Genomic DNA, 115,343 nt, shown 5'->3' with positions numbered 1-115,343 from the left:
GACAAGCGGGCGTTTCCTGCCTCGATGGTGAGCGCGCCGTTGCGTTCTTGCGTCCATGGGGCGGCGACTTTCCCTTTGACAGAAAAAATATCGCCTAACGGCACGGGAAGGCCGCGCACCTTGAGCATGGCATGGTTTATATCACCGCGTTCTAGCGCCTCTGCCAAGCCTGTCATATCCACATGCGCCCCTTTCTCTCCCCGATAGGTCAGCGTTAATGTCGTCATGTGAGTATCTCGCGCAAAGAAAAATGGTGGGGGCCTAGCTTACCGCCGTAGTTGCCAGCGCTCAGCCCGACAATCCCGCCTTTACGTCCTAGGCGTATCACAGCGTTCATGCCTTGTGCCATTGCCTTTTCAATAGGCGCACGTCCTAAACCATTGATGACGATCTCCATGACGGACGCCACGTTGGCGGGTAAAGAGGATGGAATCAGCCCCCGCAATGTGGGACAGAATGCGCCATTGGTAGATGCGATGAGGGATTTGTATTTTGAGCCTACCTTTGAGCCAGAACGCACCACGCCTCCCGGAAAGGGAAGAATGACAGACGGCAAGCCTCTGATAGCCTCTACAGCATGAGACGCTGCCGTGAGGGCAGCGCGACGCGACTCGGCAAGGATAAGAAAATTACCACCACCAATGGCCTCACGACGCCATGTATGGTCTTCACACAAGAACTCGCCATCCATAACGGGAATGCGCCAATAGCGACGCTCGCCTAAGCGTTTTGATATTTGCCAACCATCGCCAAAATAGCGCAACGCTGCTCCCACAGGCACTTTGTCTTTCACTTTATCCTTTGGCGACGACTCGGGCGCTTGGGAAAAGCCAGAGAAAAGCGCCGATGTGGGCGCTGTCATAACACATTGCCCGCAACGATTAATGACGTGCTTTTTTAGTTGAGAGGATGACATGGCAAAGAGCATGACGGATATGCCATAGCGGCCATCGGGTGTCTCGTCTGGTTTGAGATGACTCTCTATTGCCCCCTCGCAACCGCATGCTATCACTGACGTGGCAAAACCCGTCATGGAACGCGCCGCCTCTAACGCCCAACGCTCGGTATCTGCCGTGATGATTAGACGCACGGCAGACATAGGAAAGGCTTCCGCAAAGGTGTCCTCTATGAAAATCCCTTTCCTCTCCATGGGGACTCACCTCCCATCCACGCGCTCACCACACAAGGCTTCGCGAAAACGAATGTCCTCTTGTCCTCCAAAATTCTCTAAATCCACAGCGGTATTTTGTAAGCTGATAGAGTGATAAGAGTCATACCACGCCTCTAAACGCTTCAATGACGCCATGTCATAGGAAGGGCGCACAACCTCGTGACAGCCTTGATGATGACACAGCACCTTGCCATTGCGCGCCACCAATACACCATCCTTAAAGACATAGTCTGGCTTATCAAACATCGTCTCCTTATTGTCATGCTCTTGATAGACGGCAATATCGGCTAACGCCCCTGCGCCTAAATGCCCATGGTTCGTCAAGCCTAAAATCTTGGCGGGACCGCTACGCGTCATCGCCGCAATCTCTTCCAATGTATACTCACGCTGGATAGAGCGAAGGCCGCTCATACGTTGCGCCTCTGGGTGAATTTGGTCGAAAACGCTGTTGCGATACGCCCTATCCATCAATAAGCGAATAATGCGCGGGTATGACGTGAAAGGCGCCGCATTAGGATGGTCTGTCGTGAGAAAGACACGCGACGGGTCATCCACAAGCAAAAAGAGCTCTAGGCCTATCGCCCATTGCAACGAATTATAGTAATTGTCATCGTCATACTTGACAGGCACAAGGCCACAGCCCCCTTGACACTCGATATCCATACACACCCACTTATTAGGGTTTGCATGCATCCTGCCATTGTACTGTTGCATGGTGTCGCCAGACTCTGTCATGGTCTGGCCAAACATCACTTGCCCAATGTCAATGCTGATATTCTTGTGCTTATTCACCGCCTCAGCAATGGCGACTGCCCCTGAGGAAAATTTCTTATCCCCTTCCTTGCCATAGGCATAAAACTGAATATGGGTGATATGCAACGGCATCCCCTCGGCTGCCTCTATGGTGTCTAACGTTGTCTGGACGCTCCCTGCTGCCCCCAAATTACACCCATGAACATGCAATGGATGGACAACGCCTAAATCTAACAACGCTCTGCTTAAAGAAAGAATGACTTCGCGCGGCGTGACCTGATAGTGCGTGTTCTTCTCGTCTAAATCAAGGCGACGCTGATTGAACTTAAAGGCGTTGACGGCGCCTGGGTTGACAACCTTAACCGCTAAGGCCTTCGTCACATCCAACATCCACGCCACATAGTCGTTAATCTCTTTCTTCTCGGCCTTTGACGCCAATAAATCCATGAAATAATCCTCGTTACCCATCATCACATACGCCCCCTTGTCGATAATAGGCGTGTCCGCTAACTCTAAGTGAGTCTGACGGGCATTCACAGGCATCATGGCTGGCTCGAACGCCGCCGTGAACCCCATAGACGCATAGCGATAACCACTGGAAAAACTCGTCATGGTCGGCTCGCTCGAACCACCGCGAAAACCATTCTCAGGAGCAAAGAGAGTCGCCTCGTGCAACTCAGGCATCAAAAGACGCGCCACATTGTTCTTGCCACCAGCAATGTGCGTATGGATGTCAATAGCACCCGCCATGACAATCCCACCCTTTAAATCATAGACTTTGTCCGGCTTGCCAGAAAAAGACTCCTTGCCCACCATCACCCCATCTTCGACATACAGAGTCTCTTGCACATCGCTCTTGTTATGCATGGGGTCATAAAGACGCCCATTCTCCAATATCATACGCATTATCCTAGTGCCTCTCTTATCCCGTCCAAAAGCTCAACAGAGGAACGCAATGGACTCTCATATAGTTGATGTAGAGGAAGGGAGACGACACTATCTAAACGCACCGCAACACCCTTCTCATGCACCCCCGTTATCTTCACAGGAAGAAAGACGCTCGGCTCTTCCTGCAACGCTAAATCCTGACGACCTATGACAATAGAGGGTATCGAACCCTTGAGGGATGGCGGAACGATGTCTTGATTAAAAACCGAAAGCCATATCAAAGCATCCACCGCCTTCTCCTCTAACAGAACACGTGTCGCAAAACGCTTCCTGTCATAGTGAGGACCATCCTTCTCGTAAGAAATCCGCAACGGAAAGCCAGACTGCCACATGGCGATCTGACCCGCCCCCACAATGTTACCATCACCACCTAAGGGAAACCCTATCATACGTATGTCCCTGTTCATCTCTTGAGTCCAACGGGCAAAAGACGATACCAATGACGACGCCTCCTCCTCGCCATACGCCTTCACCAACGCACTCACATCCCACACGATCGCACCATAGGAACATTGACGCAAAGACTCTATGACGCGCTCTAACGCCTTCATAGGAACAGACTCGGCCAAAGAAGGCGGAACAGGCTGACCCGCCCATAATAAACGCAACGCCCCCATGCAAGACGGAAAATCAGCGCGCGCTACCTTGATATGCTCCAACGAATGTCCAGATGGCGTGTCAACCCAATCATTGCTCCACGACTCACCCACAAACATCACACGCCTCTTCTTAAGCCTGTCAGAAAAAATCGCCTCCTTGCGCCATATATAACGCTCGAATAAACGACGCATACGCCAATCAGTCAGCTCGCCCAATAACACAACAACGTCCGTGCGATTGCCTAACTCACTTGCCGTCCCCGTAAACCAACCCTTCTCCTGAACAGCGCGCACCTGCGCCGAATAGGCATCACCACCCGCATGGTCAATGACGCCACCGCTCCGCTCCGCTAACGACACCATACGCTTGACAGACGACATGCCCCCCGCCATGCCCCCCCACAAAGGACGCTTCGACGCCTTCACAATATCAACACACGCCCCCATAGCCTCTTCATAAGAAACAGACTTGCCACCTACACGCGGCGATACACCCAAAGACTCGTCTATGGTGAAACCTTGCTTGGCACGCACGCAAGAGACATCGGGTATGTCAAGACCATCATCACTCACCCGCACCTTGATGTCATCGCATAATAAACCACAAAAAGGACAGGTGACGTTGTTCCTCACACGCTCCATCATACAACCCCCATCCCCTTTCCTACGATATGTCCTATCACATCACACAGCATGCCATTACTCCTCATCATACTTCACATAAGAGAAACGCAAGTCGCCCTGAGGCGTCCCCGTCAAACCAACATCCTCCTCACTCGGACGCCAGCATACAACAGACTCGATCCTCCTCGCAAGAGAAAAATCCTTATCCGTAATGCCCTTCTCGGTATGCGTCATCAAACGCACATCCACCCAACCATAAGACGCCTTAAGGTCAGGGTGATGCCACGCCGCCTCCGCCATATGACCAACCGTGTTAATCACCATCAACGTGGATTTCCAATTATACGTGCGGTAATGGCGCACAAGCCAACCATCCTTATACACCCAATGGGGTAGATGCTCTGAGATATAACGCTGTATCTCATCAACACTATAAACCTTGACCTTTTCCTTCTTCATGATAAAGCATTCCTTTGTGTTATCATATCTCACGCTCACCACAGAGCATGAGAACCCCCTCGCCCCTCCATAGCCCCATACGCCCACCCCCTCCCCTCCATGTCTAGCACAACACACGTCCATATCACAAGCGCCGCACGCCTACATTTTGGCTTTTTTTATCCCCTCTCCTCACACCATACAACACGACATTTTGGAAGTGTTGGCATGGCTATCCACGGCTTCAAAGCACAACTCAACGCCCATTATACGCCAAACGATAACGCGCCCCTCGCACAGAATATCCACATGATAGGCCTAGAGAACAATACACTCTTGCGCAAAAGTCAAGCCCTCGCACAACAATACAAACGCACAGGACACCTCACCCTCGACTTCACAACAACAATCCCCACCCACCAAGGGTTAGGCTCTGGCACGCAACACGCCCTCCTCTGCGCCCACGCTATCATCCACCTCTGCCAACTCCCTATCACCATACGAAAAAGCACAGCGCTCATGGGAAGAGGACAACGCTCAGGAATCGGAATCGCGAGCTACGAACAAGGAGGATTTATCATCGATAACGGCATACAAAAAAACATGCCCCACGTCCCGCCAACACCCTACCAACGCGTCACCCTCCCCACAGCATGGCGTGTCCTCCTCATCCTCGCCCCTCACCAACAAGGTGTCCATGGCCATGCCGAAAAACATGCCTTCCACACGCTCAATCAACAAAAAACGCAACGCCTAACACACAATGCCACACAATATCATGGCACAACGCCCGATAGCATCATACAAAGTATCACGCAAAAAGATTTTGCCACATTCTCCCGACATATAGGAAAACTACAACACGCCATGAGCAGCCATTTTGCCTTCGCACAGAATCATCGCCCCTACGCCTCTACAAAAGTCGCACACGCCCTCCACTATCTCCAGCACCAAGGCATCCAAGGATACGGACAAAGCTCATGGGGACCAACGGGATTTGCCTTCTTCCCCCATACACGCGACGCCTCACGCACCCTCCACGCCTTGCAACAATTAGAAACCTCCCTTACCTATCGTATCGTCTCCCCTTGTGCCCACGGAGCAACCCTCACAGATATGACAGCACACACAGCCTATGATTAGACCTTGTCTATCCACATACATCACTCTATGGTAGAGAAACGCCTATCCACCCCTTAACGGAATACACCATGCCCAACAAGAAATATATCCTCCACATGCTCAGCCCGCAAAGCAACGTCAGCCCCTTCGATGTCAACATGGCTTATGACGCCGGGTTCGACGCCGTCATCGGCTATACCCATATCACCACAAAAGACGTACGCCCCCTGACACAAGACGCCATATTCTCACGCTCTGTTGCCGATACCGATAAAACAGGAATCTTCATCGGCGGAAAAGATATTTTTGACGCCCTCGATATGATGGAAGAAGCAAAAAAGGCCATGGTGCCCCCCTTCGAAATCTCCGTCTTCCCCGACCCCGCCGGCTCTTTTACTACCGCCGCCGCCATGGTCGCATGCGTCGAACGCACACTCAAAAAACAATGGAATACAACCCTCAAAGGACTCAACGTCAAAATCTATGGCGGAAAAGGAATCGTCGGCGGCGTCTGTGGTATCCTCTGCGCCCAAGAAAAAGCCAACGTCACCCTCATCGGCTATGACGGAGTCGACAATGTGGCACAACGCGCCGAAGGATACAAAAAACGATTCAACGTCCACATGCACGCCGCCGACGGAAGTAGCGACGAAAAAAATACAGAACTCCTCAAAGATGCCGACGTCGTCTTCTGTGCCGCACGAGCAGGAGTCCAAGTCCTCAGCACACAACAACTCATGACCGCTAAAAATATCAAAGCCATCACCGACGCTAATGCCGTCCCACCAGCAGGCATCGAAGGACTACAACTCAAAGACAATGACGCCAAAACGCCCTATGACGCCTATGCCATAGGACCCCTCACCTCAGGCGATATTAAAGTGAAAACCCAATATGCTATGTTCCAAGCCATGTGCACAAACAAAAAAAACCTCTATCTCGATATCGCCTATGCTGCCGAGACCGCACGCGCCATCGTCGCCAAACAGGGATGATATAAACACACAAAAACACCCACAACCCCTCATTATTGTCGCCCTCAATGCGCGTCCCCTCGCCGCCATCGCACGCATAGCCCACTATCAACCATACGCCATAGACGCCTTTGGCGACCACGACCTCGAAACCCATCGCCACGCCTATCTCCCTCTCCATAAGAGCACCGCGCCCACCCTCAACGCATGGCACAACGCCCTCGATGCCATCGACCCCAACCGCACCACACCCATCATCTATGGAAGCGGGCTAGAACGCTGTCCTCACCTCCTCAACGCCATACACCAACGCCCCCTTTATGGAAACCCACCCCATATCTTGTCCCATACGACAAACCCGCAACGATTCTTTGCCACCCTCGACCAACTCGCCATTCCCTACCCGCCTATCTCCTTCGCCCGCCCGCCACCAAACACAAAAAGACCATGGCTATGCAAACATGCCGCATCGTCCGGCGGCACAGGCATAACATATCTCTCACACCATACGACACACACACAGGATACATACTACCAACATGCCATGTCCGATACACACCATATCGGCCTGTCCTTCCTCGCCAATGGAACAGCATGCGTCCCTCTGGGATTTAGCCGCCAAAGGCACACGCACCACATCACCCATCATCCCCGATACCCCTTACGCCTCGATATCATCGACACACAACCACCCCCCACAGAAACGCTCGCCCACCATGTCATCACCTATGCCACACAACTGACAAAAACCCTCACATTGCGCGGTATCAATAGCATCGATGTCCTCTATGCCAAAAAATATCATGCCCCCTTTGTCTTGGAACTCAACCCACGACCCGGCATCGCCCTCGACCTCTTCGCGACGGAACATGGCTCTGACCTCCTCCGCTGGCACTGTCAGCAATGCCAAAATAACCCGTCCCCCCTTCCCTCATTGCCCGCCATCCATACATTAATGCCACAAGGACTCAAAATCCTCTACGCCCCACAGACCATCCCATCCACGCCACATCCCCATATCCTCCAATCCCACATCAACAGATATGCCACAGGACATGTCATCCTCAAGGATATGCCAAAAACAGGAACAACCATCAAAAAAGACGCCCCCTTCTGCACCATCCACGCCCAAGGAAAAACCATCGAAGACGTGCATATAATGCTTGCCTCAACCGAAAAAAATCTCTATGGTGCCTTAGCACGGGGAAGAGTGAAAGGAAGAGGCAGGCACACGCAACGAAAGCACTGAGGTCGCTGATACATGGCAAAAATTTCTAATGTTCCCGCATCGGACTGGCCCGATATAGGCCTTATCATCCAACCCACCGTCGATGAATTGTCACAGAGAGCATCCGCCCTGCGAATCAAGAAATCCCAAGGACCTCTGGGGTGTCACATCATCGATTGTGGAGTCGAAACACCCGGCAGTCTCGAAGCGGGAATCCTTGTCGCAAAAATCTGTATGGGCGGACTGGGCTATATCAGTATCACCCCTTGCCCTAGCCATACGAAAAATTGGGCATGGCAGGTGAGTGCCCATAGTAGCAACCCCGTCCTCGCATGCCTTGGGAGTCAATATGCTGGATGGAGCCTCAAAACAGACGATTATAGCTCCCTCGCCTCAGGCCCAGGGCGCGCACTGGCCGCCCACGAGCCCTTGTTCAAAGAACTGCAATATCAAACAAAACACCGCGCCGCCGTCCTTGTCCTCGAAGTGGAAAAACCACCGCCAAAAGCGCTCGTGGAAAAAGTCCTCAATGATTGCAATGTGAAGGCATCCAATCTGACATTTATCCTCACCCCTACATCGAGTCTCGCCGGCACCGTTCAGGTGGCCGCACGATGCCTAGAGGTCGCACTCCATAAAGCCCACGACCTCAAATTCCCACTGGAAAACATTATCGACGGCGCCGCGCACGCCCCTCTGCCCCCACCAGGAGCAGAATTCACCGTCAGCATGGGACGCACCAATGACGCCATCATCTATGGAGGCAACGTCCATCTCTTCGTCAGTGGCGACGACGGCCAAGCTGAAGAGCTCGCCCTCAAACTCCCCAGTAGAAACTCTAAAGATTACGGAAAACCTTTTGCCGATATCTTTAAGGCTTTCAAAGGTGATTTTTATGCGATGGATGCCTCACTCTTTAGCCCCGCCCGCGCCGTCATCTCCAATATCGATACGGGAAGAAGCTTCCACGCCGGAGGCGTCGACGAAACCGTCCTCGATAACTCTTTTGGCTACGGACGCTAACAGAACAAGAGCCCCCTTCACAGGCAAGAACAAAGGGGACAAGGGGACATCTATGGAAGGGGCATGGAAGGGGACGTAAGGGCGCAACCGAAAGAAGGCATAAAAGGCATGGGAGAAACACAACGCCATAGGCCCGCCACAGAATAGACGACAGCTGAAGGCATCGCTCCCTCCATGCCCGCCCCTCACATTGTCGTGTTCAGTGATGACGCTTCGATGCCACCATCACACCACGCAAAACAAGATAAGGGAAAAGCGCCACAAGGCTATCATCAAAGGACGCTCACCCTTGCCGCCCAACAGCATCGCCTCACCATCGCATGGATGCCTTACCGCTGTTGCGTCTTCAACACACACAGCCCATATGGTCTCTCTATCGACGATGGCGACTCTGAACGCTTGCCTCGCGCCGTCTTCGCACGTTTTATCGCTGCTGGCTCCCTGCAAGAACTCACCTTCTCCCTGTCCGTCCTCCATGCCTTCACCGCATGCGGCGTGCCCGTCCTCAACCAAGCGCGCACCATCGAACGCACCGTCGATAAGGGATTATGCGCCCATATCCTGCAACGCCACCATATCCCCATCCCCCTCTCTATCACATGCGCAAGCCCCCAACATATCCACGCCATACGACAGACATATCCCCTTAAGACATTCGTCTATAAGCCCCTCTTTGGCGCACAAGGAAAGGGACTGCAAAAAATAAGACCGAACGACCCAATCCCTCAACAAAAGGACACCCAAGGCGTCTGGCATATGCAAGAATATATCGAAAGCGACGCCGAACAGGGATGGTTTCAAGATTGGCGAGTCTTCATTGTCGACGGCAAAATCGTCTCCATGATGAGACGAAAATCACGCACATGGATTACCAATGTGAGCCAAGGCGCCTTGTGCATACCTGACTATGACCATGACATAGGCGCGACCGCCCTCAACGCCGCCCGATGTCTCCTCACCGATTATGCCGGCATCGACATCATACGCAACCGACAAAAGCGCCCCCTTGTCCTCGAAGTCAATAGTATCCCCGCTTGGCAGGGAATCGAACAAAAGACAACACCCAAAATCGCCGCCTCACTGATCACCATGGCAAAAAAACGCATGGAAGACCCATCAAGATGACGACAAAACACATACCGCCAAAAAAACCACAATGTCTCGCGCCATAGACCCCTACCAAATACAGCACGCCTTCCTCTGGGCAACATTGAGCGAATTGGAAGCCTTGAAAGTAGGAAATGTCCATCTCTACAAGGAAGGACACGGACTCGCCATCAGCACATTCGTCCAAAGCGCCTACGCATGCGCCCCCATCATGGCGCGCCCATCGATGACGGTGGGCGCACGTATCATGGAGAGCTGTATAGCCACCCACAACGCTGTCCGCACCAATAGCAATCTCGGCATCATCTTGCTCTGTGCCTGTATCGCCTCAGCCACCCACAGACGACAATGCTCCCCCACCTTGCGTGATGCCCTCAGACACACCCTCTCACATCTCACCATAGACGACGCACAACAAGCCTATCGCGCCATACGCCTGATGGCGCCCAGCGGTATGGGCCATGTCGCCACCCACGATATTGCCATCAACCCATCCATCACCCTCGCCCATGCCATGCATCTCAGCAAAGACCGCGATCGTATCGCCTATCAATATGACTCATGCTTCCAAGATGTCTATGACATCGCCATCCCCTTTCTCCAAGCACACCGCTGCCACAGCACACAGCCCCATATAACACGCCATACCATCGCCATGCTCCATCTCACCCTCCTCGCCAGCATCCAAGATAGCCACATAGCAAGACAACATGGCACGCTGATGGCACAGACCATCCAAGAGCGCGCCGCACGCCTGCTCACAGACGCCGCCCACACACCAGCCTTTTATCAACGACTCCTCGCATGGGACCACGCACTAAAACAACGCCATATCAATCCCGGAACAACAGCCGATATGCTTGTCGCCAGTTTGATGCTCTTTTTCATCGAACACATGCATGGACGCTAAAAGACACCAATTTTATCTTGCATCATGCCTCTCCTCCATGCTAGGCTCTAAAGCGAGGGTGTGTAAGGAGGGATACGCGTAAAGGCGCGCAACAGGATAGAGATATCGTTGTCACTGGTGCGCCTTTATCCCACAATAAACCAATTTGGAGGTTGTTTCATGGCGAAAATCAATAAAATGATGGTGGGTGAGTCCCTCGTCGGTGACGGAAATGAGGTCGCACATATCGACCTTATTATCGGGCCACGGGGAACCCCTGCGGAGACTATCTTCGCACAAGCCCTCACAGACCAAAAGGAGGGCGTCAATGGGTTGTTGGCAGTCGTCGCGCCCAATTTGATGACAAAACCAGCAACGGTGATGTTCAACAAAGTCACGATCAAGGGCGCTAAACAAGCTGTCCAGATGTTCGGACCCGCTCAAGTGGCCGTGGCGAAAGCCGTCATGGATTGTGTCGAGGACGGAACAATCCCTAAAGGGGAAGCCGAAGACCTCTTCATCAGCGTTGGCGTGTTCATCCATTGGGAAGCCGATGATGACAAGAAAATCCAGCAGTTCAACTACGAGGCAACAAAAGAAGCGCTCAAGCGCGCCGTCAGTGGTGAACCTAAGGTGGATGACGTCTTGTCACAGAGGGGAAGCGTCTCTCACCCCTTTGGCGCTTAAGGAACGCATCGTCTGTTCCCCACAACACCGATAAAACCTCATGATAGAACCTCATGGGGGACATGGTCTATGGAGGCTGGGTCTATGGAGGCTGGGTCTATGGAGGCTGGGTGGCATGGGGAGCAGATGATGTCGCCCATAAGCGAGAAAGGGAGACGTCAACAAGGGAGACCATAAAAGAGCGCACGGGGAGAGCTCACAGGAAGAGCTCACAGGAAGAGCCCACAGAAAGGGCTCAGGGGGAGCTGGCGGGGGAAGCGCATGGGAGAGGGGTGTCGCCAAGATATGCGCCCCTCTCCCCAAGACGGACAAAAGATGGCCCCCACAAGCGTGAGAAAGGAGTGAAAAACGATGCGGCTTGCCATCCTCACCATATCCGACTCGCGCCATGCAAAAAATGATGTCTCTGGCGACACGCTCTATAGCCGCGCCAAAAAACATCAGCATAACATCATTCACCGCGCCATCGTCCAAGATGAACGACAGGCCATTATCGATATCCTACGCCTATGGTGCAATGATGACAATGTTGACGCCATCATGACGACGGGAGGAACAGGATTGACAGCGCGCGATGTGACGCCAGAAGCCGTACGCTCCATTCTCGACAAAGAAATAGAGGGCTTTGGTGAGATGTTCCGCATGCTCAGCTATGAAAAAATTAAGACATCCACCATACAATCACGATGTCTCGCCGGCGTCTGTCAAGGAACATATATTTTTGCTCTGCCGGGGTCGCCCAGCGCATGTCGTGACGCATGGGATATGCTGTTAGCCTACCAACTCGACCCAAAAACAAAGCCTTGCAACCTCGCAGACATCCATCATCGTCTGTGATACAGAGATGACAAGACGCCATAGGACGCTCCAATCCTCGCCTCGCCATCATGCATGACGACTCCATGACTCAATGAATCACGAGCTCATCGATTTTGCTATCATCATCTTGTTCTCGCTGGCCGCAGCGTTAGGCGTCGGACGGTTGCGACAACCGCCTATTCTTGGCTTTATCCTCGCTGGACTCTTACTCGGCCCATCGGTGCTGGGACTGGTCGAAGATAGAGAGCAAATCGAAGTCCTAGCCGAATTGGGAGTCTTGATGCTCCTCTTCCTCATTGGCGTCGAAATCCCCACAACACGTTTCCACAGAGTCTGGAAACCAGCCTTGTCGGTAGCAACCCTACAAGCCCTCCTCAGTATCGCCATCACATCCCTTATTTCCTTCTTGTTTCATGTGCCCCTCGCCACAGCTATCGTGTTTGGCTTCGTCATCACCCTGTCGAGCACAGCCGTCGTCGTCAAAATGCTCACGACCATGCGTATCACCGCATCGCCTGTGGGACAAATTATTGTGGGTATCCTTGTCGCACAAGACCTCATGTTTATCCCTATGATGCTCATCGTCAATATGCTGTCGGCAACCGACATCAGCATCTATGATGTCGCTCGCGTCTTGCTCGCTATGGCCTTGATGGCCGTTATCCTCTTTATCCTCAATCGAAAAGGGCATATTCGCCTACCCCTCGCCCATGCCACATCGAAAAATCGCGAACTGGTCGTCTTGCGCGCGGCCGCCCTGTGCTTTGGAAGCGCTGCCCTCTCAGGGATTGTCGGCTTCTCTCCCGCCTATGGCGCCTTTCTCATGGGGATTATCGTCGCCCATAGCGATGAACGAAAGCATGTCCTCAATGAATTGATGCCCATAGAAACCCTCCTCATGATGATGTTTTTCCTCTCTATAGGATTGCTCATCGATATCGACTATATCGTCCGCCACTGGCGCACCGTCGCCCTTGCCCTCTTTGTCGTCGTCATGCTGAAAACATTGCTCAACATTTTTCTCTTACGTGTCGTCGGCGAACCTTGGCACCATGCGCTCGTCGCTGGCTTTCTTCTCGCGCAAATTGGCGAATTCTCCTTCCTTATCAGCAAAGCCGCCCAAGCAGGACAACTCATCACAGACGAACAAGCATCCCTCATTATCACAACAGCAGCGCTCTCACTCGCCATCACACCGCTCTGGCTCACATGCGGACGCTATGGCATGCGCCTGTTCCTCGAAGCTGACCGCCTACGCAACATTCTCCTCACATCACGCAAACATCGCGACCCATAGAAAACAGGCGATGACACCATGCCACACAGAGCCTCCACACACCATCACCTCATTGGCGGGATAGACGAGGTAGGACGCGGCGCACTGGCAGGCCCCGTCTTCGCCGCAATGGCCGTCTTTAACCCGCGCACCCTCGACCCCGACATAGCCTCGCGCATAAGAGACAGCAAACAATTGACAAAGCCCCAACGCCAAGACATCGCCCGCACGTTAACGCGCCATATCTCCTTCACATTAGGCGCTGCCAGCGTCAGAGACATCACGCAACGCAATATCCTACAGGCATCGCTCCTCGCCATGGGCCGCGCATGGCATCACGCACCACATAAACCAACCATCCTCCTCATAGACGGCATACACGCACCACCCATCCCAAGCCCCATGCGCACCATCCCACAAGGAGACGCAAAGGATATGACCATCGCCGCCGCATCCATCATCGCTAAAGTCGCCAGAGACACCATCATGGAAAAACTCGCCCAACGCTACCCCGCCTATGCATGGCACAAAAATGCCGGCTACCCCACACCACATCATCAATACGCCCTCAAACACTACGGAAGAACAGCACATCACCGACCCACCTTTCGCCATGTCCGCTCTGTCCCCGCCTATCTATGACGTGACAACCACAGGCAACGTCAACAGGACACGCAAACCACCATAAGGCGAATCTTCTAGCGCAATATGACCACCATAGAGACGCACCTTGTCACGAACAATAGATAACCCTAACCCTGTCCCCGGCGTCATCTCGTCCAAACGCAAACCTCGCTGAAAAACACGCTCCCTCACCGATAACGGTAAGCCATCCCCATCATCATCAAACATGAGGCATGCCGTCTTCGCGCCAGACATGTACTGACAATGCACCCACACACGCTGAGACGCCCATTTACAGGCATTGTCCATAAGGTTGCCTATCATTTCCTCAATGTCATGCTTGTCGCCTACACACCTCACGCCTTCTAGCGCCTCGCTCTCTACATGGAGAGTCTTATCACGATATAATTGAGATAAGACATGCCGTAAAGACGCCAACACCGACATGATATTCACTTGCCCACGTGGCACACCCGCCATCGCACTGGAACGCGCACGGGCAAGATGGTGGTCTACATAGCCTTTCATCACATCCAATTGCTCTTGCAACGTCTCAAAGGAGACAGCGTCTGGCTTCATGCGCACTTCATTCATCAAAACCGATAGGGGCGTGCGCAACGCATGGGCAAGATTGCCTATGTGAAGACGCGATTGCTCCACAAGGCGCACATTATGACGTATCAAACCATTGATCTGACGCACAAGAGGAGACACTTCACGAGGGAAATGCCCATCGCCTAAATCCTCGCGCCTCCCCTCACGCACCTCTCCCAATTGACGCGTAAGGCGACTGAGAGGACGCAAGCCATACCTTATTTGCACAAAAATCGCCGCCACCAACGACACACCAAACATCACAAGACTAATAAAAAGAATGACATTGAAGCGCCTAATCGATGCCTCCATGCGACTGGTCTCTCCTGTCACCATCATCCATACGGGACGTCCTAACCCCGGAAAAAACAACTGACGCACGACAAAACGCACCCTCTGCCCTTTGTAAAGACGCTCACCGCCCATCGTCAGAGGCATGGCATGGGTATCACGCACCCCAGTGGGATGAAAATCCAACGTCTCGTCCCACAAAGACACAGAACGCAAAAAAGGACCAAAGCCCGTCTCTATCTGCCAATACCACCCCGAACGCGGTAAATCAAAGCGCGGGTCACCAATGCCCGCCACCACATCCAATGTCCCATCGCTACGAAGACGCACATTTTTTATAAGGCTATTCGCAAGCACATCTAAATGCTCGTCAAAAGAACGCACCGACACATCGCGGAAAATTGCCGCCAAAATGAGCCCGCCACCGCATAAGGCAACGCTCACCATCACACTCGCCGCCAATAACAGACGCGCATGCAACGATAAAACAGAGCCCCTACCCCCGCCGCGCCCCATCATCGCTCAAACAATAGCCCAAACCACGCTCCGTCTTGATATAGCGGCGTCCTAACTTCTTGCGTAAACGGCCGATAAAAACCTCTATGGTGTTCGAATCAAGGTCAAAATTCTGGTCGTAAATATGGTCGATAAGCTCGCTCCTCGATATAACCTTCCCCTTATGGTGCATAAAGTAAGAGAGGATTTTATACTCATGCGCCGTCAGGGATAACATCTTATCCTCTAGAAAAATACGCCCCATGCGAGAGTCCAAACGCAACGACCCACATGTCAAATCAGGAGACGCATGGCCGCTCGCCCTACGTATAAGGGCGCGCAAACGCGCCAGCAACTCCTCCATCTGAAAAGGTTTCGCCACATAATCATCACATCCCGCATCAAACCCCGCCACCTTCTCGCTCCAATCGCCACGCGCCGTCAAAATAAGAACAGGCATCGTCCTCTTCTCGAGACGCCAACGACGCAACACCGATAAACCATCCATCTGGGGTAAGCCTAAATCCAAAATGACAGCATCATACGGCTCAGTCTCGCCTAAAAAATACCCCTCCTCTCCGTCCTCAGCCACATCCACAACATACCCATGCTCCTTCAAACATGCGGACAATTGGCGCAACACATTCTTGTCATCCTCGACCAGTAAAATACGCACAAGCTCTCTCCTCCTATCAATCCTCTCACTCTTCTTTGTCCAAAACAGACGCCGTCTTCGCATCGACACGCCAGCGAACGACTCTCCCCTCTTCCGTATAAAATGTTATGTCATACACCCATCCATGCAAACCCGCTTCCCTGTCTATCAGGCGTATATCCACAATATGCCCCGCACTCGTCCCACGCCCCAAAACACGGGAAAGAATCAATTGAAGGGGCAAAATCTCACCCGAACGAACAGCCTGCAACGCCTTATCATGACTTATGGCCTCAGCGCGCACCACCGATACACACAAGACAGACGACAAGACGAGCAACGCCACCATGTCACGGAGAAAACATGTCAATCGCTGGACCATAGCGCTCCTTATGGGCTTTAATTTTACGCATCAGAGTGGAAAAAGCATAGCATGCCTCGTCGCCAGACGCAATCCAACGCCATGGCGCCGCCCCAACAGCCATCGATAGCTCCCCCTCTCTCATCATCCTACGGCAATAGGCCAGCCGTCCATAAAGCGTGAAGTGCGTAAACACATGGATAAACGACTCCGCACAGAGAGACCACGCCCCATCACAGGGAACATGCGCCCGCCAAGAATCATCGTCCCACGCCCCCGTCTGCCACGGCGTCGACGGACATTCTAACAAGCCCGCCAACAAGCCCCTCTGAGCCCTCTTATAGACAAGATAGTCGCCTCGCCTGTTCTGCACCCAAAAAAAGATGGCATGGCGACATGGACGGCGTTTCTTCTTCACACGCACAGGATAAGACGATACACACCCCCCCTGATAGGCGCGACAGAACGGACGCAAAACGCACACATCACAAAGAGGCGCTGCCGCCTTACAGACCGTCGACGCGAAATCCATCAAGGCATGAACCATCTCGCCATAGGCATGCGCCCCTGCATCACGAGTGCCTACAGGAGGCATACAGGCGTCAGCATGCGCCCTCAATCGGTTGCAACCTTGTGCCGACAAAGGAAGCGGTTCGCCAAAACAATACAGGCGCGCCATCACACGTATGATGTTACCATCCAAAGGCATAGAACGCATGCCAAAGGCAAACACGCATAGAGCCGACGCCGTATACGCCCCTATGCCCGGAAGAGACATCAAGGCACGTTCGTTGCGGGGAAAACGACCGCCATGCTCACGCATAACCATCCGCGCCGCCTCATGCATATGGTGCGCACGCCGATAATAGCCCAACCCCTGCCATGCCACTAAGACCCTGTCACGCGACGCCGATGCCAATGATGCCAATGTCGGGAATTGACGCAAAAATTGACGATAATAAGGAATCACCACAGGAACGGTCGTCTGCTGAAGCATGACCTCACTCACCCATATCTTATAGGCTTTGTCGGAGTCCTTTTGCCATTGACGCCACGGTAAAATACGCCCATGATGGTGATACCACCCTAAAAGAACACGCCATAGCGTCTCGCCGCGCCTCGCAGGGTTTATCTCCTCCATGTCACACCTCATGCCTGTCCCTTCCTACCATAAAACCCGCGCGCGCATACGCCCCCAACAGAAACATATGGCGCGGGGGTTGCTCGCCCTCGGTATCGTCTCCCGACAATTGACGACGCCATTGGATAAAAAATTTCACGCCCTGCTCGCCACGCTACGTAGCCAATGGCCCCATATCGTCGGACACACCATCGCCCAACATACCATGCCAGAACGTATCTACGTCCATCGACATAGAAAAAAAACAATCCTCAAACTCCTCGTCACGCCCATGATGGCAACGCAATACTACTATGAACGCCAACATATCCTCCAATGGATAAACGCCTATGGCGGCGGATACCAACATATCGATGATATTCATATGACACCGACACGTATCCAACAATTCACACACAAAACGAAAGGCGAAGGAACATCGTTCGTGGAATCACGTCTCACAGACCATAGGCAGAAAAAACAAAAAGACACAACAGAACAGCCTCATGCCACGTTGACGCCAAAAAACAGGACACGCCCGCCCAGCACAGACCATATACGCGATCATAGCTTGCGCGATGCCCTCGATGCCCTCTACGCATGGTCACATAAAACGCCCTAAATCATGGACGTGGTGAGACAGAAAAGAGCCTCCTCAAACGTTTTATAGAAGACACATCGCACACCCGCTATCCTCATTGTCTTATGTCCCATTGTCCCTGTTCCGTCCCTCAAGAGTCGCCTCCATCATCACCGACGGCACAATCCCTCCAATTGATTGCTGAAACGACAAAGGACAAGACAGATATTGCCCGCGACCAAACCCTCATGGGCGCTGTCGCCAGAGGCAAAAAAGATGCGTTAGACAAGATCATCCGCCAGTATGGCCGCCCTCTTCACGCCTTTATCCACCGCCATGTCGCCGATAAAGAGAGTAGCCACGATATTGTCCAAGAGAGTTTCCTACGCCTCTTGCGTCATGCGCCCTCATGGCAAGGCATAGGCCTCATCCGCCCATGGCTCTACAGGACTGCTTATCGATTGGCGATGGATGACCACCGCCGCCATGCCCGCCTCACCCCATGGAACGACGAGCACCATGACAACGACTCACAGGACGCGCCCTATCCGCCCCGCCAAGAGCCTCACAGCATGGAACGCCATGACGACAGGCTCTTCCTCCAACGATGCATGGAAGAATTGCCACCTTTACAGAGCGCCGCCATCGACCTCGTCTATATTCAAGGCTATAGCCACAAGCAAGCCGCACAGATCATGGGGAAAACGGATGACGCCTTGATGTCCCTCGCCGCCAGAGGGCGTAAAAACCTGCGCGCCATCATGCGCAAAAACACCGCCATCAGCTCAACAGCACACACACCATGAGCCGACACACGCAAGACAAAGATATTCTCTGGCTAGAGGCGTTCTTCGACCGCTATGGCACGCAACAACAGCGCTGGCCGCTGGGTCCCGCCCAAAAAGCATACCGTATCATCCGCTCACAGCGCCATGATATAGACCGCATGATACAAGAACATACGACCATCGACACCCTCTGCCAAGCCATAGCACAACACGACCATGAGACGACACACCCCTATCCGTCTGATTGGCTCGCCACACAGAGACACCAAACGCCTCAAGACATAAGCCACGCACGACCAACCTCTCACCGCCACCGCACACCAGCCCATACGCTCCCCCTCGCCGCTGCCCTGCTTGTCGGCATCGTCATCGGCATGGCGGACGGGGTGACAGGACCCACATCCTCTGTTGCTGAGGCTCTCCTCTTCGAGGATGAACAGCTGACAGAGAATATCTTCCCTATCAATCTCGCACTGGAGGAATAACCCATGCAAAAACTGAGACAACTTCTCTCAACGAATCTAGGGCGTATCGCCTTCGTCTCCATACTCCTCAATGGTATCTTCGTTGGTGTCGCTATCACCATCATGTTCAAGCATGGGGGCTACCGCATGCACGCACGATTCCACGAGGCACAAGACCACCTCAGCGCTACATCCCAAGAACAGATGGAACAAAGTGCTACGTCCTTGCGCGCCATGATGCACGGATATCGAAGCGCCATGCGTGAAGCGCTCAGAGATATGCGCTCTATCCTGACGGAAGACACGATGGACAAACAGGCACTCCAGCAACGCTACCAACAATGGCGCGACGCCATGACACGCCACATGGACGACTCCTATGCTCTCATGGAGAACATCATTGCCGATATGGAGGATGATGAACGGCAAGCCTTCTTTGCCACCCTCCTCAAAGAGCCACTGCCATTGAGACGCCACCGCCACAGACATGGACATGCGAAAGCGCCAAACCCATGATGGACAGCCACCACTGAAACTGACAACATCATCATAAGGGGTGCGCCCCATACCCTTCCCCATGCGACGCTTCTCCTCTTATCTGCTCTTTTCCGTTGCGTGCCTCGCCATAGCCCATGCTGAGAGCGCACCAGCCCATGCCGTTCTCGACCAAGCGCTCGAGGCGATGACGGACAAAATTGGCGATGCCTTCGACAACGCACAATCGCCTCTCCTCGTCATGTACCGCATGCATAGGCGATTCCAAGACGCGCAAACGCGCCTCAGCACACAATCCCAAGCACAACTCCATGACACGCTCCGCACCATAAGAGGAAGCATGCACACATACAACGCCACCATCGCGCCACACATGATAGAAACGATGCGCTCTCTCCTCACCGCCAAAACCATCGACCAACAAGCCTTACGCCATACCTACCGCCAATGGCGAGATAGTCTCACGGACAGGATAGACCACGCCTACGACGCCCTCGAAACCCTTGTCCTCACCTTGCCAGATGACGAACGCCATGCCTTCCTCACAGAACTCCTCAAAGACCCTCTCCCTTTCATGCCCGCCCCCTCTCTCCCTCAGTAAAAATATCCCTGCCATGCTTCGTGACTTGCATGACACGATAAAAAAGCTTATGGTCTCTGTGTGTTCCCCATGTCCTTATGGAGTCTTACGTTAACGCATTTTTGGAGGATAATTGATGAAACGCCTATGCACTTACCCTTTAGCCGTTGCTGTGTTCATGGTTGCTTTTCACGTCGAACGCGCACCCATCGACAAGACATCCCATGCTGTTGTCATCAGCTTACAGGAAGCCCATGCGACCATCGCTGACACGCTAGAGGCGATGACAGAGAAAGTCTTGGGGGACCCAAGTGCGCCTGTCACCCTTATAGAATACGCGTCTCTGACATGCGGGCATTGTGGGAATTTCCATAATAATGTCCTCCCCTCCATCCAACAGAGATTCATAGAGACGAAAAAGGTCAAACTCATTTATCGTGATTTTCCTCTCGACCTCTATGCTGTGCGCGCCTCTATGCTCGCACGTTGTAGCGGTAACGAGCGGTTCTTTCACTTCCTCAAGGTGCTCTACCAACAACAGCCCATATGGACACGGGCCGAAGATCCGTTGGTCGCTCTCGTGCGGATCGCCAATGTGGGCGGTATCAACGGGGACGACTTTCAACGCTGTGTTGGCAATAAAGGCTTAGAAGACGCCATCCTCCAAGAACGAAAAGATGGCGAAAAAGCCTATAGAATCAACGCCACACCCACACTGATCATTCGTGTCAACGGCAACGACACAAAATATGAAGGCCCCGTCACCGTGTCGGACTTAGGGATTGCCCTCGAAGAAGCATGGAAAAAGAGCCAAGGACGCTAAGGCGACAAAAAGCCCTTTCAAGATACAACACCCATTGTGGAATTCGATAGATTAGAGATTGTCGGCTTTAAGTCCTTCTATGAGCCTTGCACTCTAACGTTTCACCCCGAACTCACAGCCATTGTCGGTCCCAATGGGTGCGGTAAGAGCAATATCGTCGACGCTATCCGCTGGGTCATGGGCGAAACCGCCCCCAGATATATCCGTGGCGGCGATATGGACGATGTCATCTTCGCTGGCACACAACAGCGCCCCCCTCGCAATATCGCCGAAGTCACCCTATCCCTCAGCCATGTTGATACCCAGCACACAACCTTCCCTATCAAACAAAAGACAATCCATATCACACGCTCCATAGAACGCTCGAAAGGCTCCACATGGCGATGTCACAACGACATCGTGCGCGCCCGCGATGTGCGACTCCTCTTTGCCGACTCCGCCACCCATGCGCGCTCCTCCATGATGATAGGACAAGGCGACATTGTCCAATTGATACAAAATACACCTCAAGCAAGACGGACCATGTTAGAAGAAGCCGCTGGCATTGGCGGACTCAACATAAGACGCACAGAAGCTGAACAACGCCTCCAAGCAAGCGAAAAAAATCTCCAACATATCCAAGAAACATTACAGCAGCTGAAAACACGCCATCACGACATCCAAAGGCAAGCAAAACACACAAAACGCTACCGAACGCTCATGGATACCTTACGGGAAGCCGAACGACTCTATCTCTATCAGCAATGGCAGAGAGCGCACTATCACTGGGCACAACATCACCAACGCATGGGCGCACACAATGAGACACGCCAACAGCTCGAAAAAGAAAAAAAAGACCTACAGAAACGTTATGATGCCATCGCACCAAAAAGAGACCATTACCAAAAAGTCCAACAGGACATACAAACAGAAAAACAACAGCTAGAACGCCAACGCCATGAGCATACCGCACAAGAAAAATATCACGCCCAACAACAGCATATCATTGAAAAACACCTCAAGGAGAGCGAGCAAGAATATACACACACCCAACAGGAGTTAGAAGACATACAAGCAGTGCTCACGGAGAAACAAAACGCCTATCGCCTCTGGCAACGCGAACATCCCGCACCATCACACAACACACAAGAGACCCACGCCCTCACAGAACTGGAACGGCGCCTCCATGCTGAAAGGCGCGCACTCCTCGAGGCACAAAAAACGCTCGCCCATATGGAGGAAAAAAAGAACGCCCTCATAAAAAAAGCACAAACACTCTCACACGACCTCGCAACCCATGAAAAAACAGCAACCATAGATGATAGGAAACAGCGCTATGCCCGCGCCATGCAGGAACGAGACGCCAGCGAAAGACACCTCAACGCCTCGAAGCATGCCCTGACGCAAGCCGAACAGCATGCCCAAAAAACCAACGCCCATGCCCATGCCCTCAGCAGCGAACGCACACGTATCGCTGACAAAATAAGCGTCCTCGAACAATGGCACAGCGCCAATCTATCCAAAAACAGGCAACCCCATGCTCAGCCCCATAAGCAATCCCATGCCATCGCCGTACAGCAAGGGTATGAACAGGCCCTCGACGCGGCGTTTGATGACCATAGCCTCGATGCCTCCAGCGATAGCACGCACCCATGCCACTGGCATACATGGGACAATCAAGATACGCCTCCCCCACTCCCCCCCGGCATCAAGAGCCTCTATCACTATGTGACGAAGAGCCCGCCCTACACACACAGACGCCTCCTCTATACCGGCGTCGTCGAAGAAAATAATCCACATATCCACACCCTCCATCAGAGCCTCAAGCCCGGACAACGCCTCGTTACCAAAGAAGGGAGTCTCTGGCGATGGGATGGCTATGCCAAAAAAGACCCCGCTCACCCCTCCACATCATGGTCCAAACGCCAAACACAGGAACTCGAACAACTCTACCGCCAACAGAAAACACTCGCCCACAAGATAAAAGACGCACAAAAACAACAAGAAGACGCCCAAGCACACCATCACCAAGCGCGCGCCACATTAGAGCGCGCCTATGCTGACGACCAAGAAAAAACCCTCCTTTGTCAGCAAGCACAAAGAGACCATGAAGCACAAGAACAACAAAAACGACAAGCACAACAAGAACAAACGGCCATCGCCAAAGAACGCCCTCTCATCGATGCCGCCATCGAGCAGGCATCCGCCATCATCAACAAAACGCCCCTCGAAACACTAGAACAAGCGTATCTCGAAAAAAAACATCGCCTACAGAATCAAGAACACAACGCCCGCCTCTACACACAGCAAAAACAAGAGCACCATAACAATATCGATGCATGGGAACAGCGCAAAAAAAAGGTCATGGAACACCAAAGGATTGTGAAAAAAAGGTGGGACGAATCACAAAAACACGCCATAGAGCATAGAGGAATGCCCGCTCACTTCGCCAAACAGAAAAAGACACTGGACGTCGCATGGTATCAATGGGAAAAAAAGAGTCTCGCCATCAAGCCTCTCCTGCTAGACATGCAGGCAGAATGCCAGACGATAGAACGCCGACAAAGAGACATCGATACAACGCTCAAAGCCGTCCAACGTCAACAGACAACAACACAGCAAGACCTCACGACAGCCCTCGAACACAAGAAAAGAAAAGAACGGGAATTCACCATCACATACGGCATAGAAGCCGAAACCCTTATGCATCACTCTTCCCATGATATGCGACCACCATCCGACAAGGACAGCGCCCGCCAACTAGAAACGCTAGAACGTCTCAAAAAACAAAGGGAGTCCTTAGGCAACGTGAATCTCCTTGCCGAAGAGCAACTCATCGCCATCGAAAAGGAACGGACACATATCGAACAAGAATATAACGATATGACTCACGCCATCGCCAAACTGCACAACGCCATCACCCGTATCAACAACGAAAGCCGACAACGACTACGCAAAGCCTTCACAGAGAGCAATACCCATTTTAAAAAAATCTTTCGCCAACTCTTCGGGGGGGGAACAGCATCTATGAAGCTCACAGACCATCAAGACCTGCTCGAATCTGGCGTTGATATTTTTGTCACACCCCCCGGCAAAAAACTCCAACGTATCAGCCTCCTCTCGGGAGGCGAAAAAACATTCGCCGCCCTCGCCTTGATATTCGCCTTTTTCCTCGTGAAACCTCCTCCCATCTGTATCCTTGACGAAGTCGATGCCGCCCTCGACGACCATAATACAGAAAAACTCTGCGCTTTTTTACGCAACATCAATAAAGAATTCAAAACACGCTTCATCGTCATCACGCACAATATCATCACCATGCGCGCTATGGAACATCTCTACGGAATCACGATGGCAGAACCGGGCGTCTCACAATGCGTCCACGTAAACCTCAACAAAGCCGAAGCCCTTATGGAACAGGCATGACCTCACCCACCTCACAACCAACCCCATACAACAAAGAGCGCGCATGACAAAACGAAGCCTCCACGACCTCGACAACGCCATCATCAAGGCACAACACAAGCACCATCAACAGGCCTCACCACCACCCAAAGGACAGGCATCCCTATGGCGCTGTGCCAGCGATATGCTCGCCCCCCTCATTGTCAGCGTCTTTATCGGTATCCAGCTAGACACATGGCTCGACATGAAACCCCTCTTTCTTATTCTCTTCTTTTTCCTTGGGAGCGCCGCGGGCTTCCTCAGCCTCTGGCGCACCCTCTCACGACACAAGCCATAGCGCCTAAGAAATACCACCATGATATGGTTGACACGCGCCCATAAAAAAACATAGAGTAGCAGGGTGGAGCAAGCGCAAAAAAATCTATAAGGACATCCTATCAAGAAAACCCACAAGGAAACCCCGCAAAGAAACGCCCACAAAAGAACACATGGACCCCATACATGATCACCCTTGTCTTTTATTTTCTTGTGACGCCTATGCCTCACAACAGCATGCACCATGAGAGCGTGGAGGCGGTGGCAGACACTATGCCCATCGCCCATAGCGGAGGGACAAACGCATCGAATTGTCATTGTGACCGCCGATATGGTGGTTGCGTCTATCATTGCCACTGATGTCGTCACCCATCACCAACATTGTTGTCTAAAACATCGTGTCATGGCATCCAATCCGTTACAGCAATTTACCATCACCCCCTTGAGCCCCTCTATCGAGGTGGGTGGCTTTCCCCTCTCCCTCACCAATTCTGCCGCCGCTATGCTGGCCAGCGCCGCCCTCGTCATGCTCATCGCCTTCCTTGCTATGCGTCGGCCAGCCCTCGTTCCACAGGGAGGGCAATCCCTCATGGAGCAAATGTATGGATTCATTGCCTCCATGCTTCGAGACAATGCTGGTGATAAGGCGCTTCCCTATTTCCCCCTCATCTTTACCCTCTTCACTTTTATCCTGTTTGGCAATTTGCTAGGCCTCATCCCCGGCAGTTTCACATTCACAAGCCATATCATCGTCACCTTTGCTCTCGCCATTTTTGTGTTCCTCTTCGTGACCTTGCTCGGTATTGTCACGCATGGATGGCGCTTTTTATTGCTCTTCGTCCCTTCTGGTGTGCCTAAGCTCATGCTTCCTCTCATGGTTGTGATCGAGATGATTTCTTATCTCTCGCGTCCCGTGAGCTTGTCTTTGCGTCTCTTTGCCAATATGATGGCGGGACATATTATGCTTAAGGTCTTTGCCAGTTTTGTCTTTGTCCTTGGCATCGGTGGTATCGTCCCCTTGGCACTCGATGTGGCATTAACGGCCTTCGAATTGCTTGTGGCGTTTCTACAAGCCTATGTGTTTGCCGTCTTGTCTTGCCTCTATCTGGGCGATGCCTTGAATCTCCACTAGGCGAAGACATCTATCACACTAACCCCTTATGACAGGAGCTTGATTATGGATATTGAAGCAGCAAAACTCATCGGAGCAGGCCTTGCCGTCGTTGGCTTGGGTGGTGTCGGGGCGGGTATTGGGCATATTTTTGCCGCCCTCGTCGATGCCATCGCACGCAATCCCGCATCCGCCGACTCGGCTTTCCCGCGCGCCCTCCTCGGCTTCGCACTCGTGGAAGCCGTCGCCCTTTATGCTCTCCTTATCGCTTTCCTTATCCTCTACGGATAAGCGCGAAAACAGAAAAGACGGACGCCCAACGGAAGAGGTGGTAACCCATGCCCCAACTTGACGCAACATTTTACCCCAGTCAAATCCTATGGCTCTTCCTTGTGGCGTCCGCCCTCTATGTTTTCACGCGCCGCTACCTGATGCCACAGGTCGAAGCCATCATGCAGAAGCGACAAGAACATATCGAACATCACCTCAACCAGGCAAGGATGTGGCATAGCGAAGCCACAAAAAAACAAGAGGCATATCACGCACTTATCCAAGAAACACAGGATAAAACGCAAAAAATCCTCCAAAAAGAAAAGGAAGACATGCTCGCCTTACGCCAAGAAAAACTCGATGCCCTCAAAGCGCAATTGCACAGCGATATGGAACGCACAGAAAAACAACTTCGCACAACACAAAAAGAAGCACACGCCCAATTACAAAAAGACATGGCACAGATTGTCGTCTCACTCCTTGACAAGACAGCCCACATCTCTATCACCGAACAGGAAGCACAGGAAACATTAGAGAAGCTCCATCAATAACGCACAAGATAAGACGAAGACAGAACATATCCCCCAACAACAGACAAGACCATGCTCGACACGCTTCTTATGCCTCTCCTACACGCTATCCCCCACGCACCACAGAGCGCGCAAGAGATAGAGGCATATCTCCAAAATCCATCCACATGGACAACCGTCGCCTTTGTCATTTTTGTCATCATCGCCTTTCGTCCCCTCAAGAAAGCCTTCACCAATATCCTCAACAACTACAGCGAAAAAATCGCCCAAGATATTCATGAAGCCGTGCAACTTGCCTATGAAGCAAGAACCGCCCTCGATGACATCACAGACAAATACGAGAAAGCAGTCCAACAAACAAACAAAACCCTACAGGACGCCCAAGAAAAGGCGCAACAATACCGACAAGAGGCACAGGCACAGACAGACATGCTCATCGCACAACAAAAAAAATTAGCCCAAGCCCGTAGACACACGCTGGAACAGAATGCGCTCAATGCCGTGCGCTCTCATAGCGTCCATACGGCTCTCCACGCCACACGTCTTATTCTCGCAACAAAGCTCAGCCCCCAACATCATCAGACAAGCCTCACAAACGCCTTGTCCCAACTCAAAAAACAGCGATGGACAGACCACAAACGATCAAAGCACTAGGTCAATGCTCGCCCTTCCTCTCATCCCTTCCCCTCATGTCCCTCTCCTTGTGATAGCCACATATCCCGCAAGACGTCCGCCATTGTGTAGAGCCCCGCATCCTGTGTCCTTGCCCATAACACAGCGCGCATAGCGCCTTTTGCATAAATGGTGCGGTCTTGGGCGCGGTGCGTGAGCTCCAGCGTCTCACCATCACCCAACATATAGACGGTATGCGTCCCCGTCATATCACCACCACGCAAAGACGCAAACCCTATCTTACCCTCGTCCCTCGATGGGCCACGACCCCAACGAAACGCTAACACGTCCTGCTTTTTCTTCAATGTCTCCTTCTTGCGCCCTTTCGCCGCCGCTTGTGCTAAAAACCACGCACTGCCTGATGGAGCATCCACCTTGCGCCTATGGTGAATGTCAAAAATTTCTATGTCAAAATCTGTGCCTAGAATGGATGACGCTTGTTGCGTCAACATGCCTAACAGATTCACACCCACACTCATGTTAGCAGCGCGAACAATGACACCACCCTGTTTCTTATGACGAGACATAAGGGCGTTTATCGAGCGATCATCCTTCTCAGTAAACCCCGTCGTCCCCATGATATGAATACCCCCTCTCCTCATGATATGCTCACACAGCACAACACTATGGTCTGGTGACGAAAAATCCATCACCGCATCGACCCTATCGACAAAAGAGGCAATGTCATCACCGACACAAACACCGCATTCACCAACGCCAACCCACGCCCCAATATCACGTCCCTCCAACGGATGTCCCTCCCTCTCTAGGACTGCCGACAAGCACACGCCCCCCCTTCTCTCACCCTCGTCCCCTCCTTTTGTGTCCCCTCTCGCTTCCCCCGCCATCGCTTCCCATGCCAAGACTTCTCGTACCAGCGTGCTTCCCATGTAACCACACGCCCCCGTCACCCCTATTCGTAGAGGGTCGTGCCGTTCTCTGTAGCGCGCATGCATCGAAGACTCTACACCACAGACTATGTCTTCGAATCCGATAAGCCACCCAAACGCCGAAACCACTCCCTCTGTTCGTCGTTGAGATTTGTTGGAATCTCTATCATGGCTTCCAAGATTAAATCACCCCGCTGTCCCTTGCTAGAGAGTTTTGTCATACCCTCACCGCGTAAGGTGAATTTCTGCCCCGGTTGTGTCCCCGATGGAACGCGCACGGGGATTTTCTTACCATCAATGCCTCTCACTTCTTTCTCACAGCCTAATGCGGCCTCATCCACCGATAACCCCAATTTCATGGAGAGATGATTGCCATGGCGCTCAAAATGCGAATCTTTTTGCACCTTAATGAAAATATAGAGGTCGCCATGCCCACCGCCATGCAAACCACTCGCTCCCTTCCCCTGAAGGCGAATACGGTTGCCATTATCAACGCCGGGAGGAATCATGACATTCAGGATACGCTCCTTGATGACTCGGCCACTGCCATGACATACAGGACAGATCTTCTTACGGATTTTTCCCGTGCCATGACAACGGTGACACGTCTTCTGAACGCTAAAAAAACCTTGCTGCATACGCAAAACGCCAGTCCCATTGCACGTAGGACACATAGAAAATGCATTGCCCTCAGCGCCAGAGCCACCACACGCATCACATTGGGCTGGCACATTCATGCGAATCTGACGCTCCAGCCCATGGAAAGACTCCTCGAGAGTCATCGTCATATTATAGCGTAAATCCTCCCCCCTCTCGACATCGCGCCCTCTCGCCCGACGCGCCTGCCGCCCCATAGGAGAACCAAACCCCATATCCTCACCGAACATCTCCTCAAAAATGCCAGCAAAGCCATTGGCAATATCAAATTCGCCATTAAAGCCACCACCGCCACGGACTGCCCCATAACGGTCATAGTGCGCTCTCTTCTCTTCATCGCTGAGCACTTCGTAGGCCTCGTTAATCTCCTTGAATTTCTCTTCCGCCTTTTTGTCGTTAGGGTTGCGGTCGGGATGATAGCGCATGGCAAGGGAACGATACGCCTTACGTATAGCATCATCGGAATCACCCCGCCCAACCCCCAACGTCTCGTAATAGTCTTTACTCATAACCCATCACCTGCCACGATCTTAGCTCTGCTCTTTCTCTTTCCCTTTCTTATCATCCCCCTCTTTCTGAGACGATGTCACGTCCTCATAGTTGCCCTCAAGGACATCTGACTCTGGGGAACGACTCTCCATGCCCTCTTCTCCCCCTTGCGCATCACCCTTCTCTTGCGCTTTCTTATAGACATACTCGCCCAAACGCATCGCCTCTTGCGCTAATGCCTCCATCTTTTCCTTGAGCTCCGACGCCTTCCCCTCCTTACGCACATAACGCAAGGCGTCAATGGCTTTCTCAACAGCAGCTTTCGTATCGTCATCCACATCATCCTCAACCTCCTTAAGTGTCTTCTCTGTAGAGTGGATCAAGGCATCAGCCTGATTCGCTGTCTCGACTTCTTCGCGTTTCTTCTTATCTTGCTCCGCATATTGCTCCCCTTCGCGCACCATACGCTCAATATCCTCTTGGGATAGTCCTCCAGACGGCTGAATACGCATCTTCTGCTCTTTCTCCGTCGCCTTATCCTTCGCTGACACGCTAAAAATGCCATTGGCATCAATATCGAATGTCACCTCAATCTGTGGCACGCCACGAGGCGCCGCCGGAATGCCAATAAGGTCAAACTGGCCTAAGAGCTTATTGTCTTGCGCCATTTCGCGCTCCCCCTGAAACACACGAATGGTCACGGCCGATTGACTATCCTCAGCGGTAGAGAAAACCTGACTCTTGCGCGTGGGAATGGTGCTGTTACGCTCAATCAAGCGCGTAAACACACCGCCCAACGTCTCAATGCCCAGAGAAAGCGGCGTCACATCGAGAAGAAGAACATCCTTCACATCCCCCTGTAAGACACCCGCCTGAATCGCCGCCCCCATCGCCACCACCTCGTCGGGATTGACGCCGCGATGAGGCTCGCGCCCAAAAAATTCCTTCACCTTAGAAAAAATCTTTGGCATGCGCGTCATGCCACCAACCAAAATAACCTCGTTAATATCACTCGCTTTAAGATTCGCATCAGATAACGCCGCCTTGCAAGGCGCCATCGTCCTCTCGACCAACTCCTCAACCAACGACTCCAATGTGGCACGGCTCATGCGCACATTGAGATGCTTAGGACCACTGGCATCAGCCGTGACAAAGGGAAGATTAATCTCCGTCTGTTGCTGAGACGAGAGCTCTATCTTTGCCTTCTCCGCCGCTTCCTTTAAGCGCTGTAACGCCAACTTATCGCCTTGCAAATTAATGCCTGTATCCTTCTTAAATTCGCTTATGAGATAATCGATAATCTTCTTATCAAAATCCTCGCCACCTAGAAATGTGTCGCCATTGGTCGACTTCACCTCAACAACGCCATCGCCTATCTCTAAAATAGAGATGTCAAACGTACCACCCCCTAAATCATAAACCGCAATTTTAGACGCATTCTTCTTGTCTAACCCATAGGCAAGAGCCGCCGCCGTCGGCTCGTTGATGATACGCAAAACATCTAAGCCCGCTATCTTGCCAGCATCCTTTGTCGCCTGACGCTGAGCGTCATTAAAGTAAGCTGGCACGGTGATGACAGCTTGTGTCACCTTCGTCCCCAGCCTGTCCTCGGCATCTTCCTTCAACTTGCGTAATATGGTCGCACTCACCTGACTGGGCGATTCCTTCTTGCCGCCAAATTCGACCCACGCATCCCCATTATCGCCTTTGACAATTTTATAAGGCACCATGTCCTTATCCTTCGACACGACCCTGTCATCGGCACGACGCCCAATGAGACGTTTGATGGCAAAAAGGGTATTCTCAGGATTGGTGACGGCTTGACGTTTCGCTGCCTGCCCAACCAACAACTCGTCATCCTTCGTCCTCGCTACCATAGAGGGTGTCGTCCTTCCCCCTTCCGAATTCTCAAGCACGCGCGCCTCACGCCCCTCCATAACCGCTACACAGGAATTTGTCGTCCCTAAATCAATACCTATCGCTTTTGCCATCTCTATCCTGCTCCTTCTTCCATGCTTATCAGCTGTTTATGATACGCCCCATCTATGATACCGATAACATAGGAAAAGACGAAAAAAAATCAACCTCTTTGCTCATTGTCCCTCACTCATTGTCCCTCAGGCGTCCCTTTCTCTTTCACGACAACCATCGCCGGACGCAAAAGCCTATCATAAATCCTATAGCCACAGCGCAACTGACGAACGACACTGCCCTCTTCGCCATCACCTTCCGCCGTCTGCGATACCGCCTCATGCCAACGATAGTCGAAAGGCTTGCCCACCTCAGCATGGACAACCTCAATGCCAGAAGCGCGCAATGTTTGCTCCAAATCACGGGAAATCGTCTCTAACCCCTTAAACCATGTGCTGAAATTCTCACCCACACGCATGTCTGTCTTGCGTCCTTGCTCTAAGGCCGCTGTGAAACCATCCGCTAACGTCAACACATCGCGCGCAAATGCTGTGTGCGCGTATTTCAACTTCTCAGCAAGGTCTTTCTCGAAACGCCTACGTTCATTTTCACCATCAGAAATGGCGCGCAACAACTTATCCTTGAGTTTCTCCCGTTCTTCCCTGAGAGACTCGAGAGTCTCCTCACCATCCCCCTCAGATGATGCCTCGTCAACCCCTTCCCCATCACCATGGCCGTCAGCCGCTATAGACTCCCTCTCCTCTGGCGTCACACCATTGTCTTGTGCCTGCGCGCCCTCTGTCCCAAGCCCTTGCTGAGACTCTTCGCCTCGCTCTTCTTGTTTTCCTTGTGTCATGATGTGTCTCCTATAAGCTCTTACGTAACCGTTTATCGATAAGTTGACTCACAAATTGTGCCGTGTATTCCACAATACCAATCATACGCCCATAATTCATACGCGAAGGACCAACGATCCCCACAGCGCCAACGATAGACTCCTCCTCTGTGCTGTGAATAGGTGATACCACCAACGAACAGCCCGCATGATTAAATAAGGGGTGATGCGCACCGATGAAGATTTTTACGCCATCCTCATGCGCCGCCAAACGAAGAAGAGTGCGAAAATTCTCGCCAGACTCCAAAGCACTGATCAGATGCCTTATCTTCTCTATATCCGATGTCACATGAATGTCATCAATCAACGCCGCCTGCCCACGTATGATAAGGCGGTTACTCCCGTCACCAGACCACGTGGCAAAGCCCAATGTGATGACATGCTGAGCAAGGGCATGCAACTGACTCCGCTGTTCCTTAATCTCACGCTCTATTTTCTTTAAACCCTCATGGAGGGTATAGCCACAAAGACGCGCATTCAAATAGTTACCAGCCTCGATAAGAGACGAACGCCTATAGCCAGACGGCACGCGAATAAGCCTGTTCTCCACCGTATCATCATGGGCAACGACAACGACCAAGACTCTGTCGTCTTGCAATGGGACAAACTCGATGTGCTTTATCGTCACATCTTGCTTTGGCACCATCACCAGCGCCGCACTATGGGACAAGGCAGACACGACATCGCCAGCATCCTCCAACACACCATCGATGCGCTTCTTATCCGCCTCCTTCTCGAGCGTCCTCTCAATGTGAGAAACAATGGCTCGATCTAAGGGCTTCACCTCCAAAATCCCCTCGACAAAAAGACGCAAACCTAAATCTGTCGGAAGACGCCCCGACGAACAATGGGGAGAATAAAATAAACCCTCCGCCTGTAAAGCAGACATGACATGACGCACCGTCGCCGATGATAGACGCCCCTCAAGACGAGAGACAACCATATCCGACCCCACAGGACTGTTTGTCTCTAAAAAATAATCAACAACAATACGGAAAATATCACGCGCACGACTATCCATCCGCTGTAAAATCCTCTCACCCGCCATATGACGAGAAACAAATGCGCTGTTGACAACGGATGTCGACCTATGTCTTTCCTCTACTGACACGATAGTTCCCCTTTACGAGCCTCTCTCCTGCGCTAACACCATGATAAAAAATATCGTCATCGCTAGCCATAATATAGGAAAAGTTATCGAAATACGTCAATTTTTGATGTCCCAGAGGATCGATGTTCTTTCCCTCAAAGATTTAGACATCCCTGAACCCGAAGAAAACGCCTCAAGCTTCGAAGGCAATGCCGCCCTGAAAGCACAGCATGCCTTCAGCGCTTGCGCCATGCCGTGCCTTGCCGATGACTCGGGACTCGAAGTCGCATGCCTACAGGGTCGTCCCGGCATCTACTCAGCGCGCTATGCTCTCCATCCCAGCACACAAAAAAGAGACTTCGCCTACGCCATGCAAAAACTCCATAAAGACATGGGCGACAGCAAAAATCGAAAGGCGCGATTCGTTTGCGCCCTTGCTTGGGTGACGCCACAGCAACAAAAAACACAATTTTTTGTTGCCACCATCGAAGGAACGCTCTGCTGGCCACCAAAGGGAAAAAAAGGGTTTGGGTATGACCCCATGTTTATCCCTCAAGGCAGTCATAAAACATTTGCCGAAATGGAGGTGGCAGAAAAGCAACCTTTATCCCACCGACAACGCGCCTTACGGCTCTGGCATGATGCCGTCTTCTCGTGATGCCCCACCCATGCCCCCCAGAGATGGCACAAGGCAAAAGACTGAGAACGCACCCCTCAGCATTTACGTCCACTGGCCCTTCTGTGAGAAAAAATGTCCCTATTGTGATTTTAACGTCCATCTCGCCCCCCATCCGCATTCCCTTGATGAGGAGGCTATCCTCCATGCGTTCATACAAGAACTCACATGCTACGCCCAAAGCACAAAACACAAGAGGCTAGAAAGCATCTTCTTTGGTGGCGGAACACCCTCCATCATGCCATATCATATCGTCTCGTCCATAATCGCTACATGTCACCAACTATGGCAATGCTCGCCACACATAGAAATCAGCCTAGAGGCAAATCCCCAAGACCATAGACGCATACGACATTACATGGCAGCTGGGGCGCAACGTATCTCCTTAGGCGGACAAGCCTATGACAAAAAAAGACTGGCATTCCTTGGACGCACCCACACCATTGACGATATTCACCATAGCCTCGACGCCATCCTTCGCCATCAGGGGACGGCAAGTTGCGACCTTATCAGTTGCCTTCCCTGTGATACGCCCCGCACATGGCACAAAGAACTCTCCGCCATCGCCTCCTTGCCATGGCACCACCTGTCCGTCTACCAACTCACCATCGAGGAAAAAACACCCTTCCATAAAGCGCTCCAAAAAAAATTATGGTCTCCCCCCTCGATGGCCATGCAACGACGTATCGATGCATGCACAGAAGACACGCTCAAAGCCCATGGCTTCTATCGCTATGAAATCTCTAACTACAGCACCCATAGGACAACGCAATGCCACCATAATAAAGGCTATTGGCAGAGCCACGACTATATCGGTATAGGGCCCGGCGCCCATAGCCGACTCACCATATCGTCCCAAGACAAGACCATACGTTACGCCTTAGAAAATCATAAACATCCTCGCCATTGGCAACGCGCATGTCACGACAAAGGGCATGGACGCTCGACAGTTTACGCGCTTACCGCCCGCCAATATGCCATAGAATATCTCTCGATGGGGTTGCGTCTGACGAAAGGCATAGCGCTCACACCACTGACACGCGCCCTCAACATGCCCATATATCGCCTTATCCGTCCCGACGTCGTCGAGGCGCAACAACGACAAGGCTTCCTCCACATGACGAAAACACAAGGGATGGGAAACGCCCCCGCATACCATATGCGCCTCAGCAAAAAGGGCTTCTTGCTTCAAGACGCCCTTATCATAGACCTCCTAGCAGAGACGAGTCCTCGTCATCAGGACCCTCAGGCTGAAATGTCTCAATGCCCTTATGAATTAACGTAAAACCAGATGATGCCATGCCATAGACATGGTAGGCGCGCTCCACAGTGCCGTCAGCGCGCAAGCGAAACAGCCCGTTGACACCATCAAAACCCTCCTCGATGATGAGATGCTCGTCCTCAACCCTGCCATGGCGTTGCATTAACCCCACAATCATGGCGACAGTGTCATAGACAATGCTGGCGACCTTTGGTGGCTCGCGCTTAAAGGCGGCGGTAAATTGTTCCGTGAATTTCTGTCTCTTTTCGATATCTGTCGCCACAAAAAGCGACCCTCGCAAGAGTGGCTCGTTCAAAAATGCCCTGTTTTCCCATAAGGATGTGCCAAGAAAACGCACCCGCGTATTCGTCACATCATAAAAGGCTAAAAACGCAATGGCACTGACAAGCTCCTGCCCGTGAAGAGGCACAAGAACAGCATCAAAAGGCAACGTCGCCATGTCCCTCACCTCGTTAATAAGACCCTGATGGGCGTCATTCTCTTCGTCCAACCCAAAGGCGTCCAATTGCTTCTGGATAAAATTCTCACGCCCCACATAGTCGGAAAAAACCTCAACCAAAGGACCTATATCCTTAATATCCCCACTGAAAAGCGTTTTACGCGTGTAGTTGGCATCATAAATGTCTGTCGCCACATCCAATGTCTCGTCAATCAAATGGCCATAAGGCGTATCCTCCGCCAAGAGAGCAAAACGCAAAAAACCACGCCCACGCACATAGGCAACAATGGTGTTAATCTCTTCCTCCACCCGATAGCCCATGATATAGACGCCCTTATCGGCTTTGCTGGCATCAGAAGAAAAGGCTAAAAGAGGAATACGCTCCGCCCTCGCCAAGCTCGCCAATGCCTCCACAGAGTGAGCAAACAGAGGACCAGCGATCACCTCAACGCCATCCTTTTGTGCTTGTTCAAAAGAACGTTGCACTTTATCCTCATCACCATCAAAACTATCATAGACGGCAATATCAATATCCCCACCAGCAAAATCAAAAAGCGCCATCTGCGCCGTGTCGAACAAAACACGCCCCAATGCCGCATTCTTCCCCGAAAGAGGGACGAAAAGCCCTATCTTCCTCTTACCCGATAGATCAACCCCCTCCACAATATCGCCATCAATGTCCTCATCTGTCGCCTCGTCATCGCCTAAACCAAAAAATTCCGTAAAGGAAAAATCATCCTCCTCCCCGTACGCCAACGCTCCATAGCCCACAGACAAGAGCACCCCCACACAGACCGCACAGCCCCATAAAAAAGATAGACCCCTCCCCCGCCATGCCATCATCGTCTCACATCCTCTGTCTCGTCTCATGGTCTTCTCCTCATCGGCGCGCACACAGAGACGCCCCTTGCTGTCGGCAGTCCCAACGTATGCGCCTTGCCCGTGCCTACCATCTCTTATAGAAAATTCTTATCGTGTGTGCATGATTTCTTTTGCTTCCCTTCCCACCCATGTACTCGGACTCTATGGTGAACGTATCTGTCGTCTGGTCTTGCGCGTCAAAGGATACCGTATCCTCGCCCGTAATTGGCGATGTCCACAAGGGGAACTGGATATTGTCGCCATCCACCATCACACCCTCATCTTTGTCGAAGTGAAAACGCGCCGCACACAAAACCAAGACCTCGACATCATCACACACCGACAAAAATATCGTATCCTTGCAGCAAGCCGCGCTTTTTTGCTACGATTCCCCCACCTTCGCTCCATACCACATCGTTTCGATGTCATGATTCTCAAAGCACCCTTCCGCCTCCACCATATCCCCCATGTCTGGCAAGAGACCATGACGTCATTCCAACGCCGCTCCCATTCTTTATAGGATTGTTCCACCTCTCGCTACCTCTGTGTTCCCATGCGTGTCGCCTTTCAAATAGACCCCCTCCACCATCTCCATCAGCATAAAGATAGTAGCCTCGCCCTCGCCACATCAGCCCACAGAAGAAAATACGACATCTTCTGCTATCAGCCACAAAGCCTTACCTTACAAGAAAAAGTGACGGCATGGCTCTCACCGCTCGTCCCCGTTGATGGCACATGGCAACAAGAAGAAGGACAACAGACAGAGCTCGATAGGATGGATGTCGTGCTCATGCGCCAAGACCCCCCCTTCGATATGGCCTATATCACCGCCACCTATCTGCTCGACTATCTACAAAAAACAAGCCATACCCGCGTTATCAACGACCCAACATCAGTGCGCTCCTATCCCGAGAAATATATCCCCTTCCTTTTCCCTCAACATGCACCACCCAGTATCATCAGCCAGCATAGTCCCGACCTCAAAGCCTTTAGGAAAAAACATGGCTCGGTCATCATCAAAATCCCCTTCGGCAAAGCAGGAGAAGGAATCTTCCTCATCCATCCCGATGACCCCAACTATGACTCCCTCATCGAGACATTGCTCTCACGCTATGGCACACCCCTCATCGCCCAACGCTATCTCGACTCCGTACGCACCCATGGCGATAAACGCTTGCTTCTCATCAATGGAACATGCATCGGCGCCTTCACGCGCATGCCCGCACAACACGACATGCGCGCCAATCTACGATGTGGAGGAACAGCACAGGCCTGTGACATCACACCACAAGAAAAAAGACTATGCCAAGACCTCAAACCTTTCTTGCAAGAAAAACGTATCTTCTTCGCTGGCATCGACGTCATTGCCCATGCCTTGACAGAAGTCAATATCACATCACCCACAGGATTACGTGAATATCAGGCTATCAGTGGCGATGACCCTTGTGATATTTTCTGGGATCACCTCGCCCATACCATGAAAAGAGCCTAAACCCATGGTCGCACGCGCCACCACCGTCGCCTTTCTTGGCCTAAATACCCATAAAGTTGATGTCCAAGCCCATATGGGCGCAGGCATGCCATCCTTCCAAATCGTTGGCCTGCCTGATAAAGGCGTAGACGAATCCCGAGAACGAGTCCGCTCAGCATTACAATCCATAGGCATCGCCTTGCCGTCAAAACGTATCATCGTCAACCTTGCCCCCGCTGACCTTCGAAAGACAGGAAGCCACTATGACCTGCCTATCGCCCTCGCCCTCCTCTTTGAGATGAAGATTCTGCCCCAATCCGATGGCGATGGCGCTATTGCCTTGGGCGAACTATCCCTTGACGCCCATATCACCTCCGTCCCCGGTGTCCTGCCTGCTTCCCTCTTCGCATCCCACCATGATTACGGCGTCATATGCCCCCATGCATGCGGACAAGAAGCGCGCTTTGCTGGCGACCATGTGGATATTCTTGCCCCTGATAGCCTTATCGCCCTCGTCAATCACTGGCGCGGCACGCAAACCATCGCACCACCCCAACTCCCCATCAACAGCTGTGAGCAAAAAGACACCCACCCTCTGCCAGACTTTGTCGACATCAAAGGACAAGAAGACGCAAAATACGCCATAGAAATCGCCGCATCAGGAGGACATCACATGCTCATGGTAGGCTCGCCCGGGGCGGGAAAATCTATGCTGGCGTCACGCCTGCATACCATTCTCCCACCCCTGTCATCCCAAGAAGCCCTCGAAGTGAGCATGATTCACTCCCTCGCTGGCACCATGCCTAAAGAGTCTATCGTCACTCAACGACCTTATCGCGCACCACATCACTCAGCATCGCTCCCCTCCCTCATCGGCGGCGATAAACTCGCACGCCCCGGCGAAGTGAGCCTCTGCCACCGAGGAGTCCTCTTCCTCGATGAATTGCCAGAATTCTCACGCTCCACCCTCGAAGCACTACGACAACCCATAGAAAGCGGCTTCGTCCTCGTCGCACGGGCAAAAGCACACTGCCATTATCCCGCCCAATTCCAACTCATCGCCGCCATGAACCCATGCCCATGCGGTTATCACGGCTCAGAAAAAGTAGAGTGCTCATGCACAAAAACAAAAATACGCGCCTATCAAAACCGCATATCAGGACCCCTCTATGACCGTATCGACCTCTATGTGGACGTCCCCGAACTGAATGCCAGAGAACTCATACAGCCCACACCCTCACAGCAAACAAACTCGACCACCATCGCCAAACGAGTCGCACAAACACGCCAGCTACAGCAGGAACGATTCCGCACCATGAACCTAAACACGCTCTATCTTAACGCCCAAGCGGACGGAAAAATTCTCGAAGAAATTGCCCCACTGGGACACAAAGAGTCACATATCCTTGCTGATGCCATAGACACCTTAAAACTATCCGCCCGCTCCTACCACAAAGTCTTACGATTGGCACGCACATTGTGCGATATGGACACGCAAGATATGAACGCCCCCATCAATAAATACCATATTGCCCACGCCTTGAATTATAGACGCAAAGTGTTACATAAGGTATAGTGAGGGTGTATAAAGAAATGTCATTCAATAGAGCGCGCGCCATTCATGTCTAAAGACTCCTCTCAAGATTCCAAAAATATCCTCTATTGCTCGTTTTGCGGTAAAAGCCAGCACGAAGTGCGTAAGCTTATCGCAGGACCGACCGTCTTCATATGTGATGAATGTATCGAACTCTGCATGGATATTATCCACGAAGAAAATGCCACAAAACAAGGGAATGGCTATACCAGCGAGGTCCCCACGCCTAAAGATATTTACCACATCCTCGATGATTACGTTATTGGACAAGATGTGGCGAAGCGCACACTCTCTGTTGCCGTCCATAACCACTATAAACGCCTCGATAAAGGACAGAAAAATAGTGATGTCGAGATCGCTAAATCCAACATCCTGCTCATAGGGCCCACAGGATGTGGCAAGACCCTTATTGCTGAGACCCTCGCACGGGTGATCAATGTCCCCTTCACAATGGCGGACGCGACAACGCTGACAGAGGCAGGCTATGTAGGGGAAGACGTGGAAAATATCATCCTGAAACTCCTGCAAGCGGCAGACCACGATGTGCAACAGGCCCAAAAAGGTATCGTCTATATTGACGAAGTCGACAAAATCAGCCGTAAAGCCGATAACCTCTCGATCACACGCGACGTGTCCGGTGAAGGCGTACAACAAGCACTCCTCAAAATTATGGAAGGCTCTATCGCCTCCGTTCCCCCCCAAGGCGGACGCAAACACCCCCAGCAGGAATGCTTACAAGTCGATACATCCAATATCCTCTTCATCTGTGGGGGCGCCTTCTCTGGCTTAGAACGCATCATCACCGAACGCACCAAAGGCACCGCCATCGGCTTTGGCACCGATATGCACGAACATTCCCAACAGCACGCACAAACAATCTTGCAACATATCGAACCTGAAGACCTCCTCAAATTTGGGCTCATCCCCGAATTTATCGGACGCCTTCCCGTCCTCGCCACCATGCATGAACTGGACGAAAAAGCCCTCATCAATGTCCTCACAAAACCACGCAATGCCCTCGTCAAACAATATCAGGCGCTCCTGCACATGGATAACGTGAAACTCACCTTTACGGACGAAGCCCTCCAAATTATCGCCCAACGCGCAAAAAAACGCAAAACAGGCGCTCGCGGCTTACGCTCTATCATGGAAAATATCCTCCTCGATACCATGTTCGACGTCCCAAGCAACGACGGTATCGTCGAAGTTGTCATCAATAAAGAAGTCGCCGACGAGAAAACAAAGCCTCTCTGTATCTATGCCGAAAAAAGTCGAGCAAAGCAATAGGACGCCGTCACCCATCAACAGATCTTACGCCCATGGCAAACACAATGCTCGCTAAAAAGCCTTACCCCCTCCTCGCCCTGAGGGACATCGTCATCTTTCCCCATATGATCGTCCCTCTCTTCGTGGGGCGCAAAAAGTCCATACGCTGTATCAGTGAGGAACGCAAAAATAAGGCCGGGCTCATTCTTGCCACACAAAAAGATGTCAACGATAATAATCCCTCACCAGACGACATCTACGATATTGGCGTCTTTGGTAAAATCATGCAGTGCCTCGAATTGCCAGATGGCACCGTGAAAATCCTCGTGGAAGGACTTTCACGCGTCACCATTGTCTCTTACACCGATAATAAAGATTTCTTCGAAGTCCACGCTCAGCCACTCGCCCAAGAATGCCCACCCGCCCAAGACAATGACATGACGGCGATGGTGAGAACCGTGACAACCCTCTTCCAAGAATATGCACAGACAAGCGGAAAAATCTCCAGCGAGATGCTCACATCCCTCAGCAAAATCGAAGATCCAGCCCAACGCGCTGACACCATCGCCGCACACATCCCCCTACGTATCCAAGAAAAACAAGCCTTGCTCGCTCAAACATCCGTCCCGCAACGCCTTGAATCTCTCTCAGAGAAAATTCACCATGAAATCAATCTCCTCAAGGTGGAACAGCGCATCCAAAAACGCGTCAAAAAACAAATGGATAAAAGCCAACGCGACTACTACCTCAATGAGCAGATGAAAGCCATACAGCAAGAACTCAACGACAGCGAAGACGGGGGAGGCGACATCAAAGACCTTCACCAAAAAATCGAAAAAACAAAACTCTCGGCTGAAGCACGAGAAAAAGCCCTCAATGACCTCAAAAAATTACGCTCCATGAGCATGATGTCGGCAGAAGCCAACGTCATTCGCAACTACCTCGACTGGCTCCTCGATATCCCATGGAAGAAATACTCCTCGCAGAATAAAGACCTCCAACATGCTAAGACAATCCTCGATGAAGACCATTATGGATTACACAAAGTCAAAGAACGCATATTGGAACATCTCGCCGTACAACAAAGAACGAAACGCGTCTCTGGACCCATCTTGTGCCTCGTGGGACCACCTGGCGTGGGAAAAACGTCCCTTGGCCAGTCGATCGCGCGCGCTACAGGACGGGAATTCATACGCGTCTCCCTCGGCGGAGTCCATGACGAATCAGAAATACGCGGCCATAGGCGCACCTACATAGGCTCTATGCCCGGCCGTATCATCCAAGGCATGAAAAAATCGAAGACATCAAACCCGCTCTTTTTGCTTGATGAAATCGATAAATTGGGTGTCGATTGGCGAGGCGACCCCTCGTCAGCGCTCCTAGAAGTCCTCGACCCAGAACAAAATACGCACTTTAACGACCATTATCTCGAAGTCGATTACGACCTGTCAAAAGTCATGTTCATCACAACGAGCAATCGGTTGACCATGCAAAAGCCTCTCTTGGACCGACTGGAAATCATTCGCATAGAAGGCTACACAGAAGAAGAGAAAAAAGAAATCGCAAGACGCCACCTTATCCCTAAATTACAAAAACGGCACGGGCTTAAAGAGAATGAGTGGACCATATCCCAAGACGCCATGAGCCACATGATACAGGCCTATACACGCGAGGCCGGCGTGCGCAACTTGGAACGCGAACTCGCAAAACTCATGCGGAAAACCATCTATCGACTCGCCACCAAACAAGAGACGCCTGAGATGTTCGACAAAGAACATCTCCAAGACTATCTCGGCGTCCCCTATTATCAACGTAACGAACCCGACCCCCATAACCTTGTGGGCATCGTCTCAGGACTGGCATGGACAGAAAGTGGCGGTGATATTCTTACCATCGAATCCGTCTCCATGCCCGGCAAAGGAAAAGCCCTTTATACTGGCAAACTCAGTGATGTCATGCAAGAGTCCGTCCAAGCAGCCATGAGTTTCGTCCGCTCTCGAGCGCCCGCCTTAGGCATAGCGCCAGAATGCTTCGAAAAATATGATATCCATGTCCACTTTCCAGAAGGCGCTATCCCAAAAGATGGACCATCCGCTGGCATCGGTATCGTCCTCTCCATTGTCTCCACCCTGACAGACATCCCCGTCAACCGCCATGTCGCCATGACAGGTGAAATCACCCTCAGCGGACGCATCCTCACCATTGGCGGCCTCAAGGAAAAAATGCTCGCCGCCGCACGACATCATATGAAGAAAATTCTTATCCCGCACGATAATGTGAAAGACCTTGCCGATATACCAGAGGCCGTCAAAGAGACTATCGACATCGTCCCCATCCACCATGCCGATGACATCTTCTCTCACGCCCTGATGAAACCCCTGAAGCCTCTCGCCTCCGAAAACCTCAGCACCCACTCGTCACTCCCCACTCTCCCGAAAGAAGAGACAAAGGGCGTCGTGACGCACTAGAGAGAGAAGGAACATATCCACGCATTTTTTCTATGCATTCCATGACAGACCATGCTATGATGGGCTCACAAAGGAGGTGTCATGTCAGACGTTCATATGCATGGGATGTTTCATCATCTCTGCCTATCACACTAAAATTGTCATAACCCTCTCATATCATCCGTCATCTATCAGGAGGAAAAACAGCATGAATAAAAGCGATTTTGTCGACAACGTGTCCAACGCCAGCGGCTTGAGTAAGGCTGATGCGGGGAAAGCCGTCGATGCCGTCTTTGACTGTATCACGAAGGCCCTGACATCGGGTGATGATGTCCGCCTTGTTGGTTTTGGGACCTTCTCTGTCAGTAAGAGGAAGGCGCGCAAGGGGCGCAATCCCAGCACGGGACAGGAGATCGATATCCCCGCGTCCCAAGCCGCCAAGTTTAAAGCCGGCAAAAGCCTCAAAGAAGCCCTCAACTAAGCGAGGAGGGCATGAGGGAAAGGGTTAGGAGGGAAAGGCGCATCTCTCTCTTAACCCTGCTCTTGGGCGTGGCGTGAAAACGACGGGAGTCATGGGTATGGAAGTCATGATGATGGGAGTCATGATGATGGGAGTCGGGGGATAAAAAGGAGGAACGGAAGAGGGGGAGAGAGAAGGGAGCATAAGGGGGCGCATGGTCTGGGGGACATCATGGCGGGGCATGTGAGGGGGATGTATGGCCTGCAAGAGATAGAGGGGAGGGGCGATTAGCTCAGCTGGGAGAGCGTCTCGTTTACACCGAGAAGGTCGGGGGTTCAATCCCCTCATCGCCCACCGTGTGACGGTCTTAAAGTGTCATGTCATCCATGTCGTGGGCCCGCGACAAAGCGTGCTATTCTATGACATAGCACTCGATAATATCTCCCTCAGTCAAGCCTTCGGCCGTCTCTAAGGCAATGCCACACTCCGTCCCTGCCTTGACTTCCCGCGCGTCATCTTTCTCTCTCTTAAGTTGGCGTATGGATGTTTCCACAAGAGTCTCCTCCCCACGTAAAAGACGCACTCTTGTGCCAAGTTTGACGACACCCTCGACGACAAGACACCCCGCCACTTTACCAACCTTGCCAATATCAAAGACCTTTTTCACGGATGCCTTACCAAGCACCTTAATTTTTTCACTGCCTTCACGTTGGTCGAAATACTGGTGACGTATATCCTCAACGATATTGTAAATGATCGAGTGATTCATAATATCGACGCCATGCTTTTGTGCAAGCCGCCGCGCCATAGGGTTGGAACGTAAATTAAACCCTATAACACGCGCTCCTGTCGTCATCGCTAAGTCAACATCCGACTCACTGATCTCGCCAACACCGCCATGGACAATCTTGAGCTGACATCCCATCTCCTCCATGAGAGGATGTAAAATGGCTTCTATGGCCTCCACAGAACCCCGAGTATCCGCTTTGATAATGAGGGGAAGCTCTTGCACCTCACGGGCATACATCTCCATACGTTCCTCCATCGTTGGCCCGTGGACATTAGAGACGGCATGGCGTTTGCGCTGAGAGCGATAACGCACAACCTCTCTTGCCCGCAATTCGCTCGAAACAACAACAAATTCATCACCTGCCAACGGGACACCATCACAGCCTAAAATTTCTACTGGCTGAGAAGGATAGGCTTCATGCAACGCCACCTGCCGATGGTCTAACATAGCGCGCACGCGCCCCCATTGACGGCCAGCAACAAAAATCGCCCCTTTACGCAAAACGCCACGCTGAACCAAAACCGTGACGACAGTCCCACGCCCCTTATCCATACGCGCCTCAATGACTGTCCCCGTCACACTGCATGTTTGAGAAGCGCGTAAATCCATCAATCCCGCTTGCAAGAGAATTAACTCTTGCAAATGGTCAAGATTCTGCTTCTTCGTCGCTGATATTTCACACGCAAGAACATCACCGCGCCTCTTCTCCGTCACAACATGGTGCTGAAGCAAATCATCATAGATTTTCTCTGGATTCGCACCCTCCACATCCATCTTGTTCACGGCAATCACCACAGGCACATGCGCTGCCTGCGCATGGTTGATGGCTTCAATGGTCTGTGGCTTGATGCCGTCATTGGCGGCAATGACAATGATCGCCATATCTGTCACCGTCGCCCCACGAGCGCGCATCTTGCTAAACGCCTCATGCCCCGGCGTGTCGAGAAATGTTATCTTCTCACCCCCTGCACAGACGACTTGATACGCACCAATATGTTGCGTGATACCACCCTTTTCACCTTTCGTAATGTCGGAATCCTGCAACGCATCCAATAACGATGTCTTGCCATGGTCCACATGCCCCATGATCGTCACGACAGGAGGGCGCGGACGCAACGATGCAGGGTCATCGTCAGCCCCCTTGCCACCAAGCCCTAACTCGACATCGGCATCAGAAACACGCTTAATCTTATGGCCAAATTCAGCAACGATAATCTCGGCCGTGTCCTGGTCTATAGGCTCGTTGATACGCGCCATAATCCCCATCCCCATCAATGCCTTCACGACATCAGCACCACGCTCTGCCATGCGATTCGCAAGGTCAGCGACAATAATCGTCTCAGGAACGACAACATCGCGCGACAATTTTTGCCCCTTTGGCCGCACCACAGATTGGGCTTGCTCACGTTGTTTTTGCTGTTTCTGACGCGCCCGACGCACCGCCGCCATAGAGGCAATCCGTTCATCGCCATCCTCCGACAGAGAACGAGAAATCGTCAATTTGCCAAGACGCTTCGCATTGATTCCATGGTCATCCCGCTTTTCATAACGCGACGACACACGCTTCGAACGCCCCACCTTGCGATTCGAAGAACTGTCCCCTCGTGTGTCCGCGACGCCGACCTTGTCATCCCCCTTATTATCCCTTTTTTTGACAGGAAGGTGCGCTGGACTCTCATGACTCTCGTCCCCACCGATAGAAGGGCGAGACGACCTGTCATCGTCCGATAAGATCACCGCCTTGTCCGCCCCATCTTTCACATCCACAGGCAACGCACGCCCCTCCCAAGAACACCCCCCTTGTCCTTAAAGCCACGCCTCCTCTTAATCTCTACTTCGACCATGCGTGAACGTCCGTGGGCATAGCTTTGCCATAGGCGTTGCGTCTCCACCGGACGGCGCAATTTCATCTTCGAACGCCGTTCCCCCTCATGAGCCTTGTCATGTCCACCTTCATCCTTTGCCATCATATCACCCTATGCACTCTCATCCACATGACGTGGCCCATGAATTGCCCCTGAGGTTGCTTCTGGGGTTGCCTCTACCGCTTCCTCTTGTGCCTTTGTTGCCTTAACACCCTTTGTCGTCACCTTTTTCTTGGCGTCTGACGCCTTCTTCTCTTGTTCAAACCAATGGGAACGCGCCTGCATCACAAGAACCTCCGCATGCTTCCTCGTTATACCTTTCTTACGCACCATGTCATAGACATCATCACTCGCCAAATCAGCCAAATTGTCTCGTGTCTTGATATTGTTCTCTTGTAGGGCATTCAGTAAATGCTGCCAACGCTCAAAAGATATATCGATGGTCGTGTCCTCTAAACCATAAACACGCAACGCCTTATTCAAGGCGCGTTGCCGCTTTTTATAACTCTCACTGGCACGTTCCTTCAACTCTTTGGCGAGCTCCTTGTCAAAACCCTCTATCGCCTCTAATTCCTCCAACGACGCGCTGGCGATCTCCTCAATGTCGGAAAAACCCTCCGTCACCAACAGATGGGCAATGACATCCTCCACATCCAACATCTCGATGAACTTCTTCGAATGTTCCTCAAACTCCTGACGACGACGGTCAGACTCCACCTCTTCCGTGAGAATATCAATCTCCCAACCAACAAGCTGGGACGCCAAACGAACATTCTGACCACGCCTGCCAATGGCAAGACTCAACTGATTCTCAGGAACAACAACATCAATCCTCCTCAACTCCTCGTCAAGACGAACCTTCGAGACTTCCACAGGACTCAACGCATTAATGACAAATTGTGTGATGTTCTCTGACCAAACGATAATATCGATCTTCTCACCCTTCAACTCACCCACGACACTTTGCACCCGACTGCCACGCATCCCGACACAAGCACCCACGGGGTCTAAATTCGTATCATGAGAATGCACCGCAATCTTGGCGCGACTGCCGGGCTCGTGAGCAACAGCTTTGATCTCTATCACGCCATCATAAATCTCCGAAACCTCCTGCTTGAAAAGACCCGCCACAAACTGCGGATGGGCGCGAGAAAGAAAAATCTGTGGCCCCTTCCCCTCTCGCTTAACATCCATCACATAGGCGCGCACCCTATCATCACGATGAAAAACCTCACGACCTAACAGCTCCTGACGCCTGATAATGCCTTCTGCCGTCCCTAAATCAACAATGACATTGCCAAACTCAATGCTCTTGACCGTGCCATTAATGATCTCACCCACCTTATCCTTATAGTCTTCATATTGGCGCAAAAGCTCCGCCTCACGCACCTTCTGCCTGATGACATCGCGCGCCGCAAAAACAGCGTTGCGCCCAAAAGGAACAGGAGGCAAAGGCTCGATGAGCATGTCGCCAAGAGAAAGAGACGCGTCATAACGATGCGCTTGGTCGATGCTGATCTCACGCGCACGGGACGTCACATCCTCCACAACCTTGCGATAGCGCGCCATCGTTATCTCGCCTGTATGCCCATCAATATGCGCGCGAATGTCAAACTCTAACCCGTAACGCACACGCCCCGCACGAGTCAAGGCCTGTTCCATCGCATCCATCACCAACTGACGCTCTACATTCTTCTCAACAGCCACCTGCTCAACGACACGCAATAAATCGGCTGCACTTCCTTTACTCTTCGCCATACCTATCTCTCTCGATGTCACCCACACCCCCTTCTATCATAGATATGGTCACAACATAGCACATATCACAAGGGAAAAAAAGAGGGCATAGAGCCACAGCGCATGAGAGGACATCATGACACGCCCATCACATGACACGAGAATGGCCCCCATCGCATGGCGCATGAGGCATGGCACGAAGACATCCTATGCCCCCTCTGGCACGCCTCCCCGCCTACGCAATGTCCCGTGTCCCGTGCCCCATGCCTGCGCCCCTATCCCTTTTTTGTTTCTTTTGCCACCTTTGCCACCGCCCCACCGCTTGCCGCCGTCTTCGAAGGAGAGTCCTCTTCTTGTCCTTCCTCGTCCACCCCAATCCCCGCCTTCGTGCGCACAAGACTTTGCAAACGCTCCACAAGGCTGGGATGTTCCCGCAAGTGATTCTTGACATTCTCGCGCCCCTGCCCAATGCGTTCATCCTCGAAACTATACCATGCCCCCGATTTCTCGATAACGCCTGAAGAAACGCCTATATCGATCAACTCGCCCAACTGGGATATGCCTTCCCCATACATAATGTCAAACTCCGCCATACGAAAGGGAGGCGCCATCTTATTCTTAACAACCTTCGCCCTCGTCTGACTCCCTATCGTCACATCCCTGTCCTTAATGACACCCACACGGCGAATCTCTATGCGCACAGACGCATAAAACTTCAATGCCATACCGCCCGTTGTCGTCTCAGGATTGCCAAAGACAACGCCTATCTTCATCCTCGTTTGATTGATAAAAATGAGGACACAATGGGAACGAGACACCGAGCCCGATAACTTGCGCAACGCTTGACTCATAAGGCGCGCATGCAAACCCATATGGACGTCGCCCATCTCACCCTCCAACTCAGCTTTTGGCACAAGAGCCGCCACACTATCGATCACCAAGACATCAACAGCGCCAGAACGCACCAATGTGTCGGCAATCTCTAGAGCCTGCTCACCAGTGTCCGGTTGCGATATGAGAAGGTCATCCACATTAATCCCCAACTTCTGCGCATAAGAGGGGTCAAGAGCATGCTCGGCATCAATGAACGCACACGAACCACCCGCCTTCTGCGCCTCCGCCAAAATGTGCAAGGCAAGAGTCGTCTTGCCAGAAGACTCAGGACCATAAATCTCGGTGATACGCCCACGCGGAACGCCACCAATGCCCAACGCCACATCAAGACCGATAGACCCCGTGGATATAGACGATATATCCTCGTCAGCACCATCGCCATAGCGGCGGATACTTCCCCTGCCAAAATGACGCTCTATTTGACCAACGGCAGACTCTAGAGCCTTCTTCTTGTCCATACCCTTGCTGTTTCCCTTATCAAAAAGTGGCGTAACCGTCGCCGATGACGTTTTCATGATTCTCGCCTCCTCACCGACATAATCGTTATAAACTATTCCCACGATATTTTCGAGGGATTCTTGTCCCCCCTTGTATAAGAATAAAAAGAGAATAAAGCAAGAACAAAATGAGAAAAAAACACCATGCCAACGCCTTAATGCTCCAAGGCACGCATTCCAATGCGGGAAAGTCCCTTATCGTCACCGCCCTCTGCCGAGCTTACGCACGCCGCGGCATACATGTCGCCCCCTTCAAGCCACAAAATATGTCCACCAATGCCGCGATTACCCGTGAAGGCGGTGAAATTAGTCGAGCTCAAGCCCTCCAAGCCCGCGCTTGTCGTCTCGAACCGCGCAATGTGATGAACCCCCTCCTCCTCAAACCACAAAGTGGACACACAACGCATATCATCCTCAATGGCGCGCATATCGACACGACCAACGCATCGACATGGATGAAGAGAAGAGCCGATTTCCTTCCCGCCATTCTCGACGCCTATCAGCGCTTGTGTAAGGAATACGACCTTATCCTCGTCGAAGGAGCAGGCTCGCCAGCAGAAGCCAACCTCCCCCCGCCAGACATCGCCAATATGGCCTTCGCTGAAGCAAGCCGTATCCCCGTCCTCCTCATTGCCTCCATCGACAGAGGAGGCGTCCTCGCCTCCATCACAGGCACACATCTCTTGCTGTCACCTCAAGAACAAAGACGCGTCAAAGGATATATCATCAACCAATTCAGAGGACAGCGCCATCTCCTCGACCCAGCATTCCCCATCATCAAGCGCCATACCTCATGGCCATGCTATGGTATCGTCCCCTTTATGGACGAAGCACAGCATCTGCCGTTAGAAGATAGCCTCAGCCTCAAAGAACTGCTCGCCCACAAGGAACAGACAGAGCGCCAACAGCGCCAACACAGAACAAAAGAGACAATCCATATAGCCGTGCCTCTTATCCCTCATCTCGCCAATAGCGACGATTTCGACCCCTTGCGAAGTGACCCACAATGCCAACTTTCCTTTGTCCCTCCACAGCATAATATCCCCCCATGCGACATCATCATCCTGCCGGGCTCAAAATCTGTCATCAGAGATATGCAATTCATACGACAGCAAGGATGGGACATCGATATCTATGCCCACGTCAGACAAAAAAAACACGTGTTAGGATTGTGTGGCGGCTACCAAATGCTCGGCCACACCATCGAAGACCCACAAGGAATCGAAGGCATCAAGGGGCAGATAAAAGGGTTAGGCCTGCTCGATGTCACAACGCGCTTGATGGAACGCAAAATTCTCGCACAGAGCAACGCCATACACGTCAAAACACAACAATACGTCCACGGCTATGAAATCCATATGGGTATCACGAAGCAACGGCAACAATATCAGACCATGCTCGCCCCTTGCCACACAGAGCATAAAAACAAAAAACATATCGACGACCATGGCACAACATCGCCATGTGGCTTGGTGGAAGGATGTTATTTACACGCCCTCTTCGCCAATGATGGATTCCGCAACGCCTACATACAGCACATCACACACCATAGACTCCATAGCAATAACAGACTCCAATACCAAAAAGCGCTAGAGGATAGCCTCGACCGACTCGCCCACCATATAGAACAAGCCATCGACCTCGATGCATTACAAAAACTCGCCAGCACCCAAGAACCGCCATGATGTTTGTCTCGACAAGAAGAAAAAAATGTCATAGCATAGTGTGCCATGGCCTCCATACCTCCATAGGAACGCCCGCTAGACAACGTCATGCCCCCCAGCACACAGCACATGACACAACAGGACAAAGACACATTGCTCTTAGAGTCTTTGACGCAAACGCTCGAGAGCAATCCAAAGGACAAAACAGCCCTGCTCCATAGAGGCCATCTCTACAGAAATCAAGGCGACTATGCGCGCGCCATTGAAGACTATACGAAAGCGCTTGCCATCCAACCAAAGAGCCTCGATGTGCTTCTTAACCGAGGCAATGTCTATAGAAGTCAAGGAGACTACGACCGCGCCATCCAAGATTATACCAAAGCCATTGACCTAAAACCCCAACGGGCGGCTGAAGACTATATTAATAGGGGACGCACCTATCAAATGAAGGGCGATACCGCCACGGCGCTTCGGGACTATACGACAGCGCTCTCCCTTGAGCCAGATAATCTTAACGCTCTTATCAACCGAGGCAATACATATAGAGACCAAAGAGAATACGACCACGCCATCGGCGACCATACCCACGCCCTCACCCTCACGCCATATGACGCCGATGCCTTCCTCAACAGAGGAGACATCTATGTCATGAAGGGCGATACGGACAACGCTCTCAAAGACTATACGACAGCGCTTGCCTTAAACCGCTATGACCATGCCATACGTCTCAAAAGAGGCCTCTTTTTCTTTGCCCAAGGTCACTATGACGATGCCATTGAAGATTACACCCAAGCTATCGCCATCCTCGACCCCCTCGAGACAACGCCCGATGATGTCGCATCCTGCTACCTCCATCGAGGGAAAGCGCATGAGAGAAAGGGCGACACGGACAACGCTCTCAAAGATTATACCACGTGTATCGCCATAACACCCAATGATAAGACCCCCTACCTCCATCGAGCAGAGTGCTACACCAAACAAGGAGACGCAAAAAAAGCCTCTCTCGACTACGAGACATTCCACATCCTTACGTCACGTAACATATCAAAGACAAAAGACCATAAAAAAGCAGCTAAGCTCAAAGCCCAAGAGGCGAGAAGGTTGCTGTCTCAAGGCCATGCGCACAGGAATAACCATAACATACGCCCCGCCATAGAGTGCTACACGCAAGCCATCGCCATAGAACCACACAATCTCGATGCCATCCTCAACCGAGGCAATCTATACAGACATGCGCAAGACTATGACAAGGCCATCCAAGATTACACCAAAGCCATTGACCTAAAACCCCAAAAGACGCCTGAAGACTACGTGAACAGGGGACGCACCTATCAAATGAAGGGCGATACCACCATGGCGCTTCGGGACTATACGACAGCGCTCTCCCTTAACCCCGACCATCTTGACGCCCTTGTCAACCGAGGCAATCTATACAGGGACACGAAAGACTATGACAAAGCCATCCGCGATTTCACCAAAGCCATCGACTTAAGACCCCAGCAGATCACTCAAGATTATGTGAATAGAGCCCGCACCTATCAGATGAAGGGCGATGCCACCATGGCGCTTCGGGACTATACGAAAGTGCTCTCCCTTGACCCCGACCATCGTGACGCCCTTGTCAACCGAGGCAATCTGTACAGGGATATGAAAGACTATGACAAAGCCATCAAGGACCACACACGCGTTCTTACGCTCACACCCCATGATGGGGATAGCTATATCAATAGGGCGGATACCTATAGACGACTCAACAATGACACATTGGCAGACGCAGATTATAAAAAAGCCTTCGACCTCTGTGACGACAATGTGGAGGCACTTATCCGTCAAAGTCGCCTCCACAATAAAAGGCGCGACTTTCACCTTGCTCTTCGATGCTGTGAAAGAGTCATCGCCCTACAGCCAGACAATATCGAAGCCATCCTCGACAGAGGCAATCTACACAGAGATATGAAGAATTATGCCCTTGCTGAACGCGATTACGATGCCGTTATCGCCCATAACCCTGACAACCCCGTCCCCTATGCTGAAAAAATCATGATAGACCATCATCAAGGACGATACGACAGAGGCATCACAAAATTGACACAATTGCTCGAAAAATACCCACATTGTGATACCGCCTATGCCTACAGGGCGCATGCCCATGCCAATAAGGGCGATGATGACAAGGCTTTGCGTGATTTGTTACACGCCATCGAGCTCAATCCTCACAATGCTTACGCCTATTTTGGCATGGGTTTCATCCATTACCGCAAAGGACAACGGCATCAAGCCGAAAAGCGTTGGCGGCAGAGCCATGACCTTGGACTCGCTGGGGCATCAGAGACACTCCGCATATTCTTGTCTCTACAGGCGCATGTCTAAAATTCAATGCCAGATTGGGCGCGCATGCCTGCTTGATAGGCATGTTTGATATTCTTCATCTCTGTCACCGTGTCAGCGAGCTCCATAAGGCGCGCATCAGCGTTTCTCCCCGTGACAACAACATGGAGATGGGACGGGCGGGCGCGTAGCACGGCGCACACATGCTCTATGGATAAATAGCCATAGCGTAGAATGGAATTGAGTTCGTCCAGTATTAACATCTGCCACGTTGTCTTATCGTCGCGCGCTTCCTGCAACACCGTCTCTACTTGCTTCCATGCCCTCTCGGCGGCGCGTATATCGGCTGCCCTATCTTGGGTCTCCCACGTAAAGCCATCGCCCATGCTCTTAAATAAGAGCTTCCCCTTATGGGACGATGTCATGTCTTGGAAGAATCGGCGCTCACCAGTGCGCCATCGCCCTTTGGTGAATTGCACAACCGCAACGCCCATGCCCTGCCCTAAGGCGCGCAACGCCAACCCCAAGGCTGCCGTTGTCTTACCCTTGCCATTGCCCGTATAGACAAGCAAAACGCCGCGCCGCGCCATCGTCTTGGTCGAGAGTTCCTTATCCTGTGCCGCCTTGCGCAACGCTGCCTTGCGGTTAGCGCGCGCATTGCGCTCTTCTTCACTTTCTTGATACGCCTTCTGCTCTCCCATGCTCTTCTCCCACAAACATATCTCCACGAGTCATATTGTCTCACACCATACCCACATCATTGCGTTTGCTGTTCCATAATCCCCTCTCTTGCGCTTCACGAAAACGGCGCGCCATCTCTTGTAACGCATGGGGATTAGCGCGGCGCATGAATGCCACGACATCCTCATCTAACAGATAGGCTTCGTAGAGCGCATCGAAATGATGGTCTTCCACAACCCGCGCCGTCGCAGCAAACGCAAAGAGATAATCAACCGTCGCTGCCAACTCAAAAGCGCCCTTATACCCATGGCGCATCATCGCCTTTATCCATTGTGGATTTGCTGCCCGCGCCCGTATGACGCGCCCTATCTCCTCTTGTAAAGGAACAACCCTCTTGCGATAGGGATTGCCATAATGATGGTGATACAGATGTGGCTGTTTCCCCGATAGATAACGCACCGTTGCCGCCATCCCCCCTTGAAATTGATAATAGTCATCGGAATCTAAAATGTCATGCTCACTATTGTCTTGGTTATGTAAGACCGCTTGCACAGATGTGAGACAATGACGCATGACTTCTGCCACATCCTCGCCATGGAACGCTCCCCCATAGCCATACCCCCCCCACGCCACAAAGGCATCAGCAAAATCCTTGTCCCCATGCCATCCCCCCTCATCAATAAGGGCTTGCATCCCTGCGCCATAGGCGCCAGGCATCGAACCAAAAAGACGTAGACGCGCATGCGCCTTCGCTTGCGCTTCACCCATACCACGAGACCGCCACACACGCTCATCACGCAACGCCCAAGCGCGCAAAGGATTATCAGACGCGCCTTCATCCGTTATATCGGCAATCTGTGCCACCGCCGACGCATATAAGTCCATGACATGGGGAAATGAATCACGAAATAAACCAGACACACGCAACAGGACATCGACCCTCTGCCTGCCTAAAACACTGAGCGGGATGACTTTCACACCGCGCACACGTTGCGACCCCACATCCCACCATGGCTCAACCCCCATAAGAGCAAGCGCCTGTCCTATATCATGGCCATAGGTGCGCATATTAGATGTCGCCCATACAGACATGGCGACCCGCTGTGGCGGGTCGCCATAGCGCTGGCAATAATCCTCGAAAAACTGCTCTGCCGACTCCTTGCCTAAACGATAGGCTGAAGGCGATGGCATACCCCTCATATCAATGGCATAAAAATTTCTTCCCATAGGAAAGACATCCAAACGCCCCTTTGTCGGCGCGCCCGATGCGCCAGCTGCCACAGACTTGCCTCCTATGGCGCGCAATAAGCCTAAACGCTCCGCATGACCATTGCGCCGCAAGATGGCGCGCACGCTCTCGCCATAGCGTAAAACCGCCCGAGTCTTGTGCCATGACGCCTTTGCCTCCTTCGTCCCCGCCAGTAAGGCATGGGCTTCTTCCTCTAAAAAGGCCACGACATCCCCCTGCACCCGCCATCTATACCCTTGCTGGACGCCAGCCTCTCCCTCCCCCTCTCCCTCCTTATGGCGTCCTTCATAGGGAGCGCCTAGCGCACAGGATAAAGGGTCAAAAGCATCACAATCGCCAAATCCCATATCTTCGCTCAAGGCGCGTAAAAGAGAATTCTCGCCTTCACCCTCGCCTCGAGGAAAGCGCAATAAGGCCACAAGCGTCGACGCCATGGCGCGTTCTTCCACAGCCGTGCCAAAAACATGCAAGCCGTCACGTATCTGGCTCTCCTTAATGACACAGAGGTGATTGTCCAATGACGCCACAAAATCTTGGGATGATGGCTCTGTTCCCATATCCTTGTCGATGCCGTGACGCTGTGCTAAGGCCACCATCTCGCGTTTCAATGCTGGTAAGCGTTCGGGGTCGAGGGCGCACGCATGGGCATACTCTTCGCTCAATGCCTCTAGACTGCTCAAGAATCCATAAAGCCCCGCACGCGCCATAGGAGGCGTCATATGGTCGATGATGGTCGCTTGGGCGCGTCTCTTCGCCTGTATCCCCTCACCCGGGTCATTGACAATGAAAGGATAGACATTCGGCATCGCCCCAAAAAGAGCCTCAGGATAACATGCGCTCGATAAACCGACGCCTTTGCCCGGAAGCCATTCCAACGTGCCATGCTTGCCAAGATGAATGACACCATCCACAGCGTCATAGCGGGCAAGCCAACCATACACCGCCACATAGTTATGGGGAGGCACCAATGCTGGATCATGATAAGATGACGCCGCGTCGATATGATAGCCCCTCGCTGGTTGGACAACGACACACACAGCGCCAAAACGACGTACTGGCAATAAAAAGCACCGCTCCCCCTCGTGGAAAAAAGGGTCATCCTCCATACGCCCCCAACGCGCGCCTATCGCCTCACGCACAGACATGGGAAGAGCATTCCATATCACGCCATACGCCTCTGCCCCCAAACGACATTCCACATCCTTGCTCTCACATGTCCGCCAATGGCTCGTCACACCTGAGCGAATATGCCGCATCAATGTCTCACTATCCTCAGGAATGTCGCGCACGTCATAGCCTTCTTGTGCCAACGTATGCAATAGCCGCCACAGGGAACGAGGCGTATCCAAACCGACGCCATTGCCAATACGCCCATCCCCATGGGGATAGTGCGCCAAGATGAGCGCCAGACGTCTCTCATGCGGACGTTTTGTCGCCAAAACATAAAAACGCTTGACGAGAGAACAGAGGAAATCGATTCTGTCAGGAACAGGCGCATGCTTCACAAGGGGCGCTTCCACCCCATCGTCAAAATCCACCCTATCCTTGAAAGATAAGGGACGCGTGATCAGCCGTCCATCCATCTCAGGCAATGCTACGTTCATCACCACATCCCGTGGTGGCACACCACGTGTGCTCTTACGCCATTCATCAAAGGAACAGCTCGCAAGCATGCCTTGAAAGACAACGCCATCGAAACCCAAAGACGCCCAACGCGCACAATCATCCATGCCCCCCTCATGTCTCGATGCAAAAGAGGTGAGGTCGATGAGCGCCTTGGGTGTCACCTCCCCTAAGACAGCATCAACCATGCGAGACGACTCCCCATCGCGCAAACTGGCGACAAACACGGCAAGAGAAGAAAAGCCATGTCGTGTCAATGCCTCTTGAAGAGCCTCGATAGGCGCATCATCTGCCGACAACCATAAGGCTCGATAACAAAGGATAACAATCTTTGGGTGGCGCACATCGCCCACACATGCCTTGTCCCACTGAGATAGGCCATAAACACGCGTCTTGCCCCCTCTAAAGAGGCCTGCGCGTGGGACGGGTTTTGCCTCGCCATAAGGATACGTCTTGCGCGCGCCTTGACGATGGCGCAAAAATCTGTCCTGTAGATACAAAAGGAGATTCTCCATGTTCATGACACCGCCATAGCGACAATAGTCCCATATCCTCTCCCACACATCACCCTCGACAGAAGAAAGCTCGCGCAACGTATCATCCACATGCTCTGTCCCCGACATGAAGACAACATCGACCCCATGCTCCCTGTGAAGCGCCGCCAAACGCTCGACCCCATAACGCCAATAATCACGCCCCCCTAATAAACGGACTATGATGAGACGCGCATGACGCGCCGTCTTCGCCACATAAGTATCCACAGAGAGGGGATGCTGTAGAGAGCCCACATGGGCAACACGCACGCGCATATCCATACCCTGACGCGCTCTTTGCGCACGCGCTTGGGCAAGACAACAGAGCTCGCTATCGGCCATAGACAAAAAGAGAATATCCGCCGGCGTCTGGCCTAAATCCACCGCATCCTGTTGCCCTATAGGGACATCTGTGCCTTGCAAAATATGCATAGCGTCCTACGCCACCAGCATCATGAACCCCTTCATCATCCCCCGCCACAGAGAGACTCACTGAGGGAACGCCCCCCTATGACGACAAGGGAAGAGAGGCGGTCCTCGTCCTCGCGCCAAGGGCGGTCATAATAGTGCTCTAGCCTGTCGCCAACGCCTTGCACCACAAGACGCCTCGCCTTTGCCTCCACCGCCATGAAACCCTTAACCCGATAGACATCAGAACGACATAACACGTCACGGGCATGGGTTAATGCTTGGTCTTCACTGGCCATGACAGGTAAAGAGCACACAATACTACGGAAAGCATCATGGTCATGGTCATGATGGTCGCCATGCGCATGGGCGTCTTTAGGTGATATCGTATGCTGGGTGCGCATGGCATGGCGTTCTCCTAACGCCACATGCCAAGGACAACGCGCATGACAACAACGAATGATCGGCAGATCCCTCCCCAGACGCTCTCTCACCATCGCCTCCAATGGCGTGTACTCCTGCATGGTGAGGAGGTCTGCCTTATTGATAAGCACCATATCCGCCGCATCACATTGGTCTTGCATGAGGGTCTCGATAGGGGTCGCATGGCGTGAGCCTATGGCATTCCTTTGCTCTTCTACCTGTTGAGGGTTGTCAGCAAAAGAACCGCGCTGATAGGCTGGGGCATCGATGACGGTGATGAACCCATTCATCACAAAACGCGAACGTATAGCCTCCCAGTAAAAGGCATCGATGAGGGGCTGAGGAAGAGAGAGACCAGATGTCTCGATAACGATATGGTGAGGCGCATGCGCCATGCCCGCCAATGTTGCCATCGCTGGCAAAAAATCCTGTGCCACCGTGCAACAAAGACACCCATTGTCTAACGTGATAATAGGATAGGCGTCACGCCCGTTCGTCTTTTGAGAAGAACGTAAAATCTCACCATCCACATCGCATGCGCCAAACTCGTTGATAAGCAACGCAAAAGGCTCTGGCGACGTCTGAAGCCAGTGACGTATGATACTCGTCTTGCCCGCCCCCAAAAAACCACTGATAACCGTAACCGACCTCTTCTCCATACGTCATCACGCCTCTAAAAACATAAGATGATTGCCATAAGATAACCCCATGTCTTATCCTACCACACACTCCCGTCACGCACCATGCTCAGCCGTGACATGAGCCCTCCTCTCACACGACGCCCATCATACCCCACCCCGCCCCCGCCCCTCTCATGACGACATCGATAAAAAAATCCGACATCATCGAGGAACTCTATCGGCGCCATAAAAAGAAAGACGGGAAAAGATTTACCCGCAAAAAAACAAGCATATACCTAGACCATATTTTCGACCATATCGCAGACGCCCTAGAACAAGGAAGGCACATGGAAATTCGTGGATTTGGCACCCTCTACACCAAACAGCAAAAAGCGCGTATCGGACGCAACCCTAAAACCGGAGAAACCGTCCCCGTAGCGCCAAAACGCTCCGTCCGCTTCCGCATGAGCCACGCCTTGCTCCAACGTCTCAACGACGACAAAGAGACACCATAGACGATTTCGTCCATTATGGAGCAAAAAACACCCGTTTTTACGCCATGCGCCATACCATAACAGGATATTAACCCTCTCTCAACCTATATTGCTTTGCCTTCTCGTGCCATAGGGAACATATCATATATCCATCTGTGGATAAATCTGTGGATGAACGTTGAATAACCGAGTCCCAACGAGGAGAAAAAGACCATGTCGCAAGAGATACCCCATAGCCCGCCCGTCACCACGTCTCACACCACGTCTCATACCACGTCTCACACCACCGCCCATTATGCCTCTCCTCACAACGGCACATCGCCCCAAACACCCCCCCTCCATGCGCCCATCAAAAACATCGTTGAGTTAGAGAAGCTCATCGCCAAGAATAAGGATAAATTGCACCATTTTATTGCCCGCAATATCAAATATCCTGACTTTACAGAGGATTTATTTCAGAGCACGTGTGTGGAGGCGACGCGCGCCTACCATAAATTTCGTGGCGACTCCGCGCCCTCTACATGGCTCTTCGGCATTGCCCGCAACATCATACGCAACTATGTTCACCGCTCTCCCAGTTTTCGCTACCAATTCGTCGATACGGATATTCTTATCAACACGCCGTCAAAAGAGAATACGCCCGAGCAAGACACCGAGAATAAGGAACATATCAGCCAAGTCGATCTCTCCATCGATAGCCTTCCCCATAAATTGCGTTCCGTCCTCAAGATGGTCGTGGAAGAACATTCCTACGAGGATATTAGCACGCAGTTGGGGATTTCCGTTGGCACGGTGCGTTCGCGCCTGTCGAGAGCCCGTTCCCAGCTCAAACGCAAAATGAACAGCAAATCGTTAGAGAGTGGCGTCTCTCTCATGAGACGCAAAGAGAGCGCGCTCTATAAGCGCCTTCGTTCCCCCAAACAGCATGACGTCTCGACGCACGCCACTGAGGCAGCGCGCACATTCCAACGTTCGGTGCGCCCATACCGCGCCCCCACACCACAAGGTCATGAGGCGGGACATACCGCCCCCCTCCATGCCCGCACAAGCTCCATCATCGCTCGGTCATAACCCATAGAACGTATCATCACATATCATTTTATGGACATCACCATCACACCCCATGGCCGCACTGTAGTCGTTGCGCCACAAGACAGCGTCGACTCCCATAACGCCCAAGACTTACAAGAGCAGTTGCTTCCGCTCTTCGAGGATGCCGATGCCGTCATCTTAGATGGCCATGCGATGCCATTCATCACGAGTGCGGGCTTGCGCGTCCTCCTCATGGCACAACAGAAAGGGACAACCCCCAAACAATTCATCCTTTGTGCCATCAATGCTGAGGTGCGTGACGTCTTTCGCGTGGCTGGCTTAGACGCCCTCTTCCACTATGAAGACAACACACAATCCGCCCTCAAAGCTGTCAGTTGAGAAACTGGGCGATTCTCGCCGCCAATGTGCCAAAATTGACAACACCATCAAGGTTTTCATGATTGTTAAGCACAGCAATCCCACCACTGATGTAATTCTCGTCATTGATAAGGAGAATCTCTGTGCTTTTCAACGTCTCCCTTTCCTTCCCTGTTTTCGTGTATTTTAGGAAGTCTTTCGTTTTGCCCCAATCATAACAAACAAAGGCATATTTGATTTTCACCCCCTTCCGTGCGAATTCCAAATAATAGCTATCCCTGTATTTTGCCTTTATCAATCGGTCATCCATTAAGAAAAGATTCGACAGATATTGCCCTATCCCTTCCCTGGCACTCCCCTTACATGATATGAGGAAGTATTTTTTATCCTCCTTCCTCACGTTTTTGACGACAATATCAATGTCAAATTGCTTTTCATCGCCGTAATTCTTCTTCACAATTTTGAATATGTTCACATCCTTCCTATGTTTGCTGGCATCATAAATATGAACATCGAGCTTGTTAAACCTAAAGTAGGAGTCCAATAGATACATGAGGGTCTCTTCGGCAACCCTTCCCGTGAAGGTGTCCTTACTGGCTTTTTGGGTGCGGTCTGTGCCCCTCTTCTTCAAGGAGCAGAATATACATTTGCACAAACAGGGCACGCGTGCTACGGATGGACTGGCACGGGAATGGGAAAGAGAGCAAGAGATGATAGGTATTCCCATTACTTTTGAGGCTGGGCAGAGAAAGCTCAATGCTCAAAAAGCAGGGCGTGAATGAGCGGAGCGCGTGTTAAAGAGATGAGGCAAGGCGTAGAATGACATCATAGGCCTTGCCTATATCTCGTCCATGGGGTATCGTACGCTGGATGGAACAATAGGGCATGGGGGGTGCGCACGATAGACATAAAACAGGGGTATCCCCGTGCAGAACAGCGTATCAAGAACCATCGTCACGGCACTCTTGTTCTGGGGCATGGTGGTCGCCTCCTCTATCCTTGCGTCCCCTGTTGATGCGGCGCCACAGCCTTACCGCTTTCCTCAACCCCTTGATATACGTGGCTATGCTGGGGGATTTCTGGGGTACGCCCATTATGGCTCGGACAATGAACGCGTCAGAGAAGGCGCTTTCACCATCGGCGTTCATCTGGGCGCAGAGCGATTCCTTCACCAACGCACCTATATCGCCATCCATACCCATATCGAGTGGGATACCATGGGATTCGATGAGTCATGTCTCCATATAGAAACCGCCGCCCGTATCACAGAACAATGTCTCGAATTCGAATCCGAATTCTCAGGCGCCATCGCCGGCGCCCTAGGCTACCAACTGCCTCATGGTGTCCGCCTCTTTGGACGGATTGGATGGGGCTATACCTATGCCGCACGCAACCTCGAACGCACCTCTAGAGATAAAGTCCGTGATACCATCATCACAGACGAAGATACCCTCGACTCCGAATTCTTCACAGGACTCCACGCAAGCATCGGCATCGCTATCCCCAATACCCCAAAGGCTCGACGCGCCACAGCCCTCGAAGTCTCTTTTAACGACTATGGCGACAGCGATTCCCTCTATGACATCGACAATCGTTTCTCGATCATTGTGAGCCAAACACTCCGCTTCTAACAAACCCTCTCACGAAAAGCGACGGGAAGAGCGCGCGATATGCCTCGATGTGGACAGCTCATCCACCACATCATCCTCCATACGCTCCGCCCAGAGGCGCTCACGCTTGCTGAGGTCTCTATCCGCCTCCTTCAGCTTCTCCATGTCTTTCTGCGCTTGCTGATACGTCTCTTGGCATGCCAAGAGGTCGGTTTGTGTCTTTTTCCTTTCATGGTCGGCTTGGCGCGACTCTTCATCGAGGCGATTCTCATGGGCGCGTAAATTGCCAATATCAATACGCATCGCCTCCACGTCGCTCCGTTTCACATCATCTTTGTCCTGCAACTGCAAAAAGAGCTTGTTCTCTTTCTCTGGCAAGGCGCGACGCCACAAGAGCAATGCCTCACGACACTTAAGCCAATGCTGCACGGCGCGGTCATGGGCATGTTGTGCCTTACGCAATGCCGCTTGTGCCTTCATCAAACGCCTTTCGCGTAAAGAGAGAAGGGTGCGCAATAATGCCACGATACACAACCGCCAAAGAGCCATCAGCCCCTTAGCTGCTGGCAATAGACGCCATCTGTGAGACGACATCCTCATAAGGCGTCACATCATCCATGCCTTGACGCAAGAACGCCACAATCTCTTTATGTTTGGCGATCGCCTTGTCCGTCTCCTCATCGTTTCCGCTCTTATACTCTCCTATACGTAAGAGCAATTCCACCTCTTGATAGTGCGCCATCCATGTCCGTATCTGCGCGGCATGGGAGAGATGGTCGGACGTGACAACCGCATTCATGACACGGCTGGCACTGGCAAGGATGTCAATGGCGGGATAATGCGTCTTTTGCGCCAATTCACGCGACAGGATGATATGCCCGTCAAGAATAGAGCGAGTCTCATCGGCAACGGGCTCTGTCATGTCATCGCCTTCCACTAAGACCGTGTAGAGCGCCGTGATCGAGCCTTTGTCACTCATGCCTGTACGTTCCATAAGACGAGGAAGGGTGGCAAAAACAGAAGGCGGAAAACCACGCCTTGTAGGAGGCTCACCCGCCGCTAAGCCTATCTCACGCTGTGCTCGGGCAAAGCGCGTCACCGAATCCATCAGCAAAAGAACCTTCAAACCCCTATCACGAAAATACTCCGCCATCGCCGTCGCCACAAACGCCGCCTTGGCGCGCTCCATAGACGATTTGTCCGATGTCGCCACAACAACCACCGAACGCTTCATCCCTTCCTCGCCTAAATCCCGCTCGATGAACTCGCGCACCTCTCGCCCGCGCTCGCCTATGAGCGCCAGCACCGTGATGTCCGCCTTCGTCCCCTTCACCAACATCGAAAGCAAACTGCTCTTGCCACCGCCAGCAGCCGCAAAAATCCCCAAACGCTGACCCTCACCGCACGTGAGCAAACCATCAAGAGCGCGCACACCCATCGGAAGAGGCTGACCGATAATACGACGCGATAAGGGCGCCGGCGCATCGTTATACACAGAATAATATGTATGTCCCTCAATCTTTGGCTTGCCGTCCAAAGGATGTCCCATGCCGTCAAAAATACGCCCGCGCAAACCATCCCCCACCAACACATGATGCGCCTTGCCCGTGGGAATAACCTCCGTGACCGCCGAAATGCCTATCATCTCCCCTAAAGGCGTGAGCAACGCCTCCCGCCCCTCAAAGCCCACAACCTCCGCTGGCAACATATAATCGTCACCCGGGTTGCTCAAATGGCATAATTCCCCTATCTCCACAGAAGGCGCTAACGCCTTGATGATCGTCCCCACCGCTTGCGTGACGCGCCCACGCATAGAGACCGTCGACACCCCATGGACGGCTTGGTCCATCACATCGGTAATATAATCAAAACCCTCACGCATGCTCTCCATCCTCCTCTTGCTCGCCCGCATGGGCTGACACCGATGGCACTGTCAGCGAACCCTGCAACGCCTGGCGAACGGCGTCAAGTTGCACATCGAGACTGGCATCCACAACGCCTATCTCACTCTCGAGAATCGCACTCCCCTTCGGTAAATCGCTCACAGCCTCTACCTCGATATAGTGACTGAGGGAACGCCCTCGTAACGCCTGTTGCAATGCCTCCTTCACAAGAGACGCCTGACCATGATGGACGCGCAACACCATACGCTGCTGGCCTTGCGCATGGGCAAGGCAACTCCGCACGATCGACGTCACGACATCACGCTCGGGAAGGGTATGCAAAATCTTCGTGAGGGCTTGCATGACAACATCAATCATACGCCCTTCCGTCTTTGTCATATAGTCGATGGTGCGCGACACAGAAGAAAACATCTGCATGGCCGCATGACGCTGAGACTCCTTCTTCCCTTCCTCAAAACCTTCTCGCTTCTTCTGTTCATAGATGGCGTCCGCCTCACGTAACGTGGCATTGGCTATGTTACGTGCCTCTTCCACAACTTGTTGAGCATCACACAAGCTTTGGTAACTCTTGTGGTCTATATGCTGGCATTCAGGCGCCAACCGCCATGTCTTATCTAAACGTAAAGCCAGTGCCATGGTGTGCCTGCTTGTTGAAAAACACGCCGCATGAAAGAAAGCGGTTCATTGATGACGCCCATATCGTCATAAGGTGACGTCTTTTGTTCGTTGGCCATAGGCGCTATCGTCGAGGGAAGTGAAAAAGACAAACGACGCGAGACCGACCTATGGATTGGCACGTGACGCTGGAAAAAGCCACGCCCTAATGCTTGTAAATCTTCACGGACACACCATGATGTGTCATCATCCTGAGACGCCCTGTCCGTCAGCTGTGGCGCCAGCAACACGGCGCGCCTGACAAGAAAATGGTAGGCTGTGTCGCCTATCTCGTCTCTCATCTTGTGGAGCGCCTGTTTGCTGACAATATGACGCACCTTATAGGCGCGCAAGGCAAGGCCTATGAAGAGAAAGGCTTGCTCTCTTTTCTCACGGGGAAGAGACCATAAGAAGCTCATCCTGCCCGCCCCTCCTTGAGGCTCGCCAAACCACCACACACCCTCCAGCTGATGCTTCTCTCGCAACCAGCGCCCCACATGCGCCCGACCAGAAGAATGACGAATATGGTCAAGCAAACATGCCGTCCCTTTCCTCTTCACATGGGATGTTGTCGTCATGAGGTTGAAACGCATGACATGGGACGCCCAACGATAGGGACGCGCTGGCTGTGCTCTTCTCTCCTCTGTCATGTGTCTCACGTCCTTATGAACCCTCACTTTGCGGTGACGCCACACGGGAACGACGCCATAACATCACGTTGAGCCCTATGGACAGCACAAGCACACACGCGATGATGAGAGCAACCAGCGCCATCGACATGGCCTTTTCCCCATGACGCGCCGAGTCGTCCCCCTCTCCAAACAAACCCTGAAACCATCCAGACAAGAGCGTAGACTCTTTCGAGACAACAATAGGCGCAGGCGCAATGGGAACAAGCACCACAGAGATATTGCGATATTGGACATCATGAAGCCCTCGCGCCAGCAATCCCTTAATGTGCGGAACAAGACTCTCGAGGTCATAGCGGTCGTCATAGCGTATGAACGCCGCCGCGCTATGCCCTCCCTCAACGCCATCCTTGCCCGCCGTCAAACCATCATGGGGCGTGATCGGCACATGGACACGCGCCGACAACACACCATCAATCTCGGACAGCGTATGCGACAAATCTTGAGTCAACGCATAGTTGAGACGCGCTTGTTGCTCCAACTGAGAAGCAATGCGACTCTCTTGCTTAAAAACATCGCCCACACCGCTAAAGACTTCTCGTGGATACCCATGATTTTGCAATAAAATAATCGATGGCTCGATGAAACGCTCTGCCACCTCCAACGTATAGAGATTATCCTTAACCGGACGCTTCTTGGCATCGATCCCATTGGACAAGAGAATGGCCAGCATCTCGTTAATATCCTGCTCAGGCAAAGACGAATAGAGCGCCACATTGCATGACGCCAACGCCAAACACGTCAGCACATACGTCATGGCAACCCCGAGCCTCTGCCCTACCCTATGAACCCACGATGTCTTGGCTGGCGGTGGCGGCGGGACGGGGATAGGGGGCGGACGTATGATGGGAGGCGGTGAGGGAATGGGAATGGTCATCTGCGCAACGATGGCGGCCTTCTCACGCTCGCGCCACACATCATTGGGGTTCTTGCAAGGCGTGCGCCATGCCACGCGCCCATGACTCCTGCCCCTCCTCGAGAATGCGGTCCACAATCTTCTGCGATTGCGCCCGTTTGCCAGCTAAGGCGAGCCCAAGAGCATAGACGCATAACACGCCCTCACTCTTGCCATGAATCGGAAGCACCGTCTTCTCTAGGTAAGAGAGACACTCTTGGAGATGACCACTGCTCGCTAAGGCCAAAGCCTTGCCGATATGGGGAACATCGCTCTTTGGCCTTAAGACGGCAACAGCATCAAAAATGGCATTGGCCTTATCCTGCATGCCCCACCCTGCCGCCATCATGCCAACCTCGCCCAGCAAGCGCAAGACATTGTCCTGAGACGGACGCTGACGCGCGTTGGCCTTTGTTTGGGTATCGAGCGCGCCCCGTTCTGCCTGTGCCTGTGCCCGCGCCTGTGTTTGTGCCTGTGTTTGTGTCATGGTCTTTCTCCTTTAGAAATAGCTCTTCTTTCGAGAGTCGCTGTTGGTGCGCAAAATCTCTTGCAACGTGCTCATAATCGATTGGAGAGAACTATAAAAACGTTGCATATCGTCGCCAAGAATAGAGACATAGGACGACGCCCTTTGCGCTTCTGCATCGTCTGTCGTCTGCTTGGATTGCTCGGTCTTTTGGACATACTCGCCGCTGGCGGTCGAGAATGTCCCCGATGAACTCACGGTTTCGCTCATCGCCCCCCAACGCATCTGAATGGCCTGAGAGCTCGCCGAACGCGCCTGTATATCCATGTTCTGGTTATTACGCAACGCACTCGCGCCTTTGACGCTCCCGCCAAACTTAACCCCCGCTGCCCCTATCTCCATCCCCCCTTTCACAGCCGCCGTGATGAGCGCCGTCGCGCCTTCCTTCTTGATGGATTTCGCCTTCTTCTTCAGCAACGCCACTTGAGAATTAATCTCTTGCTGACGCATCGTCCTATCAGACTCGTAGTTCTTCTGGTCTAGCTCTATGAGCAACTTGGCGAGCGCCAATATATCAAAAATCGCATATTCAGCAGCCGTCTTGACGGGCGCAAAAACCGCCGGATTGCTGAGAGACGTCTTAGGCGGCGTTTGTAAGGCAATCGTTCCCCCCACAGATGGCGCTGTGGACGGCATGCTCGCCCCTTGCGGCGCGCGCTCGATGCTGAGGGCGCGCCCAGCCTCGTGCGCTTTTGATGTCTTTGACAACCCATGGGCTGGTTGGTCACTCACACGCTGTGGATGGACGCCCACGGAAGGGCCTGTTGGTGCAACATGGTTCGTCATGGTCTGTTCCTCCTTCTCCTATGTGACTAAACGGTCATCTTTTGTATCAATTTATCTTGCCCGCTGGAAATCTCGGCAAGAATTTTGGCGATAGCCTCGTCAATCTTCTGAATGAATTGCGAAATACGTTTGAGGTCATCCCCGCTCACATCCTGCGCATGGCCTATCTCCCGCAACGACGCCTGTATGCCTGCTTGTTCCGCTCTGGCATCAGCCGCGTCCTTCCTATCGACACCCGCCGCAATATCAACACCCCCCTGAGCCGCCAATGTGGACGCCTCCATGACCTGTTGCACAAGGCGCGTGACTTCGAGGACTGTCGTCGCCAATTCGCCACTTGCCGTGCCACCCGATGCCGCGGCGGCGATGATATTCGCCGTAATCAAAGCGACAGCAACAACGGCAACCGCCAAATAACCCCCGATCTCCTTTGCCTTCTCGGCATCCACACCCATCCCCTTCAACATTTCACTGAGCCCCTTCCCTAACCCCTCGACCATCTTATCCATCGCCCCCGTCTCTTGAAGCACCATCATGCCCATGCCAACAATCGCCATCGCTAACAGAGGCGCCGTCGCCCCTGCCGTCACAACCGTGGCAATTGTCGCCGCGATCAGCGTGACGCTCGCCCCTATCCACCCAAGAATTTTCCCCGCAAGACCCTTCTTACTCGCCTTACGCAATTTTGCCGCCATCGCGCGAATCGCCTCTTTATTCTTCTCGTGACGGTCGTCCAATTGCTGCTGACGGATACCAATACTCCTCTTTTCCGAACGCGCCCGACTCTGCGACAAGTTCTGGCGTAAAGCGCGAAGAGACGAAATGATGTCCTCAGTCGAGATATTCGGCCCCTCTAACGCCACAAGGTCAAAAAATTGCGACACATCACGCGACAGACCACCGCCATGCGCATCAGCCGATTCGATCGTCACCACAGCCTTCGAAGACGCCACAGGACGCGTGTTTACGCCATGGGAATGAGAAGCGCCCTGTGGCGAAACAGCTGGTGGATTTTTTGGCGAGGATGACGTCGAAATAGGCACGCCCGTCATGCTTTCTGCCTCTCCAAAGAATGAAGAAGGTCTTGTGCCTTCGAGACATAGGACGCATGAACGGGATTCTCCTCACCAATGGCAACAACAGCCTCCAGAGCTTTACGCGCCTCGCCATAGCGCTTGTCCGCTAAAAAACAGAAGGACGCCTGAAAGGGCGGTTCTGGATCATCCACATCGAGAATGGCTTGATGACCATAAACAGCGGCGGCTTCGGCATACTTTCCTTGATTCTGCAAGGATGCTGCCAACCCCTTCCAAAAACGCTTGTCTAAATGGTCATACAGGCATAAAAAACGGAATAATGTCTCCGCTTGCTTATACTGCCCCGCATTATAGTCGTTATAGGCAAGGGCATAGAGAGCATCCAAACTCTTCTGGTCGATACCGCGCATCGTCGCCAACGTGGCGCCGCGCACGATGTCCTCGGCAATCTTCCTCGATTCCGCTATCTGCTCCGCATTGGTCTCCACCGACGTCGGTGGCACTACGCTCTTCTTTGTCATGGTCGACGCTCCTGTTCGTGTTAGGCTCGAAGATTACTGATAATCGTCGAGATGGCCTTCGCCAAAATGTTCTCCACATTGGCAAGAAACTCGTTGCTTTCATCCAACAACTTCGTGAGACTCTCTGTCTCGATGGTGTCTGTCTGGTTTGTCGAATTCATGCTGTCCAACTTCCCCTTAAGAGTCTCTATGATCTCGTCCCACCGCGCCTTATCAATGCCCTGATTTGTGGGAACATCGAGGCCGTTACCTTTCATCCAAATCGCAACCTCGTTGGGAAGGAGCTTCGAACCGCCATGGGGACGGTTTGTCTGCATCACAGATAAAAGGTCTGTGAGCTTGTTATGCTCCTGTATCTGCTCTTTGAGCTTCTCGTTCTTCGCTTGCAACCTGTTCTGAAAATAACGGGCTATCTTAGACTGAACATAAAACAACAATTCATCGATGGAAAATGTGTGCCCGTCACTCGTCTTAAAGAGATACGTACCGTCTGGTTGGTCCACTCTCGTGATGGTCAGGCGTGGCTTCTCGTCTGATGTCCCTTGAGCTGCAACAGCACTGGCATGGGTCAATGCCGATGCGTGACTAATCTGAGAACTTTCGGTCATGGGTCTTTCTTCCTCCTGAACAGCGAAACAAAAGATAGGTGATGGGCAACCATGTCATAGAGATGCTCTCTCATTCGTGTCACTTCTCGCCATGTTGTTCCCCAACGCATGTCTTCATACGTTGATTTTGTGCCTGCGCGCCCCATGTTGAGGGCGCGCGGCGCGCGGGGCGCTGTCTTGCGTCTCCATATCGCTGAGCTTGCCGCCGCGCGCAAGCACTTGGTCCATCTGGCGAAAACGGCGTTGTGCCGATGCCATCATATGATGGTCGTCCAACGCACCACTCTTCACCAAGAGGGCGACCTTCTCAGGCGCGAAAGGAAGAGAAGCAAATAACGTCGAGAGAGAGTGTTTTAATCCCTTACGAGCCTGCCTATGGGCTTGGACAATCTCTTTGTTTGACATGGTATGGGATGAATGTGCCATCAATGCTCTTCCTCCTATGATTAGACGTTGATGATGCCTCGATGCGTCCTCCGCGCTGAACGCACGCCATGACGCCGTAAGGGCAGACCAGCCTTCTCACGCCCCTTATCGATGGCGATGTCAAGGTCGCCTTGCCGCTCCTTGATGAATTCACGTATCTTCTCTTCGATAAATTCCAACAAAGGGGGAGGAAATGATTGTTCTTCCATGAGGCGAGGCACATCACCAGACTCCTTGTCCCATTGCGCAATCCTCTGAGCATGCGAGGAAAGGCTGTTCTGTGCCTTAAGCAACGCCGCGTGAAGGTGGGTGATAGAGCCCCCCGTCTGGTCTCTTGTCTCTTTCGTCATGCCGTCCTCCCTTTGTCATCAAAAAATCAACAGACATCGCCCATCAGAGGTCTTTGACACGATGTCGTCCCTTTCTGTGACAGAACACCATAAAACGTCTCTTTATTTGTGACACAACACCCTATCCCGCCACATACAAGAGACACACTGACTCGCTATCACCATACAGGAAACATGTCCCATGCCCCTCATCCCGTCCTTTAAAATCAACGTCCACCATATCGATACATCCTTCGTCGATACGACCTTGCAACAAGTCAAAGCGTCACAGAAATGGGCGCAAACAGAAAACACAAGACTCAAAAAAGTGCGCGAGCAAGCCGAAGCCGACCGTATCCTCAACGAGATGGACCCACAACACATGATTGTCTTCCTCATGATGACGCGCGCCCAACAGATACAGCAATACATTAGTAGCGTCGCCCAAGAACAAGGCAATCTCGAAGTCCAATCAGAAACCCTTGCCGGTAAATTGGACGAACTCCATGCCGCACGTGTCGGCGCGAAAAAGACAACAGCCGCCCAAATCATCGAAGAACTCAAGGCATCGCCATCGGGACATCACATCATCTCACACTTGAGAAGCGACGGATACAATGAAAAAAACCTGAAACAACTCTCGACCAATGAACATAACTGGTGGGCTCTGGGGTGGTGGGATTATGACCCCAACAGACATAAATATCCAAAAGACCAATTCGGACGCAAATTGTTTAATATCGACCCTACCGATGCTGTCATCATCAACAAAGACCTCCTCGCCCGCGCTAAAGCGGTTGGCTTTGATATTGAAGCCTCAGTCGGCCTCAATAAAGATGCGACATTCCCCCTCCATGAATTGGGCGAAGACTATGTCACCGTCAACGCCTATGACTTAGCAAAATATGTCTGGGGAATCAAAGAAGCCGACCTCAAGGTGGAAACAAAAACGACCAACATCCCCGATGACACAAGACAATGGTTCGAAGACAACGGCTTTAACGTCCCAGCGAGCAATGCCGATAAAAAACTATGGGATCAGTTCGAAGAAGACGTCACGGCGCGCCTAGAAAATAGTCAAAACCAAATGCAAGAGTCCACACGACAATTGACAAAACTCACCCATGACATGACCCAATATATGGAGATCTCTTCACAGATGGAATCGCATGCCCATCGCCAAATGATCGCTTGGGTGAATGCCCTACGTATCTAAGGCGAGAAAGTGATGGTAGAACGCATTCAGCATGACGCAGCCGTCCGTAACGCCAATGTGGGGACACAAGCACCAGCCCAGTCCGCACAAACACAAGGCGTGTACAGAGGACAACGCATACAAATTGTGCCACAAGTCCAATCTCTCTTGACCGATGCCATCGAAGAAATAAGCATTTTTGTCGGTGAACGCGCCCACGAACGCAAACATAAAAAGACAGAGCAAAAAGGGACAGCGCACCAACAGGTCACGCAAAAAGACGGCGCTAATGAAGTCCTCAAGACCATCAAAGACCCCCACCTGAAAAAAGAGGTGCAAAACCTCCTCGCCCAGCATAATAGCCTCAAAGGAAAAACCATGGCGACACTCGCCGCCATGGTCGAACGACAATTTGGCGATGTGAGCGACCGCTATCTCGCCTTAGACGCCCTCGAAGAAGAACTCAAAAAACAAGGGGGAGACGAGTCGTTGCGCAACAGCATCCGCCATATCAAAGGCCAGTTGCTCGAACGGCACGGACCAGAAGTGCGCGCCGGGGTGAATATCACCCAAAGAGCCCTCGATGTCGCCCAAGGCGACGCCGACAGATTCAGCGCCTTACGCAACAACTATCGGGAGAGCGTCCTCGCCTATAAAGGCCTCAAGCATGTCTATGAAACCCTTGTGGAGAAGTTTGGCACGCAAGACCTTCACACACATGCCCAATTCCTCATCAAAGCGGCAGGCGACGACCTCAACGCCCACGGACCATCCCTCGAAGGCGAAGCCCTCAAAACCATCATCGATGACCTCTATCATTTAGAAACCCTCGTCACACTCCATGAGGCATGCAAGGAGTCCCTCGAACATATGGCGGCTCTGTCGAAACGCTTTGCGACCATCGACCCATCCTTCATGATGAATCGCCTCCTCCATTTCACCTCAGAGGATTGGCCTGACGCATCATCCATCCGCTCCATCGCCCAAGACATGAAGGCACAAACAGCCACAGAGGAAATCAATCTCCTACGCACATTCCGCTCAGTCTTGGAACAGATGCCAGACAAAATCTACCACGACCATGAACAACGCACGCGCCTCCTCGACATTGTCAAACAGGCACAGGACGAAGCTATCGCCAGAGAAGAAGATGAATGGTTTGAATGATACACTCAATCAGTTTGCCCGTATGGCGCAATTGCCTCCTTTCGATATGGAAAAGGATGGCGTGCTCTCTCTTCAGTTAGAAGAAGACAAGCAGCTGTTCATCGAGCGCGTCGAGTCGGGACATATTGTGCTCTCTATGAGCATCGAGGCGCGCGACATCGCCATGAAAACGTATCTCCATATCCTTGCCCAATGCCATCCTCAACGCCGCGCGCCTTTCCAGATGAGTATCGCCCTTATCAGAGACCATACCCATATCGCCCTTGTCCGTATAGAAGAAGAGCGATTCGTCATATCCCTCTTCGAACAAGCCATCGATAGGCTCTTGCAACTGACCCAAGCCTTTAAAGGCTAGCCACCTCCCATCCCATCGCTATCATCATGTCCGTCAAACTCAATCCCCTCTTACGCTTCGATAAAGGTCTGGAAGAAGTCGTCCGCCAACAGACACAGCCATCGTCCCTGCCCCGTCGAGGAACGCTCGCCCCCAATCACGTAAGCACCCGCCCTATGGTGGAAGATGTCCTGTTCCCGCCCGCCCTCCATGAAGACATCGCTGCCTATTTTTCACCCGTCATGGAAGACTCCTCTATTCTCCTCCCCGCCCGCTATCGCGACATCTTACAAAGCCTTATCGAGAAAATGCACGAGGCAGGACGCCTACAACCAGACTATACAGCACTCTTCGAACGTAGCGCCGAGTTTCTCACGGCACTCAAAGACGACTATCTCGAACTCGTCGATAGACGCCAAGCGCATATCCATGGCTAGCCCCACCCCTTTTTAAGACACTATGAGAGTGATAGGAGGACGCGACCATTGACAACACCACAGCAACAAACACGCATCACCACCGATACGGAAGAGCGCGACTTCCTCTTGATGCTTGCCTCGCTCCTCGTGAAACATCAAAGAGAGAGCGATGCCCTCATCATTGTCGAGTCCCTCGCCCGCATGACAGAACCCTCTCTCCACATCTTACGCCAATTAATCTATCACCGATTTCGCGCAGGCGACTATGAAGGGACTCTCACCGCCATCGACCAATTCAAACAGACCATAGGCGACAAGAGCCTTCCCCCCGCTATCATGCTCTTACGCTGTAAGGCGCTCAGCGCCATGACAGCACACGACAAAGACGGCAAAGGCGCCTTAGGACAAGCACTCCTCGACTATGTTGGCGCACGCACACAAGAGTCGCCCACCATCCCAACGACATCCTAACGACATCCCGCCACAGACACCGCCATAAAAGCCCCGCCATAAAAACCATGACAGCCGTCCTCAACAAATTTTTACGTATCGTCTCAGGGCGTAGCGACATTGTCCTCGCCCTGATGATGGTCACCGTCATCTTTATGATGATCCTTCCCCTGCCTACCTACCTTATCGATACGCTCATCGCCCTCAATATGGGCATTGCCGTCATATTGCTCATGGTGGCGGTGTATTTAACGACACCTTTGGAATTTGCCTCTTTCCCTTCCTTGTTGCTCATCACGACTCTGTTTCGCTTGGCGTTATCCATTAGCACGACACGTTTGATTTTGCTCCAAGCGGATGCCGGCGACATCGTCTTTACCTTTGGCAATTTTGTCGTGGGGGGCAATCTCATTGTGGGTATTGTCATTTTCCTTATCCTCACCATCGTCCAATTTGTCGTCATCACGAAAGGCGCTGAGCGTGTTGCCGAAGTGAGCGCCCGTTTCTCCCTCGATGCCATGCCGGGCAAGCAAATCAGCATCGACGGCGACATGCGGGCGGGACTCATCGATATAGAAGAAGCGCGCACAAGACGTAGCAATATCGAAAAGGAAAGTCAGCTGTTTGGGTCAATGGATGGGGCGATGAAATTCGTCAAAGGCGACGCCATCGCTGGCCTTATCATCGTCGCCGTCAATATGGTCGGTGGCATCACCATTGGCGTCGTCCAAAATGGCCTGACAGCAGCAGAAGCCGCCCATATCTACTCTATCCTCACCATCGGGGATGGCTTGATAGGACAGATTCCCGCCCTCTTTATTGCTATTACGTCTGGCTTGATCGTCACCCGTGTCTCCTCAGAGGAAAAACGGGATTTAGGCTCTGATATTATCATCCAAGTCTCCCAAGAACCACGGGCGCTCCTCGTTGCCGCTGGACTCATGGTGGGCTTCGCCCTCATCCCGGGCTTTCCCTCGTTCATCTTTCTCACCATCGCCTGTCTGTTAGGTGTCCCTGTATGGTTCTCGATGCGCCAACGCCACGCTCTCGCCCAAGAAAAAGGAAAAGCAAAACAAGACGCCACAGCCCCCGATGTGCAAGGACGACAAAAAACACGTATCGATGACGAGCAAGGATTCTCCCTGACAACGCCTCTCCTCATCGAAGTCGCCGCCATGATGCAAGAGTCCATCGATAGCGACATGATGAACGACCAACTCATACGGGCACGACGCGCCTTATATTATGACCTAGGCGTGCCATTTCCAGGAATCAAATTACGCTTTGCCAGCACCATGCAGGATGGCGACTATAGTATCCTCTTCCAAGAAGTCCCCGTCACCAGAGGCACATTACGTCCCCATGCCTTGCTCTCACGGGAAAAGGCAGAAAATCTCGAGCTCTTTCATATCCCCTACGAAGAAGATAAGGCCTTCCTCCCCAACCTCCCAAGCCTATGGGTCGATAGAAAGCATAAGGATGCCATGAAAAAAGCGGGACTATCCTCTATGACAACAGCAGAAATCCTTATTTATCACCTCAGCTTTGTCCTCAAACGTCATGCCGAATCCTTTATCGGTATCCAAGAGACGTATTTCCTCCTCAACAACATGGAAGAGCAATTCCCCGACTTGGTGAAAGAAATTCAACGGGTGCTCCCTCTACAGAAAGTTGCCGAAATCCTCAAACGCTTAGTGTCAGAATCCATCTCCATACGCAACATGCGCACCGTCCTAGAAGCCCTCATCGAATGGGGACAAAAGGAAAAAGATAGCGTCCTCCTCACCGAATATGTCCGCATGAGCCTAGGACGACAAATCAGCTACCAATTCTCAGCAGGGCAAAATATCCTCCCCGCCTACCTTATCGAGTCGAGTATCGAGGAAAAAATACGTGGCGCTATCAGACAAACATCAGGAGGAAGCTATCTCGCCCTCGACTCAGAAAGCGCGCACCAATTTGTCGACTCCGTGAAAAAGACCGTCGGCACGCTCACCGACCATCAACAAAACCCCGTCCTCGTCACCGCCACCGATATACGCCGCTATGTGCGAAAACTCATCGAACTGGAAATCTATGACCTGCCCGTCCTCGCCTACCAAGAACTCACCCAAGAAATGACCATCCAACCATTGGGAAAAATTCGCACAAACACAGAAACACAACAACAACCACAAGAAACAATGGCAACACAAGACATGGAAGAGACAGCCAATGCCGCCTAACCACCCTCACACGCCACCGATAACAGAAGAGAAATAAATGACACAACCGCCCCCATGGCGGACACCTAAGCGACACCCAAAGACATTCCTCACAGGCATCGACAGAAAAAACATCACCCCAAAAACATAACCCTCATGACAACAACATTCAACGTCCCATCCACGCCCTCAGTGCCAGCGACTCTCAGTGACACCCCCGCCCTATCAACGCCCACAGGTGACACAGCACACCCCTCCGATGTGGCAAGAATGAACGCCCTTCTCCAAAAGAAGACGCCACGCCATGTCAAAAAAAAGAAGGCGCAACAGGAAAAGCGCACACAAAACACAAAACCGAAGAGCAACACACGCACACAAAACAAAGCACAGCACAGCACACAGACACAAGGTTTACGCACCGCACAGCCAGCCCACACATCACCCCACACAACGTCGCCTCATACATCACCCCACACAGCGTCCGCCTCGCCCCAACCATATCCCCCCCTCAGCTAGCGGCAAAACATCACCTCCATAGGCCACAACATCAAGAGAACGCACCATCTCGTCCTACCACACAGACGCCATCGGACATCACATCAGCATCGGTAGCCGCCACCTCACTGCCTCAAACCGCCCATGCGGAACAAGCTGTTCCCACATCGCCCACAACACCATCGCCCCCCACCATGCCACACAATATCCAAGACATTGCCCAAAAAATCCTTGTCCAACACAACAATCAGCCCGGCGAATCACGAGTCCATATCACCGTCCATGACTCCATCCTCCCACGCACCGATATTCAACTCCATCAACAGCACGGAAAACTCAGCGTCGTCGTCTCAACGTCATCGCCCCTCTCCCATAACATCATGAGCGGCCATATCGAAGGACTCCAAAGCTTCCTCAGCGAACAAACAGACCATGAGGTCACGGTGCGCCTCGACTACCAAAGTCAAGACTCGGAACAAGAAGAATCACAGCAACGCGCCTATGCCGAAGCCTACCGACAAGAACAGAACGAATAAACATTGTCCTCCATGCTGTCCCTTGCCCATCCTCTCAATGATAAGAAAAGCCATATAGAACAAGCGCTCCAACGCCATCCCGTCCAACTCCACTATGGCGCGGGACAACAAGCTACGTTCACCCTCACCGCTCACCATCCCGCCACAGAGCAGAGCGAAGCATGGTGCTGGGACATTGGCGCGCTCTTGGGCCCATGCCCTCTCAGAGTGCGCTTGCCAGATATTGCCCTCGACCCCTCATGGCATAATGGACTCTCGTCACTATGGGATAAAGCAGACCCCGCCATCCAATCCGCCTTCATGGCCGACCAAGCCCACCATATCATCGATGCATGCGCCCACCAGCTTGGCCTCTCCGTCGAGATCACCGACGCCCGCCATATCGCCAACCAGCATGACCCTCATCCCACAGACGCCGATATGCTCTCCCTCCACGGGCTGTGGACACTGAGCCATGGAAATACCATTCCTGTGTGCGTCCAAATCCCCCAAGGTCAGCATGACGCATGGATAGCTATCCTCCAACGTTTTGCGTCCGCTGACGCCACCATCCACCACCCCATCTCCATCCCCGCATACTTCCTCTACGGACTCATCACCATCGAATCCATAGAGCACATCCATACATGGCACGCCGGCGATATTGTCTTCTTTGATGTCAGCCCCCGCATGCACCAGCCCGTCCTCTGTCTCGGTAAGACCCTACGCCTCAGCACAAGAAAAGACCAAGAACAGCACATATGGCTCGATGCGCCCCTACCGCCCGCCCAAACAGAGCAAGAGTCCTACGTCCTAGAATGTCATAGCGACAGATTCCCCATCTGCCTCTCAAAACTCACAGGGACAAACCCACAGCGCCAGCCCATCCCTATTCCCCCGCAAAAACAGAGCCTCATCCTCTCCCTCAAGAATCACACTATCGCCACATGCGCCCCCACCATGATCAGCAATAAACGCGGTATCAGACTCCAGAACACACCATCCGCCAACGATACATGGCAACAGGCGCTACAAAATAAAGCGCGATAAGTCTTGCTCACTCACAACATCACGCAAACGCTCACGCACATAGGCCTTGTCAACGGAAAACGCACCCTCCGTATCACCAGCCCTAAAACTGATGTCCTCGAGAACTTTCTCTAACAACGTGTGTAGACGCCTCGCCCCGATATTCTCCACATCGGCATTGATTTTTGTCGCCATCGCCGCGATCTCCTCAATGGCATCCTCCGTCACCTCAAGCATAACCCCTTCCGTCTCCATTAACGCCTTATATTGACGCACTAAATTATTCTCAGGCTCCGTCAAAATACGGACAAAATCCTCACGGGATAACGACTCCAACGACACACGCACAGGCAAACGCCCCTGCAACTCGGGCATCAAATCAGACGGCTTGGCAAAGTGAAACGCACCAGACGCAATAAATAAAATATGGTCTGTCTTCACAGAGCCATGACGAGTCTGCACGATCGTCCCCTCAATAAGAGGAAGAAGGTCACGCTGCACGCCTTCACGACTCACATCGCCACCACGCCTGCCATCACGCGATACACATATCTTGTCGATCTCATCAAGAAACACAATGCCATGCTCCTCAACCTTCTCGATAGACTGACGCGCCACATGCTCCTCATCCATTAACTTGTCGCTCTCTATCTCAAAGAGAATTTTCTTTGCGTCCTTGACGCTCACCTGTCGTTTCTTCTTGCGTCCGCCACCCATCATGCGGCCTATCATGTCGTTGACATTCATCATGCCTATCTGCGCGCCCGGCACACCCGGAATATCCATCAACGGCATGGAGGAGGATGAACTCTCTGACGTCTCAATAGTGACGTTCTTATGGTCATAGCGCCCCTCACGTAAAGGCTCTATGTGGCTCGCATCGTAGACAGCATTGTCCTCTTTCTCTAGCTTCCTGAGCAGCATCTTGAGAACAGCATGCTCAGTCGCCTCCCTGTTTTTCTCACGCATCTCATGGCGAGTCATATTGATGGCCACCCCCACAAGGTCGCGGACAATTTGTTCCACATCCCTCCCCACATAGCCTACTTCTGTGAATTTCGTCGCCTCGACTTTGATGAAAGGTGAGCTGGACAGAGAGGCAAGCCGACGCGCTATCTCTGTCTTGCCAACCCCTGTCGGCCCTATCATGAGGAGATTCTTGGGAAGAATCTCTTGACGCAAAGCATGGTCAGCCACCCGTTGACGTCGCCAACGATTACGTAGGGCAACAGCCACCGCCTTCTTCGCGCCTTCTTGACCCACAATAAAACGATTAAGCTGAGAGATAATCTCACTGGGTAAAAAGAAACGCTGTTGTTCTGCCGCCATAGACTCGCCTCCCGTGCCTTTACGTTGCCTTTAGAACCGTGATGGCGTGATTCGTGTAAATACATAAGTCAGCGGCGATCGCCATAGCCTCTCGCACGATCGCCTCCGCATCCATATCGTCCCGCCCATAAAGAGCGCGCCCCGCCGCCATCGCATAATTGCCGCCAGAGCCAATGCTGATGACGTCATACTCTGGTTGTATCATATCTCCAGACCCAGATAAAAGAAATGTATGCTCTTTGTCAGCAACAAGCATCATCGCCTCTAAACGCTGTAAATACTTGTCCATGCGCCACTCCTTTGCCAATTCGGCACATGCGCGTGTGAGGCGACCATGCTCCTCCAATTTGTTCTCGAGGCGCGCAAAGAGCGTCAACGCATCAGCCGTATTGCCAGCAAAGCCAGCGATGATACGTCCTTTCTGCATGACACGCAACTTGTTGGCATTAGACTTCAGAATTGTCTGCCCATGGGTGACCTGACCATCGCCCGCCATGACGACCTGTCCCCCCTTCCGCACCGCTAAAACAGTCGTCCCATGCCACGACACACCCACTATCCCGTCATGCGCCATCATCGAGCCCGCCACATCACATCATGTCTCCCCATGCCCTCACCCTCACTAGAACAAGCCATAGACAACAGCCTTATCATCGACACCCACACTCTCAGCGGCGGGACGAGATGGCAAGCCCGGCATCGTCATAATATCGCCCGCTAAGACAACGACAAAACCAGCGCCAGCCGATAAACGCACATCACGCACAGGAAGACGAAAACCTCTCGGCGCCCCTTTGCGACTGGGGTCGGTGGAAAAACTATACTGGGTCTTCGCCATACAGATAGGAACATCACCAAAGCCCATGTCCTTGTAGTCTTGCAACTTCTTCTTTGCCACCGCCCCGATGTCGACACCATCGGCACGATAAATCTCCCGCGCAACAATCTCTATCTTCTCTTCTAAGGGAGTCTTGTCGTCATAGAGCGGTGTGAACGCCCCCTTCCCTCTCGATGCCACATTAATGACTTCCTGCGCTAAATCCACAGCGCCTTCACCCCCCTTCTCCCAATGCTCCGCCAACACCGCTGAGACACCTTGCTCCCGACATGCCTGTTGCACCTCACGTATCTCAGCCTCCGTGTCGGTGGGAAAACGATTGATCGCCACAACGACGGGAATGCCAAACTTTTGGATATTTTCCACATGCTGAAGAACGTTAGGCAATCCCTGACTCACAGCGCCCACATCCTCGCGACTGAGCGCCTTCTCATCAGCGCCGCCATGCAACTTCAAAGCGCGCACCGTCGCCACAAGAACAGCCGCCGCCGGACGAAGACCACTCTTACGACATTTAATATTAAAAAATTTCTCAGCCCCTAAATCCGCGCCAAAACCCGCCTCCGTCACCACATAATCCGCTAAGGTCAGCGCCGTCTTGGTCGCTAACACCGTATTACAGCCATGGGCGATATTGGCAAAAGGTCCACCATGCACAAAGGCAAGGTTGTTCTCTAACGTCTGCACTAAATTGGGCTGTAACGCATCCTTCAACAACGTCGTCATCGCCCCGTCTGCCTTGAGGTCACGCGCCGTCACAGCCTGCCTGTTCTCGTCATACCCCACAATAATCTTGCCTAAACGCTCTCGCAAATCCTGTAAGTCTGTCGCCAAACATAAGATCGCCATCACCTCTGACGCCACCGTAATATCAAAGCCATCTTCACGAGGAAAGCCATTGGCAACACCCCCCAGAGAGATTGTCACATGGCGTAGCGCCCTGTCATTCATATCGACGACACGACGCCATACCACGCGCCGAGGATCTAACTTTGGGTCATGACGCCAGTAAATATGGTTATCCACCATCGCCGAGAGCAACATATGGGCCGACGTTATCGCATGAAAATCCCCCGTGAAATGAAGGTTGATGTCAACCATCGGCACCACTTGCGCATATCCTCCCCCCGCTGCTCCCCCCTTCATGCCAAAGCAAGGCCCTAAACTAGGCTCTCGCAATGCCGCAATACAACTCTTGCCTAGACGATTAAGCCCATCAGCCAAACCAACGGTGGTGGTCGTCTTGCCTTCGCCAGCCTTCGTCGGCGTCATGGCTGTCACCAAAATCAGAACGCCGTCTTTACGCCCATGCATGCTGTCAATATACTCTAGGGGAAGTTTCGCCTTGTCATGGCCATAGGGATGAAGGTCACCAGCCTCTATCCCCAACCTATCACGGGCCAGCTCAATGATGGGACGCAAATGCGCCGCCCTTGCAATCTCAATATCGCTCTTGTATTTTCCTTTGGACGCCATATGCTCCCACCTCCCACGTTCGTCAGTCATCACACCCTCTCTACAAAGGGTCACACTAGAACGACACGCCCCCTACGTCAAGACCCTATATCACCATATCACCCATGAACGCCACACCATCACCTCCTTACCCCTTTCGTTCCTCATTTCTCCAAGAGGCATGGGCAAGGGGATTCATCCACCAATGCACCGATTATCAAGCCCTCGATAACGTCCTCCACACACACAAAGACGCCAAAGCCTATATCGGCTTCGATGCCACAGCCGATAGCCTCCATGTGGGAAGCCTCACACCCCTCATGATGTTACGCCTCTTCCAAAAACATGGCCATCAACCCATCATCGTCATGGGAGGAGGAACAAGCCTCATAGGCGACCCCTCTGGCAAAGATACAACACGCGCCCTCCTCGACAAAAATACCATCCACAAAAACAGCCAAGCCATCCAAACCCTCTTCGACAAAATCCAATGCGCGCCAAAAGCCCCAAACGCCTTCCAATCCTTCAATAACGCCACATGGCTAGAACCCCTCGCCCTTATCCCATTCCTCAGAGACATAGGACGCCATCTCTCCGTCAATCGCATGCTGAATGCCGACTCCGTACGCCTACGGCTGGAACGCGAACAACATCTCAGCTTCCTCGAATTTAACTACATGGTCCTCCAAGCCTATGACTTCCTCGTCATGGCACAACAGCACGCCTGCTACATACAGATGGGAGGAAGCGACCAATGGGGAAATATCACCACAGGGATCGAACTGGCGCGCAAAAAAACCTCTTTGCCACCCCTCTACGGACTCACCATGCCCTTGCTGACAACCGCCCAAGGCGCAAAAATGGGAAAAACCGCCCAAGGCGCCATATGGCTCCATGCCGATAAAACATCCGTCTGGGACTATTGGCAATTCTGGCGCAATTGTCGAGATGACGATGTGAGACGATGCCTCCTCCTCTTTACCGATATCGATGTGGACACCATTCACGCCCTCACAGACCATGCAGGCGAAAAACTCAATGACGCAAAAAAAGCGCTCGCTGACGCCACCACCCAACTCCTCCATGGCGCTGACGCCGCGCGGGACGCAAGAAAAAGCGCCGATGCCACCTTCGAAAAACACCATATCGGACATCACTTGCCCCTCACGACCCTCACCCAACAAGAACTAGAACACGGACTCCCCCTCATCGATGTCCTCATGACGAGCGCCCTATGTCAAAGCCGTAGCGACGCCAAACGCCTCATCGCGCAACAGGCTATCAAAATCAATCGACAAACCATCACAGACGAACACATGACCCTCTCCCTACAGCATTTCGATACAGACAAACAATGCATCCTCTCCAAAGGAAAAAAACATCATCGACGTATCACTTACACGCCCTAAAAGACATCCAAGAAACGCCGCAACAAGGGAGGCGCCAGAGATGACCCCAATGTGATGTCAAAATCATACTGGCCACCCACAGAGTCCAACGTATAGGGAACGCCCACAAAGTGACTCTCGTCACCACCGCCAAAATCGCCAATGACGGGAATCTTGCCCAAAAAATTATTGAGGACATACGATGGCACAAAAACGCCCTCTAGAGATAATCTGTCACCAGACAGCTCATAAAAGCCATCCACCGTCATCCCTAACGTATCGCCCCATAAGACACCGCCTTGAAGATGCGCCTTGTCACTTCCCCTCTCTACAAAAATCACGCCGTCCCCCTCCTCAAACAAAATGCTCCCATCTCCTGTGAAAAATTTCACGATACCAGAAGGCGACAACATATTAGACAGACGCGTGACCAACAGGGAATCCTTAATGACCATATCATCCACAAGGAATGTCCCGTCAAAAAGACGCGAACTCTCTGGCGCGCTATCCAAGAAAAAACCCGATATATCTATCCGCCCCTTGTCAATGCCGTCATAACCTGTGAAGGCATGGAGAAACGCGCCGACATCCTCGCTGAGCATCTGTAAATTCCTGTCTGAAGCATCGTCCTCGCCACCGCTTAACGAGACTTCATGGCGCGCTGCGCGCCCATCCCCCCACCCATCTCCATGGCGTGTCTCTGCCGTCCATGTGAAACGCCGCCACAATGTATCACGCGTGACGAAAGATAAGGCGACATCTGTCAGCGCTGGCGTCGCGCCTTCTGCGAACCTCAGACGACCCAACGCCAACGACATCGCCACGTCTTTATCTGTCCCTTCCTTTTCCGTTCCTGAGGCAAATGTCTCTCGATAAAAAGACATAACATCCGCAAGAGATGACAAAATGACGTCATCACCCTCGATGGTTAATGTCCTCACCTGTCCCATATCGTCCCATTGCAGGGCGACATCACTCATCCCTAAACGCATGACAGGAAAATCAAGGGACACCACGCTGTAGGACTCCCCAGATTTCACCAAACGCGCTGTTCCGCGCACATCGATACCCTCCCCGCCTATGGTGATAGGCGCTACCACCAAGACACCATCGGCATCAAATTGCATGGTCACCTCGGCAAACGCCTCTGTCCCCCTCTCCTTCTCCCAGAAAAAGACAGGGAAACGCACAGCGCTATGACGCCCATCGATTTTTATCCGCCTCTCCTCACTCCCATCACGCCTATGCAATGTCCTATCATCCACAAACAGAGAGCCGTCCACACGAATGCCCTCAAACACATGCTGGTCGGCATGATACCATCCCATAAAACGCTCTCGTCTCACATAGGTCGATTCTTGGGAAAAAAATGTCTCATAGGACGCCACACCCTTCGCCACACCCCCGCCAATCTCAACGCTCCCCTCCACATACAAGGAGTCGTCATCCAATGTGAACTGAACAGCTGGACTGCTCAAATCATAGCCCGCAAACGCATCCTTCACCCAAAAATGAAGAATGTCGCCCGCAAACGCCACATGCGTTTCCTCTTGCGGGTCATCACGAAGAACATAGCGCAAAAAACATATGGCATTGACAAACCCGCCAAATCTATCACGCTCTACCACCAAAGGAAAATCGCCATACAGAGAATAGGTATCCATGACGTAGAAAAAATCCTCCAGGTCAGACGTGATATGAATGTCCATCTCGGCGCGCTCCATGCCAACCTTATCTAAATCAATGAAACGCATCGTCGAACCGCCAATGGCAACGTCATGGATCATCCCTCGCACAATATCGATGTCAAAACGTGTCTCGTCATAATAGGCAACGCCATCACCTCTCACCAACAGAGAGGCATCATCCAAAGACAAAAAATGCGTCTCGCGGAAAAACATATCCCCTTGAAACGACTCCAAGCGATAAGGGTCAGGACTCGATGGAGAAAACATCACATCCATATGCATCTGAGCATAGTCTATCGTGCCTTGTCGCAACCTCTTCAACACCCATGCGCGCGCCGACGTCGACAGATTTTTTGGCCATAACGCTGAGACGACACGCAAATCCAGCGACTCAAAAGACAACACCATAGGCACATGGTAGGTCTCTGTCCCATGGACATCGCTTATATGGGAAAATAAGGACACCACGCCGCCACCAGCCAGACGGAAACGCACATCGCGCACACGCATGGCACGGGCGACAAAATTCATATCGATATGGAGATGGAAAGATTCAATCCCCGGGGAAGAATGCCCTTCTCCTATCGTATAAAAACGTGGCGCCTGAATATCACGCATCTTCCCCGCCAACTTGAAAGACAATTGAGGAATGTTCGACATATCATCCACAAACCCTTCGACCGTCCCCTCTACCTCATCCACAGAAAGAGACGAAAGAACAGACGTCTCACCTTGTTCGAGACATGGCGCCAGCTGCGCTAAGGTGAAAGAGGACAATTGAAGGGCAAAATATCGTCTCCTTGACGGCGCAACATCATCCCACACATGGTAAGAGAAGGCAGCCGACCCTCGAGGCCCTTCATCCATGTCACGCCCCCCACACCTCTCAGCATACATGCGCAAGGCAATATCTCCAGAGAGCCCCTCCTTCGCCTTTGTCTCGAAGGAGACGGTATCGAGTTCCAAACGAAACCTCTTACTCCCCGTATGATTCTCGATAATCATCTGAGAATCCTCTAACACAAAGAAATCAAGGGGCGCAGAAAACATATCACTCAATAATAATAAGACTCCCTCACCCCCGCCCTTCGACCATGTCAGCAGGCGCACGACCATCGCCTCAAGGAAAGAGCCTTCCTCGTGCATTTTTAAAAACACCTGTGTGCTTCCCACAGCGAGACGACGCACCACCCCCTCACCCCCCAACCAACGAGGCCAACCTAAGGCAACCCGCACCCGCGGAATGTCCACTGCTAACCCTAACACACGATTATCAATGGCCACATGCTCTATGTCGTAAAAGAGCCCATCCTCATCCCAACGAAGAACAGACGCCTCCACATCCCAATGATAGTCATCCCCCACATCCACCAATGCCCCATACACATAAGGCGAAAAAACGCCTAAGGACAGGGACTCCTTGTTGACAAAGACCATATGGACAACATAAGAAGCCGTGCCCATAAGGAAAACGACCATGAGGGAGGAAAAAATGACTATAATACGTCTCATCAGCATGACACCATTTTACCCTTTCTTTAATGGAAAAGATAGAGGCACAGACACAGCATGCATCCCTTCTCAAAGAAGGGGCAGCACGTTGGCAACGGATATACAAACAGCTACGCGCAGAATGGGAAAAAGAGTCGTCCCATGACACCCCTGTGTCCCTTGATGATGATTTTTTCAGCTGGTTGTGCGCCTGTTCGCCCTATCTGGAACGCTGTGCCATACGACATAGCGCCATGTTACGCGCACTCCCTCGCCAAGATTGCTCTGTTCTTATGGAGCATTGTATCGAGTCCCTCAAAGCAAATATCAAGGCGCATCCCCACGACCACATGGCGCATCTACGCCATTTCAAGCAACAATGCCATCTCATCATCGCCTATGCCGACCTACGCCACCTATGGAGCGATGAACAATGCATGAGCATGCTCAGCAAAGTCGCCGATATCTGTATCGATAACGCCCTACGTTATGCATGGGACTATCATACAAAAGGGAAAAAATCAATCCCCATAGAGGAAAGTGGCCTCTTCATTCTTGGCATGGGGAAATTGGGGGGCGAAGAGCTGAACTATTCAAGCGATGTGGATTTATTGATCTTCTATGACGCACAGCATGAGAGTTTTCAACATCTGGCCTTGGATCATATGGCCCTGTCGTCCTTCATCCGCAAGGTCATCCATCACTGCATCGATATCCTCTCGCGGCAAAATGACCATGGCTATGTTTGGCGTGTTGATTTACGCCTTCGTCCCGATTATGGCACGACAAGCCCCGCCCTCTCTCTCGAAGCAGCAGAAGTCTACTACGAAAATATGGCACAGCATTGGGAACGCGCTGCCCTCATTAAAGCCCGCTTCGTCAGCGGCGATAAGAAGACAGCGCAACAATTCCTCTCTTATATACAGCCCTTTATCTGGAGGCGACATATGGATTTTTCCGCCCTCAGAGAAATGAAAGCCGTCAAAACAATCATGCAGGCAAAGGGAAAACAGAAAGCCGATATTCTCGGACTCGATATTAAACGATGTCGAGGCGGTATCCGCGATATCGAATTCTTCGTCCAAACCATGCAGCTCATATGGGGTGGAAGAGAACCCGCTCTACGCACACGCTCGACCATCGATAGCCTTCGCGCCCTTCGAACATGCGAAAAAATCCATAAGGACACACAGACAACCCTCTACGAAGCCTACCTGTTCTTACGCTCCCTAGAACATCGTATGCAGATGCGCCTAGACCAACAAACACACCATATCCCCTCACAACAAGACGACGCCGAGAGTCTCGCCCTCTTCGCCCGCCACAAGAGCCTGCACGGACTCCAGCACGCCATCCGCCACCATTGCCTCGCTGTCGAGACAATCTATCGTGACGCCTTCCACACAGACGAAGACGATGACAAGCGCATATCACAAGGAGAAGCCCTCCACCAACTTATCCTCAATCCCGACCACCGCCATGCCGCAAGGGATTACCTCAAAGACAGGGGACTAAAGAAAACCGACACCGCCCTCGATAGCATAAGGCGATGGATAAGAGGACAATATCCCGCCACCCAAGGGGATGCCGAACGACAAAATCTTAAGAGTGTCCTCCCCGCGCTCATCGACGCGTTGAGCGCCCAAGACGACCCCGATTATGCCATCATGATTTTCGACCAATTCCTCTCTTCCATGCCCATTGGCACGCAACTCTTTAGCTTGTGCCAATTTCGTCCGGCGCTCATATCCCTCCTCGCCACGATCATGGGAGTCGCCCCTCGCCTTGCCACGCGCCTCGCCAGACGTCCCGTCCTCATCGAGTTCCTCACCCAAGGCGATTTCCTCAAAGCGCTCCCACAACGCGCCGCCCTGCTGAAAGAGCTAGAGCAAGAGATGCGCCATGATGAAAGCCTCCATGACAGCATGGATAGCGCAAGACGATGGAGCAAAGACCGCAAATGCCAACTGGGCATACAGATTCTGCAACACCAGACAGACGCCTTACAGACGGCCCAAGCCTATACCGATATTGCCGATAGTCTGATGCTCGCCCTCAAACCACGCGTAGAAAAAGACCATAGGAAACACTATGGCACTTTCCATAAAGGTGAGCTCGCCATTATCACCTTAGGCAAGTGGGGAGGAGGCGAACTATGCGCCGCCTCAGACCTCGACCTTATCTTCGTCTATGATACCCTCCCCCTCGACGCGCGCTCTCAAGGAGGCAATACATCCCTCACCCCCGCTCCTTATTACAACCGCCTCGCCCAACATCTTGTCCAAGCCCTCTCCACGCGCACCAGTGAAGGTGAGCTCTATGTCATTGACGCGACCCTACGCCCCTCTGGTGAGCAAGGCCCCCTTGCATGCAGTTTAGAAGCATTCACAAAATACCAAGCCAAAGACGCATGGTGCTGGGAACATATGGCGCTCACAAGAGCCCGTATTATCGCCACAAAAACACCCTTCAACACAACCCTCCGCCAGACGCTCGACAATATCATCACGCGCAAACGCGACCCCACAGCGCTCAAAAGAGACATCCTCCATATGCGCATGCTCGTAGAAAAAGAAAAAGGCCACAACATGCTCGACCCCCATACGCTCTTCTGGAATCTCAAGCACCGCCGAGGCGGCCTCATGGATATCGACTATATCGCCCAATATCTACAACTCCGCTACAGCCATGAGACGCCAAACATCCTCCATAGCGCCACAAAACAAGTCCTCCACAGAGCCCATCAAGCGGGGTATCTCTCTCAACAGGCATGCCACGACCTCACCCAAGCCCTCTCCCTATGGCAGAGGCTGGACGGCTTACTCAGGCTATGCCATAAGGGCGCTTTTGACGACCGCTTTGCCAGTCAAGGGCTTATGAAAGGGTTGATGCATGTCGCTAAAACACACAATACACAAGCATTACGCGCCGTCATGGAGACCCACGCCTCGCATGTCGCCAAACATTTCGATAGCATCATCGCAAAACGCCCGCCCCTGTAACCAACCCCTCACACCAACCATGCCATAGAAATGTGCTGGGGCATGTGCTTGCGCGGGTTGACACAAGGCTACCATGCACGATAGCCTATGGCCGTGACATCCGTGATATGGTGGCGTTCATTAAAACAATGACGTTCATTGATGGCGTTCGGGTGTGTGCCGAGGGCGCTGGTGATGCATGAGAAAAGGCTATGACAAATTTTGAGACATTGATTCTGCTCGTTGTCATTTTTTTCCTTGTCCTTGTCTATAAGGGCGTGGAGGTTGTGCCTCAATCTCAGGTGCATCTGGTGGAGCGTTTCGGACGCTACACAAAGACTCTCGCCCCGGGCTTGAATTTTATCGTTCCTTTCCTCGACATTATCGCCCATCGCGTCTCGATTCTAGAACGCCAGCTGCCAGAATTCAAAATTTCTGTCATTACCAAAGACAATGTGGAAGTGGGATTGGAATCAACCGTGTTCTATCGTATCGTGGATGCGCCATCATCGGTGTATCGCATTCGTCATATTGATAAAGCTGTCTATACGGCCTCTACGTCCATCGTGCGCTCCGCTGCTGGCAAGTTAGAGTTAGACGAGCTACAATCATCCCGTGAGTCCATGAATCAAGAAATCGCCGTCAATCTGTCGGCGGCAGCTGAAATCTGGGGTGTCGAAGTCACGCGCACCGAAATCACCGACATCGTTGTGGATGAACGCACCAAAGAGTCACAACGACAGCAATTGGATGCCGAACGCGAAAGGCGCGCCATGATCGCAAAGGCCGAAGGTGAAAGGCGCTCCGTCGAGCTGCGCGCTGACGCTGAATTATACGAAGCGGAAAAGCAAGCCGACGCCATCAAAGTCAAAGCTGACGCCGAAGCCTACGAAGTGCGCGTGAAGGCGGAAGCCGATGCCAAACAAACGACTCTCCTCGCTCAAGCCATCAAGGAAGACGGACAGCCCGCTATCGATTTCGAAATCCTCAAAAGACAAGTGCACGCCTTAAGCGCTGTGGCGACATCCAATAATACGAAAACGCTCATCATCCCCACAGATATTGCGGCGGTGCTGGGCTCTCTGGAGACCATCCTGCAAAGCATCAGGCCTGAAGACAAAAAACGTCCCCCCTCTATGCCTGTGACGAAAAAACCCTGAAGAGGAAAACCTCATGAATGGACATACGAGCTATGGGATGGCGGTAGCAGCAAGCTGGACGTTACAATGGGAATACTGGGCTATCCTTGGCTTGGTGCTGATCATTGCCGACATGATATTGGGATGGAATTTCTTTGTTGTTCCCATTGGCTTCGCCTCCCTCGCCACCGCCTTCCTCCTTGGCATGACGTGGGATTTTGGCTTTATCAATTACAACGCATGGAGTCATATCGTCCTGCTTTTTGCTGTGTCTAGCCTGCTCTGTGTCGGTATCCTAAGGACGTTTTTCCATAACAAAAAAGAGACACCGAAAGACATCAACGACTACTAGGGCGCGCCTTCTTGCGACTCTTGATGCCCTATAGAGAGAAACTCGACAATCCTGCCTGTGTCTTGCGCCTTTTTCTGGTAGCGCGTGCTGGGCCAATCATGGACATGAGGCGCGCCACGCCAGCATGCCTGAAGAGCGCCATGACTCTGCTCCCTGAGCGCGTCCCGCACATGGGCACAAGCACATGCTCTATCAGACGCAAAACGCCAAGAGCCAGCCACCGCCATGGTACGCATCACCTCAGACACGAAGGAAGGACATATCAGACGCCTCTTCCTGTGACGTTGCTTAGGCCATGGGTCGGGGAACAATGTAAAAAAACGATGAACAGTGCCATCCTGCAATGCCGATAACAACAAAGAGCCGTCCTGAGCGCAAAGACGTATGTTGCCAATACCATAGGAGTCGATGTCCCGAAGGAGACGCCATAGGCCTTGCCTATGGCACTCGCACCCAATGAAACCCCAATGGGGATAACGCAATGCCTGCCACACCAAATGCTCGCCAGCGCCAAAACCAATCTCCACAGCAAGATGGTCGATGGCGTGAGAGAACAACGCACTGCCATCAATGGACGCGCCCTCTTCGGGGACAGAAAAACCCCAACGCTCCCACAATAGGGACGCGCGTTCCCTCTCTTGAGGCGACAGGCGTCCTCCCCACCGCCGATAATAAAAAGACGTTGTCCGCCTTAGAGCGCCTTCTGTAATTCTTTGACCAAATCCGTTCGCTCCCAAGAGAATCCACCATCCTGTGTGGGTTCACGACCAAAATGCCCATAATTCGCCGTCATCTCGTAAATAGGACGCATCAGCGCTAAACGCTGAATAATCCCCCATGGGGATAGGTCGACAACATTCTTTATTGTCTCAGCAAGAACAGAGTCATCAACCTGACTCGTGCCATAACTATGGACATACACCGATAAAGGACGGGCAACGCCAATGGCATAAGAGAGCTGTATGGCACAACGAGACGCTAACCCCGCTGCAACAATGTTCTTCGCCACATAACGCGCCATGTAGGCGGCTGACCTATCGACTTTACTGGGGTCCTTCCCTGAGAAAGCGCCACCGCCATGAGGCGCCGCCCCACCATAGGTATCAACGATAATCTTACGACCCGTCAAACCCGTATCGCCATCGGGACCACCGATGACAAAACGCCCCGTGGGATTAACATGAAAATCTTTCTCCTCACACATCCACCCGTCAGGGAGCGCCGCCTCTACATAGGGACGCACCATCTCCCTGACGTCATCGCCATGGACACTCTCCTCATGCTGACTCGATAGGACAACCGATGTCGCCTTCACAGGCTTGCCATCTTCATAGAGGAGACTTATTTGACTTTTCGCATCGGGACGTAGCTGTGGTAAAGCACCCTTATGACGGGCTTGTGCTAAGGCATGAAGAATTCTATGGGCATAAAAAATAGGGGCGGGCATGAGACAAGGACTCTCATCACAGGCGTAACCAAACATGATACCTTGGTCGCCCGCCCCTTGTTCTTCCTCACCCGTGTGCCTATCCACACCTTGAGCAATATCTGCCGATTGCTCATGCAGATAGTTCGCCAACTGAAGAGTCTTCCAATGAAAACCTTCCTGCTCATAGCCTATCTCACGAACGACACGGCGGACAATATCCTCGATACCATCGTGTGCTATATGCGCCTTGCTACGTATCTCGCCTGCCAACACAACCCTATTGGTGGTCGCCAATGTCTCGCATGCGATACGCGCACCAGAATCTTGTGCTAAATACGCATCAACAATAGCATCCGACACCCTATCGCATAACTTGTCTGGATGCCCATCAGACACGGACTCACTGGTAAAAATATATGAACTCACAAAAATACACCTTTCCCATGCCGACCGTCTTGTTGCCGCCAGCATAATAGAGTCTTATGCCCTTTTCAAGATGTTTTATCCCCCTCACCTATCGCGCCTCTGCCAAATGGTTTTTGCTCTTGTGCGACTCGCATCAGTCTCTCACCATCCATCTCGTGCCTACGGGGCATCCGATAGCCTAGAGGAGAGACGGGATTGAAAAAATCAAGGGAAATCTTAAAAACATGGACGACAATATCCACTAAACGCCCCGCTGGGATACGATTCTTGCCTGTCTCGCACTTATGGAGCTGCTGCTTGGAAATGCCGCCAGCACGCGCCACATCCTCAGGCTTCACACCAAAAAATTGACGCATGGCATATAAACGCTTCCCTATCCACCTGTCCGTGTCCGTCACACGGCGCGCTTCGTCCTTTTTCTCTATCATCGCCTCTTCCTCCCCCACCGATACCATCGTGAACATACAGCATGCATAAACCTAAGATATAGCATATGTAAACCTAAGGTATAATGAATGATATGTCAAGAAGGGATACGCCCATGTCTCTGAACACTCCCAAGAATACAGCATGGATGGGACTCTCAAAGGCTGTCCATAGCGTGATAATAATCAACTTAAGGTTGATTATTCCTCCATATACGCCTCACAAGAAAGAATGTTTTTCGTCATTTATGGGATAGAGAGCCTTATCGTCTCAGTGGAGGATGGATGGGCGTTATCAAGAAGGCGAGCCCCAGTAACAAAAAGAGCAAGACGGGCGCATTCCCATAGGCGCTGTAGAATGTCCTCTCATGGAGGGGTTTTGGGAGAGGGTGGCGTATCACACCCGCTGTCTCTACAGGGATATGGTGAAGGATACGGCCATGGGCATCGATCAAGGCAGAGATTCCCGTATTGGCGACTCGCGCCATAGGAAGCCCTTCCTCGATGGCGCGCATGCGGGACGCAAAGAAGTGCTGTGTCACACCAATGGAGTCGCCAAACCACGCATCGTTGGTGATATTCACAAGCCATTGCGGTCTCTTGCTTTGCCTGATAGACACGGTGGCATCATGAGGGAAAATGGCTTCATAGCAAATGAGAGGACTCAAGGGCGGTATATGGTCACTGACGACAAGAGTCCTCCGTCCCTCACCAGCGGCAAAATTATGGAATCCATCAATCACTTTATGGAGAGGAAAATAGTGCCATGTAGGGACATATTCCCCAAAGGGAACAAGACGCACCTTGTCATAGATCTCCTCCACACGTCCATCGGCATTAAAGACAAACAGACTATTCCATGACGTTGTTTTCCCGTCAGAATTCACTTCTCGGTGGATTGCGCCACTCATGAGCATATCCCCCGGACGCAAGAGGGATGCGATATCGAGATAGGATTGCACCCTATCGGGATAGGTCGTGATCGCCGTCTCAGGCCAGATAATGATACGTCGACCTTGACTCTCGGTGCTCTCCACTTGGAGAGCGCCAAGCTCGCCAGAAAAAACATCATCATCGATACTCATACGTAAATGTCGGCTATGGTGTTTCTCGCGCAGTGTCACATCCCATTTTTCGCCTTGTGGGATATTGCCCTGTACCATATGAAGACGTATGTCGTCATGCACACCCAACGCCGTCTCCATACGTTGCGCACCCCAGAACCACGCCCCATAGACAACGGCCGCACTCATCATGAGCATCACCAATAATGGCGGCATAGCGACATGAACAGCATGCTCTTTTTTATCATCAAAGGAGAGACAGGCGGCCAAAGAACAAGAGACCCACGTCACAAGGAAACTGACACCCCATACACCCGTGAGCGATGCGCCTTGTAACAGGGGAAGATACGAACTCAGAAAAAGCGCATTGATATTCCACGGAAAACCAAGAAAAAGAAATCCTCTTGCCATTTCCACCAATGTCCATACAGCCGCAAACATGGTGACATAGCGTATGGAGGATAAACGAAAAGACCGCCTGAGGGCACAGATGATGACACAGGCAAACGCCACATAGAGCGAGAGGAGTGCCACCATAAGCATCACAGAGGGAATGGCAAGAGGCGCGAACATCGCAGGGCCAAAAGCAAAGGAATGGGTAATCCAATAGAGACTACTCCCAAAATACCCAACGCCAAACAGCCAGCCCACATAAAAGGCTTTGGTGAGAGAAGGCATCACCCCAATGAAAAAAGCAAACAGACTCCACAAAGGCACAAGCACAAAACTCATACCATAAGGAGGCAAGGCAAAGCTGATACCAACACCCAATAAAGGCGCGATAAGAGCAAAACGACGGGTGAGTGCAGAAAGAACAGGCATAAAGAAGACGAAAAAGGAACGCTCAGCCACGAGGGTGCGTGTCATGAGGCACTTCTGCGGGAACAGCGCGTAGGCGAAGACGGCGAATGCGCCGCATATCCACATCCAACACATCGAATTCCCAACCCGCATCGCTACGGACGACCTCACCCCTATCGGGAACACGCCCAGCAAGGGCAAAGACAAGACCCCCGACCGTATCGCAATCGTCCGTCAACGTCCCCGATACACGCAAAGGACCAACAGCCTTCTCGATCTCATGGAGATGGCAACGGGCATCAACAATATACGAGCCTTCGCGCTCTTTGAGCCAAGAACCCGTATGGTTGCCCAGCCCATGAACACGTCCATAAACACGTCCATGACCACGCCCGTGAACACGCATGTGGGAAATGTCCTGAGACACCGACATCATCACATCATGCATGGTGATAAACCCATCCACCCCGCCATATTCGTCCAGCACAACCGCCGCCGTCGTCCCATGGTGACACATATCGGCAAACACATCGAGAACCCGCGCCGAGCCAACGACATAGAGAGGCTTTTCCAAGCATGTCGATAAGGACTCTGTCTTCTTCCCCTTATCAAGGAGCGCCAAGTCCCATGCGCGCACACAGCCTATGATCTGGTCCAAACTATGGCGATAGAGAGGAATGATATCGACTTTATGTTCGCGCATGCGTTTCATAATATGGCGAGGGTCGGTGCTGATGTCCGCCGCCACCATGTCGGCACGAGGCACCATCAAGCCATCGACGCGGTCATCGTTCATATCCATGAGGCGTCTCACAATCTCTATGACAGACGAATCACCAGACTCCTTACCCTGCTCGTTGTCATCTGACGCGCTCCCATTGCCCTGATAATGATTGTTGTCACCCCCATTCTCCTTATAGGAACGCAACCTATCCAGCCATGCTTTCATCATAGTCCCTCATCGCAGCGCGGGTCAGCGCCCACGCCTTGTCTGCCTTTTGCTCCATAAGACGATACGCGCCTTCTGTTCCATGGGTATAGCCCACAAGATGTAACCCGCCATGGATAATCAAACGACATGCATGACGATACCACGTCATAGACAAGGCGCGCGATTCTTTCATGACCGTCTGATACCCAAGAATAATATCCCCCAGACACCATGGCGCCATAGAAGGACGATGACGCCCATCCTGCGACATCCCCCGAGACATCCCCCGAGACAGCCCCCGAGAGGTCCCCCGAGACATCCCATGAGAGGTCCATGACATGCTGTGCCATGCATCACATGCCTGTTCATCCCAAAAACTGAGGACGTTCGTTGGCATGTCTCTTCCTCTGTGACGCCTATTCATCATATGAATCACCGCATCATCAACAATGCTGACATCCACAACATAATCTGGCGGGCGGTGTCCCTGCCTCTCCCTCCCCTCTTCCTCTTCCATGACGATACGGCGCGACGGGCTTGCGCTCTGTAGACTCGCCCATAAGGCATGGCGCAACAGCTGATGAAAAGGCTTATGCACAGACCATCCTTCACTCCTGTCGCACAATGTGCATGCCAACAAGACATGTCTCATCTATTCCTCCCCATGCTCTCCATGGCCTCGATGGGCTTTCTGTCGTCTCCCCTCTTCTGCCATATTGGCTTGGCGGGCTTTACGTCCATAGGCTTCGAGCATTTTCTGAACAAGGGGGTGGCGGACTGAGTCCCTCTCTGTGAAATGGATGACTTTAACATCGTCCATCGAGGAAAAAATCTCGAGAGCATCCGTCAGCCCTGAGCGAGACGACGGAATGCTATCCACCTGACTGGCATCGCCAGCAATGACCATGTGTGAGCCTTCACCAAGGCGGGTCAAAAACATCTTCATTTGTATCGGTGTCGTGTTCTGTGCTTCATCGAGAATGATAAACGCATTCCTCAATGTGCGTCCACGCATAAATGCCAGAGGCGCAACCTCGATCATCCCTCTGTCCCTATAGCGCGCAAGGGTGTGGGGCGACATCATGTCGTTGAGCGCATCATAGAGAGGACGTAAGTAAGGGTCTACCTTTTCTTTCATATCGCCCGGCAGAAATCCTAGACGTTCCCCCGCCTCTACAGCTGGACGCGACAGCACAATGCGCTCTACATCACCAGACACAAGCATAGAGGCGGCATAGGCGATAGAGAGATATGTCTTGCCAGTGCCCGCAGGGCCTTCGGCAAAAACAACGGGATAGCGCGCCATCGCTTCCATATAACGGGCTTGCATAAGACGACGCGCCACCACACCATGCTGATGAATGCGAATCGATGCCTTTCTCTCTTCATCCATGCCTTCAACGGAAGACAAGAGGCGCTGTCTGCGTCTTTCCTCATCATAACATGCCATGACGCTCTCTTGGGACACCCCATGCTCACCGCCCATAGACGCCAATGCGCCATAGAGACGCTGGAGAGCGCGCACGACATGGGCAACCGATAGAGGCTCACCCACAACCGACAATGTGTTGCCTTTGGGGTAGATAGAGACGCCCGCCTCTTTTTCCAAGCACACGAGGTGAGCATCATGGACGCCACATAACAGAGCCAAGCGGTCTATATCCTCAAAGGACAGGACAACCGATGTAGGCGCTAACGCCACAGGGGTCGACTCAGAGAAAGAATGGGAGGTCAGCCGTGTCTTTTTCACGAGAATACCATAGGAGATTTCGCCTGTATTGACGCATGAGGGGACGACATGGAAGACTCAAGACGCCCATACACGCTGTGGGGTGACGCTCTGTGGATAGAGACGTGGCGTATTGTGCCGACACCCGCCTCCTCGCCATGCCATGCGTCAATATGGACAGACTGCATCCATGGGCTACGCCCGTAGCATGTCCCGTCCTCTTTTTTCTCTTCCACAAGGACGGGAATGGTCATGCCACAAAGCCTCTCATGAAAGCGTGTCTTGCTCTCCTCGAGCACATCTTGTAAGACTTTCAAACGCCTTTGGGCGTCCGATGTTGATACGCCAGTCGGGCGCATGGCGGCTGGTGTCCCATGGCGCGGCGAATAGCAAAAGGAAAAGCCAGAGGCAAAGCCTACATCACGAACCATATCAAGAGTCTGCGTAAAATCCTCTTCTGTTTCGTTGACGAACCCAACAATGAAATCGGACGAGAAGGCTATGTCCTCACGCCTATGGCGTAGTTTGTCGATAATACGGCGGTAATCATCTGCCGTATGACGCCTGTTCATAGCCTTCAGCACCCTATCAGAGCCAGATTGCACGGGCAAATGCACAAAAGGCATCAATTGGGGAATGTCGCCATGGGCATCGATGAGGTCTTGCCGCATATCGGCAGGATGGGATGTCGTATAGCGAATACGCTCTAGCCCGTCTATCAACGCCAAACGCTCGATCACGCCAGCAAGAGAGAGCGTGCCTCCCCGTCCATCACACCCATGATAGGCATTCACATTCTGTCCTAAGAGGACAATCTCGCGCGCGCCATGGCGCACCCGCTGGCGCGCTTCCTCTAACACAGCCTCAACGGGACGAGACCATTCGGCGCCACGCGTATAAGGCACAACGCAAAAATGACAGAAACGGTCACACCCTTCTTGCACCGTCATCAAGGCGCTCACACGGCTCGTCTTGATAGGGGGTAGAGCATCAAATTTTTCTTCATAGGCAAAAGATGTGCGCATCACGCCCGCCCCTTTCATCCCATCCCTTGCGCCCTTCGCCTTTTTCATGGACGACAGGCGGTGAAGGCGTGCCATGACTTCGGGAAGAAGATGGTAGCTCTGAGGGCCCATGATAATATCGACAAAAGGCGCGCGCCGTTTCATCTCACGCCCCTCCGCCTGAGCGACACACCCCATGACGGCGATGGTCGTCTCACGCCCCTCGTCTCGCCGCTTCTCTTTCACAAGACGCCACGTCCCTAGTTCAGAATAGACTTTCTCCTCTGCCTTCTCGCGAATATGACAACTATTCATCACAAGAATATCCGCATGCTGAGGCGACTCCACCGCTCGATAGCCTAAGACGTCCAACATATCACGGACACGCTCCGAATCATAGACGTTCATCTGGCAACCATACGTCTTCAAAAAAACTGTGCCACCCACGAAAATCCTTCTCCCACTCTTAAGCCCTCTATCACCATAATAGAGCATGTCCATAAGTCAAGTGTCGTCAGCATACACGCGCTTATGTTTTCTCTTCGTATTCCATCGCATGTTTTTCGCCACCTATGCCGTAGAGGTCTTGAGCCACACCTTGTCTCACGCATAGACAGCACCGATGGGCGAGGTCTTTACGCGACGATGCGGCGCGCGACACCATAGGCGTATAAAAACGCATGGTGACGAGACTCTGCGTCACGGACAATAAGCGCCACACATGGGCTATCCAACGCATATGCCCATACCACGCATAGGTTGAGCGCATCATCTGCCGCACAGGCGTGCCATCCATATGGCTATAGGCAATACTCACAGGTTGAACCTTCATGTCATGGGCGTAAGCCGCATCGAAGAGGCTACTCTTAAATTCACGGACTTTGTTGCCGTCAGTCGCATACCCCTCAGCAAAGAGCATGAGACTCTTGCCATCCATCAGTTGAGACGACAGCCTATCGCGCTGCTCACGCACATCAAAGCGCCGATGCCGTTGAACGAAAAGGGGAGGATGCCACCATGAAAAAATACGAAAAACGCGCGACAATAATAATGTCTCTTTCGCCACAAAACGCACATCTGGCAAAACCATCCCCATGATAGGAATGTCAAGCCACGAGGCATGGTTGGCGACAAAGAGACATGCGCGCCTATAGCGCACCCCCTGAACACAGACATGTATCCCCATGATCGCTAACAACATCCTATAGAAGAAACGAGCAACAGAAGGGAGGGGCTCTCTCAGAACAGGACGACAGACGACATGCGTGACGACAAGACACATAAAGAGGGCAAACAACATGACGACACGCACCCCCCTGATGAGCCATTCCATCATATGACGATGTTCATGCAACCTTGCTCAACGGTGGACATAGTCCTTGCGTCAAGCATAAAAGAACGCTAGAAAAATATCGCATATGGTCGGCCCATCGAGTGACGTGGTTTTAATAGAGAGAGCAGTATAACACACAAAAGAACATAATACTTGGTATGTGCCTTTGGCATGTTCACCTTGGTATGGTCTTATGTGCCGTTTTTTTCCTTAACCGAACGGAATAAGCGTAGTATGGGACAGCGATGTATCATTCGCCATGGGGATTGCCTCGACATTCTCCCTGAGTATAAGGACGGGATGTTCCATCTCATCTATATTGACCCCCCCTTCAACACAGGCAAACGCCAGAGGCGTCAACGCATGGCCGTGGCACAAGATATGCATGGCACGCGTCATGGGTATGGCGGGAAACGTTATCATGTGACGGACATCGACTCACCATCTTATGACGACTATTTTGATGACTTCATGGCGTTCATTAAACCACGCCTGATAGAAGCCTACAGACTCCTTGCCCCTGACGGGGCGCTGTTCTTCCATATCGATTATCGCGAAGCGCATTATTGCAAGGTCCTCTTGGATGACATATTCGGTCGGCAGAGTTTCATGAATGAAATCATATGGGCCTATGATTATGGCGGACGCTCTAAAACACGATGGTCAGCAAAGCACGACACGATTTTTTGGTATGTGAAAAACCCTCGTTGTTATACATACCGCTATGACGACATTGATAGAATTCCGTATATGGCGCCTAGTCTGGTCGGCAAGGAGAAGGCGGCAAGAGGAAAGACACCCACAGATGTGTGGTGGAATACCATTGTCCCAACCAATGGGCGCGAAAAAACGAACTACCCGACACAAAAGCCCGTGGCAATTCTCGAACGCATTGTGCGAGTCCACAGCAATCCCGGGGACATGGTCTTGGACTTCTTTGCTGGCAGTGGCACAACAGGGGAAGCCGCCATCCGCCATGGACGCCATGCTGTCTTGATCGACAGCAATCATGACGCCATCACGATCATGAAAAAGCGCCTCGAACGCGCCGCAACGACCATGAGGGAAACGCCCTTATGATTTTTCTTTATCACGCCCCTCGAGGGGAACAGCATAGAGTTCGAGGCGATGCCCTATGAGGCGATAGCCTAATTCTTGCGCGATCTTGTGCTGTAGTCTCTCGATATCGTCATTGGAAAATTCGATCACCTTCCCGCTACGCACATCCACCAAATGGTCGTGATGCTCCTCTGTCGCTGGCTCGTAGCGCGATCTGCTCCCGCCAAAGCCATGGCGCGCTAAAATGCCAGCATCCTCTAACATACGCACCGTCCGATAGACCGTGCCGATACTGATGGATGAATCTCTCGCTTGCGCCCGCCTATAGAGCTCCTCCACATCGGGATGGTCATCAGCTTGTTCTAACACATGGGCAATGAGGCGGCGCTGCTCCGTCATCCGCAATCCACGCCTATGACACAGAGCCTCTATTTTTTCCACGATCGACATCATCACACCCCCTTATCGTCCACATGATGTCTCGTCACGTCCCCTTGCTTCATCATCGTTTGCAAGACGAAAGGAAGAATCCCGCCAGCGTTGTAGGCATGCATTTCTTCGTCCGTATGAATGCAACAGCGCATGGGGTATGTCCCTAAAAGCGCCCCCGTATCATCGGTAACGCGCAACATCACATCCCCCTTCACACAGAGCTGCTGCCACTCTATATCAAAGAGCTCACACCCAGCAAAAGAAGGGACATCGATACCCTCAGCCCACACAAGGGGAAGAATCCCCATGCCCACAAGATTCGAGCGATGAATGCGCTCAAAACTAGAGGCAATGACGGCGCGCACACCAAGAAGACGGGGCCCCTTCGCCGCCCAATCCCGCGAAGAGCCAGCGCCATAATGTTTTCCAGCAATGACAATCAAAGGCGTGCCTTGGCGACGATACGCTTGTGCCGCCTCAAAAAGACGCATCTCTCTCCCTTGAGGATAGACACGCGTATAGCCCCCTTCCTTCCCCGCCACCATACGATTCCGCAAACGCACATTGGCAAAGGTGCCACGGACCATGACCTCATGATTGCCTCGCCGCGCCCCATAGGAATTAAACGCTGACGGCGCCACACCACAGGCCGTGAGATAGTCCGCCGCCGCGCTCATAGGGCTGATAGCCCCCGCTGGCGAAATATGGTCTGTGGTGATGGAATCGCCCAATATGACAAGAGGGCGCGCCCCCCTGATACCACCATCACCGCCATGATGACGACTCCTCGCGCCATTCTTGCCCTTCTTTACCTCTTCAAAGAAAGGCACTTCACGCACATAGGTGGACTCCTCCTGCCAATCATAGGTCACAGAATGCTCTGTAGGAAGTCGTTGCCATGCCTCCGTTCCCTTGAAAACGTCACCATAATGCGCCTTAAACATGGAGTCGCGCACATGGGACGACACCATCGCGCGCACCTCATGTCCTTGAGGAAGGATGTCGCGCAAAAACAGAGGCGCGCCATCAGACGTCACACCCAAGGGATCTTTCTCCATATCACAATAGAGCGAACCCGCCAAAGCATACGCCACAACAAGAAGGGGAGACGTCAGATAGTTCGCCCGCACCAACGGATGGATACGCCCCTCAAAATTACGATTCCCCGACAAAACTGATGCCACACAGAGACGGCGACGACGTATCTCCTCTTCATAGACAGGCTTCAAAGGACCAGAATTGCCAATACACGTCATACAGCCATAGCCAACAATATGAAAGCCTAAAGCCTCCAAAGACGTCATCACATCGGCTTTCTCTAAATAGTCACGCACAACGGCACTACCAGGCGCCAAAGATGTCTTAACCCACGCCTTAACCTTCAAACCCGCACGGACAGCGCGTTGAGCGAGCAATCCCGCCGCCAACATGGCATAAGGATTAGACGTGTTCGTACAACTGGTGATGGCGGCGATGACGACATGTCCATCGCTCAGGGACTCTTTCTCCCCCCTTGCCGTGCTCTCATGGATTGTGCTCTCACCATGCGCCCCTTCCTCTGTCAGCGCCTTGTGATAGGACGCAAATTGCTTTGGCACATCAACCAAAGACACTCTGTCCTGAGGCTTCGAAGGACCAGCAAGGCTCGGCTCGATTCTACTGAGGTCCACATCCACAATATCATGGTAACGATGGCGCACCTCCTCTGGCGACAAGGCCCACAAACCTTGCGCCTTCGCATACGCCTCGACGATGTCCACATGGGACGAATCGCGCCCACTGAGCTTCAAATAACGGCATGTCTCTTCATCCACAGGAAAATAGCCACATGTCGCACCATATTCAGGCGCCATATTGGCAAGAGTCGCCCTATCGGCAAGGGATAAGTCTTTCACCGCCTCGCCAAAGAACTCAACAAATTTGCCAACGACATTCTTTTGGCGCAAACGTTCCGTCACCGTCAGCACAAGGTCTGTGGCACTCACCGTCGGCGACAAGGAAGAATGCATATGCACGCCTACGACCTGTGGTATCTCCATAGAGAGTGCCTGCCCTAACATGGCGGCTTCTGCCTCAATACCGCCAACACCCCACCCCAGCACGCCTAAACCATTGACCATCGTCGTATGGCTATCTGTTCCGATGACGACATCGGGACAGAGCACCATGTCCTCCTCCCGACAATGCACCACTGACGCCAGATACTCTAAATTCACCTGATGGCATATCCCTGTGCCCGGCGGAACGACCCGAAAATGCGAAAAGGCATTCTGCGCCCATTTCAAAAAACGATAACGCTCTTGATTACGAGAAAATTCGTCACGCACATTATGCATAAAGGCATCCTTCGAGGCATAATGGTCAACCGTCACGGAATGGTCAATGACGAGATCCACGGCAATGCGCGGATTGATACGCGAGGGATCCTTACCTAACGCCTCCATGACACTACGCATGGACGCCAAATCAACAACCGCCGGCACAGCTGTGAAATCTTGCATCAACACCCGCACAGGCATCAAAGGAATAGCCAGTGATTCTGATGTCGTCGCCTCCTCTTCCCGCCCATACGTCATCAAAGAACGGATAGCATCGTCCCTGTGAGGCGCGCATCGCAACACATTCTCCAACAGAATACGTAGCGTATAAGGAAGGTGGGTGATGTCACAGCGATAATGGTGAGAGGCCGCTGTGAGACTCACATAGGAAAGGGGACGCGCCTCCCCCTTCTTTCTGTACTTGCGCAAGGGACGTATAAAAGGGGATGGCTCAGGACGCACCTTGTCTCTCTCCTCCATCATCCACCATAGCGCCGTCCCGCACACATCTTCCCCCCCCACAAGCTCCCATGCATGCCGTGAGGATGTGAGCGTCTTGCCCGTTTATCCTCTTCGAGCAATCTTGTGCTGGGCGATACGTTTCTTGATGGCGGCGATAGCCTGAGCGGGATTGAGATGCTTGGGACATGTTTTCGTGCAATTCATGATGGTATGACAGCGATAGAGCTTAAATCTATCATCCAAAGATTGCAACCTCTCTATCAAAGCCGTATCTCTGCTATCGGCAATGAATCGGTATGCCTGTAGTAAAATGGCGGGACCCAGAAATTTATCGCCATTCCACCAATAAGACGGGCATGCGGTGGAACAGCATGCGCATAAGACGCATTCATAGCTCCCCTCCATCGCCGCATGAGCCTCTGGCGTTTGTCGGCGTTCGCGCCCATCCTCAGGGAGCGTATCATTTTTCAGCCATGGCTCGATAGAGGCATATTGACGATAAAATTCTGTCATGTCAGGGACAAGGTCTTTTATGACAGGCATGTGGGGAAGAGGATAGACAGACACAACATTGTCTATGTCATCCAAAGGCTTAAGGCATGCAAGCGTGTTCGTGCCATCGATGTTCATGGCGCATGAACCGCAAATACCCTCTCGACAAGAGCGGCGAAATGTGAGGCTAGGGTCTATCTCGTTTTTAATCTTGATAAGGGCATCCAACACCATAGGGCCACAATCATCCCTATCGATGGTATAGCGGTCAAGGCGAGGCGACTCCTCCTTGTCGGGGTCGTAACGATAGACAGACACAACGCATGCATGCTGTGGCGGTGATGCGCCTTGGGATGTCCACTCTTTTCCTTTTTTCACCCGCGCATGGGGCGGTAAGCGTAATTGAACCATAAGCTGTCTCCTGAGGCTGTCTGTCGCTAATACACCCGCTCGACTGGCGGGATAGACGGCACGCCTTTCATCCCTGTCTCAGTCGTCACCTGACGATAAGAAATATCCACATGGGCTTTTTTCTCATCAAGAGCAAGCAAACTGTGCTTCATCCAATGAGTGTCATCTCTGTCGGGAAAATCTTGACGGGCGTGAGCGCCTCGACTCTCCTTCCTGTTCAAAGCAGCAGCAAGACTCACCATAGATTGCGCCATAAGGTTATCATATTCCAGCGTCTCCACGAGATCCGAATTCCATATGAGCGACCTGTCGGTCACACTGAGGGACTCACGGCTCTTGTACAGCGCCTGAAGTTTTTTCCATCCCTCCTCCATCACATCAGCGCTTCGATAGACAGGACAATGACGTTGCATGATATGTTGCATCTCGAGGCGCATGGATGCTGTCATCCTATCACCCTTCGCATGTCGCCTCTTATCGAAATACGCCATAGACTTATCAATAGAGGCTTTTGCCAATGCCTTGTGTTTCTGTCCCGGCGTCACCGTGTCGGCACAATGCTTGGCGGCAGAACGTCCAAACACAATCAAATCAAGGAGAGAGTTAGAGCCTAAACGATTTGCTCCATGCACCGAGACGCATGCGGCTTCGCCCACCGCCATCAGCCCCTCCACCACACGCACCCCGCCCTTGCCATCTGTCGTCACGACTTGCCCATGGAGCGTGGTAGGGATTCCCCCCATGTTATAATGCACCGTGGGAATGACGGGAATGGGGTGTTTCGTAATGTCCACATTGGCAAAGATACGCGACGACTCACGAATGCCCGGCAGGCGCTCCTCTATCACCTTTGGCGAGAGATGGTGTAAATGCAACAACGCATGGTCTTTGCGCTCACCACAGCCCCGTCCCTCCATGACTTCCGTTGTTATCGAGCGCGAGACGACATCGCGAGACGCTAAATCTTTGGCATGGGGCGCATAGCGCGGCATAAAACGCTCATTCACAGCATTGGTGAGATACCCCCCCTCTCCCCGAGCGCCCTCCGTTATCAACACGCCTACCCCATAAATGCCAGTGGGATGAAATTGGATAAATTCCATATCCTGCAACACAAGCCCCGCCCGTAATACCATGCCGCCGCCGTCCCCCGTGCAACTATGGGCAGAGGTACACGCAAAATATGTCCTCCCATACCCTCCCGTTGCCAAAATAACCTGATGGGAACGAAACACATGCAGAGAGCCGTCCTCTAAACACCACGCTAACACGCCCACACATGCGCCCTCACCATCCATCAATAGGTCAAGGACAAAATACTCAATGAAAAAATCCGTGCTGTGACGCAACGATTGCTGATACAACGTATGAATGATCGCATGACCAGTACGGTCAGCCGCCGCACATGTGCGTTGCGCCGTCCCTTGACCGAAATGTGTCGTCATGCCACCAAAGGGACGCTGATAAATCTTCCCATCCTCAGTGCGTGAAAAGGGAACGCCATAATGCTCTAACTCAAAGACAGCGCGCGGCGCTTGTTCGCACATAAAGGCGATGGCATCTTGGTCATACATGCAACCTTGAGCCCCGCCTCACTGGCCCCTAAACCCGCCCTGAGCCCTGAACCCCCAGCGCCAACAATGATGACATCATAGTGATGTTCTTGAACGTCATAGGCCGTCATGACAACCACACCAAAGACATAACAGAGAGAACAGACGTCACCGCACACACACCACAAACAAGACCAAGCCCCACATGCCACGCACGATGAACCCATGGCACACGCACATAATCATCGATGACGACACAACCCCCTAAATACCCATGCCATGCGATCAACAACATCAAAAGACCCAATAACACGCCATGGACGCCATCACTCACCCATGCCCGCATATATTCTGTCATAGAACGCCCATCAAGAGGCAGAGACCCCATCATAAAAAACGACCATGCCAACCATGCACTTAAGACGACCAACATAACAGCCGTCATCCGTTGATACCACCAATGGACGACACCACTCTCCACAGCAGGAGCTTTTCTTATCTCCGTCATCATCGCGCTCTCCTAGACAGCATGATAGGCAAGGACGACACCACGCATAGCAACGACCGTCAATACCATCGTCGCCACAACAACACACCACCCAGAGAGTGTCGCAACGCCTAAAGACAAGCCCCACCCCATATCCCACATAAGATGACGAATCCCATTCAAGAGATGGAAAAAAAGGCTGAAGAGAATATCAAAGGCAATAAAAAACAACAAGACACGTCCCCACATGCTCGAGTCCAAAAACATATAGGGAACAAGAAAGAGCTCCCCCTGCCCCCATGCCAAAGACGCTAAACAGGCAACAGCAAAGGGATAGGCGCACAACAAGATGATACCTGTCGCCCGATGGGTGATGGATAAGACAGACGTCAGTTGCGGACGATAAATCTGTATATGGGGAGAAAGAACACGTCTTGGAGTCGTCATCTTGTACCCTCTCGATGAAACGCATGCCCACCATGCATGAACCTGAGGTAGATTATAGGGAGAAATATCATCAATGTCACGTCTTTTTATGCACCACGGCGAGGAAGAAGCAAGGTGTAATCCACATCCAAGACAAGGGACGAACGCCACGCCTGTTTATCCTGTGGGTCAGGGAACGTCATAACGTCGTCATCTTTCGCGGCAATGGTGCGCACGCGCATGGCGGCGAGAGTCTCACACCCCTCAATGGTCTTTTTATCGATGACTTTTGACCAAGCATAGAGGGTATCACCAGCAAAACTAGGGGCTCTGTGGCTACCGCCATGAATGGCGGCAAGACGCACCGCATGGGCAAAGCCATTGGCGCTGAGCGCGCGCGCAAGAGACAGAATATGCCCGCCATAAATAATACGTCTACCGAAACGATTATCCTTTTCCTGATGTTGGTTAAAGTGAACACGGGCATTATTTTGGTAGAGGCGTGTCGCCATTTGGTGTTCTGCCTCCTCTATCGTCATCCCATCGATATGGTGGCATTCTTCACCTATGTCATAATCATCCCACCATGCATCCGTGCCAACAAGAGTCGAATCGACACCCTCTCGCCTGAAAAAAGGCGGAATATAGAGCTCTTGTTCCGACAGGTGGGATGGGAGCGTGGGGACATGTGTTGTCGATGGCGATGCCTTCCCCGCGCTCTTATCCCGTCGACGCATCATGAGCCAGCGGTCATATTCTAACACGGTCTCCCCCTTCTGATTCCATCCCCTTGAGTGGACATAGACGGTCCCTGTCACCCCATTGGAATTTTCCCGCACCCCTGTGATGACGGAGTCGGCATAGAGCGTATCACCTACATAGACTGGCACGCCAAAACGACAGCCAGCATAACCAAGATTCGCCACAGCATTCAAAGAGAGGTCGGGCACCGTCCTGCCAAACACCATGTGAAAGACGAGCATATCCTCTAAGGGCGCACGAGGATAGCCTAAGGCTTGGGCGTAAGGGTCGCTACAATGGAGAGGAAAGCGCGACCCTGTCAGCGCAATATAGAGCGCCCTATCCCCCTCTGTCACCATGCGCGGCAAGGGATGAACAATCTTCATGCCCACGTCATAATCCTCAAAATAGCGACTGATGAAATTTTTTCCTGTCATGGTCTCTCAAAGATAGTCGCGTATCATATGCTCAGCAATTTGCACGGCATTGAGCGCGCCTCCCTTACGCACATTGTCGGCAACAACCCATAACGCCAGACGCCTCGAGTGGTGAGGGTCGCCACGAAGGCGACTCACATAGACGTCATCGTCGCCCACACACTCTAAGGGCGTGATGAAGGAGCGTCCTGTCTCTTGCGCGTCATCAACAACGGTGACGCCGTCAGCTTGTGCCAGCGCAACCCGCGCCTTATGGACATCAACCTTCTCCTCGAACGTCACATGGACGGCCTCGCCATGCCCTATGAGCGTAGGAACACGCACACAGCTCGCCAACACACCGATGGAGTCATCCCCCAATATCTTACGAGTCTCAACGCACATCTTCCACTCTTCTCGGCACGCCCCATCATCGAGGAATATATCGATGGACGGTATCGTATTAAAGGCAATTTGTCGAGGAAAGGCTTCACAGACAATCTCTTTGTTATTAAAAAGGGCGCAGTTCTGTTCCCATAATTCGTCCATCGCTTCCCGACCCGCTCCAGACGTGGACTGATAGGTTGCCACAACAATGTCGCGTATCCGCCACATGTCATGCAAAGGCTTCAGCGCCACAAGCATCTGAATCGTCGAACAATTGGGATTAGCGATCATCCGTTTTCTCTCGTAGGACGCCAACGCCTCAGCATTGACCTCTGGAATCACAAGAGGCACATCCTCGTCCATGCGAAAATGGGAAGAATTATCGATGAGAATGGCGCCGTGCTCTGTGGCGCGCTCAGCCATAGCGGCGGCAACAGCGCCACCAGCGGACGCTAAGACAATATCACAATCGCGAAAATCATAATCCTTGAGGACGCCAACAGAAACACTGCCCGTCCTCCCATACGTGAGCCTCTCCCCTGCTGAACGTTCGGACGCAAGAGCATGCAACTGCTTCACGGGGAAACGCCTCTCGGCAAGAATCCCTATCATCTCCCGTCCAATGACGCCAGTAGCGCCCACAACAGCAATGGTATAGTCCTGTGCCATCATAAACCTCACAAAAAGCCCCGCAAAAAGCCCCGCAAAGCGTTTTGTCGCCCTCGTGTCTCACTTTTGTTACGCATGCCAATGCTCACGCACAGAGTGCGCCACATGGCTTCCCATCGCCTGAGTCGAGACGACCGTCACGCCTTGGGCGTCATCGCCACCCGTCGGCGCAATATCCCTCGTGCGATAGCCAGCGCGCAAAACCCGCACGACGGCATCCTCGATGGCATGCGCCGCATCGTTATCAAGAAAAGAGGAACGCAACATGAGCGCTAAACTCAAAATCGTCGCCAAGGGATTGGCAATCCCTTGACCAGCAATGTCTGGCGCTGAGCCATGCACTGGTTCATAAAGGCCATGACGCCTGCCGTCTGAAGAGACATCACCCACAGAGGCCGATGGCAACATCCCCAAAGACCCCGTCAACATAGACGCCTCGTCCGATAGGATGTCCCCAAACATATTTGTCGTGATGAGCACATCGAACTGGGAAGGGCAACGCACAAGCTGCATCGCGGCGTTATCCACATACATATGGGTGAGAGCAATGTCTGGATATTCCTGTTCTTGAAGAGCGGAGACAACCTCTCGCCATAGTCCCGTCGCCTCTAAGACATTCGCCTTATCGATGGAACAGACTTTCTTCTGTCTAAGACGCGCCATCTCAAAACCAACACGAGCAAGACGCCGTATCTCATGCTCGTGATACACAAGGGTATTGACACCAACACGTTGCCCGTCCTTATCCCGCTGAATGCCCCTTGGCTCACCAAAATAAAGACCGCCTGTCAATTCCCGTATGATGACAATATCCAAACCTTTCACAATATCTGGCTTGAGGCTCGACGCATGGAGCAAAGGCTCGAACACAATGGCCGGACGCACATTGGCAAACAACCCAAGACCCTTACGCAACGCCAAGAGACCACGCTCAGGACGTAGCGAAAAGGGAAGAGACTCCCACGTCTCACCACCAACAGCCCCCAATAAGACGCCGTCATGGGCTTTCGCCTTCGCCATTGTGTCGTCATGCAACGGCACACCATAGACATCATAGGCAGCCCCGCCCACATAGTCCTCGCTCGTCTGATAGCGCCGCCGCCCGCATGCATTGACACACTCAAGGACTTTCACAGCTTCCGCCACAACGTCAGGACCGATGCCGTCCCCTGCCAAAAGCAAAATGCGCCCCTCCATTACAACGCCACAGACCTTTTCGGGGATTGCTGAGGCGACCACAGCCAAGGTCTTTCCTGTCTGTCCTTCTCTTCAAAAGCATCGATGGCATCACCAGCGCGCATGGTGAGGGCAATATCGTCCAATCCTTCCAATAACCCATGCTTACGTCCCTCATCCACAGAGAAAGGGTAGGACTCGCCACGCGCCTTTAAGGTGAGACGCTGTTGCGGTAAATCCACCGTGATGACGGGATGTTCCGTTGATGTCACATAGGACGCAACCGACGCCACATCCTCTTTTGCCAACGCCACAGGGAGCATGCCATTCTTAAAGCAATTATTATAGAAAATATCGGCAAAGCTAGGAGCAATGATGCAACGATAGCCAGCATCAAGCAACGCCCATGGGGCATGCTCACGGGACGAACCGCACCCAAAATTCGCCCCCGTCACCAAGATACACGCATCCTTGTAACGTGGCTCATCTAAGACAAAGACAGAGCCTTGCTGTTGCGCTTCATAGCGCACATCATAGAACAATCCCTTCCCCAATCCCGTGCGGGTGATGGTCGTCAAAAATTGCTTCGGGATAATCATATCAGTATCCACATTCTCCCGCATAAAGGGGGCGGCGACTCCCTCGATGACGCGAAAAGCCTCCATCAGACGAAGTCCCGCACATCGGTGATATGCCCCGTAATCGCCGCCGCCGCCGCCATCGCTGGATTGGCAAGGTGAGTGCGCCCTTGTCGTCCCTGCCTGCCTTCAAAATTACGATTGGACGTGGACAGGCAACGTTCATGAGGCGACAACTTATCGTCATTCATCGCTAAACACATGGAACATCCCGCCAGACGCCACTCGAAGCCCGCCTCCTTAAAAATGCGGTCGATGCCTTCTTCTTCCGCCAAACAACGAACAAGGCCAGACCCCGGCACAACCATCGCCTTCACGCCATCTTTCACCTTATGCCCTTTCACAATGGATGCCGCCGCCCGTAAATCCTCGAGGCGACCATTGGTGCATGAACCGATAAAAACCCTCTCCACCGGAATATCCGTCATCTTCATCGACGGTTTAAGCCCCATATACGATAACGCCTGCTCCATCGAGAGACGACGGGCAACATCACGTTCATTCTTTGGGTCGGGAATGACGCCATCCACATCAACGACATCTTGGGGACTCGTCCCCCATGTCACTTGAGGCGCTAATGTCGCCACATCGATAGAGACAGAATGGTCATAGGACGAATCCTCATCACTGCGCATCTGCCGCCATAGGCGCACAGCATCATGCCAATCCTGCCCACGAGGCGCTTGCGGACGCCCCTTCAGCCAATCTATCGTCTTCTCGTCCACAGCAACGAGGCCTGCGCGCGCACCAGCCTCTATGGACATATTGCACATGCTCATACGCCCCTCCAACGACAGCGATGTCACCGCATCACCCCCATACTCAATGACATACCCCGTCCCGCCAGCCGTGCCAATCGCGCCAATAACCGCCAAAATCATATCCTTTGCCGTCACATGAGGACGCAAATGTCCCGACAGCGTCACCTTCATGCTCTGCGGGCAACGCTGACGCAATGTCTGAGTCGCCAAGACATGCTCTACTTCCGACGTGCCAATGCCAAAGGCTAACGCGCCAAAAGCGCCATGGGTCGATGTGTGCGAATCGCCACACACGATCGTCATGCCAGGTTGGGTGAAGCCTTGCTCAGGCCCTATGACATGCACAATGCCCTGACGAATGTCATCGACACCAAAATACGTGATACCAAATTGCGCGCAATTGGCTCGAAGCGCCTCGACTTGTCGGCGCGCACACGCATCGTCAATATGCTTCTCACGCCCCTCACGCGTCGGCACAGCATGGTCACACACCGCCAATGTGGCATCAGGACGCCGCACAACACGCCCACTCTCCCGCAATCCAGAAAAGGCTTGCGGACTCGTAACCTCATGGACTAAATGCCTATCAATATAGAGCAAGTCAACGCCATCACGCCCATGCTCTACGACATGCTGTTGCCATATCTTGTGGAATAACGTCTGTCCCGCCATGCGCGGCCTCCCCTAAGACACGCTGTCCTTGACGCCCTCGTCACCCACAGGAGACGGCACATCCTCAGTAGAGGATGTCACATCCATATCCGCCCCTGACATCTCTTTTTGAACGTCAATCTTGCCTTTAATACGCGCCTTTTTCCCTCTGAGGCCACGCAAATAGTGCAACTTCGCACGGCGCACATCACCACGCCGCACAACCTCTATCTTGGCAACATTGGGTGAATAAAGAGGAAACACACGCTCCATCCCCTCACTATAGGATATTTTACGCACCGTAAAAGAAGAGTGAAGACCCCGATGACGACATGCGATGCAGACACCCTCAAAAACCTGAAGACGCCGCCGCTCGCCTTCAACGATACGCACATGAACCTTCACGCTGTCGCCAGCCCTGAAGTCCATCGAACGCTTGCCAAGCTTAATCCCCTCGCTGGCGCGACCATCCTCTAAACTCTTCACATATGCTCGCTCTATGTCGTCGATCGTAACCTTCATCATCCGCTTATCCAACAGCACAGCTATGCCCGCACCATATCCCCATACCCAACAGGTTACCTATAGCGATTTTTCCTTCTTTTGCAAATCCTTTTTCCCCGCGCCCGCTCCCTCAAGCACGCCATCTATGTCCATCTCAGGGCGTCGCTGTACTGTCACCTCTTGCACCTTGTCATGACGCCAACGCGCTATCCGCCCATGGTCGCCACTCAAAAGCACAGACGGCACATCATAGCCACGCCATGACGGTGGCGTCGTATAATGGGGATACTCTAAACGCCCCAAGAGACCATGGGCGAAACTTTCCTCTTGCACGCTCCTCTTATCGCCTACAACGCCAGACAATAAGCGCACACAGCCATCCAATAAGACCATCGCCGCAATCTCGCCGCCAGATAACACATAGTCGCCTATGCACACCTCTTCCATATGCCAATGCTCGATAACACGCTGGTCGACCCCTTCATAATGCCCACAAAGAATGACAACGCCATCGCCAGCGGCATAACGCCCCATCGATGCTTGGGTGAGTGGCTTGCCACGCGCCGACATATAAATCAGGGGACGCGTGTCACCCGTTCCATAGACGGAAGACACACAGCGGTCGATGACATCAGCGCGCATCACCATCCCCGCACCACCGCCATAAGGCTTGTCATCAACGCCATGATGTCCCGCTGGACTATGCGCCT

Annotated in this window: 113 protein-coding genes, 1 tRNA gene and 1 pseudogene (2 of these 115 cut by a window edge); 53 read left to right on the top strand and 62 right to left on the bottom strand. The window is 52.4% G+C overall.

The window, feature by feature from the left end; translation table 11 throughout:
• The 5 genes in view from GDA54_03535 to GDA54_03515 are tightly spaced (at most 54 nt apart) and all read right to left on the bottom strand, a layout consistent with a single transcriptional unit that may run on beyond the window.
• A protein-coding gene (locus tag GDA54_03535; GenBank protein ID MBC6497378.1) for a formylmethanofuran dehydrogenase subunit C crosses the window boundary here: on the bottom strand, window positions 1-227 show its 5' portion. The gene continues 613 nt to the left of window position 1, outside the view; 227 of the gene's 840 nt are visible here — the first part of the coding sequence; its start codon is at window positions 225-227; its stop codon lies off the left edge, out of view.
• Window positions 224-1,150 (bottom strand): formylmethanofuran--tetrahydromethanopterin N-formyltransferase, encoded by a 927-nt coding sequence (gene fhcD, locus GDA54_03530; protein ID MBC6497377.1) that lies wholly within the window; start codon window positions 1,148-1,150, stop codon window positions 224-226. The genes GDA54_03535 and fhcD overlap by 4 nt, the downstream gene beginning before the upstream one ends.
• Before the next feature lie 6 nt (window positions 1,151-1,156).
• Window positions 1,157-2,830, bottom strand: coding sequence for a formylmethanofuran dehydrogenase subunit A (locus tag GDA54_03525; GenBank protein ID MBC6497376.1), 1,674 nt, complete (start codon window positions 2,828-2,830; stop codon window positions 1,157-1,159).
• Window positions 2,830-4,116: a hypothetical protein gene (locus GDA54_03520; GenBank protein ID MBC6497375.1), complete on the bottom strand. Its 1,287-nt coding sequence runs from the start codon at window positions 4,114-4,116 to the stop codon at window positions 2,830-2,832. Before GDA54_03520 ends, GDA54_03525 begins: the two co-directional genes overlap by 1 nt.
• A gap of 54 nt (window positions 4,117-4,170) precedes the next feature.
• The gene (locus tag GDA54_03515) at window positions 4,171-4,554 is read right to left on the bottom strand and encodes a 4a-hydroxytetrahydrobiopterin dehydratase (GenBank protein ID MBC6497374.1); all 384 of its coding nucleotides are present in this window, start codon (window positions 4,552-4,554) and stop codon (window positions 4,171-4,173) included.
• 99 nt (window positions 4,555-4,653) lie between these two features.
• Here GDA54_03515 and GDA54_03510 point away from each other — a divergent pair, with 99 nt between their 5' ends.
• The 10 genes from GDA54_03510 to GDA54_03465 all read left to right on the top strand — a co-directional run bounded on the left by GDA54_03510 (window position 4,654) and on the right by GDA54_03465 (window position 14,300).
• Window positions 4,654-5,676: a hypothetical protein gene (locus GDA54_03510; GenBank protein ID MBC6497373.1), complete on the top strand. Its 1,023-nt coding sequence runs from the start codon at window positions 4,654-4,656 to the stop codon at window positions 5,674-5,676.
• Window positions 5,677-5,744: 68 nt separating this feature from the next.
• Window positions 5,745-6,650, top strand: coding sequence for a methylenetetrahydromethanopterin dehydrogenase (locus tag GDA54_03505; protein MBC6497372.1), 906 nt, complete (start codon window positions 5,745-5,747; stop codon window positions 6,648-6,650).
• Window positions 6,607-7,878, top strand: a complete 1,272-nt coding sequence (locus tag GDA54_03500) for an ATP-grasp domain-containing protein (GenBank protein MBC6497371.1) — start codon at window positions 6,607-6,609, stop codon at window positions 7,876-7,878. Before GDA54_03505 ends, GDA54_03500 begins: the two co-directional genes overlap by 44 nt.
• A gap of 12 nt (window positions 7,879-7,890) precedes the next feature.
• On the top strand, window positions 7,891-8,880 hold the full coding sequence (locus GDA54_03495; protein MBC6497370.1) for a methenyltetrahydromethanopterin cyclohydrolase: 990 nt from the start codon (window positions 7,891-7,893) through the stop codon (window positions 8,878-8,880).
• Window positions 8,881-9,054: 174 nt separating this feature from the next.
• Window positions 9,055-10,005 carry an ATP-grasp domain-containing protein gene (locus GDA54_03490; GenBank protein MBC6497369.1) on the top strand — a complete coding sequence of 317 codons (951 nt, stop codon included), beginning with the start codon at window positions 9,055-9,057 and terminating at the stop codon, window positions 10,003-10,005.
• 31 nt (window positions 10,006-10,036) lie between these two features.
• The gene (locus tag GDA54_03485) at window positions 10,037-10,897 is read left to right on the top strand and encodes a triphosphoribosyl-dephospho-CoA synthase (protein MBC6497368.1); all 861 of its coding nucleotides are present in this window, start codon (window positions 10,037-10,039) and stop codon (window positions 10,895-10,897) included.
• Between the two features lie 159 nt (window positions 10,898-11,056).
• A complete protein-coding gene (gene fae / locus GDA54_03480; GenBank protein MBC6497367.1) occupies window positions 11,057-11,563 on the top strand; it encodes a formaldehyde-activating enzyme in 507 nt (168 codons plus the stop codon).
• Window positions 11,564-11,914: 351 nt separating this feature from the next.
• Complete coding sequence (locus GDA54_03475; GenBank protein ID MBC6497366.1) at window positions 11,915-12,400, top strand: molybdenum cofactor biosynthesis protein; 486 nt, start codon at window positions 11,915-11,917, stop codon at window positions 12,398-12,400.
• Between the two features lie 73 nt (window positions 12,401-12,473).
• Window positions 12,474-13,679 (top strand): cation:proton antiporter, encoded by a 1,206-nt coding sequence (locus tag GDA54_03470; protein ID MBC6497365.1) that lies wholly within the window; start codon window positions 12,474-12,476, stop codon window positions 13,677-13,679.
• Between the two features lie 18 nt (window positions 13,680-13,697).
• Window positions 13,698-14,300 carry a ribonuclease HII gene (locus GDA54_03465; protein ID MBC6497364.1) on the top strand — a complete coding sequence of 201 codons (603 nt, stop codon included), beginning with the start codon at window positions 13,698-13,700 and terminating at the stop codon, window positions 14,298-14,300.
• Here GDA54_03465 and GDA54_03460 read toward each other — a convergent pair.
• Genes GDA54_03460 through GDA54_03445 form a run of 4 tightly spaced genes read right to left on the bottom strand, consistent with a single transcriptional unit; the run spans window position 14,295 to window position 17,819 of the window.
• On the bottom strand, window positions 14,295-15,686 hold the full coding sequence (locus GDA54_03460; protein MBC6497363.1) for a HAMP domain-containing histidine kinase: 1,392 nt from the start codon (window positions 15,684-15,686) through the stop codon (window positions 14,295-14,297). The two genes, GDA54_03465 and GDA54_03460, sit on opposite strands and share 6 nt — an antisense overlap.
• Window positions 15,664-16,338, bottom strand: coding sequence for a response regulator transcription factor (locus tag GDA54_03455; protein ID MBC6497362.1), 675 nt, complete (start codon window positions 16,336-16,338; stop codon window positions 15,664-15,666). The genes GDA54_03460 and GDA54_03455 overlap by 23 nt, the downstream gene beginning before the upstream one ends.
• 25 nt (window positions 16,339-16,363) lie before the next feature.
• The gene (locus tag GDA54_03450) at window positions 16,364-16,699 is read right to left on the bottom strand and encodes a hypothetical protein (GenBank protein MBC6497361.1); all 336 of its coding nucleotides are present in this window, start codon (window positions 16,697-16,699) and stop codon (window positions 16,364-16,366) included.
• The gene (locus tag GDA54_03445) at window positions 16,668-17,819 is read right to left on the bottom strand and encodes an A/G-specific adenine glycosylase (protein ID MBC6497360.1); all 1,152 of its coding nucleotides are present in this window, start codon (window positions 17,817-17,819) and stop codon (window positions 16,668-16,670) included. Before GDA54_03445 ends, GDA54_03450 begins: the two co-directional genes overlap by 32 nt.
• Before the next feature lie 10 nt (window positions 17,820-17,829).
• Here GDA54_03445 and GDA54_03440 point away from each other — a divergent pair, with 10 nt between their 5' ends.
• From GDA54_03440 to GDA54_03380, 13 genes are all read left to right on the top strand, one after another.
• Entirely contained in the window at window positions 17,830-18,420 is a 591-nt protein-coding gene (locus tag GDA54_03440) for a DUF721 domain-containing protein (protein MBC6497359.1), read from the top strand.
• A gap of 83 nt (window positions 18,421-18,503) precedes the next feature.
• The gene (locus GDA54_03435; protein MBC6497358.1) at window positions 18,504-19,184 is read left to right on the top strand and encodes an RNA polymerase sigma factor; all 681 of its coding nucleotides are present in this window, start codon (window positions 18,504-18,506) and stop codon (window positions 19,182-19,184) included.
• Entirely contained in the window at window positions 19,181-19,651 is a 471-nt protein-coding gene (locus GDA54_03430; protein MBC6497357.1) for a hypothetical protein, read from the top strand. The genes GDA54_03435 and GDA54_03430 overlap by 4 nt, the downstream gene beginning before the upstream one ends.
• Before the next feature lie 3 nt (window positions 19,652-19,654).
• The gene (locus tag GDA54_03425; protein MBC6497356.1) at window positions 19,655-20,146 is read left to right on the top strand and encodes a periplasmic heavy metal sensor; all 492 of its coding nucleotides are present in this window, start codon (window positions 19,655-19,657) and stop codon (window positions 20,144-20,146) included.
• A gap of 61 nt (window positions 20,147-20,207) precedes the next feature.
• The gene (locus GDA54_03420; GenBank protein MBC6497355.1) at window positions 20,208-20,726 is read left to right on the top strand and encodes a hypothetical protein; all 519 of its coding nucleotides are present in this window, start codon (window positions 20,208-20,210) and stop codon (window positions 20,724-20,726) included.
• 115 nt (window positions 20,727-20,841) lie between these two features.
• Entirely contained in the window at window positions 20,842-21,528 is a 687-nt protein-coding gene (locus GDA54_03415) for a DsbA family protein (protein MBC6497354.1), read from the top strand.
• A 36-nt stretch (window positions 21,529-21,564) separates the two neighbouring features.
• Window positions 21,565-24,933 (top strand): AAA family ATPase, encoded by a 3,369-nt coding sequence (locus GDA54_03410; GenBank protein ID MBC6497353.1) that lies wholly within the window; start codon window positions 21,565-21,567, stop codon window positions 24,931-24,933.
• Between the two features lie 43 nt (window positions 24,934-24,976).
• Window positions 24,977-25,249 carry an AtpZ/AtpI family protein gene (locus GDA54_03405; GenBank protein MBC6497352.1) on the top strand — a complete coding sequence of 91 codons (273 nt, stop codon included), beginning with the start codon at window positions 24,977-24,979 and terminating at the stop codon, window positions 25,247-25,249.
• Between the two features lie 215 nt (window positions 25,250-25,464).
• On the top strand, window positions 25,465-25,587 hold the full coding sequence (locus GDA54_03400; protein MBC6497351.1) for a YHYH domain-containing protein: 123 nt from the start codon (window positions 25,465-25,467) through the stop codon (window positions 25,585-25,587).
• 43 nt (window positions 25,588-25,630) lie between these two features.
• Window positions 25,631-26,359 carry a F0F1 ATP synthase subunit A gene (locus GDA54_03395; GenBank protein MBC6497350.1) on the top strand — a complete coding sequence of 243 codons (729 nt, stop codon included), beginning with the start codon at window positions 25,631-25,633 and terminating at the stop codon, window positions 26,357-26,359.
• A 45-nt stretch (window positions 26,360-26,404) separates the two neighbouring features.
• Window positions 26,405-26,629, top strand: coding sequence for a F0F1 ATP synthase subunit C (locus GDA54_03390; GenBank protein ID MBC6497349.1), 225 nt, complete (start codon window positions 26,405-26,407; stop codon window positions 26,627-26,629).
• Window positions 26,630-26,676: 47 nt separating this feature from the next.
• Entirely contained in the window at window positions 26,677-27,159 is a 483-nt protein-coding gene (locus GDA54_03385) for a hypothetical protein (protein MBC6497348.1), read from the top strand.
• A gap of 51 nt (window positions 27,160-27,210) precedes the next feature.
• Window positions 27,211-27,792, top strand: coding sequence for a hypothetical protein (locus tag GDA54_03380; GenBank protein MBC6497347.1), 582 nt, complete (start codon window positions 27,211-27,213; stop codon window positions 27,790-27,792).
• A 20-nt stretch (window positions 27,793-27,812) separates the two neighbouring features.
• On the opposite strand, the gene GDA54_03375 is transcribed toward GDA54_03380, so the two are convergent.
• The 5 genes from GDA54_03375 to hrcA form a co-directional block, all read right to left on the bottom strand.
• Window positions 27,813-28,829: a 4-hydroxy-tetrahydrodipicolinate reductase gene (locus tag GDA54_03375; GenBank protein ID MBC6497346.1), complete on the bottom strand. Its 1,017-nt coding sequence runs from the start codon at window positions 28,827-28,829 to the stop codon at window positions 27,813-27,815.
• Window positions 28,787-29,866, bottom strand: a complete 1,080-nt coding sequence (gene dnaJ / locus GDA54_03370; GenBank protein ID MBC6497345.1) for a molecular chaperone DnaJ — start codon at window positions 29,864-29,866, stop codon at window positions 28,787-28,789. The genes GDA54_03375 and dnaJ overlap by 43 nt, the downstream gene beginning before the upstream one ends.
• A gap of 21 nt (window positions 29,867-29,887) precedes the next feature.
• Window positions 29,888-31,837 (bottom strand): molecular chaperone DnaK, encoded by a 1,950-nt coding sequence (gene dnaK / locus GDA54_03365; protein ID MBC6497344.1) that lies wholly within the window; start codon window positions 31,835-31,837, stop codon window positions 29,888-29,890.
• 116 nt (window positions 31,838-31,953) lie between these two features.
• Window positions 31,954-32,613: a nucleotide exchange factor GrpE gene (locus tag GDA54_03360; GenBank protein ID MBC6497343.1), complete on the bottom strand. Its 660-nt coding sequence runs from the start codon at window positions 32,611-32,613 to the stop codon at window positions 31,954-31,956.
• 10 nt (window positions 32,614-32,623) lie between these two features.
• Complete coding sequence (hrcA, locus tag GDA54_03355; GenBank protein MBC6497342.1) at window positions 32,624-33,763, bottom strand: heat-inducible transcription repressor HrcA; 1,140 nt, start codon at window positions 33,761-33,763, stop codon at window positions 32,624-32,626.
• Between the two features lie 40 nt (window positions 33,764-33,803).
• On the opposite strand from hrcA, the gene rdgB reads away from it, so the two are divergent.
• The gene (gene rdgB / locus GDA54_03350) at window positions 33,804-34,400 is read left to right on the top strand and encodes an RdgB/HAM1 family non-canonical purine NTP pyrophosphatase (GenBank protein ID MBC6497341.1); all 597 of its coding nucleotides are present in this window, start codon (window positions 33,804-33,806) and stop codon (window positions 34,398-34,400) included.
• On the top strand, window positions 34,315-35,703 hold the full coding sequence (gene hemW, locus GDA54_03345) for a radical SAM family heme chaperone HemW (protein MBC6497340.1): 1,389 nt from the start codon (window positions 34,315-34,317) through the stop codon (window positions 35,701-35,703). The genes rdgB and hemW overlap by 86 nt, the downstream gene beginning before the upstream one ends.
• Here the strand turns inward: hemW and GDA54_03340 are convergent.
• Window positions 35,621-37,009, bottom strand: a complete 1,389-nt coding sequence (locus GDA54_03340; protein ID MBC6497339.1) for a penicillin-binding protein activator — start codon at window positions 37,007-37,009, stop codon at window positions 35,621-35,623. The genes hemW and GDA54_03340 overlap by 83 nt on opposite strands.
• Here GDA54_03340 and GDA54_03335 point away from each other — a divergent pair.
• The 7 genes from GDA54_03335 (at window position 37,008) to GDA54_03305 (ending at window position 44,592) form a co-directional block, all read left to right on the top strand.
• Complete coding sequence (locus tag GDA54_03335) at window positions 37,008-37,520, top strand: YraN family protein (protein ID MBC6497338.1); 513 nt, start codon at window positions 37,008-37,010, stop codon at window positions 37,518-37,520. The two genes, GDA54_03340 and GDA54_03335, sit on opposite strands and share 2 nt — an antisense overlap.
• A 33-nt stretch (window positions 37,521-37,553) precedes the next feature.
• Window positions 37,554-38,492: a glutathione synthase gene (gene gshB / locus GDA54_03330; GenBank protein ID MBC6497337.1), complete on the top strand. Its 939-nt coding sequence runs from the start codon at window positions 37,554-37,556 to the stop codon at window positions 38,490-38,492.
• A 4-nt stretch (window positions 38,493-38,496) separates the two neighbouring features.
• Window positions 38,497-40,047, top strand: a complete 1,551-nt coding sequence (locus GDA54_03325; protein ID MBC6497336.1) for a YifB family Mg chelatase-like AAA ATPase — start codon at window positions 38,497-38,499, stop codon at window positions 40,045-40,047.
• 45 nt (window positions 40,048-40,092) lie between these two features.
• Complete coding sequence (gene clpX / locus GDA54_03320; GenBank protein ID MBC6497335.1) at window positions 40,093-41,352, top strand: ATP-dependent Clp protease ATP-binding subunit ClpX; 1,260 nt, start codon at window positions 40,093-40,095, stop codon at window positions 41,350-41,352.
• Window positions 41,353-41,384: 32 nt separating this feature from the next.
• Window positions 41,385-43,799: an endopeptidase La gene (gene lon / locus GDA54_03315; GenBank protein MBC6497334.1), complete on the top strand. Its 2,415-nt coding sequence runs from the start codon at window positions 41,385-41,387 to the stop codon at window positions 43,797-43,799.
• Window positions 43,800-43,899: 100 nt separating this feature from the next.
• Entirely contained in the window at window positions 43,900-44,259 is a 360-nt protein-coding gene (locus GDA54_03310) for an HU family DNA-binding protein (protein MBC6497333.1), read from the top strand.
• Between the two features lie 260 nt (window positions 44,260-44,519).
• Window positions 44,520-44,592, top strand: a tRNA-Val gene (locus tag GDA54_03305).
• Window positions 44,593-44,650: 58 nt separating this feature from the next.
• Here the strand turns inward: GDA54_03305 and infB are convergent.
• From infB to recA, 4 genes are all read right to left on the bottom strand, one after another.
• Window positions 44,651-46,801: a translation initiation factor IF-2 gene (infB, locus tag GDA54_03300; protein MBC6497332.1), complete on the bottom strand. Its 2,151-nt coding sequence runs from the start codon at window positions 46,799-46,801 to the stop codon at window positions 44,651-44,653.
• Window positions 46,786-46,998, bottom strand: a complete 213-nt coding sequence (locus GDA54_03295; protein MBC6497331.1) for a translation initiation factor IF-2 associated domain-containing protein — start codon at window positions 46,996-46,998, stop codon at window positions 46,786-46,788. The genes infB and GDA54_03295 overlap by 16 nt, the downstream gene beginning before the upstream one ends.
• A 6-nt stretch (window positions 46,999-47,004) precedes the next feature.
• Window positions 47,005-48,651: a transcription termination/antitermination protein NusA gene (gene nusA, locus GDA54_03290; GenBank protein ID MBC6497330.1), complete on the bottom strand. Its 1,647-nt coding sequence runs from the start codon at window positions 48,649-48,651 to the stop codon at window positions 47,005-47,007.
• 254 nt (window positions 48,652-48,905) lie between these two features.
• Window positions 48,906-49,982, bottom strand: a complete 1,077-nt coding sequence (recA, locus tag GDA54_03285; GenBank protein MBC6497329.1) for a recombinase RecA — start codon at window positions 49,980-49,982, stop codon at window positions 48,906-48,908.
• 167 nt (window positions 49,983-50,149) lie between these two features.
• On the opposite strand from recA, the gene GDA54_03280 reads away from it, so the two are divergent.
• Together GDA54_03280 and GDA54_03275 are read left to right on the top strand one after the other, a co-directional pair.
• Window positions 50,150-51,706 carry a cobyric acid synthase gene (locus tag GDA54_03280; GenBank protein ID MBC6497328.1) on the top strand — a complete coding sequence of 519 codons (1,557 nt, stop codon included), beginning with the start codon at window positions 50,150-50,152 and terminating at the stop codon, window positions 51,704-51,706.
• A 108-nt stretch (window positions 51,707-51,814) separates the two neighbouring features.
• The gene (locus GDA54_03275) at window positions 51,815-54,055 is read left to right on the top strand and encodes a tetratricopeptide repeat protein (GenBank protein ID MBC6497327.1); all 2,241 of its coding nucleotides are present in this window, start codon (window positions 51,815-51,817) and stop codon (window positions 54,053-54,055) included.
• On the opposite strand, the gene cobO is transcribed toward GDA54_03275, so the two are convergent.
• Genes cobO through GDA54_03260 form a run of 3 tightly spaced genes read right to left on the bottom strand, consistent with a single transcriptional unit; the run spans window position 54,052 to window position 59,589 of the window.
• Window positions 54,052-54,714 carry a cob(I)yrinic acid a,c-diamide adenosyltransferase gene (gene cobO, locus GDA54_03270; protein ID MBC6497326.1) on the bottom strand — a complete coding sequence of 221 codons (663 nt, stop codon included), beginning with the start codon at window positions 54,712-54,714 and terminating at the stop codon, window positions 54,052-54,054. The two genes, GDA54_03275 and cobO, sit on opposite strands and share 4 nt — an antisense overlap.
• A gap of 40 nt (window positions 54,715-54,754) precedes the next feature.
• Complete coding sequence (gene cobN / locus GDA54_03265) at window positions 54,755-58,531, bottom strand: cobaltochelatase subunit CobN (protein MBC6497325.1); 3,777 nt, start codon at window positions 58,529-58,531, stop codon at window positions 54,755-54,757.
• Between the two features lie 35 nt (window positions 58,532-58,566).
• Complete coding sequence (locus tag GDA54_03260) at window positions 58,567-59,589, bottom strand: GTP-binding protein (GenBank protein ID MBC6497324.1); 1,023 nt, start codon at window positions 59,587-59,589, stop codon at window positions 58,567-58,569.
• Between the two features lie 155 nt (window positions 59,590-59,744).
• Between GDA54_03260 and GDA54_03255 the strand changes: the two genes are divergently transcribed.
• The 3 genes from GDA54_03255 to GDA54_03245 all read left to right on the top strand — a co-directional run bounded on the left by GDA54_03255 (window position 59,745) and on the right by GDA54_03245 (window position 61,475).
• A complete protein-coding gene (locus GDA54_03255) occupies window positions 59,745-60,065 on the top strand; it encodes an integration host factor subunit beta (protein ID MBC6497323.1) in 321 nt (106 codons plus the stop codon).
• Between the two features lie 192 nt (window positions 60,066-60,257).
• Window positions 60,258-61,115 carry a sigma-70 family RNA polymerase sigma factor gene (locus GDA54_03250; protein MBC6497322.1) on the top strand — a complete coding sequence of 286 codons (858 nt, stop codon included), beginning with the start codon at window positions 60,258-60,260 and terminating at the stop codon, window positions 61,113-61,115.
• A gap of 30 nt (window positions 61,116-61,145) precedes the next feature.
• The gene (locus GDA54_03245) at window positions 61,146-61,475 is read left to right on the top strand and encodes an STAS domain-containing protein (GenBank protein ID MBC6497321.1); all 330 of its coding nucleotides are present in this window, start codon (window positions 61,146-61,148) and stop codon (window positions 61,473-61,475) included.
• Here the strand turns inward: GDA54_03245 and GDA54_03240 are convergent.
• Both GDA54_03240 and GDA54_03235 read right to left on the bottom strand, forming a co-directional pair.
• Window positions 61,468-62,085 (bottom strand): hypothetical protein, encoded by a 618-nt coding sequence (locus tag GDA54_03240; GenBank protein ID MBC6497320.1) that lies wholly within the window; start codon window positions 62,083-62,085, stop codon window positions 61,468-61,470. The two genes, GDA54_03245 and GDA54_03240, sit on opposite strands and share 8 nt — an antisense overlap.
• A gap of 207 nt (window positions 62,086-62,292) precedes the next feature.
• Window positions 62,293-62,433 (bottom strand): hypothetical protein, encoded by a 141-nt coding sequence (locus GDA54_03235; GenBank protein ID MBC6497319.1) that lies wholly within the window; start codon window positions 62,431-62,433, stop codon window positions 62,293-62,295.
• Here GDA54_03235 and GDA54_03230 point away from each other — a divergent pair.
• Window positions 62,432-63,085 (top strand): hypothetical protein, encoded by a 654-nt coding sequence (locus GDA54_03230; protein ID MBC6497318.1) that lies wholly within the window; start codon window positions 62,432-62,434, stop codon window positions 63,083-63,085. The genes GDA54_03235 and GDA54_03230 overlap by 2 nt on opposite strands.
• A gap of 9 nt (window positions 63,086-63,094) precedes the next feature.
• On the opposite strand, the gene GDA54_03225 is transcribed toward GDA54_03230, so the two are convergent.
• The 12 genes from GDA54_03225 to GDA54_03170 form a co-directional block, all read right to left on the bottom strand.
• On the bottom strand, window positions 63,095-63,613 hold the full coding sequence (locus GDA54_03225) for a YscO family type III secretion system apparatus protein (GenBank protein ID MBC6497317.1): 519 nt from the start codon (window positions 63,611-63,613) through the stop codon (window positions 63,095-63,097).
• Window positions 63,614-63,620: 7 nt separating this feature from the next.
• On the bottom strand, window positions 63,621-64,946 hold the full coding sequence (gene sctN, locus GDA54_03220; GenBank protein ID MBC6497316.1) for a type III secretion system ATPase SctN: 1,326 nt from the start codon (window positions 64,944-64,946) through the stop codon (window positions 63,621-63,623).
• Entirely contained in the window at window positions 64,939-65,604 is a 666-nt protein-coding gene (locus GDA54_03215) for an HrpE/YscL family type III secretion apparatus protein (protein ID MBC6497315.1), read from the bottom strand. The genes sctN and GDA54_03215 overlap by 8 nt, the downstream gene beginning before the upstream one ends.
• Window positions 65,583-66,272, bottom strand: coding sequence for a hypothetical protein (locus GDA54_03210; protein ID MBC6497314.1), 690 nt, complete (start codon window positions 66,270-66,272; stop codon window positions 65,583-65,585). The genes GDA54_03215 and GDA54_03210 overlap by 22 nt, the downstream gene beginning before the upstream one ends.
• 13 nt (window positions 66,273-66,285) lie before the next feature.
• Window positions 66,286-67,263 (bottom strand): type III secretion inner membrane ring lipoprotein SctJ, encoded by a 978-nt coding sequence (sctJ, locus tag GDA54_03205; protein ID MBC6497313.1) that lies wholly within the window; start codon window positions 67,261-67,263, stop codon window positions 66,286-66,288.
• Window positions 67,229-67,693: a hypothetical protein gene (locus GDA54_03200; GenBank protein MBC6497312.1), complete on the bottom strand. Its 465-nt coding sequence runs from the start codon at window positions 67,691-67,693 to the stop codon at window positions 67,229-67,231. Before GDA54_03200 ends, sctJ begins: the two co-directional genes overlap by 35 nt.
• A gap of 12 nt (window positions 67,694-67,705) precedes the next feature.
• Window positions 67,706-68,518, bottom strand: coding sequence for a hypothetical protein (locus tag GDA54_03195; GenBank protein MBC6497311.1), 813 nt, complete (start codon window positions 68,516-68,518; stop codon window positions 67,706-67,708).
• A 26-nt stretch (window positions 68,519-68,544) separates the two neighbouring features.
• Window positions 68,545-69,570 (bottom strand): type III secretion system translocon subunit SctE, encoded by a 1,026-nt coding sequence (gene sctE, locus GDA54_03190; GenBank protein ID MBC6497310.1) that lies wholly within the window; start codon window positions 69,568-69,570, stop codon window positions 68,545-68,547.
• The gene (locus GDA54_03185; GenBank protein ID MBC6497309.1) at window positions 69,567-70,076 is read right to left on the bottom strand and encodes a SycD/LcrH family type III secretion system chaperone; all 510 of its coding nucleotides are present in this window, start codon (window positions 70,074-70,076) and stop codon (window positions 69,567-69,569) included. Before GDA54_03185 ends, sctE begins: the two co-directional genes overlap by 4 nt.
• A gap of 20 nt (window positions 70,077-70,096) precedes the next feature.
• Window positions 70,097-70,684, bottom strand: a complete 588-nt coding sequence (locus GDA54_03180; GenBank protein ID MBC6497308.1) for a hypothetical protein — start codon at window positions 70,682-70,684, stop codon at window positions 70,097-70,099.
• 114 nt (window positions 70,685-70,798) lie between these two features.
• Window positions 70,799-71,110, bottom strand: coding sequence for a hypothetical protein (locus GDA54_03175; protein MBC6497307.1), 312 nt, complete (start codon window positions 71,108-71,110; stop codon window positions 70,799-70,801).
• A gap of 20 nt (window positions 71,111-71,130) precedes the next feature.
• The gene (locus tag GDA54_03170) at window positions 71,131-71,460 is read right to left on the bottom strand and encodes a hypothetical protein (protein ID MBC6497306.1); all 330 of its coding nucleotides are present in this window, start codon (window positions 71,458-71,460) and stop codon (window positions 71,131-71,133) included.
• Window positions 71,461-71,641: 181 nt separating this feature from the next.
• Between GDA54_03170 and GDA54_03165 the strand changes: the two genes are divergently transcribed.
• From GDA54_03165 to GDA54_03125, 9 genes are all read left to right on the top strand, one after another.
• The gene (locus GDA54_03165; protein ID MBC6497305.1) at window positions 71,642-72,655 is read left to right on the top strand and encodes a hypothetical protein; all 1,014 of its coding nucleotides are present in this window, start codon (window positions 71,642-71,644) and stop codon (window positions 72,653-72,655) included.
• 12 nt (window positions 72,656-72,667) lie between these two features.
• Window positions 72,668-73,801 carry a type III secretion system gatekeeper subunit SctW gene (gene sctW, locus GDA54_03160; GenBank protein ID MBC6497304.1) on the top strand — a complete coding sequence of 378 codons (1,134 nt, stop codon included), beginning with the start codon at window positions 72,668-72,670 and terminating at the stop codon, window positions 73,799-73,801.
• Window positions 73,785-74,156 (top strand): CesT family type III secretion system chaperone, encoded by a 372-nt coding sequence (locus GDA54_03155; GenBank protein MBC6497303.1) that lies wholly within the window; start codon window positions 73,785-73,787, stop codon window positions 74,154-74,156. The genes sctW and GDA54_03155 overlap by 17 nt, the downstream gene beginning before the upstream one ends.
• 26 nt (window positions 74,157-74,182) lie before the next feature.
• Window positions 74,183-74,572 (top strand): hypothetical protein, encoded by a 390-nt coding sequence (locus tag GDA54_03150; GenBank protein ID MBC6497302.1) that lies wholly within the window; start codon window positions 74,183-74,185, stop codon window positions 74,570-74,572.
• Between the two features lie 48 nt (window positions 74,573-74,620).
• Entirely contained in the window at window positions 74,621-75,025 is a 405-nt protein-coding gene (locus GDA54_03145) for a hypothetical protein (protein ID MBC6497301.1), read from the top strand.
• A gap of 47 nt (window positions 75,026-75,072) precedes the next feature.
• Complete coding sequence (gene sctV / locus GDA54_03140) at window positions 75,073-77,229, top strand: type III secretion system export apparatus subunit SctV (GenBank protein ID MBC6497300.1); 2,157 nt, start codon at window positions 75,073-75,075, stop codon at window positions 77,227-77,229.
• 135 nt (window positions 77,230-77,364) lie between these two features.
• Entirely contained in the window at window positions 77,365-77,724 is a 360-nt protein-coding gene (locus GDA54_03135) for a hypothetical protein (GenBank protein ID MBC6497299.1), read from the top strand.
• 173 nt (window positions 77,725-77,897) lie between these two features.
• Window positions 77,898-78,239, top strand: coding sequence for a hypothetical protein (locus tag GDA54_03130; GenBank protein ID MBC6497298.1), 342 nt, complete (start codon window positions 77,898-77,900; stop codon window positions 78,237-78,239).
• 12 nt (window positions 78,240-78,251) lie between these two features.
• On the top strand, window positions 78,252-79,268 hold the full coding sequence (locus GDA54_03125) for a hypothetical protein (GenBank protein ID MBC6497297.1): 1,017 nt from the start codon (window positions 78,252-78,254) through the stop codon (window positions 79,266-79,268).
• Here the strand turns inward: GDA54_03125 and hslU are convergent.
• From hslU to GDA54_03110, 3 genes are read right to left on the bottom strand one after another with little or no spacing between them, the layout of a single operon-like run.
• Window positions 79,248-80,576, bottom strand: coding sequence for an ATP-dependent protease ATPase subunit HslU (hslU, locus tag GDA54_03120; GenBank protein MBC6497296.1), 1,329 nt, complete (start codon window positions 80,574-80,576; stop codon window positions 79,248-79,250). The genes GDA54_03125 and hslU overlap by 21 nt on opposite strands.
• A gap of 19 nt (window positions 80,577-80,595) precedes the next feature.
• Window positions 80,596-81,150, bottom strand: coding sequence for an ATP-dependent protease subunit HslV (gene hslV, locus GDA54_03115; protein ID MBC6497295.1), 555 nt, complete (start codon window positions 81,148-81,150; stop codon window positions 80,596-80,598).
• Window positions 81,151-81,198: 48 nt separating this feature from the next.
• On the bottom strand, window positions 81,199-82,890 hold the full coding sequence (locus tag GDA54_03110) for a formate--tetrahydrofolate ligase (protein MBC6497294.1): 1,692 nt from the start codon (window positions 82,888-82,890) through the stop codon (window positions 81,199-81,201).
• Between the two features lie 104 nt (window positions 82,891-82,994).
• Here GDA54_03110 and GDA54_03105 point away from each other — a divergent pair, with 104 nt between their 5' ends.
• The gene (locus tag GDA54_03105; protein MBC6497293.1) at window positions 82,995-84,278 is read left to right on the top strand and encodes a tyrosine--tRNA ligase; all 1,284 of its coding nucleotides are present in this window, start codon (window positions 82,995-82,997) and stop codon (window positions 84,276-84,278) included.
• On the opposite strand, the gene GDA54_03100 is transcribed toward GDA54_03105, so the two are convergent.
• Window positions 84,275-87,457, bottom strand: a complete 3,183-nt coding sequence (locus GDA54_03100) for a hypothetical protein (GenBank protein MBC6497292.1) — start codon at window positions 87,455-87,457, stop codon at window positions 84,275-84,277. The genes GDA54_03105 and GDA54_03100 overlap by 4 nt on opposite strands.
• A 29-nt stretch (window positions 87,458-87,486) precedes the next feature.
• Between GDA54_03100 and GDA54_03095 the strand changes: the two genes are divergently transcribed.
• The 4 genes from GDA54_03095 to GDA54_03080 are packed head-to-tail and all read left to right on the top strand — an operon-like array spanning window position 87,487 to window position 91,908.
• Window positions 87,487-90,438, top strand: a complete 2,952-nt coding sequence (locus GDA54_03095) for a bifunctional [glutamine synthetase] adenylyltransferase/[glutamine synthetase]-adenylyl-L-tyrosine phosphorylase (GenBank protein ID MBC6497291.1) — start codon at window positions 87,487-87,489, stop codon at window positions 90,436-90,438.
• 32 nt (window positions 90,439-90,470) lie between these two features.
• A complete protein-coding gene (locus GDA54_03090; GenBank protein MBC6497290.1) occupies window positions 90,471-90,620 on the top strand; it encodes a hypothetical protein in 150 nt (49 codons plus the stop codon).
• A 9-nt stretch (window positions 90,621-90,629) separates the two neighbouring features.
• The gene (locus GDA54_03085) at window positions 90,630-91,577 is read left to right on the top strand and encodes an SPFH/Band 7/PHB domain protein (GenBank protein ID MBC6497289.1); all 948 of its coding nucleotides are present in this window, start codon (window positions 90,630-90,632) and stop codon (window positions 91,575-91,577) included.
• A 13-nt stretch (window positions 91,578-91,590) separates the two neighbouring features.
• Entirely contained in the window at window positions 91,591-91,908 is a 318-nt protein-coding gene (locus tag GDA54_03080) for a hypothetical protein (protein ID MBC6497288.1), read from the top strand.
• On the opposite strand, the gene trmB is transcribed toward GDA54_03080, so the two are convergent.
• The 9 genes from trmB to GDA54_03035 form a co-directional block, all read right to left on the bottom strand.
• The gene (trmB, locus tag GDA54_03075) at window positions 91,905-92,645 is read right to left on the bottom strand and encodes a tRNA (guanosine(46)-N7)-methyltransferase TrmB (GenBank protein MBC6497287.1); all 741 of its coding nucleotides are present in this window, start codon (window positions 92,643-92,645) and stop codon (window positions 91,905-91,907) included. The genes GDA54_03080 and trmB overlap by 4 nt on opposite strands.
• Window positions 92,600-93,808, bottom strand: a complete 1,209-nt coding sequence (locus tag GDA54_03070) for a methionine adenosyltransferase (GenBank protein MBC6497286.1) — start codon at window positions 93,806-93,808, stop codon at window positions 92,600-92,602. The genes trmB and GDA54_03070 overlap by 46 nt, the downstream gene beginning before the upstream one ends.
• Before the next feature lie 20 nt (window positions 93,809-93,828).
• Window positions 93,829-94,218, bottom strand: a complete 390-nt coding sequence (locus GDA54_03065) for a helix-turn-helix transcriptional regulator (protein ID MBC6497285.1) — start codon at window positions 94,216-94,218, stop codon at window positions 93,829-93,831.
• A 233-nt stretch (window positions 94,219-94,451) separates the two neighbouring features.
• Window positions 94,452-96,119, bottom strand: coding sequence for an apolipoprotein N-acyltransferase (gene lnt, locus GDA54_03060; GenBank protein MBC6497284.1), 1,668 nt, complete (start codon window positions 96,117-96,119; stop codon window positions 94,452-94,454).
• Window positions 96,097-97,005, bottom strand: a complete 909-nt coding sequence (locus GDA54_03055) for a hypothetical protein (GenBank protein ID MBC6497283.1) — start codon at window positions 97,003-97,005, stop codon at window positions 96,097-96,099. Before GDA54_03055 ends, lnt begins: the two co-directional genes overlap by 23 nt.
• Window positions 96,983-97,636, bottom strand: coding sequence for an rRNA maturation RNase YbeY (gene ybeY, locus GDA54_03050; GenBank protein MBC6497282.1), 654 nt, complete (start codon window positions 97,634-97,636; stop codon window positions 96,983-96,985). Before ybeY ends, GDA54_03055 begins: the two co-directional genes overlap by 23 nt.
• On the bottom strand, window positions 97,637-98,686 hold the full coding sequence (locus GDA54_03045) for a PhoH family protein (protein MBC6497281.1): 1,050 nt from the start codon (window positions 98,684-98,686) through the stop codon (window positions 97,637-97,639).
• A 44-nt stretch (window positions 98,687-98,730) separates the two neighbouring features.
• Window positions 98,731-100,212, bottom strand: coding sequence for a tRNA (N6-isopentenyl adenosine(37)-C2)-methylthiotransferase MiaB (gene miaB, locus GDA54_03040; GenBank protein MBC6497280.1), 1,482 nt, complete (start codon window positions 100,210-100,212; stop codon window positions 98,731-98,733).
• 34 nt (window positions 100,213-100,246) lie between these two features.
• On the bottom strand, window positions 100,247-101,053 hold the full coding sequence (locus GDA54_03035) for a 1-acyl-sn-glycerol-3-phosphate acyltransferase (protein ID MBC6497279.1): 807 nt from the start codon (window positions 101,051-101,053) through the stop codon (window positions 100,247-100,249).
• A 231-nt stretch (window positions 101,054-101,284) separates the two neighbouring features.
• Here GDA54_03035 and GDA54_03030 point away from each other — a divergent pair, with 231 nt between their 5' ends.
• Window positions 101,285-102,130 (top strand): site-specific DNA-methyltransferase, encoded by an 846-nt coding sequence (locus GDA54_03030; GenBank protein ID MBC6497278.1) that lies wholly within the window; start codon window positions 101,285-101,287, stop codon window positions 102,128-102,130.
• Here GDA54_03030 and GDA54_03025 read toward each other — a convergent pair.
• The 13 genes and pseudogenes from GDA54_03025 to trmD all read right to left on the bottom strand — a co-directional run.
• The gene (locus GDA54_03025) at window positions 102,125-102,559 is read right to left on the bottom strand and encodes a transcriptional repressor (GenBank protein ID MBC6497277.1); all 435 of its coding nucleotides are present in this window, start codon (window positions 102,557-102,559) and stop codon (window positions 102,125-102,127) included. The two genes, GDA54_03030 and GDA54_03025, sit on opposite strands and share 6 nt — an antisense overlap.
• A 2-nt stretch (window positions 102,560-102,561) precedes the next feature.
• On the bottom strand, window positions 102,562-105,339 hold the full coding sequence (gene acnA, locus GDA54_03020) for an aconitate hydratase AcnA (GenBank protein ID MBC6497276.1): 2,778 nt from the start codon (window positions 105,337-105,339) through the stop codon (window positions 102,562-102,564).
• An 84-nt stretch (window positions 105,340-105,423) separates the two neighbouring features.
• Window positions 105,424-106,224 (bottom strand): succinate dehydrogenase iron-sulfur subunit, encoded by an 801-nt coding sequence (locus tag GDA54_03015; GenBank protein MBC6497275.1) that lies wholly within the window; start codon window positions 106,222-106,224, stop codon window positions 105,424-105,426.
• A gap of 26 nt (window positions 106,225-106,250) precedes the next feature.
• Window positions 106,251-107,908: pseudogene (sdhA, locus tag GDA54_03010) on the bottom strand (succinate dehydrogenase flavoprotein subunit).
• Window positions 107,905-108,288 carry a succinate dehydrogenase, hydrophobic membrane anchor protein gene (gene sdhD, locus GDA54_03005; protein MBC6497274.1) on the bottom strand — a complete coding sequence of 128 codons (384 nt, stop codon included), beginning with the start codon at window positions 108,286-108,288 and terminating at the stop codon, window positions 107,905-107,907. Before sdhD ends, sdhA begins: the two are co-directional and overlap by 4 nt.
• Before the next feature lie 9 nt (window positions 108,289-108,297).
• Entirely contained in the window at window positions 108,298-108,711 is a 414-nt protein-coding gene (gene sdhC, locus GDA54_03000; protein MBC6497273.1) for a succinate dehydrogenase, cytochrome b556 subunit, read from the bottom strand.
• Between the two features lie 86 nt (window positions 108,712-108,797).
• Window positions 108,798-109,868 carry a MaoC family dehydratase gene (locus GDA54_02995; protein ID MBC6497272.1) on the bottom strand — a complete coding sequence of 357 codons (1,071 nt, stop codon included), beginning with the start codon at window positions 109,866-109,868 and terminating at the stop codon, window positions 108,798-108,800.
• 6 nt (window positions 109,869-109,874) lie between these two features.
• Entirely contained in the window at window positions 109,875-110,903 is a 1,029-nt protein-coding gene (locus GDA54_02990) for an aspartate-semialdehyde dehydrogenase (protein ID MBC6497271.1), read from the bottom strand.
• A 69-nt stretch (window positions 110,904-110,972) separates the two neighbouring features.
• Window positions 110,973-112,100, bottom strand: a complete 1,128-nt coding sequence (leuB, locus tag GDA54_02985; protein ID MBC6497270.1) for a 3-isopropylmalate dehydrogenase — start codon at window positions 112,098-112,100, stop codon at window positions 110,973-110,975.
• On the bottom strand, window positions 112,100-112,744 hold the full coding sequence (leuD, locus tag GDA54_02980; GenBank protein ID MBC6497269.1) for a 3-isopropylmalate dehydratase small subunit: 645 nt from the start codon (window positions 112,742-112,744) through the stop codon (window positions 112,100-112,102). The genes leuB and leuD overlap by 1 nt, the downstream gene beginning before the upstream one ends.
• Complete coding sequence (gene leuC / locus GDA54_02975; GenBank protein MBC6497268.1) at window positions 112,744-114,150, bottom strand: 3-isopropylmalate dehydratase large subunit; 1,407 nt, start codon at window positions 114,148-114,150, stop codon at window positions 112,744-112,746. The genes leuD and leuC overlap by 1 nt, the downstream gene beginning before the upstream one ends.
• A gap of 12 nt (window positions 114,151-114,162) precedes the next feature.
• Complete coding sequence (gene rplS, locus GDA54_02970) at window positions 114,163-114,651, bottom strand: 50S ribosomal protein L19 (protein MBC6497267.1); 489 nt, start codon at window positions 114,649-114,651, stop codon at window positions 114,163-114,165.
• Between the two features lie 60 nt (window positions 114,652-114,711).
• Window positions 114,712-115,343, bottom strand: the 3' portion of a protein-coding gene (gene trmD, locus GDA54_02965; GenBank protein ID MBC6497266.1) for a tRNA (guanosine(37)-N1)-methyltransferase TrmD. 124 nt of this gene lie beyond the right edge of the window; only the last 632 of its 756 coding nucleotides appear in the window; the start codon falls outside the window, past its right edge; it ends in the stop codon at window positions 114,712-114,714.

This window comes from Alphaproteobacteria bacterium GM7ARS4 (assembly GCA_014332745.1).
In the GTDB taxonomy this organism is placed as follows: domain Bacteria; phylum Pseudomonadota; class Alphaproteobacteria; order GM7ARS4; family GM7ARS4; genus GM7ARS4.
The sequence above is the reverse complement of the archived record's forward strand: the minus strand, read 5'-3'. Positions and strand labels throughout refer to the sequence as shown.

Coding starts and splice junctions, on each gene's coding strand:
- GDA54_03490 (MBC6497369.1), top strand. CDS start 9,055: ATGCCCGCCCCTCACATTGTCGTGTTCAGTGATGACGCTTCGATGCCA.
- GDA54_03340 (MBC6497339.1), bottom strand. CDS start 37,009: ATGAGACGAGACAGAGGATGTGAGACGATGATGGCATGGCGGGGGAGG.
- GDA54_03400 (MBC6497351.1), top strand. CDS start 25,465: ATGCACCATGAGAGCGTGGAGGCGGTGGCAGACACTATGCCCATCGCC.
- GDA54_03170 (MBC6497306.1), bottom strand. CDS start 71,460: ATGACGAAAGAGACAAGAGACCAGACGGGGGGCTCTATCACCCACCTT.
- GDA54_03435 (MBC6497358.1), top strand. CDS start 18,504: ATGTCCCATTGTCCCTGTTCCGTCCCTCAAGAGTCGCCTCCATCATCA.
- GDA54_03360 (MBC6497343.1), bottom strand. CDS start 32,613: ATGACACAAGGAAAACAAGAAGAGCGAGGCGAAGAGTCTCAGCAAGGG.
- GDA54_03405 (MBC6497352.1), top strand. CDS start 24,977: ATGACAAAACGAAGCCTCCACGACCTCGACAACGCCATCATCAAGGCA.
- GDA54_03110 (MBC6497294.1), bottom strand. CDS start 82,890: ATGGCGTCCAAAGGAAAATACAAGAGCGATATTGAGATTGCAAGGGCG.
- fae (MBC6497367.1), top strand. CDS start 11,057: ATGGCGAAAATCAATAAAATGATGGTGGGTGAGTCCCTCGTCGGTGAC.
- GDA54_03475 (MBC6497366.1), top strand. CDS start 11,915: ATGCGGCTTGCCATCCTCACCATATCCGACTCGCGCCATGCAAAAAAT.
- GDA54_03100 (MBC6497292.1), bottom strand. CDS start 87,457: ATGAGACGTATTATAGTCATTTTTTCCTCCCTCATGGTCGTTTTCCTT.
- lon (MBC6497334.1), top strand. CDS start 41,385: ATGGCAAACACAATGCTCGCTAAAAAGCCTTACCCCCTCCTCGCCCTG.
- GDA54_03185 (MBC6497309.1), bottom strand. CDS start 70,076: ATGACAAAGAAGAGCGTAGTGCCACCGACGTCGGTGGAGACCAATGCG.
- GDA54_03510 (MBC6497373.1), top strand. CDS start 4,654: ATGTCTAGCACAACACACGTCCATATCACAAGCGCCGCACGCCTACAT.
- dnaK (MBC6497344.1), bottom strand. CDS start 31,837: ATGGCAAAAGCGATAGGTATTGATTTAGGGACGACAAATTCCTGTGTA.
- leuD (MBC6497269.1), bottom strand. CDS start 112,744: ATGGAGGCTTTTCGCGTCATCGAGGGAGTCGCCGCCCCCTTTATGCGG.
- GDA54_03430 (MBC6497357.1), top strand. CDS start 19,181: ATGAGCCGACACACGCAAGACAAAGATATTCTCTGGCTAGAGGCGTTC.
- rdgB (MBC6497341.1), top strand. CDS start 33,804: ATGATAAAAAATATCGTCATCGCTAGCCATAATATAGGAAAAGTTATC.
- GDA54_03085 (MBC6497289.1), top strand. CDS start 90,630: ATGACAAATTTTGAGACATTGATTCTGCTCGTTGTCATTTTTTTCCTT.
- GDA54_03500 (MBC6497371.1), top strand. CDS start 6,607: ATGCTGCCGAGACCGCACGCGCCATCGTCGCCAAACAGGGATGATATA.
- sctN (MBC6497316.1), bottom strand. CDS start 64,946: ATGCGTGAGGGTTTTGATTATATTACCGATGTGATGGACCAAGCCGTC.
- GDA54_03245 (MBC6497321.1), top strand. CDS start 61,146: ATGGACATCACCATCACACCCCATGGCCGCACTGTAGTCGTTGCGCCA.
- GDA54_03525 (MBC6497376.1), bottom strand. CDS start 2,830: ATGCGTATGATATTGGAGAATGGGCGTCTTTATGACCCCATGCATAAC.
- GDA54_03180 (MBC6497308.1), bottom strand. CDS start 70,684: ATGACCGAAAGTTCTCAGATTAGTCACGCATCGGCATTGACCCATGCC.
- sctE (MBC6497310.1), bottom strand. CDS start 69,570: ATGACGGGCGTGCCTATTTCGACGTCATCCTCGCCAAAAAATCCACCA.
- GDA54_03125 (MBC6497297.1), top strand. CDS start 78,252: ATGCTGTCCCTTGCCCATCCTCTCAATGATAAGAAAAGCCATATAGAA.
- rplS (MBC6497267.1), bottom strand. CDS start 114,651: ATGAAGGTTACGATCGACGACATAGAGCGAGCATATGTGAAGAGTTTA.
- GDA54_03495 (MBC6497370.1), top strand. CDS start 7,891: ATGGCAAAAATTTCTAATGTTCCCGCATCGGACTGGCCCGATATAGGC.
- sdhC (MBC6497273.1), bottom strand. CDS start 108,711: ATGACGACTCCAAGACGTGTTCTTTCTCCCCATATACAGATTTATCGT.
- cobN (MBC6497325.1), bottom strand. CDS start 58,531: ATGCATATTTTGCAAGGCACAGATGTCCCTATAGGGCAACAGGATGCG.
- GDA54_03465 (MBC6497364.1), top strand. CDS start 13,698: ATGCCACACAGAGCCTCCACACACCATCACCTCATTGGCGGGATAGAC.
- GDA54_03095 (MBC6497291.1), top strand. CDS start 87,487: ATGGAAAAGATAGAGGCACAGACACAGCATGCATCCCTTCTCAAAGAA.
- GDA54_03310 (MBC6497333.1), top strand. CDS start 43,900: ATGGGATGTTTCATCATCTCTGCCTATCACACTAAAATTGTCATAACC.
- sctW (MBC6497304.1), top strand. CDS start 72,668: ATGGTAGAACGCATTCAGCATGACGCAGCCGTCCGTAACGCCAATGTG.
- GDA54_03395 (MBC6497350.1), top strand. CDS start 25,631: ATGGCATCCAATCCGTTACAGCAATTTACCATCACCCCCTTGAGCCCC.
- GDA54_03025 (MBC6497277.1), bottom strand. CDS start 102,559: ATGTCGATCGTGGAAAAAATAGAGGCTCTGTGTCATAGGCGTGGATTG.
- GDA54_03175 (MBC6497307.1), bottom strand. CDS start 71,110: ATGGCACATTCATCCCATACCATGTCAAACAAAGAGATTGTCCAAGCC.
- GDA54_02995 (MBC6497272.1), bottom strand. CDS start 109,868: ATGACAGGAAAAAATTTCATCAGTCGCTATTTTGAGGATTATGACGTG.
- GDA54_03485 (MBC6497368.1), top strand. CDS start 10,037: ATGTCTCGCGCCATAGACCCCTACCAAATACAGCACGCCTTCCTCTGG.
- gshB (MBC6497337.1), top strand. CDS start 37,554: ATGCGTGTCGCCTTTCAAATAGACCCCCTCCACCATCTCCATCAGCAT.
- recA (MBC6497329.1), bottom strand. CDS start 49,982: ATGGACAAGAAGAAGGCTCTAGAGTCTGCCGTTGGTCAAATAGAGCGT.
- GDA54_03065 (MBC6497285.1), bottom strand. CDS start 94,218: ATGGTATCGGTGGGGGAGGAAGAGGCGATGATAGAGAAAAAGGACGAA.
- sdhD (MBC6497274.1), bottom strand. CDS start 108,288: ATGATGACGGAGATAAGAAAAGCTCCTGCTGTGGAGAGTGGTGTCGTC.
- GDA54_03235 (MBC6497319.1), bottom strand. CDS start 62,433: ATGCCCCAGAACAAGAGTGCCGTGACGATGGTTCTTGATACGCTGTTC.
- GDA54_03420 (MBC6497355.1), top strand. CDS start 20,208: ATGCGACGCTTCTCCTCTTATCTGCTCTTTTCCGTTGCGTGCCTCGCC.
- GDA54_03380 (MBC6497347.1), top strand. CDS start 27,211: ATGCTCGACACGCTTCTTATGCCTCTCCTACACGCTATCCCCCACGCA.
- GDA54_03155 (MBC6497303.1), top strand. CDS start 73,785: ATGAATGGTTTGAATGATACACTCAATCAGTTTGCCCGTATGGCGCAA.
- GDA54_03225 (MBC6497317.1), bottom strand. CDS start 63,613: ATGGCTCTTTGGCGGTTGTGTATCGTGGCATTATTGCGCACCCTTCTC.
- GDA54_03295 (MBC6497331.1), bottom strand. CDS start 46,998: ATGATGGCAAAGGATGAAGGTGGACATGACAAGGCTCATGAGGGGGAA.
- GDA54_03210 (MBC6497314.1), bottom strand. CDS start 66,272: ATGACAGAGGAGAGAAGAGCACAGCCAGCGCGTCCCTATCGTTGGGCG.
- GDA54_02990 (MBC6497271.1), bottom strand. CDS start 110,903: ATGGCACAGGACTATACCATTGCTGTTGTGGGCGCTACTGGCGTCATT.
- GDA54_03440 (MBC6497359.1), top strand. CDS start 17,830: ATGCCTGTCCCTTCCTACCATAAAACCCGCGCGCGCATACGCCCCCAA.
- GDA54_03505 (MBC6497372.1), top strand. CDS start 5,745: ATGCCCAACAAGAAATATATCCTCCACATGCTCAGCCCGCAAAGCAAC.
- nusA (MBC6497330.1), bottom strand. CDS start 48,651: ATGGCGAAGAGTAAAGGAAGTGCAGCCGATTTATTGCGTGTCGTTGAG.
- leuC (MBC6497268.1), bottom strand. CDS start 114,150: ATGGCGGGACAGACGTTATTCCACAAGATATGGCAACAGCATGTCGTA.
- lnt (MBC6497284.1), bottom strand. CDS start 96,119: ATGACACGCACCCTCGTGGCTGAGCGTTCCTTTTTCGTCTTCTTTATG.
- dnaJ (MBC6497345.1), bottom strand. CDS start 29,866: ATGAGTAAAGACTATTACGAGACGTTGGGGGTTGGGCGGGGTGATTCC.
- GDA54_03195 (MBC6497311.1), bottom strand. CDS start 68,518: ATGACGAACCATGTTGCACCAACAGGCCCTTCCGTGGGCGTCCATCCA.
- clpX (MBC6497335.1), top strand. CDS start 40,093: ATGTCTAAAGACTCCTCTCAAGATTCCAAAAATATCCTCTATTGCTCG.
- cobO (MBC6497326.1), bottom strand. CDS start 54,714: ATGGGAGAGCAGAAGGCGTATCAAGAAAGTGAAGAAGAGCGCAATGCG.
- GDA54_03445 (MBC6497360.1), bottom strand. CDS start 17,819: ATGGAGGAGATAAACCCTGCGAGGCGCGGCGAGACGCTATGGCGTGTT.
- GDA54_03130 (MBC6497298.1), top strand. CDS start 77,898: ATGCCACACAATATCCAAGACATTGCCCAAAAAATCCTTGTCCAACAC.
- GDA54_03520 (MBC6497375.1), bottom strand. CDS start 4,116: ATGATGGAGCGTGTGAGGAACAACGTCACCTGTCCTTTTTGTGGTTTA.
- GDA54_03080 (MBC6497288.1), top strand. CDS start 91,591: ATGAATGGACATACGAGCTATGGGATGGCGGTAGCAGCAAGCTGGACG.
- GDA54_03390 (MBC6497349.1), top strand. CDS start 26,405: ATGGATATTGAAGCAGCAAAACTCATCGGAGCAGGCCTTGCCGTCGTT.
- GDA54_03255 (MBC6497323.1), top strand. CDS start 59,745: ATGACGACATCGATAAAAAAATCCGACATCATCGAGGAACTCTATCGG.
- GDA54_03425 (MBC6497356.1), top strand. CDS start 19,655: ATGCAAAAACTGAGACAACTTCTCTCAACGAATCTAGGGCGTATCGCC.
- acnA (MBC6497276.1), bottom strand. CDS start 105,339: ATGGAGGAGAGAGACAAGGTGCGTCCTGAGCCATCCCCTTTTATACGT.
- miaB (MBC6497280.1), bottom strand. CDS start 100,212: ATGCTCTATTATGGTGATAGAGGGCTTAAGAGTGGGAGAAGGATTTTC.
- GDA54_03215 (MBC6497315.1), bottom strand. CDS start 65,604: ATGGCACTGGCTTTACGTTTAGATAAGACATGGCGGTTGGCGCCTGAA.
- GDA54_03260 (MBC6497324.1), bottom strand. CDS start 59,589: ATGGAGAAGAGGTCGGTTACGGTTATCAGTGGTTTTTTGGGGGCGGGC.
- GDA54_03250 (MBC6497322.1), top strand. CDS start 60,258: ATGTCGCAAGAGATACCCCATAGCCCGCCCGTCACCACGTCTCACACC.
- ybeY (MBC6497282.1), bottom strand. CDS start 97,636: ATGAGACATGTCTTGTTGGCATGCACATTGTGCGACAGGAGTGAAGGA.
- GDA54_03035 (MBC6497279.1), bottom strand. CDS start 101,053: ATGATGGAATGGCTCATCAGGGGGGTGCGTGTCGTCATGTTGTTTGCC.
- GDA54_03135 (MBC6497299.1), top strand. CDS start 77,365: ATGACAACAACATTCAACGTCCCATCCACGCCCTCAGTGCCAGCGACT.
- hslU (MBC6497296.1), bottom strand. CDS start 80,576: ATGGCGGCAGAACAACAGCGTTTCTTTTTACCCAGTGAGATTATCTCT.
- GDA54_03070 (MBC6497286.1), bottom strand. CDS start 93,808: ATGCTGGCGGCAACAAGACGGTCGGCATGGGAAAGGTGTATTTTTGTG.
- GDA54_03385 (MBC6497348.1), top strand. CDS start 26,677: ATGCCCCAACTTGACGCAACATTTTACCCCAGTCAAATCCTATGGCTC.
- GDA54_03230 (MBC6497318.1), top strand. CDS start 62,432: ATGGTGGTCGCCTCCTCTATCCTTGCGTCCCCTGTTGATGCGGCGCCA.
- GDA54_03275 (MBC6497327.1), top strand. CDS start 51,815: ATGACACAACAGGACAAAGACACATTGCTCTTAGAGTCTTTGACGCAA.
- GDA54_03030 (MBC6497278.1), top strand. CDS start 101,285: ATGGGACAGCGATGTATCATTCGCCATGGGGATTGCCTCGACATTCTC.
- GDA54_03470 (MBC6497365.1), top strand. CDS start 12,474: ATGAATCACGAGCTCATCGATTTTGCTATCATCATCTTGTTCTCGCTG.
- GDA54_03280 (MBC6497328.1), top strand. CDS start 50,150: ATGAGAAAAAAACACCATGCCAACGCCTTAATGCTCCAAGGCACGCAT.
- GDA54_03325 (MBC6497336.1), top strand. CDS start 38,497: ATGGTCGCACGCGCCACCACCGTCGCCTTTCTTGGCCTAAATACCCAT.
- GDA54_03515 (MBC6497374.1), bottom strand. CDS start 4,554: ATGAAGAAGGAAAAGGTCAAGGTTTATAGTGTTGATGAGATACAGCGT.
- GDA54_03335 (MBC6497338.1), top strand. CDS start 37,008: ATGGTCTTCTCCTCATCGGCGCGCACACAGAGACGCCCCTTGCTGTCG.
- GDA54_03150 (MBC6497302.1), top strand. CDS start 74,183: ATGTCCGTCAAACTCAATCCCCTCTTACGCTTCGATAAAGGTCTGGAA.
- GDA54_03015 (MBC6497275.1), bottom strand. CDS start 106,224: ATGGTTCAATTACGCTTACCGCCCCATGCGCGGGTGAAAAAAGGAAAA.
- GDA54_03460 (MBC6497363.1), bottom strand. CDS start 15,686: ATGATGGGGCGCGGCGGGGGTAGGGGCTCTGTTTTATCGTTGCATGCG.
- hslV (MBC6497295.1), bottom strand. CDS start 81,150: ATGGCGCATGACGGGATAGTGGGTGTGTCGTGGCATGGGACGACTGTT.
- fhcD (MBC6497377.1), bottom strand. CDS start 1,150: ATGGAGAGGAAAGGGATTTTCATAGAGGACACCTTTGCGGAAGCCTTT.
- GDA54_03055 (MBC6497283.1), bottom strand. CDS start 97,005: ATGATGAAAGCATGGCTGGATAGGTTGCGTTCCTATAAGGAGAATGGG.
- leuB (MBC6497270.1), bottom strand. CDS start 112,100: ATGGAGGGGCGCATTTTGCTTTTGGCAGGGGACGGCATCGGTCCTGAC.
- GDA54_03200 (MBC6497312.1), bottom strand. CDS start 67,693: ATGACACAAACACAGGCACAAACACAGGCGCGGGCACAGGCACAGGCA.
- GDA54_03415 (MBC6497354.1), top strand. CDS start 20,842: ATGAAACGCCTATGCACTTACCCTTTAGCCGTTGCTGTGTTCATGGTT.
- sctV (MBC6497300.1), top strand. CDS start 75,073: ATGACAGCCGTCCTCAACAAATTTTTACGTATCGTCTCAGGGCGTAGC.
- GDA54_03105 (MBC6497293.1), top strand. CDS start 82,995: ATGAACGCCACACCATCACCTCCTTACCCCTTTCGTTCCTCATTTCTC.
- GDA54_03165 (MBC6497305.1), top strand. CDS start 71,642: ATGCCCCTCATCCCGTCCTTTAAAATCAACGTCCACCATATCGATACA.
- GDA54_03450 (MBC6497361.1), bottom strand. CDS start 16,699: ATGGTCCAGCGATTGACATGTTTTCTCCGTGACATGGTGGCGTTGCTC.